The organism is Nocardia niigatensis NBRC 100131, from assembly GCF_000308655.1.
Taxonomy (GTDB): domain Bacteria; phylum Actinomycetota; class Actinomycetes; order Mycobacteriales; family Mycobacteriaceae; genus Nocardia; species Nocardia niigatensis.
The window spans coordinates 170,481-283,721 of sequence record NZ_BAGC01000035.1 but is presented as its reverse complement, the minus strand read 5'-3'; the positions used below and the strand labels follow the sequence as shown (position 1 = coordinate 283,721).

At 69.1% G+C, this 113,241-nt stretch carries 111 protein-coding genes and 2 pseudogenes (1 of these 113 cut by a window edge); 53 read left to right on the top strand and 60 right to left on the bottom strand.

What is annotated here, in order from left to right:
- The first annotated feature begins 169 nt into the window (after positions 1-169).
- Positions 170-472, top strand: a complete 303-nt coding sequence (locus ON33_RS10900) for an ArsR/SmtB family transcription factor (protein ID WP_040857926.1) — start codon at positions 170-172, stop codon at positions 470-472.
- 86 nt (positions 473-558) lie between these two features.
- Complete coding sequence (locus tag ON33_RS10895) at positions 559-1,449, top strand: EamA family transporter (protein WP_040857924.1); 891 nt, start codon at positions 559-561, stop codon at positions 1,447-1,449.
- A 6-nt stretch (positions 1,450-1,455) separates the two neighbouring features.
- On the opposite strand, the gene ON33_RS10890 is transcribed toward ON33_RS10895, so the two are convergent.
- On the bottom strand, positions 1,456-2,439 hold the full coding sequence (locus ON33_RS10890) for a glycosyltransferase family 9 protein (protein WP_040857922.1): 984 nt from the start codon (positions 2,437-2,439) through the stop codon (positions 1,456-1,458).
- Between the two features lie 190 nt (positions 2,440-2,629).
- Here ON33_RS10890 and ON33_RS10885 point away from each other — a divergent pair, with 190 nt between their 5' ends.
- Complete coding sequence (locus ON33_RS10885; RefSeq protein WP_040857920.1) at positions 2,630-2,980, top strand: hypothetical protein; 351 nt, start codon at positions 2,630-2,632, stop codon at positions 2,978-2,980.
- Between the two features lie 114 nt (positions 2,981-3,094).
- Here the strand turns inward: ON33_RS10885 and ON33_RS10880 are convergent, their stop codons facing one another.
- The gene (locus tag ON33_RS10880) at positions 3,095-3,781 is read right to left on the bottom strand and encodes an SGNH/GDSL hydrolase family protein (RefSeq protein WP_040857918.1); all 687 of its coding nucleotides are present in this window, start codon (positions 3,779-3,781) and stop codon (positions 3,095-3,097) included.
- Positions 3,778-5,235, bottom strand: a complete 1,458-nt coding sequence (locus ON33_RS10875) for an MFS transporter (RefSeq protein WP_083868824.1) — start codon at positions 5,233-5,235, stop codon at positions 3,778-3,780. Before ON33_RS10875 ends, ON33_RS10880 begins: the two co-directional genes overlap by 4 nt.
- Before the next feature lie 132 nt (positions 5,236-5,367).
- Here ON33_RS10875 and ON33_RS10870 point away from each other — a divergent pair, with 132 nt between their 5' ends.
- Positions 5,368-5,991: a TetR/AcrR family transcriptional regulator gene (locus ON33_RS10870; RefSeq protein ID WP_040858163.1), complete on the top strand. Its 624-nt coding sequence runs from the start codon at positions 5,368-5,370 to the stop codon at positions 5,989-5,991.
- Positions 5,992-6,143: 152 nt separating this feature from the next.
- On the opposite strand, the gene ON33_RS10865 is transcribed toward ON33_RS10870, so the two are convergent.
- The 4 genes from ON33_RS10865 to ON33_RS10850 all read right to left on the bottom strand — a co-directional run bounded on the left by ON33_RS10865 (position 6,144) and on the right by ON33_RS10850 (position 9,003).
- Positions 6,144-6,479 (bottom strand): YnfA family protein, encoded by a 336-nt coding sequence (locus tag ON33_RS10865; RefSeq protein WP_040857916.1) that lies wholly within the window; start codon positions 6,477-6,479, stop codon positions 6,144-6,146.
- 70 nt (positions 6,480-6,549) lie between these two features.
- The gene (locus ON33_RS10860; RefSeq protein ID WP_040857914.1) at positions 6,550-7,779 is read right to left on the bottom strand and encodes a Dyp-type peroxidase; all 1,230 of its coding nucleotides are present in this window, start codon (positions 7,777-7,779) and stop codon (positions 6,550-6,552) included.
- A complete protein-coding gene (locus ON33_RS10855) occupies positions 7,772-8,332 on the bottom strand; it encodes a copper chaperone PCu(A)C (RefSeq protein ID WP_063710980.1) in 561 nt (186 codons plus the stop codon). Before ON33_RS10855 ends, ON33_RS10860 begins: the two co-directional genes overlap by 8 nt.
- Before the next feature lie 101 nt (positions 8,333-8,433).
- Positions 8,434-9,003, bottom strand: a complete 570-nt coding sequence (locus ON33_RS10850) for a hypothetical protein (RefSeq protein ID WP_051151883.1) — start codon at positions 9,001-9,003, stop codon at positions 8,434-8,436.
- 119 nt (positions 9,004-9,122) lie between these two features.
- Here ON33_RS10850 and ON33_RS10845 point away from each other — a divergent pair, with 119 nt between their 5' ends.
- Together ON33_RS10845 and ON33_RS10840 are read left to right on the top strand one after the other, a co-directional pair.
- Complete coding sequence (locus tag ON33_RS10845) at positions 9,123-9,800, top strand: response regulator (protein ID WP_051151882.1); 678 nt, start codon at positions 9,123-9,125, stop codon at positions 9,798-9,800.
- 91 nt (positions 9,801-9,891) lie between these two features.
- Entirely contained in the window at positions 9,892-10,878 is a 987-nt protein-coding gene (locus ON33_RS10840) for a HAMP domain-containing sensor histidine kinase (protein ID WP_051151906.1), read from the top strand.
- Between the two features lie 70 nt (positions 10,879-10,948).
- On the opposite strand, the gene ON33_RS41105 is transcribed toward ON33_RS10840, so the two are convergent.
- Complete coding sequence (locus ON33_RS41105; RefSeq protein ID WP_157184475.1) at positions 10,949-11,335, bottom strand: hypothetical protein; 387 nt, start codon at positions 11,333-11,335, stop codon at positions 10,949-10,951.
- A 109-nt stretch (positions 11,336-11,444) separates the two neighbouring features.
- Between ON33_RS41105 and ON33_RS10835 the strand changes: the two genes are divergently transcribed.
- Complete coding sequence (locus tag ON33_RS10835; protein WP_245550471.1) at positions 11,445-13,034, top strand: DUF4153 domain-containing protein; 1,590 nt, start codon at positions 11,445-11,447, stop codon at positions 13,032-13,034.
- Here ON33_RS10835 and ON33_RS10830 read toward each other — a convergent pair whose 3' ends face one another.
- The 3 genes from ON33_RS10830 to ON33_RS10820 all read right to left on the bottom strand — a co-directional run bounded on the left by ON33_RS10830 (position 13,035) and on the right by ON33_RS10820 (position 15,726).
- Complete coding sequence (locus ON33_RS10830; RefSeq protein WP_040857908.1) at positions 13,035-14,246, bottom strand: WD40/YVTN/BNR-like repeat-containing protein; 1,212 nt, start codon at positions 14,244-14,246, stop codon at positions 13,035-13,037. It abuts the gene before it with no gap.
- A gap of 135 nt (positions 14,247-14,381) precedes the next feature.
- Complete coding sequence (locus ON33_RS10825; protein WP_040857906.1) at positions 14,382-14,735, bottom strand: iron chaperone; 354 nt, start codon at positions 14,733-14,735, stop codon at positions 14,382-14,384.
- 91 nt (positions 14,736-14,826) lie between these two features.
- On the bottom strand, positions 14,827-15,726 hold the full coding sequence (locus ON33_RS10820) for a TIGR03619 family F420-dependent LLM class oxidoreductase (RefSeq protein ID WP_040857904.1): 900 nt from the start codon (positions 15,724-15,726) through the stop codon (positions 14,827-14,829).
- Between the two features lie 55 nt (positions 15,727-15,781).
- Here ON33_RS10820 and ON33_RS10815 point away from each other — a divergent pair, with 55 nt between their 5' ends.
- Positions 15,782-16,348, top strand: a complete 567-nt coding sequence (locus ON33_RS10815; protein ID WP_373281023.1) for a sugar O-acetyltransferase — start codon at positions 15,782-15,784, stop codon at positions 16,346-16,348.
- Positions 16,349-16,360: 12 nt separating this feature from the next.
- On the opposite strand, the gene ON33_RS10810 is transcribed toward ON33_RS10815, so the two are convergent.
- Positions 16,361-17,197, bottom strand: a complete 837-nt coding sequence (locus tag ON33_RS10810) for an SDR family NAD(P)-dependent oxidoreductase (protein ID WP_040858153.1) — start codon at positions 17,195-17,197, stop codon at positions 16,361-16,363.
- Here ON33_RS10810 and ON33_RS10805 point away from each other — a divergent pair.
- Positions 17,196-17,396, top strand: a complete 201-nt coding sequence (locus ON33_RS10805; protein ID WP_040857901.1) for a hypothetical protein — start codon at positions 17,196-17,198, stop codon at positions 17,394-17,396. The genes ON33_RS10810 and ON33_RS10805 overlap by 2 nt on opposite strands.
- 103 nt (positions 17,397-17,499) lie before the next feature.
- On the opposite strand, the gene ON33_RS10800 is transcribed toward ON33_RS10805, so the two are convergent.
- A complete protein-coding gene (locus ON33_RS10800; RefSeq protein ID WP_218001399.1) occupies positions 17,500-17,868 on the bottom strand; it encodes a hypothetical protein in 369 nt (122 codons plus the stop codon).
- Between the two features lie 37 nt (positions 17,869-17,905).
- Entirely contained in the window at positions 17,906-18,691 is a 786-nt protein-coding gene (locus tag ON33_RS10795) for a DeoR/GlpR family DNA-binding transcription regulator (RefSeq protein WP_051151881.1), read from the bottom strand.
- 194 nt (positions 18,692-18,885) lie between these two features.
- Here ON33_RS10795 and ON33_RS10790 point away from each other — a divergent pair, with 194 nt between their 5' ends.
- The 5 genes from ON33_RS10790 (at position 18,886) to ON33_RS10770 (ending at position 22,488) form a co-directional block, all read left to right on the top strand.
- A complete protein-coding gene (locus ON33_RS10790) occupies positions 18,886-19,701 on the top strand; it encodes a helix-turn-helix domain-containing protein (RefSeq protein WP_051151880.1) in 816 nt (271 codons plus the stop codon).
- 41 nt (positions 19,702-19,742) lie between these two features.
- On the top strand, positions 19,743-20,594 hold the full coding sequence (locus tag ON33_RS10785) for a fructosamine kinase family protein (protein WP_040857896.1): 852 nt from the start codon (positions 19,743-19,745) through the stop codon (positions 20,592-20,594).
- A 221-nt stretch (positions 20,595-20,815) separates the two neighbouring features.
- Positions 20,816-21,367 carry a P-loop nucleotide/nucleoside kinase family protein gene (locus ON33_RS38135; protein WP_051151879.1) on the top strand — a complete coding sequence of 184 codons (552 nt, stop codon included), beginning with the start codon at positions 20,816-20,818 and terminating at the stop codon, positions 21,365-21,367.
- 32 nt (positions 21,368-21,399) lie between these two features.
- Entirely contained in the window at positions 21,400-21,786 is a 387-nt protein-coding gene (gloA2, locus tag ON33_RS10775) for an SMU1112c/YaeR family gloxylase I-like metalloprotein (RefSeq protein ID WP_040858144.1), read from the top strand.
- Between the two features lie 210 nt (positions 21,787-21,996).
- Positions 21,997-22,488, top strand: coding sequence for a peptidylprolyl isomerase (locus ON33_RS10770; protein ID WP_040858142.1), 492 nt, complete (start codon positions 21,997-21,999; stop codon positions 22,486-22,488).
- An 81-nt stretch (positions 22,489-22,569) separates the two neighbouring features.
- Here ON33_RS10770 and ON33_RS10765 read toward each other — a convergent pair whose 3' ends face one another.
- Together ON33_RS10765 and ON33_RS10760 are read right to left on the bottom strand one after the other, a co-directional pair.
- On the bottom strand, positions 22,570-23,064 hold the full coding sequence (locus ON33_RS10765; protein ID WP_040857894.1) for a phosphoribosyltransferase: 495 nt from the start codon (positions 23,062-23,064) through the stop codon (positions 22,570-22,572).
- 90 nt (positions 23,065-23,154) lie between these two features.
- Entirely contained in the window at positions 23,155-23,865 is a 711-nt protein-coding gene (locus ON33_RS10760; protein ID WP_040857892.1) for a metal-dependent hydrolase, read from the bottom strand.
- A 237-nt stretch (positions 23,866-24,102) separates the two neighbouring features.
- Here ON33_RS10760 and ON33_RS10755 point away from each other — a divergent pair, with 237 nt between their 5' ends.
- On the top strand, positions 24,103-24,849 hold the full coding sequence (locus tag ON33_RS10755) for an SCO6745 family protein (protein WP_040857890.1): 747 nt from the start codon (positions 24,103-24,105) through the stop codon (positions 24,847-24,849).
- Positions 24,850-24,894: 45 nt separating this feature from the next.
- On the opposite strand, the gene ON33_RS10750 is transcribed toward ON33_RS10755, so the two are convergent.
- Positions 24,895-25,746, bottom strand: coding sequence for an alpha/beta fold hydrolase (locus ON33_RS10750; RefSeq protein WP_040857888.1), 852 nt, complete (start codon positions 25,744-25,746; stop codon positions 24,895-24,897).
- A 58-nt stretch (positions 25,747-25,804) separates the two neighbouring features.
- On the opposite strand from ON33_RS10750, the gene mmuM reads away from it, so the two are divergent.
- The 7 genes from mmuM to ON33_RS10715 all read left to right on the top strand — a co-directional run bounded on the left by mmuM (position 25,805) and on the right by ON33_RS10715 (position 31,361).
- Positions 25,805-26,683 (top strand): homocysteine S-methyltransferase, encoded by an 879-nt coding sequence (mmuM, locus tag ON33_RS10745; protein WP_040858140.1) that lies wholly within the window; start codon positions 25,805-25,807, stop codon positions 26,681-26,683.
- Positions 26,684-26,997: 314 nt separating this feature from the next.
- Entirely contained in the window at positions 26,998-27,255 is a 258-nt protein-coding gene (locus ON33_RS10740) for a hypothetical protein (RefSeq protein ID WP_040857887.1), read from the top strand.
- Positions 27,252-28,493 carry an FAD:protein FMN transferase gene (locus ON33_RS38130; RefSeq protein ID WP_051151878.1) on the top strand — a complete coding sequence of 414 codons (1,242 nt, stop codon included), beginning with the start codon at positions 27,252-27,254 and terminating at the stop codon, positions 28,491-28,493. The genes ON33_RS10740 and ON33_RS38130 overlap by 4 nt, the downstream gene beginning before the upstream one ends.
- Before the next feature lie 343 nt (positions 28,494-28,836).
- Positions 28,837-29,349 (top strand): ferric reductase-like transmembrane domain-containing protein, encoded by a 513-nt coding sequence (locus ON33_RS10730; protein WP_245550470.1) that lies wholly within the window; start codon positions 28,837-28,839, stop codon positions 29,347-29,349.
- Between the two features lie 131 nt (positions 29,350-29,480).
- On the top strand, positions 29,481-30,581 hold the full coding sequence (locus ON33_RS10725) for an NADH-ubiquinone oxidoreductase-F iron-sulfur binding region domain-containing protein (protein ID WP_169336798.1): 1,101 nt from the start codon (positions 29,481-29,483) through the stop codon (positions 30,579-30,581).
- Positions 30,578-30,796 carry a ferredoxin gene (locus ON33_RS10720; RefSeq protein ID WP_040857884.1) on the top strand — a complete coding sequence of 73 codons (219 nt, stop codon included), beginning with the start codon at positions 30,578-30,580 and terminating at the stop codon, positions 30,794-30,796. Before ON33_RS10725 ends, ON33_RS10720 begins: the two co-directional genes overlap by 4 nt.
- Before the next feature lie 31 nt (positions 30,797-30,827).
- A complete protein-coding gene (locus tag ON33_RS10715) occupies positions 30,828-31,361 on the top strand; it encodes a hypothetical protein (RefSeq protein WP_040857882.1) in 534 nt (177 codons plus the stop codon).
- 81 nt (positions 31,362-31,442) lie between these two features.
- Here ON33_RS10715 and katG read toward each other — a convergent pair whose 3' ends face one another.
- Both katG and ON33_RS10705 read right to left on the bottom strand, forming a co-directional pair.
- Positions 31,443-33,653, bottom strand: coding sequence for a catalase/peroxidase HPI (gene katG, locus ON33_RS10710; RefSeq protein WP_040858133.1), 2,211 nt, complete (start codon positions 33,651-33,653; stop codon positions 31,443-31,445).
- A 53-nt stretch (positions 33,654-33,706) separates the two neighbouring features.
- Positions 33,707-34,120: a Fur family transcriptional regulator gene (locus tag ON33_RS10705; protein WP_040857880.1), complete on the bottom strand. Its 414-nt coding sequence runs from the start codon at positions 34,118-34,120 to the stop codon at positions 33,707-33,709.
- Between the two features lie 540 nt (positions 34,121-34,660).
- Between ON33_RS10705 and ON33_RS10700 the strand changes: the two genes are divergently transcribed.
- Complete coding sequence (locus ON33_RS10700) at positions 34,661-35,494, top strand: SAM-dependent methyltransferase (protein ID WP_040857878.1); 834 nt, start codon at positions 34,661-34,663, stop codon at positions 35,492-35,494.
- Between the two features lie 36 nt (positions 35,495-35,530).
- On the opposite strand, the gene ON33_RS10695 is transcribed toward ON33_RS10700, so the two are convergent.
- The 4 genes and pseudogenes from ON33_RS10695 to ON33_RS10680 all read right to left on the bottom strand — a co-directional run bounded on the left by ON33_RS10695 (position 35,531) and on the right by ON33_RS10680 (position 41,357).
- Complete coding sequence (locus tag ON33_RS10695) at positions 35,531-35,863, bottom strand: nucleotide disphospho-sugar-binding domain-containing protein (protein WP_040857876.1); 333 nt, start codon at positions 35,861-35,863, stop codon at positions 35,531-35,533.
- A 198-nt stretch (positions 35,864-36,061) separates the two neighbouring features.
- A complete protein-coding gene (locus tag ON33_RS10690; RefSeq protein ID WP_157184474.1) occupies positions 36,062-38,527 on the bottom strand; it encodes a patatin-like protein in 2,466 nt (821 codons plus the stop codon).
- Between the two features lie 1,139 nt (positions 38,528-39,666).
- Positions 39,667-40,551, bottom strand: coding sequence for a dihydrodipicolinate synthase family protein (locus ON33_RS10685; RefSeq protein WP_040857872.1), 885 nt, complete (start codon positions 40,549-40,551; stop codon positions 39,667-39,669).
- Positions 40,552-40,571: 20 nt separating this feature from the next.
- Positions 40,572-41,357: pseudogene (locus ON33_RS10680) on the bottom strand (aldolase).
- 113 nt (positions 41,358-41,470) lie between these two features.
- Here ON33_RS10680 and ON33_RS10675 point away from each other — a divergent pair.
- Positions 41,471-42,001, top strand: coding sequence for a helix-turn-helix domain-containing protein (locus ON33_RS10675; protein ID WP_040857870.1), 531 nt, complete (start codon positions 41,471-41,473; stop codon positions 41,999-42,001).
- A gap of 138 nt (positions 42,002-42,139) precedes the next feature.
- Here ON33_RS10675 and ON33_RS10670 read toward each other — a convergent pair whose 3' ends face one another.
- The 3 genes from ON33_RS10670 to ON33_RS10660 are packed head-to-tail and all read right to left on the bottom strand — an operon-like array spanning position 42,140 to position 44,112.
- Positions 42,140-42,517 (bottom strand): hypothetical protein, encoded by a 378-nt coding sequence (locus ON33_RS10670; RefSeq protein ID WP_040857868.1) that lies wholly within the window; start codon positions 42,515-42,517, stop codon positions 42,140-42,142.
- Positions 42,514-43,434, bottom strand: a complete 921-nt coding sequence (locus ON33_RS10665) for a carbon-nitrogen hydrolase family protein (RefSeq protein WP_040857866.1) — start codon at positions 43,432-43,434, stop codon at positions 42,514-42,516. Before ON33_RS10665 ends, ON33_RS10670 begins: the two co-directional genes overlap by 4 nt.
- A 42-nt stretch (positions 43,435-43,476) precedes the next feature.
- Positions 43,477-44,112: a TetR/AcrR family transcriptional regulator gene (locus tag ON33_RS10660; RefSeq protein WP_040857864.1), complete on the bottom strand. Its 636-nt coding sequence runs from the start codon at positions 44,110-44,112 to the stop codon at positions 43,477-43,479.
- 1,139 nt (positions 44,113-45,251) lie between these two features.
- Here ON33_RS10660 and ON33_RS10655 point away from each other — a divergent pair.
- The 4 genes from ON33_RS10655 to ON33_RS10640 all read left to right on the top strand — a co-directional run bounded on the left by ON33_RS10655 (position 45,252) and on the right by ON33_RS10640 (position 50,625).
- Positions 45,252-45,530: a hypothetical protein gene (locus tag ON33_RS10655; protein ID WP_040857862.1), complete on the top strand. Its 279-nt coding sequence runs from the start codon at positions 45,252-45,254 to the stop codon at positions 45,528-45,530.
- A 1,350-nt stretch (positions 45,531-46,880) separates the two neighbouring features.
- Complete coding sequence (locus ON33_RS10650; protein ID WP_040857860.1) at positions 46,881-47,276, top strand: CHAT domain-containing protein; 396 nt, start codon at positions 46,881-46,883, stop codon at positions 47,274-47,276.
- Positions 47,277-47,540: 264 nt separating this feature from the next.
- Positions 47,541-50,201 (top strand): bifunctional acetaldehyde-CoA/alcohol dehydrogenase, encoded by a 2,661-nt coding sequence (adhE, locus tag ON33_RS10645; protein ID WP_040857858.1) that lies wholly within the window; start codon positions 47,541-47,543, stop codon positions 50,199-50,201.
- Entirely contained in the window at positions 50,188-50,625 is a 438-nt protein-coding gene (locus ON33_RS10640) for an SRPBCC family protein (RefSeq protein WP_040858131.1), read from the top strand. The genes adhE and ON33_RS10640 overlap by 14 nt, the downstream gene beginning before the upstream one ends.
- 187 nt (positions 50,626-50,812) lie before the next feature.
- Here ON33_RS10640 and ON33_RS38125 read toward each other — a convergent pair whose 3' ends face one another.
- Positions 50,813-51,331 carry a hypothetical protein gene (locus ON33_RS38125; protein WP_051151876.1) on the bottom strand — a complete coding sequence of 173 codons (519 nt, stop codon included), beginning with the start codon at positions 51,329-51,331 and terminating at the stop codon, positions 50,813-50,815.
- Positions 51,332-51,595: 264 nt separating this feature from the next.
- Here ON33_RS38125 and ON33_RS10630 point away from each other — a divergent pair, with 264 nt between their 5' ends.
- Complete coding sequence (locus ON33_RS10630) at positions 51,596-52,297, top strand: TetR/AcrR family transcriptional regulator (protein WP_051151875.1); 702 nt, start codon at positions 51,596-51,598, stop codon at positions 52,295-52,297.
- A gap of 379 nt (positions 52,298-52,676) precedes the next feature.
- Here ON33_RS10630 and ON33_RS10625 read toward each other — a convergent pair whose 3' ends face one another.
- The 5 genes from ON33_RS10625 to ON33_RS10605 all read right to left on the bottom strand — a co-directional run bounded on the left by ON33_RS10625 (position 52,677) and on the right by ON33_RS10605 (position 57,899).
- A complete protein-coding gene (locus ON33_RS10625) occupies positions 52,677-54,272 on the bottom strand; it encodes an FAD-binding oxidoreductase (RefSeq protein ID WP_040857856.1) in 1,596 nt (531 codons plus the stop codon).
- A gap of 114 nt (positions 54,273-54,386) precedes the next feature.
- A complete protein-coding gene (locus ON33_RS10620) occupies positions 54,387-54,980 on the bottom strand; it encodes a TetR/AcrR family transcriptional regulator (RefSeq protein WP_040857855.1) in 594 nt (197 codons plus the stop codon).
- Between the two features lie 24 nt (positions 54,981-55,004).
- Positions 55,005-55,595 (bottom strand): TetR/AcrR family transcriptional regulator, encoded by a 591-nt coding sequence (locus ON33_RS10615; protein ID WP_040857853.1) that lies wholly within the window; start codon positions 55,593-55,595, stop codon positions 55,005-55,007.
- A gap of 394 nt (positions 55,596-55,989) precedes the next feature.
- Positions 55,990-57,078: an NAD(P)H-dependent amine dehydrogenase family protein gene (locus ON33_RS10610; RefSeq protein WP_040857851.1), complete on the bottom strand. Its 1,089-nt coding sequence runs from the start codon at positions 57,076-57,078 to the stop codon at positions 55,990-55,992.
- Positions 57,075-57,899 carry an SDR family oxidoreductase gene (locus ON33_RS10605; RefSeq protein WP_245550467.1) on the bottom strand — a complete coding sequence of 275 codons (825 nt, stop codon included), beginning with the start codon at positions 57,897-57,899 and terminating at the stop codon, positions 57,075-57,077. The genes ON33_RS10610 and ON33_RS10605 overlap by 4 nt, the downstream gene beginning before the upstream one ends.
- Before the next feature lie 94 nt (positions 57,900-57,993).
- Between ON33_RS10605 and ON33_RS10600 the strand changes: the two genes are divergently transcribed.
- The 4 genes from ON33_RS10600 (at position 57,994) to ON33_RS10585 (ending at position 62,560) form a co-directional block, all read left to right on the top strand.
- A complete protein-coding gene (locus tag ON33_RS10600; protein ID WP_040857849.1) occupies positions 57,994-58,575 on the top strand; it encodes a TetR/AcrR family transcriptional regulator in 582 nt (193 codons plus the stop codon).
- Positions 58,576-58,793: 218 nt separating this feature from the next.
- Positions 58,794-60,596 (top strand): fatty acid--CoA ligase FadD11, encoded by a 1,803-nt coding sequence (fadD11, locus tag ON33_RS10595; RefSeq protein ID WP_040857847.1) that lies wholly within the window; start codon positions 58,794-58,796, stop codon positions 60,594-60,596.
- Positions 60,597-61,280: 684 nt separating this feature from the next.
- Positions 61,281-61,877 carry a TetR/AcrR family transcriptional regulator gene (locus tag ON33_RS10590; RefSeq protein WP_040857845.1) on the top strand — a complete coding sequence of 199 codons (597 nt, stop codon included), beginning with the start codon at positions 61,281-61,283 and terminating at the stop codon, positions 61,875-61,877.
- A 29-nt stretch (positions 61,878-61,906) separates the two neighbouring features.
- Complete coding sequence (locus ON33_RS10585; protein ID WP_040857843.1) at positions 61,907-62,560, top strand: enoyl-CoA hydratase-related protein; 654 nt, start codon at positions 61,907-61,909, stop codon at positions 62,558-62,560.
- Between the two features lie 237 nt (positions 62,561-62,797).
- On the opposite strand, the gene ON33_RS42710 is transcribed toward ON33_RS10585, so the two are convergent.
- From ON33_RS42710 to ON33_RS38115, 3 genes are all read right to left on the bottom strand, one after another.
- On the bottom strand, positions 62,798-63,082 hold the full coding sequence (locus ON33_RS42710) for a response regulator (protein WP_051151874.1): 285 nt from the start codon (positions 63,080-63,082) through the stop codon (positions 62,798-62,800).
- A gap of 27 nt (positions 63,083-63,109) precedes the next feature.
- Positions 63,110-64,024: an alpha/beta fold hydrolase gene (locus tag ON33_RS10575; protein WP_218001397.1), complete on the bottom strand. Its 915-nt coding sequence runs from the start codon at positions 64,022-64,024 to the stop codon at positions 63,110-63,112.
- A gap of 150 nt (positions 64,025-64,174) precedes the next feature.
- Entirely contained in the window at positions 64,175-67,333 is a 3,159-nt protein-coding gene (locus tag ON33_RS38115) for a crotonase/enoyl-CoA hydratase family protein (protein WP_306307513.1), read from the bottom strand.
- A gap of 155 nt (positions 67,334-67,488) precedes the next feature.
- Here ON33_RS38115 and ON33_RS10565 point away from each other — a divergent pair, with 155 nt between their 5' ends.
- Complete coding sequence (locus ON33_RS10565) at positions 67,489-67,824, top strand: ArsR/SmtB family transcription factor (RefSeq protein ID WP_040857841.1); 336 nt, start codon at positions 67,489-67,491, stop codon at positions 67,822-67,824.
- On the top strand, positions 67,821-68,300 hold the full coding sequence (locus ON33_RS10560; protein ID WP_040857839.1) for an SRPBCC family protein: 480 nt from the start codon (positions 67,821-67,823) through the stop codon (positions 68,298-68,300). The genes ON33_RS10565 and ON33_RS10560 overlap by 4 nt, the downstream gene beginning before the upstream one ends.
- Positions 68,301-68,310: 10 nt before the next feature.
- On the opposite strand, the gene ON33_RS39495 is transcribed toward ON33_RS10560, so the two are convergent.
- From ON33_RS39495 to ON33_RS10525, 6 genes are all read right to left on the bottom strand, one after another.
- Positions 68,311-69,195, bottom strand: coding sequence for a GNAT family N-acetyltransferase (locus ON33_RS39495; protein ID WP_083868815.1), 885 nt, complete (start codon positions 69,193-69,195; stop codon positions 68,311-68,313).
- A gap of 171 nt (positions 69,196-69,366) precedes the next feature.
- Positions 69,367-70,605, bottom strand: coding sequence for a cysteine--1-D-myo-inosityl 2-amino-2-deoxy-alpha-D-glucopyranoside ligase (gene mshC, locus ON33_RS10545; RefSeq protein ID WP_040857837.1), 1,239 nt, complete (start codon positions 70,603-70,605; stop codon positions 69,367-69,369).
- Between the two features lie 186 nt (positions 70,606-70,791).
- A complete protein-coding gene (locus tag ON33_RS10540; protein WP_040857835.1) occupies positions 70,792-71,586 on the bottom strand; it encodes an SCO1664 family protein in 795 nt (264 codons plus the stop codon).
- Positions 71,573-72,157 (bottom strand): DUF3090 domain-containing protein, encoded by a 585-nt coding sequence (locus tag ON33_RS10535; protein ID WP_040857833.1) that lies wholly within the window; start codon positions 72,155-72,157, stop codon positions 71,573-71,575. Before ON33_RS10535 ends, ON33_RS10540 begins: the two co-directional genes overlap by 14 nt.
- Positions 72,158-72,183: 26 nt before the next feature.
- Positions 72,184-72,918, bottom strand: coding sequence for a histidine phosphatase family protein (locus ON33_RS10530; RefSeq protein ID WP_040857831.1), 735 nt, complete (start codon positions 72,916-72,918; stop codon positions 72,184-72,186).
- A 16-nt stretch (positions 72,919-72,934) separates the two neighbouring features.
- Positions 72,935-73,885 (bottom strand): undecaprenyl-diphosphate phosphatase, encoded by a 951-nt coding sequence (locus ON33_RS10525; RefSeq protein ID WP_040858115.1) that lies wholly within the window; start codon positions 73,883-73,885, stop codon positions 72,935-72,937.
- Between the two features lie 273 nt (positions 73,886-74,158).
- Between ON33_RS10525 and ON33_RS10520 the strand changes: the two genes are divergently transcribed.
- The 4 genes from ON33_RS10520 to ON33_RS10505 are packed head-to-tail and all read left to right on the top strand — an operon-like array spanning position 74,159 to position 78,196.
- Positions 74,159-75,118 carry an aldo/keto reductase gene (locus ON33_RS10520; protein ID WP_040857829.1) on the top strand — a complete coding sequence of 320 codons (960 nt, stop codon included), beginning with the start codon at positions 74,159-74,161 and terminating at the stop codon, positions 75,116-75,118.
- 20 nt (positions 75,119-75,138) lie between these two features.
- Positions 75,139-76,176 carry a heme/hemin ABC transporter substrate-binding protein gene (locus ON33_RS10515; protein WP_040857828.1) on the top strand — a complete coding sequence of 346 codons (1,038 nt, stop codon included), beginning with the start codon at positions 75,139-75,141 and terminating at the stop codon, positions 76,174-76,176.
- Entirely contained in the window at positions 76,173-77,357 is a 1,185-nt protein-coding gene (locus ON33_RS10510; protein ID WP_083868813.1) for a FecCD family ABC transporter permease, read from the top strand. Before ON33_RS10515 ends, ON33_RS10510 begins: the two co-directional genes overlap by 4 nt.
- Positions 77,354-78,196, top strand: coding sequence for a heme ABC transporter ATP-binding protein (locus ON33_RS10505; protein ID WP_040857826.1), 843 nt, complete (start codon positions 77,354-77,356; stop codon positions 78,194-78,196). The genes ON33_RS10510 and ON33_RS10505 overlap by 4 nt, the downstream gene beginning before the upstream one ends.
- A 54-nt stretch (positions 78,197-78,250) precedes the next feature.
- Here ON33_RS10505 and ON33_RS10500 read toward each other — a convergent pair whose 3' ends face one another.
- From ON33_RS10500 to ON33_RS10485, 4 genes are all read right to left on the bottom strand, one after another.
- Entirely contained in the window at positions 78,251-78,601 is a 351-nt protein-coding gene (locus tag ON33_RS10500) for a YrdB family protein (protein WP_040857824.1), read from the bottom strand.
- Positions 78,598-80,634 carry an MMPL family transporter gene (locus ON33_RS10495; protein WP_245550466.1) on the bottom strand — a complete coding sequence of 679 codons (2,037 nt, stop codon included), beginning with the start codon at positions 80,632-80,634 and terminating at the stop codon, positions 78,598-78,600. Before ON33_RS10495 ends, ON33_RS10500 begins: the two co-directional genes overlap by 4 nt.
- A 65-nt stretch (positions 80,635-80,699) precedes the next feature.
- Complete coding sequence (locus ON33_RS10490) at positions 80,700-81,236, bottom strand: WKL family lipoprotein (RefSeq protein ID WP_245550465.1); 537 nt, start codon at positions 81,234-81,236, stop codon at positions 80,700-80,702.
- 104 nt (positions 81,237-81,340) lie between these two features.
- Positions 81,341-81,718 carry a hypothetical protein gene (locus ON33_RS10485; RefSeq protein WP_245550464.1) on the bottom strand — a complete coding sequence of 126 codons (378 nt, stop codon included), beginning with the start codon at positions 81,716-81,718 and terminating at the stop codon, positions 81,341-81,343.
- A 193-nt stretch (positions 81,719-81,911) separates the two neighbouring features.
- On the opposite strand from ON33_RS10485, the gene ON33_RS10480 reads away from it, so the two are divergent.
- The 4 genes from ON33_RS10480 (at position 81,912) to ON33_RS10465 (ending at position 86,941) form a co-directional block, all read left to right on the top strand.
- Positions 81,912-82,934: an NHL repeat-containing protein gene (locus tag ON33_RS10480; RefSeq protein WP_040857818.1), complete on the top strand. Its 1,023-nt coding sequence runs from the start codon at positions 81,912-81,914 to the stop codon at positions 82,932-82,934.
- The gene (locus ON33_RS10475) at positions 82,934-83,200 is read left to right on the top strand and encodes a DUF5703 family protein (protein WP_040857817.1); all 267 of its coding nucleotides are present in this window, start codon (positions 82,934-82,936) and stop codon (positions 83,198-83,200) included. Before ON33_RS10480 ends, ON33_RS10475 begins: the two co-directional genes overlap by 1 nt.
- A gap of 18 nt (positions 83,201-83,218) precedes the next feature.
- Positions 83,219-84,298 carry a quinone-dependent dihydroorotate dehydrogenase gene (locus tag ON33_RS10470; protein ID WP_040858109.1) on the top strand — a complete coding sequence of 360 codons (1,080 nt, stop codon included), beginning with the start codon at positions 83,219-83,221 and terminating at the stop codon, positions 84,296-84,298.
- An 813-nt stretch (positions 84,299-85,111) separates the two neighbouring features.
- The gene (locus ON33_RS10465; RefSeq protein ID WP_040857815.1) at positions 85,112-86,941 is read left to right on the top strand and encodes an AMP-dependent synthetase/ligase; all 1,830 of its coding nucleotides are present in this window, start codon (positions 85,112-85,114) and stop codon (positions 86,939-86,941) included.
- Between the two features lie 103 nt (positions 86,942-87,044).
- On the opposite strand, the gene ON33_RS10460 is transcribed toward ON33_RS10465, so the two are convergent.
- Entirely contained in the window at positions 87,045-88,352 is a 1,308-nt protein-coding gene (locus tag ON33_RS10460) for a phthiocerol/phthiodiolone dimycocerosyl transferase family protein (protein WP_040857813.1), read from the bottom strand.
- 133 nt (positions 88,353-88,485) lie between these two features.
- Between ON33_RS10460 and ON33_RS10455 the strand changes: the two genes are divergently transcribed.
- Complete coding sequence (locus tag ON33_RS10455) at positions 88,486-89,037, top strand: TetR/AcrR family transcriptional regulator (protein ID WP_040857811.1); 552 nt, start codon at positions 88,486-88,488, stop codon at positions 89,035-89,037.
- Positions 89,038-89,163: 126 nt separating this feature from the next.
- Here the strand turns inward: ON33_RS10455 and ON33_RS10450 are convergent, their stop codons facing one another.
- From ON33_RS10450 to ON33_RS10440, 3 genes are all read right to left on the bottom strand, one after another.
- The gene (locus ON33_RS10450; protein WP_040857809.1) at positions 89,164-89,700 is read right to left on the bottom strand and encodes a YbhB/YbcL family Raf kinase inhibitor-like protein; all 537 of its coding nucleotides are present in this window, start codon (positions 89,698-89,700) and stop codon (positions 89,164-89,166) included.
- A 19-nt stretch (positions 89,701-89,719) separates the two neighbouring features.
- Complete coding sequence (locus tag ON33_RS10445; protein WP_083868811.1) at positions 89,720-91,069, bottom strand: M20/M25/M40 family metallo-hydrolase; 1,350 nt, start codon at positions 91,067-91,069, stop codon at positions 89,720-89,722.
- Positions 91,070-91,204: 135 nt separating this feature from the next.
- Positions 91,205-92,422 (bottom strand): hypothetical protein, encoded by a 1,218-nt coding sequence (locus tag ON33_RS10440; RefSeq protein ID WP_051151873.1) that lies wholly within the window; start codon positions 92,420-92,422, stop codon positions 91,205-91,207.
- Between the two features lie 180 nt (positions 92,423-92,602).
- Between ON33_RS10440 and ON33_RS10435 the strand changes: the two genes are divergently transcribed.
- From ON33_RS10435 to ON33_RS10425, 3 genes are all read left to right on the top strand, one after another.
- On the top strand, positions 92,603-93,646 hold the full coding sequence (locus ON33_RS10435) for an LURP-one-related family protein (protein WP_040857805.1): 1,044 nt from the start codon (positions 92,603-92,605) through the stop codon (positions 93,644-93,646).
- 64 nt (positions 93,647-93,710) lie between these two features.
- A complete protein-coding gene (locus ON33_RS10430) occupies positions 93,711-95,228 on the top strand; it encodes an FAD-dependent monooxygenase (RefSeq protein ID WP_085996718.1) in 1,518 nt (505 codons plus the stop codon).
- Positions 95,229-95,324: 96 nt separating this feature from the next.
- The gene (locus ON33_RS10425; RefSeq protein ID WP_245550463.1) at positions 95,325-96,767 is read left to right on the top strand and encodes an FAD-dependent oxidoreductase; all 1,443 of its coding nucleotides are present in this window, start codon (positions 95,325-95,327) and stop codon (positions 96,765-96,767) included.
- 25 nt (positions 96,768-96,792) lie between these two features.
- On the opposite strand, the gene ON33_RS10420 is transcribed toward ON33_RS10425, so the two are convergent.
- The 6 genes from ON33_RS10420 to ON33_RS10395 all read right to left on the bottom strand — a co-directional run bounded on the left by ON33_RS10420 (position 96,793) and on the right by ON33_RS10395 (position 103,912).
- A complete protein-coding gene (locus ON33_RS10420) occupies positions 96,793-97,278 on the bottom strand; it encodes a hypothetical protein (protein WP_040857803.1) in 486 nt (161 codons plus the stop codon).
- Between the two features lie 200 nt (positions 97,279-97,478).
- Positions 97,479-98,702, bottom strand: a complete 1,224-nt coding sequence (locus ON33_RS10415) for a hypothetical protein (protein WP_051151872.1) — start codon at positions 98,700-98,702, stop codon at positions 97,479-97,481.
- A gap of 5 nt (positions 98,703-98,707) precedes the next feature.
- Positions 98,708-98,929 carry a hypothetical protein gene (locus tag ON33_RS10410; protein WP_157184472.1) on the bottom strand — a complete coding sequence of 74 codons (222 nt, stop codon included), beginning with the start codon at positions 98,927-98,929 and terminating at the stop codon, positions 98,708-98,710.
- A gap of 108 nt (positions 98,930-99,037) precedes the next feature.
- Complete coding sequence (locus tag ON33_RS38110; RefSeq protein WP_169336797.1) at positions 99,038-101,404, bottom strand: GMC family oxidoreductase N-terminal domain-containing protein; 2,367 nt, start codon at positions 101,402-101,404, stop codon at positions 99,038-99,040.
- Positions 101,405-101,415: 11 nt separating this feature from the next.
- Entirely contained in the window at positions 101,416-102,444 is a 1,029-nt protein-coding gene (locus tag ON33_RS42230; protein ID WP_169336796.1) for a hypothetical protein, read from the bottom strand.
- A gap of 13 nt (positions 102,445-102,457) precedes the next feature.
- Positions 102,458-103,912 carry an aldehyde dehydrogenase family protein gene (locus tag ON33_RS10395; protein WP_157184471.1) on the bottom strand — a complete coding sequence of 485 codons (1,455 nt, stop codon included), beginning with the start codon at positions 103,910-103,912 and terminating at the stop codon, positions 102,458-102,460.
- 215 nt (positions 103,913-104,127) lie between these two features.
- Here ON33_RS10395 and ON33_RS10390 point away from each other — a divergent pair, with 215 nt between their 5' ends.
- The gene (locus ON33_RS10390) at positions 104,128-104,409 is read left to right on the top strand and encodes a hypothetical protein (protein ID WP_040858096.1); all 282 of its coding nucleotides are present in this window, start codon (positions 104,128-104,130) and stop codon (positions 104,407-104,409) included.
- A 15-nt stretch (positions 104,410-104,424) separates the two neighbouring features.
- Here ON33_RS10390 and ON33_RS10385 read toward each other — a convergent pair whose 3' ends face one another.
- Entirely contained in the window at positions 104,425-105,147 is a 723-nt protein-coding gene (locus ON33_RS10385; RefSeq protein ID WP_040857796.1) for a FadR/GntR family transcriptional regulator, read from the bottom strand.
- A 219-nt stretch (positions 105,148-105,366) separates the two neighbouring features.
- On the opposite strand from ON33_RS10385, the gene ON33_RS10380 reads away from it, so the two are divergent.
- Complete coding sequence (locus tag ON33_RS10380) at positions 105,367-106,497, top strand: glycosyltransferase (RefSeq protein ID WP_040857794.1); 1,131 nt, start codon at positions 105,367-105,369, stop codon at positions 106,495-106,497.
- 16 nt (positions 106,498-106,513) lie between these two features.
- On the opposite strand, the gene ON33_RS10375 is transcribed toward ON33_RS10380, so the two are convergent.
- The gene (locus ON33_RS10375; protein WP_040857792.1) at positions 106,514-107,644 is read right to left on the bottom strand and encodes a hypothetical protein; all 1,131 of its coding nucleotides are present in this window, start codon (positions 107,642-107,644) and stop codon (positions 106,514-106,516) included.
- Between the two features lie 323 nt (positions 107,645-107,967).
- On the opposite strand from ON33_RS10375, the pseudogene ON33_RS43245 reads away from it, so the two are divergent.
- The 3 genes and pseudogenes from ON33_RS43245 to ald all read left to right on the top strand — a co-directional run.
- Positions 107,968-108,108 (top strand): annotated as a pseudogene (locus ON33_RS43245) (inorganic phosphate transporter); the annotation flags it as partial.
- Between the two features lie 58 nt (positions 108,109-108,166).
- The gene (locus tag ON33_RS10370; protein WP_245550462.1) at positions 108,167-108,343 is read left to right on the top strand and encodes a DUF3349 domain-containing protein; all 177 of its coding nucleotides are present in this window, start codon (positions 108,167-108,169) and stop codon (positions 108,341-108,343) included.
- A gap of 186 nt (positions 108,344-108,529) precedes the next feature.
- Positions 108,530-109,636 carry an alanine dehydrogenase gene (gene ald, locus ON33_RS10365; protein WP_040857790.1) on the top strand — a complete coding sequence of 369 codons (1,107 nt, stop codon included), beginning with the start codon at positions 108,530-108,532 and terminating at the stop codon, positions 109,634-109,636.
- 48 nt (positions 109,637-109,684) lie between these two features.
- Here the strand turns inward: ald and ON33_RS10360 are convergent, their stop codons facing one another.
- Complete coding sequence (locus tag ON33_RS10360; RefSeq protein ID WP_051151903.1) at positions 109,685-110,185, bottom strand: Lrp/AsnC family transcriptional regulator; 501 nt, start codon at positions 110,183-110,185, stop codon at positions 109,685-109,687.
- Between the two features lie 341 nt (positions 110,186-110,526).
- Positions 110,527-111,807 carry an ATP-binding protein gene (locus ON33_RS10355; protein ID WP_040857785.1) on the bottom strand — a complete coding sequence of 427 codons (1,281 nt, stop codon included), beginning with the start codon at positions 111,805-111,807 and terminating at the stop codon, positions 110,527-110,529.
- Positions 111,808-112,210: 403 nt separating this feature from the next.
- On the opposite strand from ON33_RS10355, the gene ON33_RS41080 reads away from it, so the two are divergent.
- A complete protein-coding gene (locus ON33_RS41080; RefSeq protein WP_157184470.1) occupies positions 112,211-112,363 on the top strand; it encodes a hypothetical protein in 153 nt (50 codons plus the stop codon).
- Positions 112,364-112,901: 538 nt separating this feature from the next.
- Here ON33_RS41080 and ON33_RS10350 read toward each other — a convergent pair.
- Positions 112,902-113,241, bottom strand: the end of a protein-coding gene (locus tag ON33_RS10350) for a slipin family protein (protein ID WP_040857783.1). 419 nt of this gene lie beyond the right edge of the window; the window shows 340 of its 759 coding nt (coding positions 420-759); its start codon lies beyond the right edge, outside the window — the gene reads right to left on this strand; its stop codon occupies positions 112,902-112,904.

Genomic DNA, 113,241 nt, shown 5'->3' with positions numbered 1-113,241 from the left:
GGAGTTGCGACCGTCACAGTGGATAAAAAGCCCAGTTCGCGTATGACGAGTAGACAACGACACGCGGGTAATTCTTGGATGACGTCGGTCTTCGAGGGGTGCTCGTGTTTTGACCGAGGGCGCGAAGCCGGGGCACGCTATTCAAGTGGTGACTAATGGAGTGCGGGCGATGAGCGCGCTCGCCGACGGCACTCGCCGGGCGGTGTTCGAATCCCTTCCGCAGGGTCCGAAATCGGTGGGGGAACTCGCCGAGGCCCTCGGCGTCACCAGTTCGGCAATCTCCCAGCATCTGAAGGTGTTGCGTGAGGCCCGCCTGGTGATGATGCGGCCGCAGGGCAACCGCCGCCTCTACTCCCTGGATCCGCGCGGCCTGGCCGATGCGCGCGACTACCTGGAACAGTTCTGGCCCAGCGCCCTGGCCGCCTACTCCGCGGCCTTGTCGACCGCGCGGGCCGAACCCCTGGCCGAATAGCGCGGGGCCGGACACGGACGGACCGGTGGCATCCGATGACCGGATCGTTCCGGCCGCGGTGACCGTGCTGGCGTTACCGTGGCGGGGTGGGTACGTCCGTCGCTGTCGAGAGTCCGCGCCGGACGGCTCTCCCCGGCTGGTCGGTGCCGCTGGTGTTCATCGCGAGTGGTGTCTCGCTGTATCTGGGCGCGGCGATCGGCGTCCATTTGTTCGCCACGGTCGAGCCCGCGACGGTCGCCTGGTTGCGTGCCGCGGCCGCGGGTGCCGCCCTGCTGGCGTGGCGGCGGCCCTGGCGGCAGCGCTGGACGCGGCGCGCGCTCGGGGTGGCCGCCGGGTTCGGTGTGGTGACCCTGGGGATGAATGTCGCCTTCTACGAAGCGATCGCGCGGATTCCGCTGGGCACGGTGGTCGCGATCGAATTCCTTGGACCGGTCACGGTGGCCGCTCTCGGGTCGCGCCGGGCCCGCGATGTCCTCGCGGTGGCTCTGGTGGTGACCGGTGTCTTTCTGCTGGCGGGTGTTTCGTCCGATGCCGGGCCGGCCGGTGTGGTGTTCGCGTTGGTCGCGGCCGCGTTGTGGGCGGGCTACATCCTGCTGGGTAAGCGGGTGGCCGATGCGGGTTCGGGTCTGGACGCGCTGGCCGTGGGCATGGCCGCCGCCGCTCTGCTGCTGGCTCCGATCCTGGTGATCCGTCAATGTGTGCTCGCCCCAGCCGTTTTCGCGGACCCGGGCACCTGGTTGCTGGGTGTCGGCGTGGGTGTCCTGTCCAGTGCCGTTCCCTATGCCCTCGATCAACTGGTCCTGCGCACGGTGGGCAGTGCTCGTTTCGCTCTGCTCCTTTCGCTGCTGCCCGCCACCGCGGCCGTGATCGGTGCGCTCGCCCTGGCCCAGCGGCCCGCGCTGCCGGAACTGGCGGGCATCGCTCTGGTGATGGCGGCCTTGACTCTCGGTGCCGCGCAACGGCGTTCCGGTTCGTAGCCGCCGCTATCCGACGCGCCGGTAGGTCTGCTGGGCGCGGCGGTCCATGCCCGTGCCGGGCCAGGGGCGTTTGCGCAGTTGCTTGTCGACGGCGTTGACGACTTCGGGCACACCGATTTTCAGCAGGCCCGGGTCGATCTCGTCGGCGTCGGGGTCGCCGGTGTTGCCGGCCCAGAGCACGGCGTGGCGGCCGAGCAGATGCGGGGGCGGGCCGCTGCGGCTGGGCGGGTTGGGGCCGAAGAGCAGTACGGTGCGGGTGCCGAAGGCGGTGGCGAGGTGGGCGACGCCGGTGTCGCCGCACACCACGAGGCCGGCTTCGGCGACGGTGGCGGCCAGTTCGATGAGGTTCTGCTGGCCCGCGAGGACTCGCGCCGGTGAGAGTCCGGCGCGGGTGGCGACGCCGAGCGCGATCTCGCGTTCGGATTCGTCACCGGTCACCACGACCTCGCGGTCCTGTACCAGCAGATGCCGTACCACGGCGGCGAAGCGGTCGGCCGGCCAGCGCCGGGCGGGCGCGCCGGCCCCGATGTGCACGACCACGGCGTCGCGGTGGCTGGTGGTGGCCACCGGCGGCACCAGGCCGAGGTTGCGGCGGTCGGCGGCGATGCCGTCGGATTCGAGCAGATGGCACCAGCGGTCCACCTCGTGCATCTCGGGCTTCCACTGCGGGCCGGGCAGGTCGGGGAAGGCCGGATTGCGGTAGGTGAGCAGGCGTTGGGGCTTGGTGCGTGACAGTTCGGCGATGCCTTCGGCGTTGTCGAGGTTGACCGCCAGCGCGGGTGCTTCGCCGTCCCAGCGCAGTCCTATGGTGTCGTGGACGGGGACCATTTCGTCGACCGAGGCGACGAGGTCGACGATCGGTTTCAGTCGATGGGGTGCCGCCAGTGCGATGTGGTCGCCGGGCCGGGCCCGGCGCAGGGCGCGCAGCGCGGGTACGACGGTGAGGAGATCACCCAGTCCGCGTGCTCGCAGCACTAGTACAACCGCCACCTGAACTCTCCTAGCCGGCCACACTGCCCACGACGCTGGTGGTCCGCCACCGGACATGCGGGGACCATTGCGGGAGGACTACCCGGCCCGTGCGGGGGTGAAACCCGGCGGACCGCGCGGTCGCGGCGGCGGCGAACACGGGTACTACCGGCTGTCGTTGACCCGGGTGGATGGATTACCGTGTGCAGTCATGACCTTCGTCTACAACCTCATGGTGACGGCCCATCTGCTCGGTATGGCGGCGGTGGTCGGCGGGTATGTCGCCTCCCAGCCGCGGGTGTCGGAACTGATGGTGTGGGGCGCGCGCGTGCAGATCCTCACCGGCGTGATCCTGCTCGGCATGGCCGAGTCGATCCATTCGCTGGGCAAGGACCCGAACATGGCGAAGATGATCACCAAACTGGTGGTGGCGGTGCTGGTCGCGGCGTTCGCGGAGATGGGGCGCGCGGATGCCAAGCGTGGCAAGGAGGTGGCGTGGATGACCCACGCGGCCGGCGGGCTGGCGATCCTGAACGTCTTCATCGCCGCGCTGTGGAAGTGACCGCGCGCGAGAGGACCGGCGCGACAACCGGATAGCGGTTTCGTACACGAAAGGCGATGCCGCACAGGGTGCATGACTGCACGCTGTGCGGCATCGACCGTTTCCGGGCCCGGGTCAGGGCTGCCGGACCAGTTCGGGCGGGAGTTCGCGGGAGGTGTGGTGGGCGAGGTTCTTCGCGATCTCGGCGGCGACCACGGCGTGCCCGGCCATGGTGAGGTGGATGAGGTCGGCGGAGAGCCAGTCCGGGCGCAGCCGGGCGGGGTGGTCCCAGAATTCGGTGAGGACGGCGTCGTGGCGGTGCGCGACCCGGCGCACGGCGTCGGCGAATCCGGCGAACAGCGGGCGCAGCGGTGCCATGCGCCCGGTGAAGGAGTCGGCGAGGGTGAACATCGACAGTCGCGCGCCGGTGGCCGCGACCCGGGCGCACAGGTCGTCGAGGGCGGCCTCCACGTCGGGCAGCCGGGCCTCGCGCAGGAACAGGTCGTTGCCGCCGCAGGTGATATGGACCAGGTCCGGGTGGAACGCCTCGAGCGTGGGCAGTTGCTGGGCGGTGACCTCGGCGATGACCGCGCCCATCACCCCGGTGTTGAGGTAGTCGGTGCGGGGGTGGGCGGCCAGCAGCCAGCGTGCCAATCGGTCTGCCCAGGGGGTGGTGTCGTAGCCGGGCCACGGGTCGCCGGTACCGGCGGCGGTGGAGTCGCCGATCACGGCGAAGCGCCGGAACGGCACCGCCTGCAGCGTTGCGGCCGCCGCGGACTCGGACAGGGTGAACGGATCGGTGGCTTCGGTGCGCTCGGTCATGGGGTGGGCTCCTCGGTGTGGACCGGCAGGGCGGCGAGAACGGCTGCGGCGACGGCGATTCCGGCGCACACGGCGAACAGGGTGTGGAAGGCGGTGAGCGGCTCGGCGGGGTGTGCGGCGAACACGGCCGCCAGCACGGCCACCCCGAGCGCGCCACCGGATTGGCGGGCGGTGAGGTTCATGCCGACCCCGGCCGCGAATCGCTGCGGCGGCAGCGAGCGCGCGGCGGCGGTGCCGAGCACGGTGATGAGCAGGCCGATGCCGCCGCCTCCGAGGAGCCCGGCGGGCACCCAGGCCGTCCAGAGGGCGGGCGTGGCATCCCAGACGCCGGTGCTCATATAGAGGGTGGACGCGGCGAACATCGACGCGCCGAGCACACCCAGCCACCGCTGCCACGGTACGGGCGCGCGTCCGGCCAGGACGGCGGTGATCATGGAGGCGATGGCGCCGACGGTCATCGCGGCCGCCGACTGCAGGACCGAGTAGTGCCACATGCTGTCGAGCCACAGCGGCCCGGCCAGCAGCCACGCGAACATGGTGGCGCCGAAGACGAAGGCGACGGCATTGACCAGCGCGTAGTGGTGGCTGCGCCAGAGCCCGACCGCGATGGCCGGGCGCGGATGGCGCCGCGACCGCCACAGCGCCAGACCCAGCAGCGCGAGCCCGCCGAGGCCGGTGACGAGCGTTTGCCGAGCGCCCCAACCCCATTGCTGCCCCTGGGTGACCGCGGCGACGACCGCGCCGATGCCGAGTCCGGTGGCCAGCGTGCCCAGCGGATCGGGCAAGCCCTGCCCGTGGCGCTGATCGCCGCGTGCGAGCCGCAGCCCGGTCGCGATGAGCAGCGCCGCGATGGGCACGTTGATGACGAACACCGACCGCCACCCGAACCAGTCGACGAGCGCGCCGCCCACGGCGGGGCCGACGGTGGCGGCGAATCCGCCCGCCGCGGTCCAGGCGGCCATGGCGACGCCGATGCGGGCGGGCGGGGTGATGCTCAGGACCAGGCCGAGCCCGGCCGGAATGAGGAAGGCGGCGGTCGCGCCCTGCAGGAAGCGGCCGGCGATGAGCCAGCCGGCGCCGGGCGCGAGTGCGCACAGCAGCGAGGTGAGCGCGAATCCGGCCAGGGCGGTGAGGAATACGCGTCCGCGGCCGAGGGCGTCGGCCAGCTGTCCGGCCGGGGTGAGCAGCGCGGCGAAGGCGACGGCGTAGCCGCTCACCACCCAGGTCAAGGTCGTCGGGGCGGTGCCGGGGTAGTCGCGGGTGATGGCGGGGAAGGCGATGTTGACCACCGACAGGTCCAGGAAGGACATGAATGCCGCGCCGGAGGCGACCAGCAGGGCGAGGCGGGCCGGACGGTCGGATGCGGCCGGGGTCGAGGGGGATTCGGGCACGTGGGGTGCGGCATCCGGCGGGGAGGTGTCGGGTACGGGCGGGCGGTGACTGATGTCGGTCATGACGGGCTCTCTGCGGACGGGGTGTGGGAGCGGGATCGAAACTGTACGCACGATCGTTCGTATTTATGAAAAGTACGACCGATCGTGCGTAAATGCAACAGGCGGTGCGAAGATGAAGGGGTGGACGAACCGATGCAGCCTTCCGATCAGGAGATTTCCGATCAGCGCCGGCTCAAGGGGGCGCGTGCTCGCGCGACCATCGCCCGGCATGCCGCCGACGTGGCCTCGGTCGAGGGCTTGACCGGGCTGAGCCTCGGCCGGCTCGCGGGGGATCTGGGGGTCAGCAAGTCGGGGGTGGCGACGCTGTTCGGCACCAAGGAGAACCTGCAACTCGCCGCGGTGCAGTCGGCGCGCGAGGTGTTCATCGAGCACGTCATCCGCCCGGCCCTGAGCGCGGACCGCGGCATGCCGCGTCTGCGGGCGATCGTCGAGCACTGGTTCGACTACGTGGGCGAGCCGCTGCTACCGGGTGGTTGCTTCCGTGGTGCGAGCGTGCCCGAGTTCGACAGTCGCCCGGGTCCGGTGCGCGATGCCCTGGCCGCCGATCGCGACGACTGGTTCGCGGTGCTGGAGAAGGAGATCGGCCGCGCGCAGGAGCAGGGCTACCTGAGCGGACTCGACCCGCACGCGGTGGCGTTCCAGCTGGATGCGATTGTGGCGGCGGCGAATACGGCCGCGCGCATGGGCGACGACACGGCGCTGCCGACCGCCCGCGCGATCATCGACGGCCTGCTCGGTTCCGCGTCCGAGCGGTGATCATGCCCGTGACCGGCGCGAACCCGTAATCCGTTCGCGCACCGCATGTCTGCGCGGACTGCACGATGGCGTGCTGCTCGTCGTTCTGCGGGGAATGCGTGAATGCAGTTCCAGCGCAGTTGGTTTCACGTGGAGCAACGCACCGGCGTGGCTTACGCCGAGCGTGGCGCGTACATGATGAGCCCGACCCCGGCCAGGCACACCAGGGCGCCGATCACATCCCACCGGTCGGGCCGGAACCCGTCCAGGGCCATGCCCCACAGCAGTGAGCCCGCCACGAACACGCCACCGTAGGCGGCGAGGATGCGCCCGAAGTTGGCGTCGGGCTGCAGGGTGGCCACGAACCCGTACAGTCCGAGCGCGATCACCCCGGAGCCCATCCACCCCCAGCCGCGCTGCTCGCGCACTCCCTGCCGGATCAGCCAGGCGCCACCGATTTCGGCGACGGCGGCCAGTCCGAAGAGCACGATCGTTCGCAGGACGGTCATGGCTGCACACCCTGGAGTGCGTGGCCGGTGTCCGGCCGGACCGCCCCGGGTGCGGTCCGGCCGGGCGCGATCATCGTTGGGCGGCGGCGCTGTCGAACAGTTGCTGACCGAGGTAGCCGCCCGGGCGCGGCACGCCGGGCGGGACGGCGAAGACCGCCGAGCCGACCGGGGTGGTCCACTGGTTGAGGGCGTCGAAGTCGGCCAGCCGCTGCTGTACCGGCAGATACTGGGCGTCGATGTCGCGCTGGAACGACGCGAACAGCAGGCCCGAGTTCGACACGTGCCCGGGGGCGGGCGCGTCGTCGTAGTTGTAGCCGCGGCGCAGGAATCGTTCCCCGTCGTGGGTGCGATGGGCGCGGGCGATGTGGGAGGACGGCGGGATCTTCGGGATGCCGTACTGGTCCACGGCAGCGAAGTCGGGTTGGTCGAATTCCCGTGTGCCCGACAGGGGCGCCCCGTTCTCGACGGTGCGGCCGATGGTGAGGCCGCGCCCGTCGGCGTCGAGTTCGTCCCAGGTCTCGAGGTTCATCGCGATGCGCCGCAACACCATCGAGGTGCCGCCGGCCAGCCATGGCCGCACCGCGCCGTCGTCCCACACGAGCCGATCGAAATCGGTTGTCCCCGCGGCGATATTGACGGTGCCGTCGACCGAGCCCATGAGGTTGCGCATGGTCCGGCCGCGTGGTGCGTTGCGGAATCCGCGCTGCACCCATTTCACCGTGACCAGTGATTTCACCTGCTTGGACAGCACCCGTACCGCGTGCGAGACCGTGGTGGCCTCGTCGGCGCAGACCTGCAGCAGCAGGTGGCCCCCGCACCAGGCGGCGTCGAGCTTGTCGATGGTGAAGGGCGGCAGCGGTTTCAGCCAGTGCGGCCGCTGGTCCTCGAGCCCGGCGGCGGTGAACAGCTCCGGCCCGAATCCGACGGTGACCGTGAGCCGGGCGGGCCGGGCGGCCAGTTCGGGCTCGGTGTCGGCGAGGGCGGGTTTGCCCTGGGTGAGGCGGGAGGCGTCATCGGTCCAGATCCGCAGCAGCCCGATGATGTCCGCCCGCCGCGCGCCGGGCACCAGGTCGAAGGCGACGAAGGCCGCGTGCAGCGGCGGTTCGGTCGCGATGCCCGCCTGGTTCGGACCGTGGAACGCGACCGTATCCAGCCCGGGATCGCGGTCGTGTTCGCGGTGGGTGAGAGTGGCCGCACTCCAGCCGATTCCGGCGGCCCCGGCCGCGCCCGCCACGGCGGCGCCACCGCCGAGCAGACGCCGCCGGGACAGGCGGGGGTGCGGTTGCGTCGGGTCAGCCACCGTGGGCGGCGTTGTCGCCGGAGGGCTGGTAGTTCTCCTTGCCGCCCGCGAAGTCACGCACCTGCGCGGTGACGGTCAGGGTGGAGCCGTCGGCGAAGGTGAGTGTGATCGGGGTGTCCGCGCCGGTGCGCAGCGGAGCCTTCAACCCCATGAACATCAGGTGCTCGCCGCCGGGCTCGAGGGTGGCGCTGCCGTGCGCGGGGATGACGATGCCGCCGGGCTTGGGCCGCATGGCTTTCTCCCCGGACGCGTTGGGCACGACCTCGTGGATCTCGACGGTCGCCGAGGCGGGACTGCTGGCCGCGACCAGGTTGACCGGCTTGTCGGACTTGTTGTCGAGGGTGCCGAAGGCGGCGGACATGCCGCTGTCGGCGGCCTTGATCCACTGGTCGCTCATGGTGACCTGGTCGGCGGCCTTACCGGAGGCATCCGAGGCGGTCTGTGAGGACGAGCAGGCGACCGGCAGCAGCGCCAGGGTCGTCACCGCGGCGGCCGCGCCGACGCGACGCGCGAAACCGCCCGTGCGGAGGCGGAAACGGGGGCAGAAGGGCATCTGGGACATGAGAAATGGACTCCGTGTGTCAGGGGAAGGGAAACCACCCCGGACCGGTGCCCGGCGAAACCCCTACGGCGCAGCGCGGATTCGTGCGCTGCTCAGGGGGTGTCGCGGATCTGTGCCGGAGCGAGGGGTATGAACGGGGCGGCGGCCACCGGCGGGCCGCGCCTTCCGATCCCCGGACTGACCAGCAGGCGACGCGCCTCGGCGCGATCGTCGGCGCGGTGTGCGCGGGCCGGCCGCGCCGGCGGGCGCGGGACCGAACCGAGCGCGAGGATGAACCGTCGCACGCTGGTGATCGCCCGCCGCATGCCCGCCTCGGCGGCGCGAATCGCGAGCGCGCCCACCGGAATCGCGATCAGGTGGGCCAGCAGCATGGACGGCGAGGAGCTGTGATGGTGGTGGCCCGGCGGCATCGACAGTGCCGCATGCCCGATCGACTGCCCGGCCGCCAGCATGACCATGGTGCCGGCCAGGCCGTAGCGGGGTCGCAGGGTCGCCACCACGACCCCGATCAGCGTGCACGCCGCGAACAGCAGGGCGAGCGCGGAACCGTCGAGCAGGGTCGCGCCGCCACCGAGTCCGTGCGCGAGAATCGCTACCGCGCCGGAGGACGCGCCGACGGCAGCGCCGCGAAGGCGCGCGGTGTGATCCGTCGGTGAGCGCACCCGATCATGCTACGACGTTGTGTCGGAGGCGATGCTTCCAGGTGGTATGACCGGGGTCTCCACAGGATCTTCACAATCGGTGCGAACCATCTCCACGGCGGTTGCCTAGTGTCACGGGCATGGAAACCAGTGCGCGCCGGATTCTCGTCGTCGAGGACGAACCGACCATCGCGGAGTCCATCGCCGCCCGGCTGCGCGCCGAGGGCTACACCGTCGACATCGCCCACGACGGGCCCGCGGCGGTGGCGGCCGACGCGGCCGGGGATCCGGATCTGCTGGTGCTGGACGTGATGCTGCCCGGCTTCGACGGCCTCGAGGTGTGCCGGCGGGTGCAGGCCCGCCGGCCGGTCCCGGTGCTCATGCTGACCGCCCGCACCGACGAGACGGACATGCTGGTCGGGCTGGGCGTGGGCGCGGACGACTACCTGACGAAGCCGTTCTCGATGCGGGTGCTCACCGCCCGCGTGCACGCCCTGCTGCGCCGCGTGGATCGCACCGCGGTTCCCGCCGCGGCGATCGTGGTCGGGGATCTGCGGATCGACACCGATCAGCGCCGGGTCTGGCGCGCCGATGCCGAAACCCAGCTCACGCCATTGGAATTCGAGCTTCTCGTGCACCTGGCCCGCCGCCCGCGCACCGTGCTGGCCCGGGAACGACTGCTCAGCGAGGTGTGGGGGTGGGCCGACGCCTCGGGCACCCGCGCCGTCGACAGCCATGTGAAGGCGTTGCGCCGCAAGCTCGGCGCGGATCTGATCCGCACCGTGCACGGCGTCGGGTACGCGCTCGAGGCGCGATGAACGGCGGTGGGCGGGCTCGACGGCGGATCGGAGGGGAGCGGTGAGCGCGCGAGAATGGTTGCGGACGGCCGGGAATCGGGTGGCGGCCCGGATGCCGCGGCCCCTGGACCGGGTGCGGTCGATCAAGATGAAGCTGGCGATCCTGATGGTCGGGTCGGGGGCGGTGGCGTTCGGGTTCTTCGCCTCGCGCATCGGGTGGCTGCCGCCGCGCACCACCGTCGCGGCCACGCTGCTGGCGCTGATCCTCTCGCAGGTGCTCGCGCACGGCATGACCCTGCCGCTGCGGGAGATGACCGCGGCGGTCAAAGGCATGGCGCAGGGCGATTATTCACGCCGGGTGCGCGCCACCTCCCGCGACGAGGTGGGGCAGCTGGCCGAGGCGTTCAATCAGATGGCCGCCGACCTGGCCGCCGCCGATCAGCAGCGGCGTGAATTCATCGCCAATGTGTCCCACGAACTGCGCACGCCCATCACCGCGCTGGGGGCGGTGCTGGAGAACCTGGTCGACGGTGTGGCCGAACCGGATCCGGCGACTTTGCGCACCGCGCTCGCCCAGACCGAACGGCTGAGCCTGCTGGTGTCGGAGCTGCTGGCCCTGTCGAGTGTCGAGGCGGGCGCGGTGGCGCTGGACCGTGAACCCGTGGCCGTGGCGCCCCTGCTGAAAGAGGTTGTCGCCGAAGCGGAGGTGATGGCCGCCGCGGTCGACCGGCCGGTCCGTTTCACCATCGCCGTCGCCACCCCCGACCTCACCGTGCACGCCGATCGTGCCCGCCTGCACCAGGTCCTGCTCAACCTCCTCGACAACGCCACCCGCCACGGTCCCGCCAGCGGTGAGGTCCGCATCCACGCCCACGCCGACCGCGCCGGCACCGTCATCGATGTCGCCGATGACGGCCCCGGCATCCCGCTCGCCGACCGCGCCCGCGTCTTCGAACGTTTCACCCGTGGCGGCCGCGCCAGCGGCGGCGGCACCGGCCTCGGCCTGGCCATCGCCCGCTGGATCGTCGACCTGCACGGCGGCACCATCGCGGTCGCCGACCCCGGCTCCCGCATCCGAGTCACCCTCCCCGTCACCTGACCTCATCCACCCCGCAACCCGCAGCGCCCCGCGCTCCCGGGTCGCTCCCGCACACCCATCGGAGGCCTTGTTATGCCTGAAAACTCTTCCAGCACGCCAACTCCCGACCAAGAAGCGCCTTATTCGGTCCCGGCCGCGCCGGAAACGGCGGCCCCGGACGCCGCTGCGCGCGAACCGCTGATGCCGACTCGAAATCACCCGGCCCGGGAACGCCCGAGCCGCCGGGCTTCGAGGAGGCGCAGGCTGAACCGGCCGGCCGCGAATCGGCAGTACCCTCGATACCCTCGATGCCCGCCGCTGCAGTCCCGGAATCGGTCGCTGGGCAGGCCGCCCCCGACACGGTCAGGTCGGCATGGGCGCCGCCCGGTGTGCCGAGGGCAAGTGCGGTGAGCGGCGGGACGCCGGCCCCCGGTGTGGCATTGCCCGCGTCGCCGCCATCGGAGGTCTCGATAGTCATCGGCGCACCGTGGCTCCCACCCGCGCCATCGTCGTCCGGTGTGCTCACAGGTCAGGCGGCCGCCTCGAATTACGTTCCACCCCAGTATATTCCACCCCGATGGGCGCGGGTGCCGGTGCCGGGCGGGTTGCTGGCCGCCACGGTCGCGACGGGAATAGCCGCGGCGGTCCTGGTGCCCCTCGACCGCCCGGGTATCGGGTGGCTGCTCGCGGGCCTGGCGATCACGGGCGCGGTATCTGCGGTCGACCGGTCGGCCCGGCGGACGGCTTCGGCCGACGACCGCGCTCTGCCCGGACCTTCCGAGGGCGCGTGCGCTGCCGCCGCTCCCTGCACCGATGATGCCGCTGTCGACGACCGCGCTGTTGCTGCTCCGGCGACCGACGACTCCGACGTGACTGACGACTCCGACGTAGCGGAGCGAGGTGCGTTCGGCGTCGCGGATGTGACTTCCGGGGACTCGGTGCCCTGGGATCGGATCTGGTGGGCGGGGGTGGCGTTGGCTCTACTGGGGGTTGGCGTGTTCCGTTCTGCACCTTGGCTTTTCGTGCTGTGTGCGCTCGGCGCGGGGGTGGCCGGGTCGTTGGCGGTGGTACGGCGGTCGGTGTACGGGTTGTGGTTCGACGTGCCGGCGGTGCCGTTCGCGGCGTTGAGTTCGGTGCCGTGGGTGTATCGGGCGGTGACTCGGGCGCGGGGGCGCTTCGGGCCCGGATCGCAGCGGGTGTGGTGGTCGGTGGCGGTGACCGCCGCGCTGCTGGTGCTGGTGGTGCCGCTGCTGGCGGGCGCGGATGCGGTGTTCGCCGGGCTGGTGGACGGGCTGATGCCGCGGATCGATGTGCCCGCTGTCGTGCGGTGGGGGTTGGTGTTCGTCGTGGTCGGGCTGGGGACCGCGGGAGCGTTGTATCTGCTGGCGGGTCCGCCGCCCGCGGACGACGACGAGGATCCGGGCCGGGGCATGGATCCGCTGGGATGGATGGGGGTGCGCCGGTTCTCGCCGATCGAGTGGGGAATCCCGGTGGGCGCGTTGACGATCGTGTTCGCGGCGTTCGTGGCCACCCAGGTGGTGGTGCTGTTCGGCGGGGACGGCTACGTGCAGCGCACGGCGGGTCTGACCTACGCGGAATACGCGCGCTCGGGGTTCTGGCAGCTGTCGATCGTGAGCATCCTGACCCTCGCGGTGATCGGGATGGTGCTGCGGCACGCGTTGCAGGACACGAGGATCGAACGGCGCTGGCTGCGGGCCGCGGTCACGGTGGTGATCGGGTTGTCGCTGGTGATCGTGGCGTCCGCGCTGCATCGCATGTGGACCTATCAGCAGGCGTACGGGTTCACGGTGATGCGGCTGCTGGTGGAGGTGTTCGAGGGCTGGATCGCCCTCGTCTACCTGTTGCTGCTGGCGAGCCTGGTCCGGCTGCGGCGCGGCTGGGTGCCGCGCGCGGCCGTGGGCGTCGCGCTCGCGACGCTGCTGGCGCTGGCGGCGGTCAACCCGGAACGGTTCGTCGCCGAACGCAATGTGGAGCGCTGGCAGGCCGGCAGGTCCCTCGACACCAGCTACCTGAGCACCCTGTCCCCGGATGTGCTGCCGGTCGCCGACCGGCTGCCCGACACCGAGCGCGCGGCGATCGCGAACGTCATTCGCGCCCGGATGTCCGATGATTCGTGGCAGGGCTGGAACTACGCCCGCGCCACCGCGCGCCGCTGATCAGGATCCGAAGCTGACCGGGGTCCAGGTGCGGCCCGCGTCCTGGGTGGTGAGCATGACGCTGGGCCGGTGGGTGGGACGATTGTCGGTCATGATCACGAAACCGGTTGTCTCGGTGACGAAATGGCCCGACATCGCGTGCCAGCCCTGGTCGGGCGCGCGATAGGTGGTGGTCCAGGTTTCGCCGCTGTCGGCCGACGTGAGCAGCCGGTCGTCGAGCGCGGCGACCAGATGGGCCGAGTCGGCGGGAATGAGCGTGGCGTCCGCGGCCGATGTCGGCGACAGCTGCCCGGTCTCGGTGAAGGTGGCCCCGCCGTCGGTGGAGGTCATGAGCGAGGTGGTGGTGCCGCCGTTGGAGTACGGGCCGGGCCGGCCGCACAGGGCGACGAGACGCTTCTCGGTGAAGGGATGCCAGTCGGCGGGACCGTTGCCGCCGCAGGGCAGTTTCCACGGCGTCCAGCTGCCGTCGACCGAGCGGGCCCCGTCCTTGCCGCGGTTGGTGACGACCATCCAGGCACGGCTGTTGAGGACGGTGAGCGTCGCCGAGGGGTCCGGGCCACCGGTAGCGGGGACGGGAATCTCGGTGGGGCCGGTCCACGCGTCGCGGGTGAGCGGACTGGTGAACAGCACGGTCCGCTCGCCGGGCTGCACGGTGGCGATGTACACGCTGTCGTCGGAGATCGTGAACGACCAGGCATTCACCACCGGGTCGATGTCGAGATCGATCGGACGCCAGGTCGTTCCGCCGTCGTGGGTGGCGAACAGCTTGTCGCCGGCCCGGATCCAGCCGTTGCGGGCGTCGGCGAACCTCAGCCAGCCGCTCTTGGCGCCGGCATCGCGCAGCGGCGCCGGGAGCGAGGCCTGCTGCCAGGTGTGCCCGCCGTCGGTCGTGTGCCGCAATGCCAGGCACGGTTCGCCGGTGCACGGGTAGCTGCGGCCCAGCACCCAGCCCTCGTCGGCGGAGAGGAAGGTGATCGAATCGGGTTGGAAGCCGACCGGATCCGGCGCCGCGGCGGCCGTGGCGCCGCCCGGCTTCGCCGCCGGTTCGGTGGCGCCGGCCGCTGTCGCAGGCACGGTCGTCGTGGTGGTCGTGGTCGAGTCCGGGCCGGTCTCACCGGGTTTGATGGTGAGAGCCGCGACCACCCCCGCCGCCAGGACCGGTACTCCGACTCCGACGACTCCGGCCAGCGCGACCGGATTCCGCAACCCCACCGGCCCGGACTCCCTTCACTACATCGCCGGGGCCGGTGTTCCGGGCGGTCGCCCGGCGGTCCTGCGGCACAACGGGATCGAGTATGCCCGGTGCGGGTCCGATTCGCCCACCCGGTCCGGATTCGTGCGCGCGGCTCAGCGACCGGCGCGCTGGGCGGCCAGCCGGACCGCGATATCGCCGATCAGCCGATAGGGGATCTGGTTCGCCAGCGGAAACTTCAACGTGCCCTTGCCCGCCAGGTAGGGCGCGATGGCCCGCTGGAATTCGTCGTCACCGGCGGGCACCGGATACACCGACAGGAACTTCTGCCAGCCCGCGAAATACATGACCGCCTTGCCGTTCACCGCGACGGCGGGGATCTGATAACTGATCGTCTCCACCGCGTCCGGCAGCACCGTGTGGATGACGGCCCGCACCTGTTCGAGCACGGCACGGGTGGTGTCGGGCTGGTCTGCCAGGTATTCCTCGACGGTCGTGGGCACTGCCATGACGGCCACCTTCCGCCGTTCGGTCGGGGGGAGCTGTGTCCGCTTCGACCGTACCGGTCGCGGTGGGGCGGCGGACGACGACCCGCGCTGCTCAGCCGCGCAGCCGGGCCAGCAGCCGCAGAGCGGCGTCGAGCATGCCGTCGAGGGAGTCGGTGACATACAGCAGATCGATGAAGAAGTCGTCGAATCCGGTATCGGCGGCGACCTTCTCGATGGTGGCGGCGACGAGTTCGAGGTCGGTGCCCGCGGCGATGTTCACCCGCAGCACCGTGGCGATGTCCTTCGGATCGCGGCCCGCGGCGACCGCGGCCTCATCGATGACGCCGCGCAGCTTCAGCAACTGCTGCCCCCAGGCGGGCGGGCCCGGCACCGGCACCACGGGCAGCCAGCCGTCGCCGCGTCGGCCGATGCGCGCCAGCCCGGCCGGGCTGAACGCGCCCAGATAGATCGGCGGCCGCGGCCGCTGCACGGGCTCGAGCTCACTGCGATGCTCGGGCACCGACACATACCGGCCCCGATACCCGGCGGGGTCGGTGGTCCAGATCGCTTCCAGCGCATCGAGTGTCTCGTCGAGTCGCGCCCCGCGATGGGTGAAGGGGACCCCGGCGGCCTCGTATTCCTCCGGCGACCACCCGATGCCGAACCCGGGAATCAGCCGGCCATTGCTGACCACGTCGACCGTGGTGAGCGCGCGGGCCAGCTGCGCGGGCCGATACAGCGGCGCGATCAGCACATTCGCGCCCAGCGCGACCCGCTCGGTCACCGCGGCCGCGATACCGAGCAGCAGCAGCGGGTCGAGCACGGAGTTGAACTCGCCGGGGATGGTGTCCTTGCCCGCGTAGCCGACCTTCGGGTTGGTGGCGGCGATGAGCCGCTCTCCCACCCAGAGACTGGCGGCCCCCGCCTGTTCCAGGGCGGTGGCGTAGTGCGCCACCCGCGAGCCCTCACGAGCCTGCGAACCATACTGGGGAAGAGCGAAGCCGATTTTCACCCCCTCGGTGATACCAGACACACCAACGCGGCGAACCGGGTGATCCGGCGACAGGATGGGCGGGGTGGGAGAACACAAGGACCGCATGCTCGCCGGAAAGCCCTACCGCGACAACGACCCTGAACTGGTCGCCGAACGCCTGCACTGCCAGGGTTTGCTCGACCGGTTCAACGCCACTCTCGCCGGCCAGGACGCCCAGCGGCGCGCCGTGCTCGAGGAGCTGCTCGGCGAGATCGGGGCGGGCTCGTGGATCATGCCGCGCTTCCAATGCGACTACGGCCAGCTGATCCGGTTGGGCCGCAACAGCTTCCTCAACTACGACGCCATCGTCATGGATTGCGCGCCGGTCACCATCGGCGACGACGTCTCGATCGGCCCGCGCGCCCAGCTGCTCACCGCCCTGCACCCGATGGACGATCACCCGATGCGCCGTGAACGCTGGGAGACGGCCGCACCCATCACCATCGGCGACAACGTGTGGCTCGGCGGCGGGGTCATCGTCTGCGCCGGCGTGACCATCGCAGCGAACACCGTGGTCGGCGCAGGCAGCGTCGTCACCCGCGACCTCCCCGAAAAGGTCTTCGCCGCAGGCAATCCGGCCCGGGTGATCAGGCCCCTGTAACCCGCTGGGACGTCATACGGGCAGGCCGGCCAGTTCGGCGCAGAGCCGGTGCAGGCGGGTGGCGGCCGCGTCGTCCTGGGCGGCGGGGGAGGGCGCCTTGACCCGGTTGCGCTGGAAGTAGCAGCCGGACACGGAGCAGACGTCGGGATCGGTGGCCAGATAGGTGAGGGTCTGTGCGGCCGTGGCGGAGTCGATCATGAACAGGCGTTTGCCCAGTGCCAGCGCCGGCCGCGCGAACCAGGGCGCGGCATCCCAGATACCGGTCGCGACCACTCCCGGGTGGAAGGCGTTGGCCGTCACCCGGGTTCCCTCCAGGCGCCGCGCCAGCTCGCGGACGTACAGAATGTTGGCGAGCTTGGCGCGGCCGTACGCGGCCGAGCCGCTGTAGCCGTGCCGCAGTTGCAGGTCCTCGAAGTCGAGGGCATTGCCGTAGTGCATGACCGACGAGGTGAACAGGATCCGCGCCGGGGCACTGTCGCGCAGCAGATCCAGCAGCAGCTCGGTGAGCATGAATCCGGCTAGGTGGTTCACCGCGAAGGTGGCCTCCAGGCCGTCGCCGGTCTCGGCGCGCGACATGTGGAATGCGCCCGCATTATTGGCCAACACATCGAGCCGGTCGTAGCGGGCGGTGACGGTGCCGGCGAGCCGGCGCACCGCGGCCAGCGAGGACAGGTCGCATTCGATCGTGTCGACCGGCGCGGTGGCGGTCGCGCCCACCAGTTCGGCGGCGGCGCTCAGCTTTCCGGGATCGCGTCCGACCAGGATGACACGGTGCCCGGCCGCTGCGAGCTGCCCCGCGGCCGCCAATCCGATGCCCGAGGTGGCTCCCGTGATCAGCATGGTCTTCATGCCCCGCCAGCCTGCCACACCCCGGCCGCACTGTCGCGGCACCCCGAACCGCCTGTCCCGCCTCGCCACCCTGTGGGAGATCTTCCGCGTCCTCGGCGAAGGCACCGGCTTCTACCCGGTCGGCCCTGACATCGAGAAGCACCACTGCCACACCCCGATCACCCTGTCCGACTTCGTCATTCACCGCTCCGCCCACTGATATTCCCGGCCCAACGGCTCGATGTAGAGCTCGCCCGGCGGGGGCCCCACGCCTCGATCACGGCGTCGCGCCGGGCTTGATACTCGTTGCCGCCGAGCCGGGGTCAGCGGGCGGCGGGAATCTCGCTCGGGCTCAGATAGATTCGCTTGCCCTCGGCGCGCGCCTGCGCCACCATCCGATCCGCGCCCTCGGACGGGCCGCCGATGCGCAGCACCGCGTCGCAGCGCGAGAGCAGTTGCTCGGCGATGGGGTGGAAGATCTCGTCGTAGAGACGGTCACCCGGGCCGGTACTGCCGGCGGTCTCGAGCAGCGGGAGGGCGAGGGCCTCGCCGGTGACGGGGAGATGCCCCGCTCGGAACAGAGCGAGGGCGGTCTCGTTCATGGCTCGGACGTTGGCGGCCAGTTTGGCCGGATCGTCGCCGGTGCCCGAACGGTATGGGCCCGCGACCAGGATCATCTGGGAAGTCGGCACGGTAGCTCCTTCGGTAATCGGTTGAAACACAAGCGGTTCACGCGGAATGGATGAGGACTCCCGCGTCGCGCAGGGCGTCGAGGGTTCGTGGCCCGGCGGGATGCAGTGCCGGGTCGGCGGCGGAGCGGTCGGTGACGAACTCGTGTGCCGCGGCCAGCGGAGCGACCTGACCGAAGGCGCGCACACCGAGCTTGGTCGCGTCGGCGACGGCCAGCACCCGGGCAGCCTGGGCGATACCGGCCTGCTTCACCGCGGCATCGTCGAGCGAGAACTCCGACCAGCCGTATTCGGCGTGCACACCGCCGATCGACATGACGAACACATCGAAGGCCAGCGACTCCAGCGCCCGCACAGTCAAAGGGCCGACCAGGGATTGCTCACCCGGCCGGGACCGGCCACCGGCCACCAGCAGCTCGATGCCGGGCTGGTCGGCCAGACAGACCGCGGTCTGCAGGCTGAGCGCGGTCACCGTCAACGGTCCCTGCCCGGCCAGCGCCCGCGCCACGTGCACGGTCGTGGTGCCCGCGTCCAGCAGGACCCGCGATCCCGGCGCGATCAGCTCCGCGACCGCCGCGCCGAGCCGATCCTTGGTCGCTGCGGACCAGGCCGCGCGGTCGGCGAATCCGCCCGCCTCGGTCCGGGGCCGGGTGGCCACGGCCCCGCCGTGCACACGTCGCACCAGGCCGCGCCGTTCGAGCGTGTCCAGATCCCGGCGCACGGTCATCTCCGAAACACCCAGCCGCTGCGCCAGTTCCGACACCGAGGCCCGCTCCGCGCCCTGCACCAGCCGCAGCGTCACGTCCAGTCGTTCACCCGCATCCACTCCGCAGTTCTAACAGAAATATGTTCGAATAAACAGAGTTGAGTTAGATCTGTGCGCCGTCCTCGGTCTGCACTGGCTTCCGGCGCACCGCGGCGAGGAGATCACCGGCGAGGTCATCGACGGCCCGCGCAGCGCGACGACGATTACCTGCCGAGTAATGGATTGCGGTGGTTGATCATTCGTACGATCGGCTCATGGCGACACACACGGCAGGCGATCTACTCCGGCACTGGCGCACCACCCGGCGGCTCAGCCAGCTCGAACTCGCCGGCCGCGCCGAAACCTCGACCCGCCACCTCAGCTTCATCGAAACCGGCCGCGCCACCCCGAGCCGCCAGATGCTGCTGCACCTGTCCGACGAGCTCGACATCCCACTGCGGGAACGCAACCGCATGCTCCTCGCCGCCGGATACGCACCCGTCTACGCCGAACCCGAACTCGACACCCCCGCCATGCAATCCGTCCGCGACGCCCTCCGCCGAATCCTCGGCGGCCTCGAACCCCACCCCGCCCTCGCCATCGACGCCGGCTGGACCATGGTCGACGCCAACGCCGGCATCGGCCTGTTCCTCGACGGCATCGACCCCGCCCTTCTGCAACCGCCCGTCAACGCCCTGCGCCTCACCCTGCACCCCGACGGCATCTCCACCCGCATCATCAACCTCGCCGAATGGCGCGGCCACCTCTTCGAACGCCTGCAACGTCAGATCGAAGTCACCGGGTCGCCCGAACTCACCGCACTGCTGCAGGAGTTGCGCGCCTACCCCGGCGGCGAGGAGTCACCCGGCCTGCCCGAACCCGACCAAGCCGTCGTCCCCCTGCGCGTACGCCTCGACGGTCACGAACTCGCCTTCCTCAGCATCACCACGGTGTTCGGCACACCGATGAACGTCACCGTCGCCGAACTCGCCATCGAAGCCTTCCTCCCCGCCGACGCCGCCACCGCCGCCTACCTCCGCGAGCGAGTCACCGTCCCCGGAAACCAACACCCCACAACCCCATCCGACTAGTCGGTCCGCGCAGGCCGGTCCATGCCGCACAATGAGATTCCATGGACGTGCCCGCGCACCTGACTCACCTCACCGGCACACCCATCACCCGCCTCGACCACCTCGGCACCCGCCACGCCTGGACCCTCCACCGCGCCCACACCGCCGACGGCCGCACCCTCTTCGTCAAAGCCCTCCAGCACGACACCGCCTCCGCCGTCCTCACCGCCGAAGCAGCCGGCCTCCGCTGGCTCGCCGACGGCCACGCCGACCTCATCCCACCCGTCCTCGCCGCCGACCCCCACATGCTCGTCCTGCCCTGGCACCCACCCGAACCCGCCACCCCCACCGCCGCCGAACAGCTGGGCCGTGACCTCGCCACCCTCCACTCCGCCACCCCCGGCGCCTACGGCGCCGCCTGGCCCGGCTACATAGCCACCCTGCCCCTCGACAACACCCCCGCCACCGGCGACTGGGCCCCCTGGTACGCCGAACACCGCCTCGCCCCCTACATCTCCCCAGCCGCCCCCGAACTCGGCCGCGACGGCACCCGCCTCCTCGACCGGGTAATCGACCGCATAGACCACCTCGCCGGCCCACCCGACCCCCCCGCCCGCATCCACGGCGACCTCTGGTCCGGGAACATCCTGTGGTCGACCGGCCACGCCCTCCTCATCGACCCCGCCGCCCACGGCGGGCACCGCGAGACCGACCTCGCCATGCTCGCCCTCTTCGGCGCGCCCCATCTGGACCGAATCCTCGCCGCCTACCAAGAGCACACGCCTCTGAGTTCCGGCTGGCGTCAACGCATTCCCCTCCACCAACTGCATCCGCTACTCGTCCACGTCGTCCTCTTCGACGGTTCCTACCGCGGCATGCTCCTCGCGGCAGCCGCCGCCGCGCTGGCGGCATAATCGCGCGGCCCCAAATCCGGATGACCCATCGGGCGAACGACTTTCGGCGGCGCTCAGCCGGACTCCCCGACCGGCCCGACAATGATCCCCTCGGGCCGCGGACTCAGCAGAGCCGATGGACACCCGTCAGGAGATCATGTCCCGACCATCTGCCGCACCCGATGAAGCCCGCTTCGCCCAGTCCTGACGTGTCGGCGGCAGGGTTGGTACATGATCGACCAGTGGACCGACTTCTGGTGTTGGTGAACGGACTTCCCGGTGCAGGCAAGACAACCTTGGGCGCGGCATTGTCCCGATCGTTGAACGCCTGCTTCCTGTCCAAGGACGCCATCAAAGAAGCACTGGCCGAATGCCTCGACAGTGCGATCGGCGTACCAGAACTCGGCGGGATAGCGATGGACACCGTGTGGGCGCTGGCAAAGGAATCGCCCGCCGACATCGTCATCGACTCATGGTGGTTCAAGCCCCGCGACCTGAACTTCGCGCGTGCCGGCATCCAGAAATCCGGCGCCCACCGCGTTGTGGAAATCTGGTGCGACCTCCCCGCGGAAACCGCTCGGGTCCGCTACATCTCGCGACAGCGCTCACCCATTCATCAAGACGCACAACGCCTGAACGAAAACTGGGACCACTGGGCCGCCCACGCCGCACCCCTCGGACTCGCCCCGGCTCTCGTCGTCGACACAAGTCGCCCGGTCGACGTCACCGACCTTGCTGAGCGAATCAAGGCGACAGCCGATGTCGGTGACTTCCCGCCGCCTTGCCCGCCGTGATACCGGATGAGTTCTCGGCTAGCGTCGGGGCAGTGGAGCTGCTGCGGGTTCATCATGTCGCGATCATCGCCGCGGATTATGCGAGGTCGAAGGCGTTCTATACCGAGGTGCTCGGGTTGCGGGTGATCGCGGAGCACTATCGGGCCGAAAGGCGTTCGTACAAGCTGGATTTGGCGTTGCCCGATGGTGGGCAGGTGGAGTTGTTCTCGTTTCCGGAGCCGCCGGCGCGGGTGTCGAGACCCGAAGCTGCCGGGTTGCGGCACCTGGCGTTCGCGGTGGCCGATGTGGGGGAGGCGGCGGCCGAGCTGCGGGGTAGGGGAGTGGCGGTGGAGGAGGTGCGGGTCGATGAGCATACGGGCAAGCGGTTCGTGTTCTTCGCCGATCCGGACGATCTGCCATTGGAGCTGTACGAAGTCTGAGGTCAGGGCCGCTATCGACGGCCTCCGACATTGAACATCAAGAAATGGAACTATGCGCATCTACGCATGTTGCACCATTTCGAAAAACTGCGGCCCTCACGACCACCCACACCTTCCTGACCACACCCATCACCAGCCAACCTCGAAGAGGGGAGCGGCTATTCGATGCCGCTCGGTCGCTGGGTTGGGCACTCCCATACGATGGGTCGTATGACCAAAGTGCTCCTGAAGACCTCCGCCGGGGACATCACCCTGGAACTGGACGAGGCCAAGGCACCCAAGACCGTCGCCAACTTCGTCGACTACGTCAAGGCGGGCCATTACACGGACACCGTGTTCCACCGGGTGATCCCGAACTTCATGATCCAGGGTGGCGGCCTGACCGCCGACATGCAGCAGAAGCCGGCCCCGAACCAGGTCGAGAACGAGGCCGCCAACGGCCTCAAGAACGACAAGTACACCGTCGCCATGGCGCGTACCTCGGCCCCGCACTCGGCCAGCGCGCAGTTCTTCATCAACACCAGCAACAACGCTTTCCTGAACTACCCGGGCCAGGACGGCTTCGGCTACGCGGTGTTCGGCAAGGTCGTCGACGGCACGGCCGTCGTGGACTCGATCGAGGGTGTGCGCACCGGCAACAAGGCCGGCCACCAGGATGTGCCGGTCGAGCCGATCACCATCCTTTCCGCCGAACTGGTCTGATCAGTCCTCGCGGTACCTGAACGAGCGGCCCGGAACCGAACGGTTCCGGGCCGTTGTCATTGCCGCAGAGCGTTTTCCGGGTCAGGCGTCGAGCACGCGGGCTTCACGTTTGGTGACGGGCGGGAGGACCGACCAGGGGAAGTTGATCCATTTGTCGGTGCGTTTCCAGACGTATTCGCAGTCGACCTCGGAGTGCGGTTTCTGGTAGATGACCGCGCAGCGGACTTCGGCGACGTGGTTGGAGCAGAAGTCGCGTACGAGCTTCAGGGTTTTGCCGGTGTCGGCGACGTCGTCGGCGACGAGGACGGTGGCGCCGGCGAGGTCGACGGCGCTGGGGACGGGCGGCAGCATGACCGGCATGTCGAGGCGCTGGTCGACGCCGGTGTAGAACTCGACGTTCATGACGTGGAGGTTCTTGACGTCGAGGGCGTAGCCGAGGGCGCCGGCCACGAAGAGCCCGCCGCGGGCGATGGAGAGGATGAGGTCGGGTTCGAATCCGTCGTCGGCGATGACCTGGGATAGGTCGCGGCTGGCGTCCCCGAACAGCTGCCAGCTCAGTTCCTCACGATCGCTCATGCCCGACTCCGTTCTGCCCGCTGCGGTGGTCTTCGGATCATACGAGCCGGGTAGCCGGTCGTTGGCCGGTCCGGCGACTCGGTCTGCGCCTCACGGATGGTGGGTGACGGTGTACCAGAGCAGGGCGAGGGTGCCGAGGGCGAAGATCGGGACCAGCACCATGGTCTCCATTTTGTTGCCGGTGTGGTCGACGATCGGCAGTCGCGTGCGGAGTTTCAACGGCCACAGCAGGCGGCAGCCGCGGTCGGTGAGGCAGTCGCCGATGAGGTGGGCGAGGGCGCCGAGGCCGACGGAGAAGGGCAGCCAGGCGGGTTTGTCGCTGATCCAGTGGTCGATGGCGAAGGTGCCGCAGACGGCGAGGATGATGACGGTGCCCCAGGATTTGAGGCCGTCGCCGCTGGGGGCCAGGCCGAGGGCCTTGATGGCGAGGGCGAGCAGGAAGAACACCAGCGAGAGTGTGAAGTTGCGGCCGAGCAGGTGTTCCCCGGCCCAGGTGCCGTAGGTGACGGCGGCGACGAACGCGAAGGAGTGGGTGCCGTGGCGGTGCCCGCCGGAGATCCACGAGATGAACTTGCACGCGTAGTGCGAGATCGGCCCCAGCACATGGGAAATGGTGCCGGAGGGGTGATCGGCGTCGGGCAGGAGCGCGGCGCCCGCGGTGAGGAAGGTGCCCATCACCAGATCGACGGAGCCGATGGCCCCGGATTGCACTGCGGGATAGGTCAAGACGGTGAACGGCAGCGCCGCGGCCGCCGCCGACCAGGCGAGCGCGCCGCTGGTCGCATGTGAATGTCCTAGCACCGCTTGAAGGTTAGCGGATGTAACCGACAGCTCTTTCGGGCTGCGTGAGCGGTGAGGGGCCTTGCTGGGCAGCGGATTCCGGTCCGGTGGGGCGTGGATGGCGCAAATATGTTTCGGGACAGTTGGTTTGGTGTGTGGGGTGCTGTTCCGGTCACATTCGGGTGGCCCGCGTGCGGCCGGTCGGGGGGCTGAAATAGTCTCGGATCGATTGCGCTTTCCGCTCAGAGAGGAACGGACATGTCGGTAGCGTCCGCGGTGAAGGATCAGATCCAGCAGATCGGTGGGGGATTCATGTTTTCCCGGGAAGCCCGGGCCTTCGCCGACAGCACCGGGGTCCCCGGCTTCATGCCCGGCTACACCCGTGGCCGCGCCGGCGTCCTGGGTGAGGTGGATGCCGATGTGGTGACCGCGGCCTTCGGTTTCTTCCGTCCCGACACGATCCGGGAGGCGTGGGAGTCCACGGCCTCGATGCCTGCCGCGGTGGCCGCCGAGGGTTATCTGGCAGCGTGCCAGAACTTCGGCCGCCGGAAACTGGCCTCCTTCGAGGATTCCGGCCGGCTGGCCGAGCTGCTACAGCGGGTGGTGGCGGCCGCGAATCCGGTGGGCGCGCCGCTGTTCGCGGGCTGGCGGGCCCTGCCGCAGGCCGAGGACGCGCCCGGTCTGGTGCTGCAGCTGATCCATGTCCTGCGCGAGCTGCGTGGCGGCCTGCATCTGGTCGGCGTGCTGGGCAGTGGTCTGACCCCGTTGCAGGCGGTGCTGATCGCGGGTTCGCCGCTGAAGCCGGGCCCGGATCAGGCCCGCAACTTCGGCTGGCCGGAGCCGTTCGACGAGATCACCGCGGAGTTGAAGGGCCGCTGGATGCAGGCGGAGTCGATCACCGAGGATCTCATCGCGCCCGCGTTCGCGGTGCTCGACGACAAGGAAGGCGACGAGCTGGCGACGCTGCTGGACGCCTGTCAGGCGACGGTGTTCGGCGGCCGCTGACTGCTGCTGCCCGGGTGGGCGTCTGCGCCCACCCGGGAATCCTGTTCAGCGGTGCAGGAATTCGAGGGTGACGCGTTCGAAGGCCTCCTTGGCCTCGTACATGACCCAGTGTCCACACTTGGGGAATACGTGCAGTTCGGCGTTGGGGATCTGGCGCAGGGGGATCAGCGCCATGTCGGTGGGACACTGCCGATCGTCGGCGCCCCAGGTCATCAGCACCGGACTCTTGATCTTGTGCAGCATCGACCAGTAGGGCGGGGTGGGGGAGTTCTCCAGGAACTGCTGTTGCAGCGCAAGCGCTTCGGACCCGTACATGGCCTTCAGGCTGGCCTGGGCGGCCGGTTCGGTGGCGGCGGTCCAGCGTTCCTCGATGAGGGTGTCGGTGATCATCTTGGGGTCGTAGATCATGCAGCGCAGCCAGCGCTCGAGGCCCTCGCGGCTGGGGTTGTCGGCGAATTCCGACAGCAGGCGGGTGCCTTCGCTGGGGTTGACGGCGAGCAGGCTGTGGCCGACGCCGCCGATGGCGATGATCTTCTCGGCGCGCTGCGGGTGGTGCATGGCGACGTTCACCGCGACGACGCCGCCCATGGAGTTGCCGATCATGGCGGCGGAGTCGATGTTCAACGCGTCCATGAAGCGGACCACGGCGTCGACGGCGGTGAGGACCGGGTGTCCGGGGACCGGGTCGCTGACCCCGAAACCGGGGAATTCCAGGACGTAGCAGTGGAAGTGGTCGGCGTAGAAGCCGAGGTTGTCGCGGAAGTTGCGCCAGCCGTTCACGCCGATTCCGGAGCCGTGCAGGAGAATCAGGGGAGGGCCGTCGCCGGCCTCGTGGTAGCGCAGGACGCCCTTGTCGGTGGCGATTTCGCGTCGGGTGTTCTCGTAGGTGACATCCACGCCACCCAGATTAGAACAAGTTTCAGTTTGGAGGCCGGTGGGCGAGTTCGGGATCCCGATGGGTGCGGTGACGGTCGCCGACGGCGGCCTGGCGACCACACTCGAAGCACGCGGACACGACCTGTCCGACGCGCTGTGGTCGGCGCGACTGCTCGTGGACGCACCCGACGAGATCCGGGCGGTGCATGCCGCGTTCTTCCGGGCGGGCGCGGTCGTCGTGACCACGGCCAGCTATCAGGCATCGTTCGAGGGATTCGCGGCCCGCGGCATCGGCCGTGAGCAGACGGTCCAGTTGCTGCGGCGCAGCGTCGGACTCGCGCGGAGCGCGCGTGAGGAGATGGACGACGGCCGCGTGCGCTGGATCGCCGCCTCGATCGGCCCCTACGGCGCCGCCCTGGCCGACGGCTCGGAATATCGCGGACGGTACGGGCTTTCCCTCGCCGGGCTGAAGCGCTGGCACCTGCCACGACTGGAAGTCCTCGCCGAGGCCGGGGCGGATGTGCTTGCGCTCGAGACCATCCCGGACATCGATGAGGCGGAGGCCCTCGCCGGGCTGCTCGACGGCAGTGGCGTCCCCGCCTGGCTCAGCTACACCATCGCCGGCGACCGGACCCGGGCCGGGCAGCCGCTGCGGGAGGCGTTCGCGATCGCCGCGGCGGTTCCCGAGATCGTCGCGGTCGGGGTGAACTGTTGTGCGCCACAGGATGTTGCCGCCGCGATCACGCTGGCCCGGCGGGTGACGGGGAAACCGGTGATCGTCTATCCGAACAGCGGGGAGGGCTGGGACGCCGGACGGCGATGCTGGACGGGGGAGGCGCACTTCCCGGCGAGCTTCGCGGAGGAGTGGGCCGGGCTCGGGGCGGCCGTCATCGGCGGATGCTGCCGGGTGCTGCCCGCCGAGATCGAACGGCTGGCCGAGGTCGTCGCCGCGGGTTAGTGGCAGACGCCCGAATCCGCCCGATGATGAATATCCACATGCAGACATGTGCATCTATGGACCTTGTTTGTTGCATGTCGGCACCAACGTGACCACACGCAAAAACGGCCATGACGACCTCGGGTTACCCGGGCCGGGTGCGGAAGGAGGGCGCGACTCGGCAGGTCCGGCATCGAGTACATCGCTCTGCTCGCCGGTGACTCCCGGTGTATTCGCAGCATCCGGGACTCTGCTTCACAGCGCCCTCACAGTGCCGGCTCGCATGCTGAGGTTCGCACCCACACCGGGAGCGATCCGAGTGAACAGGAATCAGCATGCCGCCACATCCGAGTCTGCGGGCCGGGCGCACCGCGACCGCGGCCCTGCTCGCGGTGACCGCGGCGGGCACGCTCACCGCGACCGCACTGGCCTACGTCGACAACCACGGCAGCCTCCGGGGCGGGGCCGGTGCAACCGCCACCCCGGAGGCGACCGCCGCGTCCGACGGCGTGCCCGCGAACGCCACCACCGCGCCCACTCCGGCACTGAGCCCGGGCACCGGCCCCACCCACGCCAGATCGAGCGGCTCATGACCGCCGCGCTCGACCGCACGGCCGCCACCGAGTGGCAGGTGTGGAGCACCACCGCCCGCGTGGTGGTCACCGACCCGGCCGCACTACGCCCGGCACGCACCCTGATCCGCGCCCATCTCGCCGAGGTCGACGCGGCTTGCAGCCGCTTCCGCATCGACTCCGAGATCAGCCGCCTGTGCCGCGCCGCCGGACAACCGACCCGCATCAGCCCGCTGCTGTCGTCCCACCTCCACGCCGCCCTCACCGCCGCCCGAGACACCGGCGGTGACCTCGACCCCACTATCGGCGCCACCCTCATTGCCCTGGGCTACGACCGTGACTTCACCCTCCTGCTCCCGGACTCGTCCGTTCGCGCGGCCGCGAAGGCTGGAAAGCCCGATGCGCACACCCCGATCCGCGCGGAGGCGACATCGGCGGCAGCCGGGGATTCGACTACCGCACAACCGGAATCGGGCACGACGGATGCGGCGGTGGACGGACCTGGTTCACGCCGAACGGTGCCGTCGGCGGCAGCTGCCCCGTCGGTGGTCGATGGGTCGGCCGATGCGGCCGTGGCGTCCGAGCAACGGGCGAATGCGGCTCGGCTCGGCGGCTTCGGAATTGCCGGGCTCGATGGTGGGGCGGCGGGGCGGCGAGTGAGTGTGGCGCTCACCTCCCGCCCGGCTTGGACCGACATCCGGGTGGAGGGTGAGCTGGTGAGCGTTCCCGCGGGAGTGCTGCTGGATCTGGGCGCGACCGCGAAAGCGCTTGCCGCCGATGACTGTGCGCGGCTGGTGGCGCAGCGGTTCGGCTGCGGTGTGCTGGTGAGCCTGGGTGGTGACATCGCCACAGTGGGCCCCGCCCCCGAGGGCGGTTGGCAGGTGCTGGTGGAGGATCGCCCGGGCGAGCCCCGTTCCCGCATAGCTCTTCCCGAGGGTGCGGCCCTGGCCACCTCGAGCACGCTGCGCCGGCGTTGGTGGCGCGGCGGCAGCCTGGTGCACCACATCGTCGATCCGCGTACCGGCGTGGCCGCCGATCCGGTGTGGCGGACGGTGTCGGTGGCTGCCGGGTCGTGCCTGGCCGCCAATACCGCCGCGACCGCTGCCGTTGTTCGCGGCCGCGATGCGGTGACGGGTTTGCGTGCCCAGGGGTTGCCGTCGCGGCTCGTCAGTCGCGACGGTCGGGTCATCACCCTGTGCGGGTGGCCACAAGCGGTGTCCGGCGACGCGGCCCACCAAGAGAAGGTGATCGAATCATGAACCGGCCGAAGCGATCTGCTTGTCCGGCGCGGTGGTCGCTACGGGCTGGAGCGGGGCGCCGCAATCCGGCATCGAACTACCCGGCGAGAGGATCAGGCTGGGGTCGCTGCGCGTCGCATGGGAGAGCCTGGGGTCCGTGGCCGCTGCGGTCGGGAAGAGCGACTACGGCGTTTGCCGATGCATCGGGGCCGGCGCAGCAGGATCGGTGCGCGACGGGAGGCGCGATGGAGGATGCGGTCGTGGCCCGTGCTGCGGCTGGTGGCTGTGGGCTTGGCGGTGAGTGCTGATGGGGCGGGCCGGGTTCGATGAGGCGTTGTGGGCGTTCGGGCGGGGGATGGGGGTTATGGCGCTGGTGGTGTTGACGGTGGCGGTGGTGGCCGGGATTGCCGCGCGGTCGGGGCGGGTGGTGGTGCTGCCGCGTGCGGGGATGGCGGTGTTTCATCGGGGTGCGGCCTTGACGGCGGTTGGGCTGGTGGCCGGGCATGTGGCGAGTTTGGTGGTGGATCCGTGGGCGCAGTTGCGGTTGGTGGATGTGGTGGTGCCGTTCGCGGGGGTGTATCGGCCGCTGTGGGTCGGTTTCGGGACGGTGGCGGTGGATCTGCTTGCCGCGGTGACGGTGTCGGGTCTGGTGCGGCATCGGATCGGGCCGGGTGTATTTCGTGCCGTGCATTGGGCGGTGTACGGCTTGTGGCCGGTGGCGCTGGTCCATGTGCTCGGGGCCGGGACGGACGCGTATCGGCCGTGGCTGATGGCGGTGCTGGTGGTCTGTGTGATCGCGGCGGTGGGTGCCGTGGGCTGGCGAATCAGCCGGGGATTCACCGAGATCTGGCTCCCGGCCGGGCAGGTGATCCGATGACCGGGGTGGAGTCTCGGGCTTCGCGCCCGGTGACGGTGCGGCGGTTGCTGGCCGCGCCGGCTGCTGATCTGTCTGCGCATGAGGCGACGCATGGTCGTCTGCCTGTGGTTTCGCGGGCTCTGATCGATGCGGTGGCTGCGTCGGGGCTGCGTGGGCGGGGTGGCGCGGGGTTTCCGGTGGCGCGGAAGCTGGCCGCGGTGGCCGGTGGGCGGCGTCCGGTCGTGGTCGCCAATGGCGCGGAAGGCGAGCCCGACAGTCACAAGGATGCGGTATTGCTCACGCGTGCACCGCATCTGGTGCTCGATGGGCTGGTGGCGGCGGCGGTAGCGGTGGGGAGCCGGGACTGCCGGGTGTATGCGCCGGAGGCGGTGCTGGAGCCGGTGCGGCGGGCGTTGGCGGAGCGGCGGTCGGCCGGGTATCGCGAGCCGGCGATCGAATTGGTCGCCGCCGTCGAGACTTTCTTGGCGGGGGAGAAGTCGGCGGTCGTGAATCGGCTGTCCGGGCGTGCGGCGCTTCCGGCCGATCAGGTGGTCTCGACGTCGCGTTCGGGTGTGGGTGGCCGCCCGACGCTGGTCCAGAATGCCGAGACGCTGGCCCAGGTGGCGTTGATCGCCCGGCACGGCCCGTCGTGGTTTCGTTCGATCGGTGTCCGCGCGGAGCCGGGCACGATGCTGATCAGCCTGTCGGGCACCAGGATCGCCAGAGTCTTCGAGGTTGCGTCGGGTATCGGGTTGGCGGAGGTGGTCGCCGGTCTCGGCGGCACCGACCCGGCTCGGGTGCGGGCGGTGCTGGTCGGCGGCTGGCACGGCAGCTGGATTTCCGGGTTGGCCGTGCCGGGGGCCGCGTTGTCGGCCGAGGGGTTGCGGCATCTGCACGCCGGCCCGGGTGCCGGGGTGCTGCGGGTGCTGTCCCACGGTGAGTGCGGGCTGCGGGTCACCGCCGAGATCACCGCGTATCTCGCCGCGCAGAGTGCTGGGCAGTGTGGTCCGTGTCGCCATGGGTTGCCCGCTCTCGCAACCCGATTCGATCGGCTTCTCGACGGGGTGGGTGCGGCGGACGAGATCGCGCGGCTGGCTCGGCTGGTGGAGGGCCGGGGAGCCTGTCATCACCCGGACGGGACCGCGCGCTTGGTGCGGTCGGCGCTGTCGGTGTTCGCCGACGAAGCAGCCCGGCATCGGCACGGCAGCTGCGTGGAGAGGGCGTCTTCGGCACGGACGGGAGTCCTGTCATGAGCGAATCGGTTCGCCTGCATATCGATCGGACTCGCTGCGATGGTCGCGGGGTGTGCAGTGAACTGCTGCCGGGTGTTCTTGCCCGTGACGAGTGGGGTTTTCCGCTGACCCGCGATCACCGCGACCCGATCCTGACCGCCCCCGATCTGCCGGCCGCGCGGGATGCGGTGCGTTTGTGCCCGCGCCTGGCCTTGCGGTTGCTGCCGCTGGCATGATCGGGGGTCGTACGCGTCGGAAGGGGAGACCATGGCTGCGGTGACGCTCGGCCGAATCCAGCGGTTGCGCAGTCTCATCGAGCATCCGCGCACGGGGCAGGCGGAGCGGGCGGCCGCGCAGCGCATGCTGGACCGGATACTGAGCAGAACCGGTGCGGGAGCGCGGGCCCCTCGTGCCGGGGACCGCTCGTACGGCGCCCGCCACGACCGTCCGGGTCGGCACGCGAGCCTGTCCCGTATCGCGGAGATGATCGGCGAGGACATCGCCCTGGCCCGCGTTCTCACGTTCCCGGACGGTGACGGTGACCTCGCCACCCGCAGCGCCTTGCGCGACGCCCCCGAGCAGCTCACCTTCACGGTCGAAACTCCTTATGACGCAGGCATTCTCCTCACGGTCGCGAATATTCCGCGTGATTGGGCCTCCGATGCCGACGGCTTCGACTCTGCGGCACTGCGTGGGCTGGTCGAGGAGCTGACCGACCTGATGAACGCCTACAACCACGACGGCACCGATATCGCCCCCCGCTTCCTGGGCCGCGTCCGCACCGAAACGGCGGCCGCCTAGCCGCAGTCGGGCTGCGGACGCACGATGCCCCCGAACCGATCGGGTTCGGGGGCATCGTGGTATCGGCTCAGGCCGGCGCGATCACGCCAGGTCGAAGCGGTCCAGTTCCATGACCTTGGTCCAGGCGGCGACGAAGTCGGTGACGAACTTCTGCTTGGAGTCGTCCTCGGCGTACACCTCGGCCAGTGCCCGCAGCTGCGAGTTGGAGCCGAAGACCAGGTCGACGCGGGAGCCGGTCCACACGGTCTTGCCGGTGGCGCGGTCCTTGCCCTCGTAGGTGCCGTCGTCGGCGGAGGACGGGCCCCACTTGGTGGACATGTCGAGCAGGTTCACGAAGAAGTCCGTGGTGAGCGCACCCGGCTTGTCGGTGAAAACGCCCAGCTGCGAACCCTGGTAGTTGGCGCCGAGCACGCGCAGACCGCCGACGAGGACGGTCATCTCCGGTGCCGACAGGGTCAGCAGGTTGGCCTTGTCCAGCAGCAGGTACTCCGCGGGGATGCGGGTGCCCTTGCCGACGTAGTTGCGGAAGCCGTCGGCGGCGGGCTCGAGCGCGGAGAAGGACTCCACGTCGGTCTGCTCCTGCGTGGCGTCGCCACGGCCGGCGCGGAAGGGCACCTCGACGTCGAAACCGGCGGCCTTGGCGCCCTGCTCGACACCGACGTTACCGGCCAGCACGACCAGGTCGGCGAAGGAGACGGGCTTGCCGAAGGACTCCTGGATGCCCTCGAGCACCCGGACGACCTGTGCGAGCTCGTCGGGCTGGTTGACCTCCCAGCCGGCCTGCGGCTGCAGGCGGATGCGGCCGCCGTTGGCGCCGCCGCGCATGTCCGAGCCGCGATAGGACGAGGCCGCCGCCCACGCGGTCGAAACCAGTTGCGCGACAGTCAGACCCGACTCGGCGATCTTCGCCTTGAGCGCGGCGACATCGGCGGCGTCGATGAGCTCGTGTTCGACGGCCGGGATCGGGTCCTGCCACAGCAGGGTCTCTTCCGGCACCTCGGGGCCCAGGTAGCGGACCTTGGGACCCATGTCGCGGTGGGTGAGCTTGTACCAGGCCTTGGCGAATTCCTCGGCCAGCTCTTCGGGGTGGTCGAGCCAGCGGCGGGTGATCTCACCGTAGACCGGGTCCAGCCGCATCGACAGGTCGGTGGTGAGCATGGTGGGCAGCCACCGCTTGGTCGCGTCGAACGCGTCGGGGATGATGGCCTCGCCGTTCTTGGCGACCCACTGGTTGGCGCCGGCGGGGGACTTGGTCAGCTCCCACTCGTTGCCGTAGAGGGTTTCCAGGAAGCTGTTGTCCCACTTGGTCGGGGTCGGGGTCCAGGTGACCTCGATCCCGGAGGTGATGGCGTAGCGGCCGACGCCGGTGCCGAAGGTCGAACGCCAGCCCAGGCCCTGCTCTTCGAGCGGGGCGGCCTCGGGCTCGGGGCCGACGTGGTCGGCCGGGCCCGCACCGTGGGTTTTGCCGAAGGTGTGGCCGCCGACGATGAGCGCGGCGGTCTCGACATCGTTCATGGCCATGCGGCGGAAGGTCTCGCGGATGTCCACGGCCGCGGCCAGCGGGTCCGGGTTGCCGTTGGGGCCTTCGGGGTTGACGTAGATCAGGCCCATCTGGACCGCGGCGAGCGGGTTCTCGAGGTCACGCTGGCCGGTGTAGCGGGCGTCGCCGAGCCATTCGGTCTCCGGGCCCCAGTACACGTCCTCTTCGGGCTCCCACTGGTCGACGCGGCCGCCGCCGAAGCCGAAGGTCCGGAAGCCCATGTCCTCGAGGGCGACGTTGCCGGCGTAGACGATGAGGTCGGCCCACGACAGCTTCTTGCCGTACTTCTTCTTCACCGGCCACAGCAGGCGGCGCGCCTTGTCGAGGGAGGCGTTGTCGGGCCAGGAGTTCAACGGCGCGAAGCGCTGCATGCCGGCGCCCGCTCCTCCGCGGCCGTCGTTGATTCGGTAGGTACCGGCGGCGTGCCAGGACATGCGGATGAAGAACGGGCCGTAGTGGCCGAAGTCGGCCGGCCACCAGTCCTGCGAGGTGTGCATGACCTCGACGATGTCCTGTTTGACCGCGGCCAGGTCGAGGGTCTTGAACTCGGCGGCGTAGTCGTAGCCCTCGTCCATGGGGTTGGCGACGGCCGGGTTCTTCTGCAGGATCTTCAGGTTCAGCTGGTTGGGCCACCACTGACGGTTGGCGTTACCGCCCTCGGCCGGGTCCGCGAGCCGGCCGTGTACGACGGGGCAGCCGCCGGCCGCGGATTCGGTCTGGGCTTCACCGATGGGCGGGTGTTCTTCGGGCACGATGTGTCCTTCCATTGAGTTGATCTTCGGGCTGTCGGCCACGATTGTGGCCGCTACTTGTCTTGTGTCGCAGCGGTTTTCGAGCATTCAGGGCACAGGCCCCAGTAGATGACCTCGGCCTCGTCGAGCGCGAAGCCGTTGTCGTCGGAGGCGGTCAGGCAGGGCGCGTCACCGACAGCGCAGTCGACGTCGGCGATCACGCCGCACGACCTGCACACCACGTGGTGATGGTTGTCCCCGACGCGCGTCTCGTAGCGCGCCACGGACCCCATCGGTTGAATTCGGCGAACCAGCCCCGCGCCGGTCAGGGCTTTCAGTACGTCGTACACCGCCTGATGCGAGACCCCGCCCAGCGTCTGGCGTACGAACCCGAGGATCGAGTCCGTGTCCGAGTGCGGATGGGTGTGCACCGCGGTCAGCACTGCCATCCGTGGTGCGGTCACACGCAAAGCGGCCCCGCGCAACATGCGCTCGAAATCCGTAGGCGTGGGCACGTCCCGAAGTCTGCCCCTTTTTCTGGAATCAATCAAGTATTGGCGCGCGGAAGATCGCGAAGATTTCTCAGAGCGCCACCACCCGCCTGGTCACCCGGCTCGAGGATCGCGGACTGCCGGCCCGCTATCTGTGCCCGACCGGCCGCCGCGGCATCTACACCGATGTCAGCGAGGCCGGACCGCCACTGCCGGCCGAGGCCCACCAACGATCACGTACTGCGGGAGGTGCTCGATGAGGCCGCGAAGAATCCAGAACCGGCCGCGCTGGTCCAGGCCGTGGACGAACTCAGCACGTCCCAGCCGTAGGGGAGTGCCTTCGCCTACGGCGTCACCATCCCACCGCCGGACTGCTCGCCACCGGCTACGTCCTCGGGGTCGTCGGGGGGCCCGGGAAAACGCCTCCACCCCAACGTATTGCGGCATCCCTTCAGCGATCCCCGGCGAAAACCCGCGCAATGCGGGAAACTCGCAATGGTCGATTCCAGAAACCGCACACGCCAAGGGGAGTCCGTGATGCCCGAGTCCACACACGCCTATCCGAGCGCGATCCCGGTGGGGGTGGACACCACCCGCGCCAGCATCGCCCGCGTCTACGACGCCGCCCTCAACGGCAAAGACAACTTCGAAGTCGACCGCCTCGTCCTCGACCAGGTCCGCACCGTCGCCCCCGGCGTCGCCGAACTCGCCTGGGCCAACCGCGACTTCCTCATCCGGGCCTGCCGATTCCTCGCCAAGGAAGCAGGCATCGACCAATACCTCGATCTCGGCTCCGGCCTGCCCACCGCCGAGAACACCCACCAGGTCGTCCAACGCGTCAACCCCGCCTCCACGGTCGTCTACGTCGACAACGACCCCATGGTCCTCACCCACGCCCGCGCCCTGCTCGCCGGCAACCCCCACACCACCATCGTCGAATCCGACATCTTCCGCCCCCTGGAAGTCCTGAAAAGCGCCGACGTCCGCGAGGAAATCGACTTCACCCGCCCCCTCGCCCTGCTGCACGTCGGCACCCTGCACCACTACTCCGCTGACGACGCCGACGCCATCATGCGCACCTACATCGACGCACTCCCACGCGGTTCCTACGTCGCCATCGCCCACTTCTACGACCCCGAAGCCGACCCCTACAGCGACCTCGCCCGTCGCATGGAAGAAAAGTTCATCCACAGCCCCATGAGCTCCGGCCGCTTCCGCACCCGCGCCCAGATCCAAGCCCTCTTCGGCGACCTCACCATGATCGACCCCGGCCTCGTCCTCGCCGACGACTGGTGGCCCGACGGCCCCCACCTCAGCCCCCTCACCGACGTCCGCCACTGCATCGCCGCCGGCATCGGCTTCAAACGCTGACCGGCCTCTCGGACCGCGAACAGCAGGCGACGCGGATCACCGTGTGCCCACACGAGCTTCGACAGCCTCGACCGCCACACCCGCGCCGTCCTCGTGCGCGATACGCGCCGACACCCGAACAGCATTGTCCCGGTAGGAGTCCTTCGTGGTCAGCGCCCGCAGAGCGGCTGCCACGCCGTCCACCGACAGCTTCGGCAACGGGATGGTCGCCGGACCGACACCGAGCCCCCGCGTACGCCGCGCCCGGAAACCCTGATCGGCCTGCCCGGGCACCGCGGCGAACGGAACGCCCGCGCGCGGACTGGCCGAAGTCGTTCCCGCACCGGCATGGTGGACAGCCGCCGCGATCTGCGGAAACAGCCACGACAAGCTCCACCAACTCCGCAGGCGGCGCCCAGCCCAGCGGCCGCGGCGGCCACCAATACCCGCACACCCCCAGACCCGGACGCCAGTCCGCCGGCGACACAGGCAGGGACCGGCGGTGTCGGTGCCGACCGCAGTGATGGCTCGGGTCAGACCGGCAGGTAGGCGCTTTTCGTAGGTTTCGCAGTCCGCCAGCTGTTTTCGCTATGGCCAGCGTGCGGCGTCACCGCCTTCGGCGATCTTGGCTCTGAGCGCCGGAATCTGTGTACGGAGGGACTCGATCAATTGCGTCGGGATCCGCCGGAGATCATTTTCGGTCGCCAGCACCGCGGACAGCGCTTGCGGGAGCAGGGTTCGGCCCAGTGGTGTTTCGTCCGGGAATGTTTCGTCGAGGGTGCGCAGTATCAGCTCGGCGGCGTCGAGCCGGCCCCACAGGTAGTCGTTCTCCCGGTCGGGTGCGTGGGCGAAGGCGCCGAAGTGGTGCAGCTCGACACCCTCGAGCTTGCCCGCGCCGAGCGGCCGGAGCGCGGTCGCGCGAAGGGGACTGAACTGAGTCATCGGAATGGGAGTGAATTGCGGTAGATACGACAACGAGATCGTCGGGAACAACAGCCCGTCCCAGAGCGGGAAGCCCAGGTACCGGCTGACCAGGAGGATGCGATCGCGCTTGTTCCACATCTGAGTTGTCGCCGCGAACGCATCCCAGAGCGCCTGTCCACCGTTTCCGAGTCTTTGCCGAATCTGTTCTGCGTAAGCGGTTTCGAGGTCGGTGAAACTCTTCGCATTCTCCTCGCGCAGGACGAAGTCCTCCGGCGTCTGGAACCTCTCGCCCTCGAACAAGTTGGCTTGCAACCGTTGTGGGCGCAGAAAGTCGAGCAGCCCCTTGTCGGCCAGGGCCCGAATCGCGGCAACGGGTGCAGTCGTTATCTCATCCAGTTGCGACCATGCCTGGCCCTTGAGATCGTTGATATCCGCACGCGGTGGCCCGCCCTCGACCGCGTAGAGCTTGTTGAGCCCGGCGAGGATGAACATGATCCGGCGATGCCGGTACGGGGTATCGATGGCTCGCAGGAGCGTGGACAGCTCTGTGGAGTCGTCCGCGGTCCAGCATGGTTGCCGGCGCAGCCACGCGGCCATGGCGCTTCGGATGAACACCGCGGTCCCCGATTCGCCAGGCAACGCGAAATATTGCACGATCGCGTCCGCGATGCCTCGGGCGGCTGCCTCGACCTTCAACCGTTGATAGGTATTCCAGGTCGAACCGAGTGCGGTTACGGCTTCGGCGTGCATGTTGTCCGAAACCGCCTGGAATTTCTTCTGGTCCCGCAGGAACCCGAGCGACGGCATGGCATCGATGGCCGTACCGAGATCTTGCGAATCGACCTGCGGCACAGCCTGTTCGCAACCGGGTATCGATGCGACGGCAGCGCTGATCCGGTCGAGAACCTCGACCTCCTGGCGCATGGCGATGGCGCCCATCTCGATGATCCTCTCGTTCATGTCACGCAGTCGGATCAGATCTCTGATCAGTGATCGGCTGCCCCTGATTCCGACGAGCACTTTCTGAACATCCGCTGCCCAACTGCGTTTCGCGGCCTTGCCACTGTTGGTGTCGGCAGGCGGAGCCGAGAGAGCGCATCCCGGATCCGGCTCGATGTAGACGAGGCGGCGATGTACCTCGGTGGACGACCGCCTGCGGCTGATAGCGTCGACGACGAGGTCGAACGGCGCATTGTCGAGCACACCACCGTCCACGAACCAGGCGGTGTCCGCGTCACGGCCGTCTTCTTGATAGCTGTAGTGGAAGAGATCGGTATTCACGCGCGCGTCCGGAGGAAACTGAGCCTGGGCCGGGAAAATTCCGGGATTGACCGGTTCGAACGCACCGGGAAAGGCGGAGGTCGCCCGCGCCGCGAAGGACAGGGTCGGTGTCGCCTGCGGACCGAATGCCTCTTTATTGTTGTCGTCCCGGAGGAACTCGAGCACCTGCGCATGCTCCCGGTCCCGCTGACCCACACCGCCATCGCTCGACGCCACCGCTACGTCGAATCCGTTCAGATCGGTCGTGGTCACGTAGAGCGACAACTCACCGGTTGGCGAAATCAGCGTTTCGGGCACGGGCCCGCGCGAATTGGCCGACCAAGGCACCGGTCGTTTCGCATCCATCCCGGCCAGCGCCTGATACAGGAGCCGCGACATGACTTCGCCGTTCAATACCGCGTGATCGGTCCAGAAGGTCGCCAACTTGCCGATGAACGCCAGCGCCGTGCGCAGCTTCGGGCCGCCCATACGCAAACCGCGTGCCAATGTTCCCAGGTCGGCCTCGTCGATCCAGAGCCGCTTCAGCGGTCCCTGATCGGCGTTCTGCGCGATGGCCTTGCCGAGAACCACGCCGTTGATGCCGCCGGCGGAGGTTCCGGCGATGATGTCGATCCCGACCGACAGCGGCTGCCCATTCGCCCGCATCTGCGAAAGGACGTCGAAGTAAACGCTTTCCGTATCCGATGGTTGACCATCGGCTCCCACGAACGGATTCGCGACCTGCGAGTCGCTTTCCAGAATTTGATCCAGAGCACGAGATGCGCGGACGAGCTTGTGCAGTTCTTTAGTTATGCCATGCATGTAAATAGCAAGCGATACGCCGCCGTAGCAGACGAGCGCTATGCGCATTTCGGCAGGTTCAGCATCCCGAGACATCGAGGTCCCCCCTTTTTTTGGAGACGCCCTGAAGAGTGATGTCATCAGCCTATGCGCCAACCGCCTCGGCTACCTGCGTAGTGCACTACTCGATTCGATGCGGAGACTTCTCATATCCTGGACTGTCGACCAAAATCGTGGCGCAGCCTATTCCTGAATACTTATCACAAACCAAGTTTGGTCACGGCATTGTCTTCCAGTGGATTTGCGGTCCGAATGTACCCACGCGCGGTCCGGGGATTGGACCAGCGGCCCTGCCGGATGATCTCGCGGTTGCCGGCCCTTCCGAGAGCAGCCTCAACGAGCAGCGACGGGCGGGCAGCGACGGGGCCCGTCGCATCAACGTGCACGCGCAATGTGGCCGCCTTCAGGCAGAGGGCGAGGATCCAACTTGACATAATGTTGATTATCGGCGCAGTTACGACATGGGCGTTGATCTTGAAAGCCGCTGTGCGGCTGCGGTTCTGTGCGATCCGGAAAGAGTTGCGTGTGGTCCGCGGAGGGTGCGCGTGCTCCGAATCTGGTGGATAGATCCGGGAAAGCCTGCGTGTTTGGCCGATTATTCACGATGGTCTGCATAGTTATGCGTCACCTGTTTCTGTCACTGTGACGTATATGACTGTTGTGAACTCGTCCGTGATGTGCAGGTTTTTCCGGATTTCGGTCCCCGCTCGTCGGTGTCGGGTGGTGTCCTGGGTTTTGGTTCTCCGGCGCGTGCGGGTTTTTCCGGACGGCGCTCGGTTGTGGGTCTTGGGTGGAGTTCGGGGCTCGCATGTTTTGTCGGATTGGCGGGTTTGGGGCCTCTCCCCTGGGTTGTGTTGTGTTGCAACATTTTTCGCCAAAAATAGGTAATTATGTCAAGTTGAAGTGTCGGCCCCCGATGCCGCTCCCCTCGCGGTCGAAGTCGACGGTGTCCGGGTATGAGCCCCATCCGAACTGGGCTCTCGACGCTGCCCGAAGGTGCGAGAACACCGCCACTTATCCCTGCGAGTCGCAGGTCTTCCCGGCCGGTCGCGGGTAAATGGTGTTGGGGCCCAACTCCGATGGGCCTGACCGTGACATTTGATTTCGCTGTGCCCGGCGGGTGCGGTGCGGCGCCCGCCGGGTGCGCATCAGGCGGTGGTGGCGAGGATGGCTCGCAGGGCTGCTTGGCCGGTGTCGTCCAGTGGCAGCAGCGGTGGGCGGGGATCGCCCGCCGGCGTGCCGAGGATGTCGAGTCCGGCCTTGATCGTGGTGGGCAAGCCACCGGCGACGATGAACTCGAGCAGCGGTTTGAGCTGTTCGTAGCGGGCGTGGCCGGTGGCGAGGTCACCTGCGCGTATGGCGGTGTACAGGTCGAGGCACGGTTGCGAGGCCAAACATGGTGCGGCGGTGCACCACCCGGCCGCACCGGCCTCGAAGGCGTCGAAGACCAGAGGGTTGCTGCCGTTGTAGAAGGGCAGGCGACCGTCACTGAGTTCGGCGATGGCGCGCATCCGGGACAGATCGCCCGTCGATTCCTTGACCATGGTGAGGTTGTCGATCGCCTCGAACATCTCGACCAGCAGCTGCGGGCGCATATCGATACCGCTGGTGGCCGGATTGTTGTAGGCCATGATCGGGATGTCGATCGCGGCGGCGACGCTGGCGTAGTGGCGGGTGATCTCCCGGTCGGACAGTTTCCAGTACGACACCGGCAGGATCATGACGGCGTCGGCGCCGGCGCGTGCGGCGTAGCGGGCGCGGCGGATCGTGTTGGCGGTGGTCAGATCCGAGGCACCGACGATCACCGGCACGCGGCCCGCGACGGCGGTGACAGTGGTGTCGACGACGGTGTCGAACTCGGTCTCGTTCAGGTATGCCGATTCGCCGGTGCTGCCCAGCGGCGCGATGGCGTGTACGCCTGCGGTGACCAGCCGCTCGATCAGTGCGGTGAGTGCGGCGGTGTCGATCGTGGCGTGCTCGTTGGTGGCGAACGGGGTGATGGGGTAGGCGATGATGCCTTCGAAATGGGACATGGGGGATTCCTCCGAGGGGGTCACTGGTTGATGGCGTCAGGGTGGCGAGTGAGGGCACGCCGGGCGTAGTAGGCGAAGTTCGCTTGGCTGCGTTTGGGTGTGAGGGTCCAGTCGTGCGCTTCGCGGGCGAGCCGATCCGGCAGCGGGGCGATCGTGCCGGCGGCCATGGCTGCCAACTGGAGTTTCGCGCCTCGTTCGATCAGGACCGCCAACGAGCACGCCTCTTCGATGCTCGCGCCCGCGACCACGTGTCCATGGTGGGCGAGCAGGACGGCCTTCTTGTCGCCGAGTGCGGCGGTGATGATTTCCCCTTCCTCGTTGCCGACCGGCACTCCGGGCCATTCGGGCAGGAACGCGCAGTCGTCGTAGAGCGGAGCGATATCCATCTGCGACACGATCAGCGGAACCTCGAGCATGGACAGGGCCGCGACGTGGAACGGATGTGTGTGCACGATGCACTGAACGTCGGGGCGGGCGCGGTAGATCCAACTGTGGAAGCGGTTGGCGGGGTTGGCCATTCCGCTGCCCTCGAGCACCTCGAGGTCTTCGTCGACCAGCAGCAGATTGTCCTCGGTGATCTCGTCGAACCCGAGACCGAGCCGCTGGGTGTAGTAGGTGCCGGGCTACTCCGCGCGGGCGGTGATCTGGCCGGCCAATCCGGAATCGTGACCGGCGTCGTACAGGGCTCGGCAGGTCAAGGCGAGTTTCTGTCGGGTCGTCCACGGCGATCCGCCGAACTCGGCGGCCATTGCGGCTTGGGCGCGGTGCATGAGAACGGGTTTGGAGTCGTTGAGTGTGTTTCCCACGGTGACCTCCTCTATCGGAACACGTTGTGCACTGTAGGACACAAAGTGTCATATGGTCAACAACGGCTGACTGAGTCTCATGTGACACTGTGTATCCTGAAGGCCGCTTGGACATGAAGGAGGTCGCGGTGACGCTGTTGCGCGCCGTTCGCAAGCAGCACGGAATGACCCTGGAAGCGCTCGCCGAGCGAACGGGCCTGACGAAGAGCTACTTGTCCAAAGTCGAACGGCAACTGAGCATGCCGTCCATCGCGGTGGCGATGAAGATCGCGCAAGCGCTCGATGTCGATGTAGGCCGGCTGTTCTCGGAGGAGGCGAGCGAGACGAAGATCGTCGTCGATCGCGCCGCCGACGCGGTAGACGGTGAGCGCTATCGGTCGATTGCGACGTCGATGCTGGGCAGATCGATGTCGCCGTTCCTGGTTCGTCCGACGGCCACGTTCACCGAGGAGCCGCACCGCGACCACACCGGTCAGGAGTTCCTCTTCGTGCACACCGGGACGGTCGAACTGGAATATGACGGGCGCACGACCACCTTGTACGAAGGGGACTGTGCGTACCTGGATGCCACGATCGCGCACCGCATACGGAGCGTGGGCGCGACCCCCGCACAGGTCGTGGTCGTCGCCGGCAACGAGCGGTGAGCGTCGGCGAGGGCGGTCTATCGGCCCGGGCTCGGGAGGGTCAGCACCTCGGCGAACGATTCGGGCGACAGCCGAGACCGACCGTCTTCAGCCCCCGAGGGATTTGCCGTGCCGCCGAATCGGCGAACCGACCGGGCCTCAGTACGAGGGATACAGCGCTGCGGTGACCAGTCCCAGGCTGGTGGCCAGGAAGGAGAAGGCGCTGACGACGCGATAAGGCAGTGTCTCTCGCAGCCTGTCGTGAAAAGCCAAGGGCAGGAACAGCGTCGGGTTGAGCAGGGTTCCGGTGACGACAAGCGCGGCGGCCCATCCCGGTAGTCCGGGCGCCGCGACGCCGACCGTGACGAGAATCAAACCCATGATCACGTAGTCGAGGTGCGCCTGCAGGATGCGGCGCGGATGAACCAGGCCGATGCGTCGAAGCCGTTGTGGCGCAGCGTGTTCAGCGGCGACCACCCAACCCAGTAACGCGCCCGCGGCCAGTTCCAGCAGGCCGATGCGGACCAGCATGCTCATCGGCCCGCCACGTTCCGCCGGTACCAGCGCCGCCCGTGCCAGCGTTGATAATGCCAGGCCGCCGTCGGAAGCGCCCCACGTTGGTGCAGCCAGAATCCTTGGGGCACTTCGGATGCCGGAGGACGGGCACCGAGTGTGATGTCGGCGATCACCACGCCCTGTCCCTCGTCACGACCCCGCTCGGCGAGCACGACGCCGTCGCCATCGGTGATCATGGTCGACGCTTCGAACCAGCCCCGGTATCTCACCGGCAGCCACGGCATCGGGCACGTCAGCTGACCCACGTGACCCGCGTGCACCATGGGTGCGCCGATGTAGCGGGAGAACCGGGCGGCGGCACGGCGGGCGGTGACCGCGTTGCGGACTTCGAGGCGGTCGAACAGCGGACGCGGCTTCCACGCGGGCACCGACCACCAGCCCGATCCGGCCATCACCAGATCGACTCGACCGCGCAAACGGTGCACGGTCCGGGTCCGCATGAGCTCCCAGCAGACCGCCGCCCCCACCCGGTGCCCGCCTACGTCGAGAACGCCGTCGTCGTGGCCGCCGACATAGAAGGCGTTCTCCCACATGGTGGGCAGATCCTTGTCGTGACGGCCTATAGTGCCGTCGGGGCCGGCCAGTAGGTATGCGTTGCGGACGTGACCGTCATGGTCGCGACACAAGAACGAACCGCCGACCAGCGCGCCATAGCGGCGCGCGAGCCGACTCAGTAGCTCGGTGGCCTCGCCGTCAGGTGGAAGGGCCGCCTCGGCGAGCCGATCCAGGAAACCGATACCGGTCGTGAAGAACTCCGGCAGAGCGATGATCTCGGCACCCGCACGGCCCGCCTCGTCGGCGAGGCGTTCGCAGGTCGCGAGATTCGCCGCGATATCGCCAGGGACCGCGGACAGCTGGACAGCGGCTGCTTTCACCATGTTTTGAACGGTACTACAAAACTGAACGTCTCTACAAAACTTTCAGCGGGCAAGCAGTCCTTGCTCGACGATCGAGCGGCCGATGGCCAGCACCTCGCGCAATTCCGTGTCATCGAGGGCGAGCCGGTCCGGCCGCAGTCGCAGCGAGAGCACCCCGTTCCAGCAGCCCCACAGGAAAAGGGCGGTGCGCCGCGGATCCGGGCAACGAACCTGGCCCACCGCGTCCGCGCGGCGCAGGGTGTCTTCCAGCTGCCCGACCAGCGTCTCCACCTTGTCGGCAATCCGCTGCTCGACCGCGCTGGCCAGATCCCCGGGCGGCACGTCCAACACTCGAAGCGCGATCATGCGGAAGTAGCCGGGATTCTCGGCGTGGAAACGGCAATAGGCATCACCGGCCGCCACCAACTCCTCGACCGGCGTGCGCCCGTCCCCGTACGCGGCGGCCATCGCCCGCTCGTTCACCTCCAGAGCCCGCTCGACCAGCGCCAGATACAGCCGCTCCTTGTTCCCGAAATGGTGATAGATCGACCCGACCGCGATCCCCGCCGCCGCGGCGATGGCATCCATGCTCACCGTGTGAAACCCGTTCTCGGTGAACAACTGCTCCGCGGCAGTCAAAATCGCCGCCGTCGTCGCGGCGGTTCGTCGATCCGGTCGGCGAACACGTGTTTGAGCCACACTCCAAGACTACGAGACGGCCACCCTGCGGACAGCTCGTCGGCCCCGGCCGACTCGGGCAGCGACATCGAGCCCGCGCGGGCAGAGATGTCGGGGCCGCAGCGAATGCTGAACACGACGTCGGAAGCCACTGAAGCGGAGCTCGAAATCCAACAGCCGCAGCCAGCTTCCGCAGGCCAGGACTGTAAATCCTTCGGGCACTTCGGCACTGAGCTCGGTGTCGGGCATGAAACCCCATATGACCGTTACCGACCGGTGTCCACACCGAGCAGCTGCACGCGCCCGCTGCCGGCACCAACGGCGAGAACGAACCGGGGGTAGCGGCTGGTGAGGGCTCGTATTCAGGTGGTCTGAATTCGTCTGCTGGGTGAGCGCGAAAACCGCTGAGAGCAACGGCCGCCGCAACTTGCCGCGATCGTCCATTCTGTCGAGGGTGCCCATTCCGAAGTAGTAGCTGCCGGGATTGCCCCGCAGCTGCGTCAGAGCGCCGAAGGAGTTGACGCCGGCTGTGTGTCTTCGCGACGACGGCGGTGGCGAGTCCGGCGCGACCGCACCGAGCTTGCCCACGGAAACTCGCTGAACAGGTCCGCACAGTGGGTCTCACCGAGGACGATTTCCTCCTTACCGTTGCAGCCAGACGCCGTGGCGACGGGCACCGACGAGACCATCCAGGGGTGCGGCGGCATGCTGTACGCGCTGCAGTGGGGTCGGGACGAGTCGCTGGCCCAACTAGCACAGTGTGGGAGAGTTGTCCAGGACGGCATCGCGTTCGGAGCGTGTCCCGCTCGTGGTGTACGCGACACCTCGCTCGGAATGCCGGCTCGCCGTCGTACCAGCGGGTCCCCGAGGGTGTCGTTCAACTCGGGGTCGCGCCGTGCCCGGATCGGAGGTCCGCTACGAGATCTCCTCCGCCGCAGGCCGATACGCGGCGCCGTAGAAAAGCAATTGAATTTGATCATCGAATTCGCGGGAGGAATGAAGATCAAATAGCGTCACGTCGGCAAAATATGCTGTTAGCTCATTATTAACGGTGATTATTCGCACAACAACATGAGTGGACTTGCAGATCTCTTCTTCATAACATTTTGGTGTGCGCCGTGATGGCGTCGTTATCTGTCTGTGAAAGGAAGACTTCATACATGTTCTCTCGCAAGCTCATTGCCGCCGCCACCCTCTCTGCCGCCGCCCTGTTCCTCGGCCCGGTCGCGGCGGCCTCCGCTGCCGGCTCCCCCGCCACCGGGCTGAGCGCGGGTTCGGCTGACGCCGGCTCGTCCTCGGGTTCGGCTGGTTCGTCCTCCGGTTCCGCCATGCTCGACTCCGGCAGCTCGGCGCTCGACGGCGGCACCCACGCCATGGTCAACATCCTCGATCTGGTCACCGGCGTCGGCAAACTGGGCCAGCCCAAGCCCGCCTCCTGATTCGGGGTGCGAGACTGGCGGCGCGAACAGTCGCGCCACGCGTTCGGCTGGTGAATCTCGGCATCTGACGTCGTGATGATCATGACGACAGCCGTGACTTCGTAACGGCTACCTGTCATGGTCATCACTGTGCCGGCCACCCACGAGGCCGCGCTTGCGTGGGTCTGGGGGTGGTGCCGTGCCGCTGATCTATCAGGCGATTCGGCGTCGCTCGAAAGGCGCAACCGGCCGGAATCCGGCGCTTACGCCCGGCCGGGACTCGAGACCGCCCGACTGTTTGGTGAATCGTGGGCGTTGTTGTGGCGCTGGTGGTTTCATGTGCGGCTGTGCGTGATGAGGGCGAACCGGACACAACCAAGGCGTCGTGAACCTGGCCACCGAAGTCGGCCCCTGGCAGGGATCACCGGAAATCCTCAACGAAACCAGCACCCCGGCAATCACCGACGCGCAGATCGGGCACGCCGCAGGCATCCTGATCAAGACGACTGACGCATCGGGCCAGTGGGGATTGCGACGCCCACCGCCCAATCAGCGACAGCAGACATCCGGTCCGTCGAGTTCAACAGACGCCTCCGCCGCAGCCGCAACGATCTGCGCACGTAGCTCTCGACGACGAAAGGGCAGTCGGCTGCGGAGATCGCGTGGGCGAAGTCTCCGGCGTGCACTGTGTGATCGGCAGTGTGAGTTCGTGGGACGTTTTGTGCTGTGGAGAAGGTACCGTTCCCTGTGCGTTCAAGAAGGGTGGGCGACCGGGGTCGGGATCGTGAGTGCGGCAGCGACTTCGGCCTCGGATCGGACCTCGGCTGACATCAGAGCAGATCGTCGACGGGCAGACCCGTGCCGGCCGATTGCACTCAGCGGTGGAAGCGCCACGTTGTCAAAAGTCCCCGGCTCCGGCCACATTGACACCACCAACCGCGTCGATGGATGCCTTGACCCAGGCCAACCCTCCCAGCGCCGGGCTGTGGGGATCTTCGGCACCGGCAAATCACGAGGACCGGAAGTCGTTGCGCCGCACAAACACCGATCTCGAGCAGGACCACCGCTCTGCGGATCCGGCATGCCCGCTGTGCTGCTCACCGGTCGACCCGATTTGGGCAGATCGCTGTTCCAGCGTTTGAGGACCAATGGGGAGCAGCGACCGGGCACCGAACCGAGACACCAAGGCAATCGCATCCCGGCAAGGCGGCCGGCATCAGCCGGGTTCGGCACTGCATCGGCACGCCGCTGCACTTCCCGGTGCGGGCCTCACCGCGCAGGTGTCGAGAACAGTGGAAATGCGTGCCGCTGGGTCGGCTTCGGCAATTCGCTCGAGTGTCGCGGGCGCGACGGCGATACTGAGATGCGGTCGTGCATGGATCCCGCTCGGAAGGATTCGAATTCGAGATCGACTTCGGCACCGAGCGTACCGCGATGCTCGAGTTGCTCGAACTGCCACTGCCTCGCGCGGTCAGCCTCGGATGTTGCTGGTCGGCGCGCTCACCGGAATCCTCGCGGTCCCTGGTCGCGTCACTGGCATGCCTGCTCGCGGGCGCGTCGTTCGTGCTGGGCGGACTCTGGGATTTGAGCGATGAGCACTGCGGCACGGTGCTGGCCGCGATGTATGACCGCTACGCCCAGGGCGCCCCGCTGCCGGTGGCGTTTCGCCGGGCATTGCTGTGCCAGCCGACCCCGGTGCGCACAGGCGGCAGCTGGACTCTGCGCCTTCGGCCGATACTGACATTCGGGCACCTGCGCACCAACTAAACTGAGTAATAGGGAACGCAAGCTGGGGTGCTGGCAAGGCTTCCCCCGGGTGTGTGGCCCTGTGGCTCTTGGTCTTCGAGTGGTTCATGGCTGTGGTTGCGTGAGTCCAGGTGTTGGGTCGGGGTGTCCCCCGCTTCCGGTTGGGCGGGTTTCGGCAGTTTGTGTGAATCATGGGGCCCAAAGACCGCAGTCAACGCCGGAGAGCGCGAGTACTGTCACCGATAAGTGCCTTCAAACCGAGAATCTCCGATTCGAGAAGATCTCATGACCGACATCCGGATCGGTACCGAAGCTCAGGCCGTCGATCGCAGCAGTGACGCAGCCACCGCCGACGCCGCTGTGGCCGATCGCGGCCCGGCCCGGTTCGCCGAGGTGGACGCAATGGTCGACACGGCGAGTGCCGCGGCCAAGGCGTTTCGCGAACTCGATCAGCAGCAGGTCGATGCGATCGTCGAGGCGATGGCCCGCGCCGGGATCAGGGCGGCGGCCGAGCTGGCGCAGGTGGCCATCGAGGAGACCGGTTTCGGCGTGTTCGAGGACAAGGTCGTCAAGAACTATGTCGCCACCGAGTTCCTCTACGACTATCTGCGCGACAAGAAGTCCGTGGGCGTGATCGAGGAGGACGTCGAGCGCAGCATCGTTCGCATCGCCGATCCGATCGGAGTGGTGTTGGCCGTCACCCCGGTTACCAATCCGACATCCACCGTGCTATACAAGGCGATCGTCGCCGCCAAGACGCGCAACGCGATCCTCTTCCGGCCCTCGCCCGTCGCCGTGCGGTCGTGTGAACGCACTGTCGAGATCCTTCGGCGAGCCGGCGAAGCGGTGGGTTTACCCGCAGGTGCGCTGCAGGTGATTCCCGACGCCGCCCACGAGGTGACCCACTATCTGTTCAAGCATCCGGGGGTCGACTTCATCTGGGTGACCGGTGGCCAGAAGATCGTCGCCCTGGCCAACGCGGCCGGAAAGCCCGTGCTGGGTGTCGGTCCCGGCAACGCACCCATCTACCTGCATCGAACGGCCGACATCAGGGCCGCCGTCGTCGACATTTTGATCTCGAAGACCTTCGACGCATCGGTGATCTGCCCCGCCGAGCAGACCTGCATCATCGACGACGCGATCTACGACGCCACCGTCGCCGAATTCGAGCGGATGGGCGCGCACCTGCTCACCGAGGAACAGTCCGATGCCATCGCGGAATTCGCGTTCGGCTGCGGCGACACGGCCAACCTCGAGGCTCTCGGCCGCCAGGCGCCCGACCTGGCCGCCCGCGCCGGATTCGGCGTGGACCCGTCGGTCAAGATTCTCCTCGCGCCGCTGCCGGCCGACCTCGACCAACTTGACGCACATCCGCTGGTGCGCGAGAAGCTGATGCCGGTTCTCGGGCTCGTGCGTGCCCGCGACGTCCAGCACGCCATCGATGCCGCGGTCCTCGTCACCGAACACGGCGGCCTCGGGCACACCTCGGCGATCTACGCCAACGACAAGGCTGTCGTCGACGCCTACAGCCTGGCCGTGCGCACCGGGCGGATCCTGGTCAACGCGCCCACCGCGGTCGGGGCACTCGGCGGGATCTACAACAACCTCACCCCGACCTTCTCCCTCGGCTGTGGTACGTGGGGCGGTTCGAGCACCACCGAGAACGTCAACTACGTACAGTTGCTCAACATCAAGACGGTCTCGCATCGGCGCAGCCCGCCCCAGTGGTTCCGGGTTCCGTCGAACACGTTCTTCAATGCGGGGGCGCTCGAGAACCTGCGGGATCTCGACTGCGACAGCGTCGTCATCATCACCGACGCGCTGAGCGACGAGCGCGGCGTGGTGGATGAATTCCGCGGCAAACTGCGCGCCCGGCACATCAAGGTTTTCAGCGAGGTCGAGCCGGAGCCGGGCGAGGCCACCATCCGGCGCGGCGTCGAATTGCTCGAGACATACCAGCCCGACCTGCTCATCGCCGTAGGCGGCGGATCGGTGATCGACGCGGCCAAGGCGATCCGCCTGTTCTACGAGCACCCCGAGAAGGATCTGTCGGAACTCACTTTGCCGTTCCTCGATCCGCGCAAGCGCATGGCCGACTACCCCCAGGATCCGCACAGGGTGCGGCTGGTGGCGGTGCCGACCACCGCGGGCACCGGATCGGAGGTCTCGCCCGCGGCGGTGCTGACCTTGGAAGACCGTAAGGAAACATTGGTCGACTATTCGCTGGCGCCCGATATGGCGATCGTGGACCCGCTGCTCACCGTCTCCATGCCGCGGACCCTGACCGCCGACACCGGTATCGACGCCCTCACCCACGCCCTCGAGGCCCTGGCCTCGGTCTTCGCCTCGCCCTATACCGATGCCTTCTGTGTGCAGGCGGCGCGGCTGATCTTCGAGGCGCTTCCCCGAGCCTGCGACGATCCCCGGGATCTGCCCGCCCGCACCGATATGGCCAATGCCGCCACGCTGGCCGGCCTGGCCTTTTCCAATGCCTTCGTCGGCACCAACCATGCTCTGGCCCACGCTGTCGGCGCCCGGTTCGGCATCGCCCACGGCCGTGCGAACGGTGTCTTCCTGCCGCACACCCTGCGCTACAACGCCGCACTGCCGACGAAGTTCATGCCCGCTCCCGGCTACTCGGCCTATGTGGCCCCCGAGAAGTACGCCGAACTCGGGCGGATCGTCTTCGGCGGGCACGAACCCGGAGAGAGCCGCCGCCGGCTCTTCCAGGGTGTGCAAGATCTGCTCGACCGGCTCGAGATGCCGCGCACACTTCGCGAGATCGGGATTCCTGAGGACGAATTCCTTACGGCCCTACCGGAATTGGCGATGACCGCATTCCAGGACCTGAGTAATCGCACCAATCCGCGGATGCCGCTGATCAGCGAGATCACCACTCTGCTTCGACTCGGTTACTACGGGGACGGTGACCATGCCGACCGATAGCGCCACCAGGACCGTGCGGGTCCAGGCCCCGCTGGCGACCGTGCTCGCGACGATCCGCGACCTGAACAGCCAGCCGGAATGGATCCCCGAGATCCGCCAGGCAGAGGTACTGGAGGTCGACGAGGGGACCGGATTGCCGGTGACCGCCCGGTTCACGGCATCCGCGCCGGTCGGCACCGACAGCTATACCCTCAAGTTCCGCCACCGTGATGACGGCATGAGTTGGTCGATGGTGCAGGGGCGGTTGCAGACCGGTCAGGAAGGCCGCTATCAGCTCGACGAAATCACTCCGGACACCACCTCCGTCACCTATCAGCTGACCATTCATCACAACCTGCCGCTGCCCGGCTTCATCCGCAGCAGGGTCATCAAGGGATTGGTGGACAGCACGCTGACCGGTTTGCGGCAGAGGGTCGAATCCTGACCGGTTCCGGTGGCCGGGTCGCGATGGACCCGGAGGACAGTTCGACCCCGTGAGGGCCAGTGCCGTGAGCGTGGAACGTGGTCATGTACGGATGCTGTCCTCAGCGCGGAGGCGGGTCGGCGCGGAGCTCATCAGCTATCGCTACAGGACCATCGCCAGGCCGGGGCGTGATGCGCGGCGGCGGGCCTTACTCCGCGGGCTGGGTGTGCCCGATGCCTCGCCAGCCCAGTGGGAGTTGGACGCGGCCTGCGCGGATATCACCGATGAGGTGTGCGTAGCCGTCGCGGACTTCACCGAGGTGGACCCACGCCGAGTGCCGAAGCTCTTCGCAGTCGCTGTGCAGGACCGTCCACCATGCTTCGGCGTAGGTTTTCGCCACGTGGCTGATCACTTCGCCGAAGGTGTGGGTGTGGCGGCGGGCGCACCGGCTGTGGCGCACGGTGGACGCGGCCCAAGAGTTGATCTTGTCGATGACCTTCGCGATATCGGCGCACAGCGCCGCTTCGGTGACCTCCGGCGCGTTCCGCCGGGGATTCAGAACGGCCGAAATCAGCGCGGCATGCAGGTCGCCGAGTTCTCTGGCCCAGGCGATCAGCGGAAACGGCTCGGTGAGCCGCCCGGCGATCGCTGCCAGGAGTTGATCCGGCGACAACAGGGACGCCGCATCCGTCGCCTCATCCCCGTAGGCCGCTACACCCGCATTCATGGGTGGCCACACGTGGGGCTGCCGGAGACGCCGGTCATGCGATGTGTTCGGGGGCTCGTCGCTCAATGACGGCCTCGGCGGAATAGGCGTACTGATACATGGGCGGTAAGTCAACTTTTCGCGATGAATGGTTGATGTAGAGAACGCGCCGCTGCGACTCGCGGCATATGCTAATACTGACTGCGTACTCAGTCAACGACGGGTCGAGCAGTCGATCGGGAGCTCAGGGGTGTCCGATAATTTGGACGAGGAGGGGTGGGATCAATGAATGGACGTGCGGAGGGACCGGGCAAGTCGGGCGCGATTCTCGATATTTTCACGCGCCACGTCGCCGAGAAAGGCTATGACGGAACGAGTTTCAGCGATGTGGCACGCGAGCTCGGTATCTCGCAGGGCTTGATCGTGCACCATTACGGCACGAAGGCGCGCCTGCTGGAAGCTCTGCATGTTTCCTATATGCGGCGCCGTGTCGATGAGGCGGAGCGAATTGTGTCGACCTTCGCCACTCCGCCGGAGCAGCTGGCCGGGCTGTTGCACGCGGCCATGCTGTATCAGGTGCACGACCGGAATCGGACCGTCGCATTCCAGCGGGAGGTCGCACGACTCGGGCAGGAGCAGGAGGATTCCGAGGGGCGCAAGCTGCGCCGGTATTACATCGGAATCCTGCGCGGCGTGCTCGAGGCGGGCATCGCCTCCGGTGACTTCCATCCCGTCGATACCAGCATCCGCAGTCTGCTGATTTTCGGTGCCGCGCAATGGGCGTGGACGTGGTTCGAGCCGGGCGGCCGCAGCTCCGCCGAGCAGGTCGGTTCGGAACTGGTGGATCTCACGCTCGGATCGCTGTTGGAGAACAAGGCGTCGTTGCCGCGCCTGCGCGATCCCGAAGGTGAAATCGTCGCGACGGTCATCGACATCATCTCCGCTCCCCCGGCCCTCCCCCTCGCTCACCCTGATGCGTCACGGTGACGTATAGGGGTGAGCTGGCTGGATGGTGGAATTCCTTGCCTCCAGGGCGAATTGGGCGATTTCGGGCTGGGGTGGCGTGGGCCGCCGGCGGTCGCCGGGATCGGCGGCGCCTCTGCGGTGATCGCTCGGACTGCGCGACGCGCTGTGGGTCCCACTGAGCGCGACGGCGGCCGCTAATCGTCCGTTGGTCGGGGCTACTGTCCAGCTAGCTCGATGGTCCAGATCACTTTCGAGTAAGTGTGGCAGTGAAACTGACGTATCTGCTGTGGGGTCATCCCGACCAGCCGCTACGTCTACTCCCTGCGCTGACCGATCGCCGGTGCAGCGCTGACGAACTCGACGCATCGACCCGGATGGCGAGAACGCTGCAGCGGGTTGTTCACGACAGCTCGTGACGGTCGAGCAGGACGCCGGGGTTGAGGATCCATGCCGGGTCGAGGGCGTGTTTGGTGGCGCGCAGGGCGGTGGCGAACGGGCCGGGTCGTTGCCGGTCGTACCAGGGCCGGTGGTCGCGCCCGACGGCGTGATGGTGGGTGATGGTGCCGGCGTTGGCGGAAATGGCTTCGGAGACAGCGGCTTTGATGTCATCCCACTGTTCGACGGTGCTCCCCCACCGGCCGGCGGCATACACCCCGAAGTAGGGTGCGGGCCCGTCGGGATAGACGTGGGTGAACCGGCAGGTCAGTACCCCGGTGACGCCGGTCGAGCCGAACGCGTCGGTGGCCGCGGTCTCGACGGCGGCGCGCAGCTGCTCGAATCGGTCCCAGGTGCAGGCGGTTTCGAAGGTTTCGGTGATCATCGACTGGGCGGCGAGCGCGTCACGCTGGTAGGGCATGCGCAGGAACGACGACCGCCACGTCTCGGAGGGGTCGTCCTGCGCGGCGGCGCGCTCGTCCTCACGGGTGCGGCCACCGAACCCGGCGCAGATCTCGAGAGCGCGGCGCAGGGGGTCCTCGACGGGATGGTCGGCCGATTCGAAGCCGAGGACCAGTACGCCACCGGCGGTCGCCACCCCGGCGTTGAGGAATGCCTCGGCGGGATCGAGCAGCCGGCAGTTCGCGGGATGGAGCCCGGACTGGGCCAGGGTGCGGGTGGCGTCCACGGCGGCCCGGTAGTCGTCGAACAGCACCGACGCCTTGGCCCGCCACCGGGGCCGATCCTGCAGCCGCATCCACGCTTCGGTGATGACACCCAGGGTCCCCTCCGAGCCGAGGAACAGGCGGTCGGGCGAGGGGCCCGCGCCGGAACCGGGCAGCCGCCGCGATTCGCCGACCCCGACCGGGGTGACGACGCGCATCGACTCGAGCAAGTCGTCGATGTGGGTGTAGAGGGTCGCGTAGTGTCCGCCGGCGCGCGTGGCCAGCCAGCCACCGAGAGTGGAGAACTCGAACGACTGCGGGAAGTGCCGCAGGGTCAGGTCGTGCGGGCGCAGCGCGGATTCGAGTGCGGGCCCGAGGATTCCGGCCTGGATGCGCGCCGCACGGCTGGTCCGGTCGATCTCGAGGACCTGGTCGAGACCGGTCAGGTCGAGGGCGACCGTGCCGGGATAGTCGGCGCAGTCGCGGGGCTCGACACCGCCGACCACCGACGTGCCGCCACCGAAGGGGATCACCGCGAACCCCGCGCCGGTACACCAGTCCAGGACGTCGACGACATCCTGTTCGGTGCGCGGCCGCACGACGACGTCGGGGACCTCGCCGATGCGGCCCAGCAGGTTGCGCACGATATCGCGGAAGGCCTGGCCGTGCCCGTGCAGCACCCGGTCGGCGGTGTCGTAGGAGGCGAGGCCGTCCAGCGCGTGCGGGGCGCGAACGCGGGGCTGCGGGATTGCGAGCGTGTCGAGCTCTGGCGGCCGATGGATGCTGAGGTCGGCCTCGGGCATCAGGGCCGCAATCCGCTGGGTGAGTGCGGTGCGTTCGGCGCCGGTGACGGCGTCCTCGACGGTTCCCCAGCCCCACCACGATCTGGTTGCCATGGCCCTATCCTCCACTCGCCCAGTTAATGACTGATAGGTAAATTACTACTCCGTCAATAATGGGGCGGCAAGGGTCAACAGCACCGGCATCGCTGCGCGCGGACCCGATTCGAGTCAGGCGAACGCGGCGGCCAACCGGCGGGTACGCGCCGCCATCTCCGCCGCCGGCACCCGCGGATGACGCTGCCACCAGCGGATCACCGCCGAGACCGCACCGATCCACACCTCGGTGAACGCCGCCAGATCCACCGGATCGGTGATCTCCCGCGCCGCCATGAACGCCGACATGCCCCGCGCGGCCTGCCCCTCGAGCCGCGCCCGGGCGGCATTCGCGGCCCGAGCGGCAGGGCCCTCGGCGGGATGACTGCGATCCTGCAGCACATTCCAGTCGTGCGGACGCTGCTCGAGCACACCGAAGATCGCCAGCAGCGTCCGCTCGGCCATGCCCACATCCGCGGACCCCGACAACACCGGCTCGATCGCCCCGGCCACCGCCCGCGCGGCCCGGTCCACACACGCCACATAGAGCCCGTCCTTGGTGTCGAAACATGTGTGCACCAACGACTTCGACACTCCCGCCTGTTTGGCGACGGCCGCCATCGACAGGCCCGCGTAACCCGCGCGCGCGATCTGTGCGGCCGCGGCATCGAGGATCTGCTCCTCGCGTTCGGCGCGCGGCACATTCCTGCTGCCCGCGGTGCGTGCCATGTCAGCCCTTCCCGGATGCGACGGTCACGACAGTGCCGTGATGAAGCGGCGGCTGCGCGCGATCATCGCCTCGGCCGATTGCTCGGGGTGGCGGATCCACCACGACACCAGCGCCGTGACCGCCCCCATCCAGATGTCGGTGAACACCGCCAGATCCTGCGGATCGTCCACCCCGCGCGCCCGCATCACCGCGCTCGCCCCGTATGAGGCCTGCGCGGCGATCCGCCGTCGCGCCGCCCGCGCGGCGTCGGCGGCGGGACCCTCGGCGGGATGACTGCGGTCGAACACCACACTCCAGTAGTACGGGCGCTGCTCGAGGACCCCGAAGATCGCCGCGAGGGTGTTCGCCGCCATCTCCAGCTCGGCCGGACCGGCGATGACGGCATCGACCGCGTCGCCGATCGCCGCGGCGGCCCGCTCCACACACGCCGCATACAGCTGATCCTTGGTGCCGAAGTAGGTGTACACCAACGGTTTCGACACCCCGGCCCGCTCGGCGACCTCACCGGGATTCAACCCCGCGTACCCGACCGCGGCGATGCGTTCGGCGGCGATCTCCAAGATCTGGTTCTCGCGCTCTGCGCGCGGCACACCCTTGGTTCCCGCCGTACTCATTCCACCGTCCTCGCTCACCGGCCCTGTCACCAGCAAACCTACCCAACCGGCGACCACCACCCGGGCACCGTCCGCACGCGCCGGAATCGCACCACCTCGACGTCGTGTTCGCGGGCGATGCGGCGCAGGCGTTCGGCGGATTCGCGGCCGAGGCGGCGGCCTCGTTGCGGGCGCGCAGTTCGGCCCGGTCGAGGTTGCGCGTCAGGTCCCCGGTCCGAGAGGGTCCGGGCCGGATGCGCAAGGATGGAAACTGTTGCCGCGCCGCAGGATCGGGTGGTCGTGCGCACATCCGGAACGGGCGCCGGACGAGGCGGCACTGCGGTCCCACTCGTGCGGCCCGGGCATGAGCGAGCCCCCTGCGGAGGAATTCCGAGGGGGCTCGCGCAGGATCGGGTCAGCGGATGGTGCCGACACCCGGGATCAACGGCAGATCCAGTGCCGTGACCCAGCCCGGCGGCAGGGCGTTGACCGCGGGCACGGCGTTGAGAGCGCGCATGCCGGTGGCCAGGCAGCCCGCGACCGCGGGGGTGCGGCCGGAGCCGTCGGTGAAACGGAACGAGGTTTCCTGCGAGATCGAGGGGCTGCCGACGATATCGACGCGATAGACGTCGTCCTTGGTGCCCGCGGGCCAGTCGGGGGCGGCGTCGAGGCCGATGCGGTTGACGTGCTCGAGGGTGATGACCTCACGCCCGCGGTACACGCCGTTGATGGTGAAGCGGATCGCGGCGACCGTGCCCGCCTTCAGGATGCCCTTGGCCGAGGGCCGGTCCTCGGGCGTCACCCACTTGTCCCAGGTGGTGGTGATGGCGTCGAGTTCGATCCCGGCCGCGGTGGCGATCATGGGAACCGTTGCGCCCCAAGCCATCACGAGCATGTCGGGGTGTTCGAGCAGGGCGGTGAACTCCGGCGGATGCCCGATGCCCATCTCGAACTCGTAGTCACCCTCGTAGTCGGTGTAGTCGAGCAGCTCCGAGGCCCGTACCGATTCGACCTCACCGCACAACCCCATCAACGTCAGGGGGAACAGGTCGTTGGCGAAACCCGGGTCGATGCCGGTGGTGAAGCACGACGCGCCACCGGCCCGGCACGCCTCGGTGATCGGGTCGCGCCACAACGCGGGCACCTTGTCCATGTGCGGCCACACCCACGGGGTCATCGCGGTCGAGCACACGTCGATGCCCGCCCGCAGGAACGACCCGATCACGCGCATGTTCTCCTCGGCGAACGCCGCCGTCGGCCCGTAGTGCACCACCGCGTCGGGGCGCAGCGCGATCAGCTCCTCGACCGAATCGGTCGCCAGTACACCGGTTTTCGCGGCCCCGCACAGATCGCCGGCGTCCTTGCCGACCTTGTCCGGATTGCTGACCCCCACCCCGACCAGCTCGAAACGCGGGTGGCGCAGGATCTCGGCCAGCACCATGGACCCGACCACGCCGGTACCCCACAGCACGATGCGTTTGCTCACGGCTTCTGCTGTGCTCATCGGTGGAACTCCCCACAGTCGACGGTGAGCATCTGGCCGGTGACCGCGGTGGCGAGATCACTGGCCAGGAACAGGGCCGCGCGGGCGACCTCCTCGGGCCCGGCCAGCCGGCCCAGATCGGTGGGTTCGGCCTTCTGCCGGTAGATCTCCTCGTGAGTGACCCCGGCCTGGCTCGCCAGCCAGTCGAAATAGGCCTTGTTGATGTCCTCGTACACATACGACGGCGCCACCGAGTTGACGCGGATCCCGCGCGGCCCGAGTTCGGTGGCCAGCGACGACGCCAGATGCGCCAGTGCGCCCTTGGACAGCTTGTACCCGGAGTACTCCGGCTGCGAACTGTAGGACACGCACGAGTTCAACATGATGATCGACCCGCGCGTGCGTTCGAGCGCGTCGGCGAACAGGGCCGAAAGTCGCAGCGGCGCGAACACATTGGTCTCGTTGACGGTGCGCAGCGCCTCCACCTCGATCTGGGTGATCGGGTACATCGGCGGGATGGCGAAGGCGTTGTTGATCACGCAGTCCACCCGGCCCAGCTCTGCGAGGGTGGTCTGCACGAGCGCCGCGCGCTGGGATTCGTCGGTGATGTCGGTCTTCGCGACGACGGCGGTGCGGCCCAGGGCGCGGACCTCGTCGGCGTATTCGTTCAGGCGTTTCTCGGTGCGTCCGGCCAGTACCAGATCCGCGCCCATACGGGCGGCTTCGATGGTGAGCGAATGACCCAGACCCGGTCCGACACCGGAGACCACGATGACCTTGCCGGCCAGCAGCGGCACCGGCGCATAGGTGTCGGCGGGGGTGAGTTGCGGGGCAGCTGACACGACTCCTCCTCGAGTCCTCAGCGGTTACAGAATGTAACGACTTTGATGTGACAGACTGTAACGACTCCTGTTCGCAGCGACAAGGACGGATTTCGTGACCACACGCCACCGGCTGGGCCCGCACCGCGACCCCGCGGTGGACGCCGCGGTCCTCGACGCCGCCCGCGCGCTGCTCGTCGAACAGGGCTACGCCGCCACCTCCATCGACGCCATCGCCGCCCGCGCCGGCGTCAGCCGCCCCGCCATCTACCGGCGCTGGCCCTCCAAGGCCCACCTCATCGCCCAGGCCGTGTTCCCCGACGTCGGCTCCGCGGTCGTCGCACCCGATCTCCCGGCCGAGGTGCGCAAGGTCATCCGCGGCACCATCCAGCTGTTCGGGTCCGCCGAAACCCGCACGGCCATGCCCGGATTGATGGCCGAGATGCGCGAGGACTCCGGCCTGTACGAGAAACTGTCCGCCCGCCTGGACACCCCCACCCGCGACGAACTCGCCGGCTACCTGCCCGGCACCGGCGACCGCCCCGGCCTGGACCCGAACACCGTGCTCGACACCATCGCCGGCGCGGCCCTGTTCGCCATGTGCATCCGCGATATCGACGACCTCGACGGCTTCGCCGCCTCCCTCGAAGACCTGCTGCTCTACGGCATCCTCGGCACCCGCCCGCCCGCCGAATAAGCCTGCGCCGCTTCACATTGCGGCGAGCCCGACCCCGAGCATCAGCGCCGGCGAGTCGAACAGCAGCGAACTCGCCGACTGCCTGCCCGGCGACGACGACCCACCCCGGCCTGGACCCGAACACCGTGCGAACGGCCTTCCCGCATTCGGGCCCGCGACACCCACCTCGCGCCTTACCGTCTGAGAAGGCTTCGATGGTGAGTGGATCGAGAACAGTGATGAGCGAACCGAATACGTCCCCCGCCGCGTTCCAGGCGACCGCCGCGATCGACCCCGACGCGATCGCGGTCCGCTCGATCGGCGGCACCCGGACACTGACCTGGCGTGACTACGCCACCCAGGTGCGGGAGGTCGCGGCGGGCCTGGCCGCACTGGGAATCGGGCGCGGGGACACCGTGGCGTTCATGATGGCCAACCGCGTCGAGTTCTACCCCCTCGAGGTCGGCGCCCAGCACACCGGCGCCACCTCGTTCTCGGTGTACAACACGCTCTCGGCCGAACAACTGCACTACGTGTTCAGCAACGCCGGCAACCGGATCGTGCTGTGCGAAGCCCAATACGTGGACCGCATCCGCGCCTGCGGAGTGCCCATCGAGACCATCGTGTGCGTCGACGCGCCAACCCCCGGCACGCTCACCGTCGCGCAGCTCATCCAGCTGGGCCGCAGCGACTTCGACTTCGACGCCACCTGGCAGGCCATCGGCCCCGACGACATCGTCACCCTCTGCTACACCTCCGGCACCACCGGAAACCCCAAGGGCGTGGAGATCTCCCACGCCAACCTCAGCTTCGAATGCCGCGCCTACGCCTCGGTCATGCCCGTCGAATTCGGTGACCGCATCACCTCGTTCCTGCCGACCGCGCACATGGCCGACCGCGTCACCAACCTCTACCTGCACCAATACTTCGGCACCCAGATCACCGTGGTCCCCGACCGCACCCAGCTGCCCGCCGCGCTCGCCGACGTGCACCCCACCATCTGGGGTGCGGTGCCACGGGTGTGGGAGAAACTCAAAGCGGCCGTGGAATATTCGGCCGGCGCCGAAACCGACCCCGCCCGCAGGGCCGCCCTCGGCTGGGCGCTCGAGGTCGCCGCCCGCAAGGCCGCCGCCCAGCTGGCCGGAGTGCCCCTCGACGACGCCCTCGCCGCCGAATGGGATAGAGCCGACGCCGCGGTGTTGTCGGCGCTGCGCGCGAAACTTGGCCTGGACCAACTCAAATGGGCTCTGTCAGGAGCCGCGCCGATCCCGCCGGAAACCCTCGGATTCTTCTTCGGCCTGGGCATCCCCATCTCCGAAGTGTGGGGCATGTCGGAACTGACCTGCATCGTCAGCGTCTCCCCACCCGGCGAAGCCCGCCTGGGCACAGTCGGGCGGCTGCTGCCCGGCCTCGAATCCAAGATCGCCGACGACGGCGAATTCCTCGTGCGCGGGCCGCTGGTCATGCGCGAATACCGCAAGGAGCCACAGAAAACCGCCGACGCCCTCGACGCGGACGGCTGGCTGGCCACCGGCGACATCATCACCTGCGACGCCGACGGCTACCTGCGCGTCGTCGACCGCAAGAAAGAACTCATCATCAACTCCGCCGGAAAGAACATGTCCCCGGCCAATATCGAGAACACCGTCAAAGCCGCCACCCCGCTCATCGGCGCCCTGGCCACCATCGGCGACAACCGCCCCTACAACACCGCCCTCATCGTCCTCGACGCCGAATCCGCCGCACCCTACGCCGCCCAGCACGCCCTGCCCGACGCCTCCGCTGCCGCCCTCGCCACCGACAAGGGCGTCATCGCCGAGATCGCGCGCGGCGTCGCGGCCGGCAACGCGAAACTCTCACGCGTCGAACAGATCAAACGCTTCACCATCCTGCCCACCTTCTGGGAACCCGGCGGCGACGAGATCACCCTCACCATGAAACTGCGCCGCAAACCCATCGCCGAGAAATACGCCGCCGACATCGAGCGCATGTACCAGCCCGACCTCGCCGACCGCGTCCACGAACCCGACACCACCGCCTGACCCGCGCCACCGGATTCGCCGGTCCCGCACCGGCATTCGATGCGGCCGACGACATCCCCGACGCCACCGGCGAACCCGGCCCGGCGCCGGCGACCCGCTCGAGCTCGCCGCCGAATCGGCCGCGCGTGCCGCCGCCGACGCGGAACTGTGCACGCTGCTGCTCGCCGAGCGATTCGACGGACCCGCCCAGCGGCACACCCAAACCCGTCGTCCCACCCTCGGGGGCGCGATCCACCACGCCCCGGCCCAGCCGGAGAAAGAGCAACTCCCACGCACGACAGCCGAAGCCGCCGACCACCGGGCCGCACCACTCCGGCCCCCACCCCGATACCGGTTGCCCCACGAAACCCTTTGCGCGACAACAGGCCGACCCCACCGCGCCTGCCCGAACCGAGACCCCGCACCCGCAGCATGCCTCCCGGACCTGGCAGACCACGGTCAGCGTGGTCGCGCTCGTGGGCATGAGCTTCGGATTCGCGTGCGCGCTGATCGGGCTCGGCGTGCTCGCCGGACAGGCCACCGTGGCCAGCGTGGTCGTGATCGCCGGGATCGTGGCCTGCGTGATCCCCGGCCGCGAGGGCAGCCTCGGCCGGCGGATCGTGGGCCGTGCTGGTCGCGCTGCTCGACGGGCGGGCGGGGAACCGCCCCTTCATAACAGAGCATCTGCTCTGTTATGGTCGGTGCATGCCCCGCCCCCGCACCCACGACCCCGATCTCGTGCTCGACGCCGCCGAGGCGCTGGCCGTGCGATCCGGGCCCGCCGCGGTCACCATCCGCGCGGTCGCCGCCGCCACCGGGGTCTCCAACGGGGCGCTCTACCACACCTTCGGGTCACGGGCAGAACTGGTGGGGCGCACCTGGATCCGGGCCGCCCACCGATTCCTCGCACTTCAGGCCGCACTCGTCGCCGACGCCGGAGACGGGGTCGAAGCCGTCATCGCCGCCGCCGAAGCACCCGCCGAATTCGCTGCCCGCCACCCCCTGTCGACGCAGCTGTTCTTCAAAGTGCGGCGCACCGACCTGCTCGGCGACGACCTGCCCGAACCGGTGCGCGCCGAACTCGCCGCCACCCAGCGAACCCTCGTCGAACTGATGAAAACCCTCGCCCGCCGACTGTGGGACCGCGCCGACACCCACGCCGTGGACACCCTCACCATCTGCCTGGTCGACCTGCCGACAGCGATCCTGCTCGAACGCGACCGCCTCGCCAATCCCACTGCCCGGCAACAACTGCGGGCCGCCGTGCGCGCGGTACTCGATATCGGGCCCGCGCCCGCCTGAACCGGCAACCTCCTGAGGAAGGACACCCCATGCCCACACTCACCTACCACGACAAGATCGCCGTCCTCGACCTCGGCGACGACGAGAACCGCTTCTCACCCGAATTCCTCGACCAGACCGGCCGGCACCTCGACACCGTCCTCGCCGACGGCGCCCACGCCCTGGTCACCACCGCCTCCGGCAAGTTCTACTCCAACGGCCTGGACCTGGACTGGCTCTCGAACCACGGCGACCGCGCCGAATGGTATGTGGCACAGGTACAAGCACTACTGGCACGCATGCTCACCTTCCCGCTGCCCACCGCCGCCGCCCTGCCCGGACACGCCTTCGGCGCCGGCGCCATGCTCGCCATCGCCCACGACTACCGGGTCATGCGCGCCGACCGCGGCTATTTCTGCTTCCCCGAAGCCGACATCCGCATCCCCTTCACCCGCGGCATGGCCGCACTCATCCAAGCCAAACTCACCCCCAAGACCGCCATCGCGTCCATGACCACCGGCACCCGCTTCGGCGGCACCGACGCCCTGGCCCGCGACCTCGTCGACGCCACCGCCGACGCCGACGCGGTCACCGCCACCGCGATCGGCATGCTCACCCCGCTCGGGGTCAAGGATCAAGCCACCCTCGGCGCCATCAAGGCCACCATGTTCTCCGACGCCGTCGCCGCCCTGCACAATGCCTGAACCGGCTCACCGAGCGCGGCCGGCCGCGAACACCGCCCACCGCACCCGGTTGCCGTACCCGGTCTTGTCCATCAGAAGCATCAGGTGCTTCCTCGCCGTCGTCAACCCGGATGCAGGCGCGCGGCGATCTCGGCGTTAGTGAAACCTCACCCACCAGTGCCGGAACATCCACCTCCTGGGGTGTGAGATCGTCTGCGGGAGAACCGTTTTCGGTGGGGGTGGCGACGGCGCGGCGAATCAGGCGGCGCAGCGGCGGCGGGCAGAACAACAACTGGCCGTCCACCGCCCGCCGGATCGCCTCCAGCAACCGGTCCGGATGTCCTCGATCAGATATCCGCTCGCGCCCGCCAACGCCGGACACAGATGCTTGTCATCATCGAAGGTGGTCAGCACCAGTATCTTCGGCGCGGACCGGCCCGCCAGGATCTGCCGCGTCGCCTCCACCCCGTCCATGCCCGGCATCCGCAGATCCATCGGCACCAGATCCGGCGACACCTCCGCCGCCACCCGCACCGCCGCCACCCCATCCTGGCAGCGGTCGCGGCGTCGTCAGCCGGCGTTCGTGCCTGCCGCCCGCAGATGCGGTAACAGCAACTCCGCCACGGCGTCCGGGCGTTCCGCCTGCAGGAAATGCCCACAATCGGGCAGCTGCGCGTGCCGCACTTGTGCATGCTCTGCCAGGACGCGCTGCAAATCCGGCGACATGCAGCCATCGCGTCGCCCCGCCAGCGCCAGCGTCGGCAGCGGCGCGGGCTCGGCCATCAGGATCTCGCTGAACTCACGAGTCGCCCTGCGCTGCACCGTGAACAACGACCGGTAATACCGTGTGGTCGCCCACGCCATCGTCGGATCGGTGAAAACGGCCGCGGTGGGCGCGAACTCGTCCTCGCTGAACTCCCACCCCGGCGACCAGCGCCGCCACAACGCCCGCACGAACCCCGCATCCCGCCGCGTCAGCAGCCGCGGCGACAACCTCGACTGCATCACCGGGATATACGACGACAACACCATCTGCCGCGGCAGGTATCGCCACATCCCCGCCGCCACCCCGCCCCCGAACGGCGGGATCGCCAGCAGCGTCAGCGACTCCCACCGCCCCGGATCCTGCTTGGCCAGAACCATCGCCACGAACGCACCCCAGTCGTGCCCCACCAGATGCGCCCGCGGCGCACCCAGCTCCGCATGCCAGGCCGCCACATCCGCACTCACCGCCATCAGGTCGTAGCGCGCCGCCCGTGACGCCGATCCCGGCGTGTACCCGCGCAACCACGGCGCCAGCACCTGATACCCGGCCTCCACCAGACGCGGGATCAGCCCGTCCCACGTATGCGGCGTATCCGGAAACCCGTGCAACAACACCACCAGCGGCGCGTCCTCCGGACCGACACGACGGGCCGACAACTCCAGACCGTCGCGGCACAACGTCAGCGTCCGCGTATCAGGACCATCGATCGGCATGCCCATACTCCCTCGCAGAACCGGCCGCGCACTCGCATACGACCGGACGTGACTGTCGAATTTCTCTACCCATGAACCGCATTCACCGCACCGGCCCGCTCACGGCACCGAGCAGGCGGGTTCGGCGGTCACACCACCGAACCCGGCCGACCGCGCTCAGCGGCCCTGCCACACCGGCGGACGCTTCTCGACGAACGCGCGCATGCCCTCGCCCGCGTCCTGCGACGAGAGCGCCGCGGCGGCGACCTGACCCTGTTTGGCGAACGCCTCGCCCACCGACCAGTCCGGGGCCTGCTCGATGATCTGCTTGCTGGCATCGATGCTCAACGGGGCGTTCACCGCGATCCGCTCGGCCAGCGCCAGCGCCGCCTCCAGCGCCTGGCCAGGCTCGGCGACCGCATTGATCAGGCCGATCTCGGCGGCCCGGGCCGCGGTGATCGGGTCACCGGTCAGCGCCAGCTCCATGGCGAGAGCGCGCGGGATGCGCTGGGATAGGCGCAGCACGCCACCGCCGACGGCGACCAGGCCGCGCTTGACCTCCGGGATGCCGAAGATCGAATCACTGGCCGCGACAATCAGATCCGCGGTCAGCGCCAGCTCGCAGCCACCGGCCAGCGCCGGGCCCTCCACGGCCGCGATGAGCGGCTTGCGCGGCGGCTCGGAGACGATGCCGAGGATGCCGCGCTTCTCGGTGATGGGCATCTCGCCGCGCGAGGCCGCCTTGAGATCCATACCGGCACTGAAATACCCACCCGCGCCGGTGAGAATGGCGATGCGCGCGTTGGCGTCGGCCTCGTAGGCGTCGATCGCCCGCTCCAGGCCCAGCGCGGCGGCCAGATTGATCGCATTGCGGGCATGAGGCCGATTGATCGTGATGATCATGACGTGGCCGCGGCGCTCGATGAGCACCGGCGCGGGCGGCGGAGGCGGCAGCTCGACCCGGGCCAGACCCGCCGTGCTCAGCCCCGCAGCCACCGGCGACGCCGCAGCAGCCGCAGCGGGCGCACCGGTGTCGGCCGCCTCCGATTGCGCCGCGCCGGCCTCGGCGGTCGCCGGGTCGGTACCGGATTCGCCTGTACCGGAGTCGGATTCGGTGACCTGTGCGCGTACCGGGCGGATCGTGTCGCCGTCCACGGTGACCGGCAGGTGCAGCCAGTCGTCCTCGGTGAGGGCGCGCAGCAGCGCGGAATCGGTGGAGCGCACCAGCACTCGCTCGCCCTGGGGAGTCAGCACGCTCATGATCGCCGCCTCCGGCCGGCCGTCGCGACCGTAGGGCAGCGTGTAGGCCTCCACCACCGCCTCCCCGCTGTATCCGGTGCGGGCCGGGCGGGCCGGAGGATGCTCGATGACCGGGGTCAGATGCCGGTAGGGCTGCCGGGGCGGGGTCGCCGAGTACACCCCGAGAGCGTGCTTGGTCAGATACCAGCCCAGAGACGTTGCCAGACCGAAGGATTCCGGTTCGGCGCGCAACCGCTGCACCAGGGTCGCCACCGCGTGACCGCCATAGTTGTTGCCCGGCCCGCCACCGAAGGTCAGGCCACCGGTCACCGACAACGGCCGCTTCGGATCCTCGGTCGGCAGACCCAGCTCACGGGCCGCGATCTGCACCGCCACCGGGAAGCACGCGTACAGATCGACATGGGTCAGCGCGTCGGCGGTGATACCCGCATGCTCGAACACCGCCGCACCCAGCGCGCGGATCGCGGGCGAGGCCGCCAATTCGGTGCGCTCACTGACGAACCACTCGTCGGTGCCCGAGGCGCCCGCGTGCAGGAACACCCACTTCTCCTGCGGGATGCCCGCCGCCTCCGCGGCCGCCGCACTGGTCACGATGATGCCCGAGGCCATGTCCACGGTCAGATTCGCGCACTCGAGCTTGGTGTAGGGCGCCGAGATCATGCGGTTGGACTCGGTCACCGCCGCGATCTCCGTGGCCGGGAACTCCTGCGGCTGCCAGGCATTCGGATTGGCCGCCGCCACCGCCGAGAACCGCGACCACAACTCGGCCACCGCCGCCGCGTGCTCGGCCGGGGTGCGACCCAGCCGGCCCCGGTTGGCCGACTCCAGCAGCGCGTACATATTGATCGGCGCCTGCAGCCCGGCCGCCGACTCGGCCGCATTGTTGGCCGCCTTGTCGATCCCCACCGTCCGCGTCGGCGCCACCGCCGGATCCTGCACCGGCCAATCCAATTCGACCCCGGCGCGCTGCGCCGCGGCCTGCGTGGCCCCGGCCTCCGCGCCGGTCACCAGCACCACGTCGTAGTCGCCGGCCGCGATCGCCGCGGCCGCCTCGTTGAGCAGCAGCTGCCCGCCGTCACCGCCGAACGGGCTCGACTGCACCGTCTGTGCCGCGCCCGCCCCTACCGCGCGCGCCACCAGCGCACCCAGATCCCGGTACTGCCACGACGTCGGCGCCACCGCGAACACCGCATCCGCCCGCGCCAGCAACGCTTCCCCCGCACCCGTGTCGGCGGCCGCCGCACGCAATGCCCGCACCGCCAGTTGCGCGGGATCGCCGAAGGACGGGTCCGGGGTGCGCTGCACCACCTGCCCGACACCCACCAGTACCGGCGTCCCCGGCGCCAGCAGCGTCCCCGACGCCCGGTGCCGCACCGCCTTGTGCGCGGCCCGCCCCGTCGAGTCCGACTTGGCCGCCGCCACCGCCGCGGGCAGCGCCGCCAGGGAATCACGCAGCGCGTCCCCGAGCGCCCGCGCCACCGTGGCGCCCAGAGGCCCGTCGATCGGCTGCCCCGACAGACCGGCATCGATGTACACCCTCGACCCGGACCCGTTGGGCGCCACCGTGATCCACAACCCCAGACCCAAACCCTGCGGCCCGTGCCCGCGCATCGCCAGCCCGCTGTCGCCGACCTCGCTCACCGTCCACGCCACATCCGCCGGGATCCCCATGAACTTGGCCACCTGCGTGTACTCCACACCCACCGCCGCGGCCCCCGGCGCCTCCCCGAGCCAGCCCGCATGGAACACCACCCACTCCGGAAGTCGTTGCAGCTGCGCCAGATACGCCAGCGTCGCCGCCGGGCCGGTCCCGAGATCCTGATGAGCGTGCGCGGTGCGCGTGTAGTCGGCCAGCCCCGCCGGCACCGCGTGCTCGACCGGGACCGCCGTCGCCTCGGAGGCGGTCGCGCCGTGACCGGTCAACCCGGCGATCAGCTCCCGGGCGATGCGCGGATCCCGGCGCACGCTGTCGACCAGCCGCCCACCCGCCCGCAACTGTTTGCGCACCGACGCACCCCGCTCGAGTCCCCGCCCGACCACCGCGCGCAAACGTTCGAAACCCGGCACCGCGCTCACGGCCCCACCTCCTCGCTGAGGGTCCATTCCATCCGGCCCTCACGGTATCGGCCGCCGACCGGCCACGGGAAGGGCGATGCCGACTTCGCACCCCCACCAACGCATTCGCCGCGACCCCTTCCACCCACCATTGCGTAAGCGTAAACTTACGGTTCGTGGGTACTTACCAAAGCGCCGCTCTCGACGCCCTCGGTGACCCGACCCGGCGAGCCATCTTCGAACGCCTCGGCCGGGGCCCGTGCGCGGTCGGCGAACTCGCCCAGGAGCTTCCCGTCTCCCGCCCCGCCGTCTCCCAGCACCTCAAAGTGCTCAAACAGGCGGGACTGGTCCGCGACGAAGCCATCGGCACCCGGCGCGTCTACCGGCTCGACCCCCGTGGCATCGACGCGCTACGCGCGTACTTCACCCACTTCTGGTCGACAGCGCTGTCGGCCTTCCGCGACGAAGTCAACCGCCAAGCCCAGCTCAACGACACCCAGGAGCAGCCATGACCCCGCAGCCCGACCCCCATGCGGTCACCGTCGAATTCACCGTCGACGCCCCCATCGACCACGCCTACCGCGTCTTCACCACCGGCATGGACAGCTGGTGGCCGCGCGAACACCACATCGGCTCGGGCCCGCTGGCCGAAGCCGTCGTCGAACCCCACCTCGGCGGCCGGCTCTACGGCCGCGAAGCCGACGGCACCGAATGCCCCTGGGGCCGGGTGCTGGTGTGGAACCCCGACACCCACTTCGCCTTCTCCTGGGACATCGACCTGAGCTGGAAACCCGAATCCGACCCGGCCCGCACCAGCCGCGTCGATGTCACCTTCACCGCCCTCGACGCCGGCCACACCACCGTCACCCTCGTGCACTCCGGCTTCGAAAACCACGGCCCCGGATGGGAATCCATGCGCGAGGCCGTCGGCTCCCCGGGCGGCTGGCCCGCCCTGCGCGACAACTACGCCACGGTCGTCGCCGCCTGAACCAGCCTGCTCACAGCAGGCGGGTGAACCACACCTGATCCAGCAACCGGATCCCGTCGACCACGATCGGGTCGGTATACCCGGCCGCCGGAGTGAAGACATCGGGCACCACCCGCGTCATCCGGAAACCACAGCGCTGATAGAACCGCAGATTCCCCACATCGGCGGTGGCGGTGGCCACCTCCAACCGGCACACCCCGGCCTCGGCCGCCTCCGCCGCCACCCGCTCGATCAACCGCCGGCCCACCCCGGTGCCCCGCAACGGTTCCACCACAGCGGTATTGACGATCTCCCACGTCGCTGCGCCGGCCGCCGGCGCGGCCTGAATATGCCCGACCACCGCACCGCAGTCGTCGCGCGCCACCCACACCCGCCCCCGGCCGAGATACCCGGCCAGCAACTGCTCGGAATCCTCGGCCAGCCGGAACGACCACGCGATCTCGTCACGATCACCGAGGAACTCCTCGATCCGCACCGCGCCCGCCGCCGGCGGCGGCACCACGATCAGCATCCACCCCTCCGGATCCAGCACCGCGAACGCCCCCGCCGCCACCCAATACGGATTGTCCGGAATCACCTCGGCCACACCGTGATCGGCCAGCCGCGCGCGCAACTCCGCGAACCCCGACCGCAGATACAGCACCACCGCATGCTCCGGATCGGGCGGTGCCGGCGGCGGCGCGCCCTCGCTGCGCACCAACTCCAGCTGCGCCGAGCCGTCCGGCAGCCCGAAGACGAACCCGCTGTAACCGTCGTGATCCTCGAACGCGACCAGCTGCGTCAGGCCCACGATCTCCCGATAGAACGCCGCACACTCCACCAGCCGATCGGTTCCGCGCGCGAAACGCGCCGCGCTCAGCGACCACTCGCCGCGACCGGACTCCGAGACACCCACAGGCAATCCTCCTCACAGACAACGACACCCGTCCCCAGCATGCGCGGCCCTCCCGGGCCGGTCGACCCATTTCTTGCCGATCCCGCCGACTTCGCACCCCACCACAGGCCGAAACACGAACGCGCGAGCCCGGACTCGGGCTCGCGCGTTCGATTCACGCTGTCGTGCGGCTCAGAGCGCGACGCCCAGCAGGGCGTCGACGGTGTCCTTGATCAGCCCCGGCGCGGACGTATCGGGCCCACCGTAGGCCAGCGCCTGCTGCGCCCACGCGTCCAGCGCCGCGATCGCCTTCGGGGTGTCCAGATCGTCGGCCAGATGCCGGCGCACCCGCGCCACCGTGTCCCCGGCCTCGGGACCCGACTCCAGCGCCACCGCCGACCGCCACCGCTGCAGCCGCGAAACCGCCTCGGCCAGCACCGCATCCGACCATTCCCGGTCGGCGCGATAGTGGCCGGCGAACAACCCCAGCCGGATCGCGCCCGGGTCGGTGCCCGCGCGGCGCAGCGTCGACACGAACACCAGATTGCCGCGCGATTTCGACATCTTCTCGCCGTCGAGCCCGATCAGCCCCGCGTGCACGTAATGGCGGGCGAAGCGGCGCTCCTTCACCAGCGCCTCGGCGTGCGCGGCCGAATACTCGTGATGCGGATAGATCAGATCGCTGCCGCCGCCCTGCACATCGAACTCGGTGCCCACGCGGTTGAGCGCGATCGCCGCGCACTCGATGTGCCAGCCCGGCCGGCCCGCCCCGAAGGGCGCCGGCCACGACGGCTCACCCGGCCGCTCCGCCCGCCACAGCAGCGCGTCGATCGGATCCCGCTTGCCCGGCCGCTGCGGATCCCCGCCGCGCTCGGCGAACAGTCGCTCCATGGTCGCCCGGTCGTAGCCGGACTCGTAGCCGAACTGCTCGGTCGCGTCGTGACGGAAGTAGATGTCCGGGAACTCCGGATCGTCGACCACATACGCGGCGCCGCAGGCGAGCAGCTTGTCGACCAGCTCCACCACCTCCTGCACCGACTCGATCGCGCCGATGTAGTCGCGCGGCGGGATCACCCGCAACGCCGCCATGTCCTCACGGAACAGGTTGATCTCGCGGGTACCCAGCTCACGCCAGTCGATGCCGTCGCGCTGCGCACGCTCGAACAGCGGATCATCGACATCGGTGGTGTTCTGCACGTAGTGCACCTCGTGCCCGCCGTCACGCCACAACCGGTTGACCAGATCGAAGGCCAGGTAGGTGGCCGCATGCCCGAGATGGGTCGCGTCATAGGGGGTGATGCCGCACACGTACATCGTCGCGGTGGCGCCGGGGGTCACCGGGCGCACCTGCTTGTCGGCGGTGTCGAACAACCGCAACGCCGGTCCGGATCCGGGGACGGTCGGGACAGCGATATCGGACCAGGACTGCATGAATCGAGGTTATCGCTGTGATCGCGCCGGACACCCGCCGCCCCCGCACCGGTGTGCCGCGCGACACCCGCCCGCCACCGCCGACCAGCACCCTAGTCCTCAACGAGACGGTGTCAACGGTTGCAATCACGAGGACGCGAACGTCGCGCCACCCGCGCCGGTCGCGACCCGGGCCCGGGTCGGAAATCAGAAAGCGGGCCAGGGAATCGGGCGCTGACTCACCGGCATCGGCATCACCGGCTCCTCCAGCAGTGCCCGCCCGCGCGCCTCGAGCGCCTCGATCTCGGCGTCGGTGAGATGCTCGGCCAGCCGCTCACCCAGCTCCCCGGGCAGCGCCTTGACGAAAACCGTGATGTCGGTGAGCAATTCGTCGCCGATCGGCTCACCGGCCCAGCCCCACAACACCGTGCGCAGCTTCGGCTCGGTGTGCAGGCAGATGCCGTGATCGACCCCGTAGACCCGCCCGTCGAGCCCCTCGAGGGCGTGACCGCCCTTGCGGTCGGCATTGTTGAGCAGCACGTCCAGCACCGCCATCCGATGCAGCCGCGGATCGTCGGCGTGCACCAGCGACACCGGATGCCCGCCCGGATCCAGCGCCCGCAACACCTCCCGATACCCCTCGGGCACCTCGTCCACCGGGCACAGATCCACCAGATCCGGTCCCGTGGGCTCCTCGGCGGTGTCGATCCAGCGCTGCACCATGCCCGGCCCGAAAGGTCCCTCCCGCAACACCGTTTCCGGGATCACGCCCCAGCCGATCGCCTCCGACACCAGATACGAGGCCACCTCCCGCCCGGCCAGGGTGCCGTCGGGGAAATCCCACAGCGGCCGCTCCCCGCGCACCGGCTTGTACACCACCCGCAGCCCCTCACCGGCGGCCTCGCAGACCAGCGTGACATTGCTGGCGGTGGTGACCTGGCCGATCACCGTCAGCTCGACGGTGCGCAGCCCGTCCTCGCTCACCGCCTCATTCCTCGTCATCGGTGGCGCCGAAGATGTCGCCGCGCTTGTAGCCGTTGGTGCGTACGCACATGTGCCCCGCCGAGGACAGCGGTTCCCCGCACAGCGGGCACGGCGGGCGCCCCGCGGCGATCACCCGCGCCGAACGCAGCGCGAACTCGCGCGCCTGCACCGGGGTCAGGAACACCCGCACCGCGTCGGGGCCCTCCTCGGTATCGTCGAGCACCACCGATTCGTCCACCTCGGTCTCGGTGATCGCCAGCAACTCCACCACCACCGCGCCCGCGTCGGCGTCCCAGCCCAAACCCATGGTGCCGACCCGGAATTCGGCATCGATCGGGGTGACCAACGGCGCGGTGTCGGCCACGTCGGCGGCCTGCGGCGGCACCGCGGTGCCGAAGCGTCGTTGTACCTCATCCAGCAGCAGACCCATCCGATCGGCCAGCACCTTCACCTGCTGCTTCTCCAGCAGCACGCTGATCACCCGCGGCTCCTGCACGGCCTGCAGGTAGAACGCGCGGTCGCCCGGCTCGCCGACGGTGCCGGCGACGAAACGATCGGGGGTGCGGAAGATATGGATTGCTCGGCCCATTGCACCTCCATTCGGTTCACTCACATTTATGAATCGGGGCGTTCCGCAACCCCATTATCCGTACTGCCGGTGGTACCCGTTTCCCCGCCGGGAACCGGCCCCGAGCGCGATTCGCCGCCGGTTCGCGGTGAAATCGCCGCCAACCCGGACAGATCCGGCCCGGTGTCATTGACCCGCCACACGTACGGGGCGGTCGGGGTGTAGCGGATGACGCTGATCGACGCCGGCTCCACCACGATGCGCTGAAACCCGTCGAGGTGGATGCCGAACGCGTCGGCCAGCACCGATTTGATGACGTCGCCGTGCGTGCACGCAATCCACAACACATCGCTACCATGCCGGGCCGCGAACTGCCGATCCCGTTCGCGCACAGCGGACACGGCCCGAAACTGCACCTGCGCCAAGGACTCTCCGGAGGGGAACGTCGCGGCCGAGGCGTGCCGCTGCACGACCTTCCACAGTGGTTCGGTCACCAGGTCCACCAGCGCCTTGCCGGTCCAGTCGCCGTAGTCGACCTCGAGCAGGCGTTCGTCGGGTTCGGGTTCGAGTCCGAGCTTGTCGGCCAGGGGGGCGACGGTGCGCTGGCAGCGCAGCAGCGGCGAGCACACGATGTGTTCGACGGGCAGCGATCCCAGCCGTTCCACCAGGCTGTGTGCTTGTTCACGTCCGTGGTCGGTCAGATCGACGCCCGCGCTACGGCCGGCCAGGGTGCGAGCGGTATTCGACGTGGACACGCCGTGCCGCAACAGGATCACCGTCACCGCAACAGCCTACTGGCTAGGTCGCCGACACGACGCCGGTCGCCAGCAGCGCCATCACCGTCAAACCCAGCACGATCCGGTAACCGACGAACCAGTCCAGCGAATGCTTCGCCACGAACTTCAGCAGCCACGCCACCGACGCATACCCCACCGTGAAGGACACGATCGTCGCCACCAGCAGCTGCGGACCCGACGCATTGAGGCCCTCACCAGCGGGTTCGAACGCATCGGGGAGGCTGAACAGGCCCGAGGCCAGCACCGCCGGGATCGCTAGCAGGAACGAGAACCGCACCGACGCCTCGCGGGTCAGCCCGCAGAACAACCCCGCCGACGAGGTTGCGCCCGAACGCGACACGCCCGGGATGAGCGCCAGGCACTGTGCCATGCCCATGATCAGGCCGTCGCGGGTGGTCAGCAGTTCGATCGGGCGGCGCCGGCGACCGTGGACCGTGCCCGAGTAGTACTCGGCCGCGGCGATCACCAGCGCGAACACGATCAGCATGATCGACACCAGCCACAGATTCCGTGCGCCGGTACGGATCTGGTCCTTGAGCAGCAGACCCAGCACCCCGATCGGGACGGTGGCGATGATCACATACCAGCCAATCCGATAGTCCAGCTCACGCTGTACGTCGGGGTCGGGACCGTAGGAGAAGCGCCCGTCCTCGGTCAGCACCGGCAGCCGGGTGGTGGCGCGCTCGGCGACCGGCACCGAATCCCGTTGCGGCGCGGCCACCTTCGACCACATGGTGGTGCACCAGGCCACCAGGATGCGCCAGATGTCCTTGGCGAAGTAGACCAGCACCGCCGCCTCGGTGCCCAGCTGGGTGACCGCGGTGAACGAGGCGCCGGCGTCATCGCCGAAGAACACCGCCGAGGTGATGCGCAGGTGCGCCGAGGAGGAGATCGGCAGAAATTCCGTCAGACCCTGCACCAGGCCCAGTATCAGCGCCTGCACCCACGTCATCGACTCGCCCACACACCCTCCAGTCCCGAATCGTCGCTTCCCGGTGCGGATTTCGGCGCACACCGCGCCCGGCACCGTCACCGTCCCGGCGCATGCGCGCCGCAACACCGCAGCGACCCTACCGGGCGGGTGTCCGAATTCGGACATGCACGGGTGAAATCGGGGGTGGTCGCGGTGGGCGCGCCGACCCGCCGAGCTCGCCGCGGGCCGTAGCCCAGCAGATGCGACAGGTGCGCCTAGGCTGACGCGTGTGACGAAAGTGCAAGCGCGGTGATGGAACAACGGACGGTCGGCCGCAGCGGACTGCGGGTCTCGAGGCTCGGGCTGGCCACCCACACCTGGGGCAGGGAAACCGACGCCGAGGACGCGGCCGCCCAGCTGATGGCGTTCGTCGAAGCCGGCGGCACCCTGGTCGACACCTCGCCCGCCTACGGGGACGGCGTCGCGCAACACATGCTCGGCGAACTGCTCTCCGAGGTCGGGCGCGAGGACCTCGTGCTGTCCGGAAGTGCCGGATACACACCGATTCTCAGCGATGCCGCCGCCGAGGCGCCCGCCGCGGTGCGCTGGACCGTCGACGCGTCCCGGCGCACCATGATGCGCCAGCTCGATCACACCCTGCGCCAGCTCGGCACCGACCACCTCGATCTGTGGACGGTGGCCGCCTGGGACCCGCACACCCCGCTCGAGGAGATCGCCGACACCCTGTCGTGGGCGGTGCGCTCGGGCCGGGTGCGCTATGCCGGGGCCCGCGGCTACGACGGCTGGCAGCTGGCCACCCTGGCCGCCGCCGCCCCCATCACCTCGGCCACCACCCAGTACTCGCTGCTCGCACGCGGGGTCGAACACGAATTCGTGCCCGCCGCACAGCATCACGGCATCGGCCTGATCGCCACCGCGCCGCTGGCCGGGGGCATCCTCACCGGCAAATACCGCGACGGTGTGCCCGCGGACTCCCGGGGCGCGGACGAGGCCACCGCCGCCGAGATCACCGCCCACCTCGACGATCGCGCGGTGCGGGTGGTCGACGCGGTGGTCACCGCCGCCGACGGGCTGGGCACCTCGCCGCTGGCGGTGGCGCTGGCCTGGATCCGCGATCAGCCCGCGGTGGCGTCGATGCTGGTGGGCGCGCGCGATATCGGGCAGCTCACCGGGATTCTGGCCGCCGAAACCCTCGAGCTGCCGCGCGCCATCACCGCCGCACTGGGAGACGTGAGCGCACGCACAGAATGAGCAAGGCTAACCTTACCTGCATGAGGTGTCTCGTGAATGCCCGCTCGGCCGCCCGCACGCTGCTGATCATGGTGCTCGGCATCGGCCTGGTCGCGGGCGTCACCGCCTGCGGCAGCGGCACCTCCGGCCCGAGCGGCGGGCACGGCCCGGTGACCGCCACCGTCGGCGATCTGGACCCGGTGCCGATCGGCACCGAACCCGCCCCGGTGCTGCCGGTGACCGTGAAGTCCTTCGACGGCAGCCAGGTCACCGTCACCGACACCAGCCGCATCATCGCCGCCGACCGCTACGGCACCCTCGCCCAGACCGTCGTCGCGCTCGGGCTGAAGTCGAAGCTGGTCGGCCGCTCCAACTCTGCGGCGTTCCCCGCCGTCGAGGACCTGCCCACCGTCTCCAGCGGCGCGGGCACCCTGAGCGTGGAATCGGTTGCGGCACTGCGGCCCACGGTCTTCCTGACCGACACCACCGCGGTCACCCCCGCCCTGCGTGACCAGCTGAAGGCGCTGGGCATCACGGTGGTCTACTTCGACCCGCAGCGCACCCTCGACGGCGTCGTCCCCCAGATCCAGGCTGTCGCCGCCGCCCTCGGGGTGCCCGACGCCGGCAAGGCCCTGGCCCAGCGCACCCAGAACGAGATCTCCGCGGCCACCGCCTCGGTGCCGCACCAGGACTCCAAGCCCAAGATCGCGTTCCTGTACCTGCGCAGCACCGCCATCGCCATGATCGCGGGCCCCGGCTCCGGCGCCGACTCGCTCATCACCGCCATCGGCGGCATCGACGCCGGCACGGCCTCGGGCATCACCCAGGACTTCCTGCCCATCACCAGCGAAGCCATGATCGCCGCGGCTCCCGACATCTTCCTGCTCATGACCGACGGCCTGGCCTCGGTCGGCGGCGTCGACGGGCTCGAGAAGATCCCCGGCGTCGCCCAGACCCCCGCCGGGCGCGACCGCCGGGTGGTCGACATGTCCGACACCGTGCTGCTGTCCTTCGGCCCCAACACCGGCCGCGTTCTCACCGCGCTCGTCAAAGCCGTGTACGGCACCAGCAACACATGACCGACCCGAACGCCCCGCGACCCGATTCGGCCACCACACCGGCCGCTGATGCACCGAATGCCGGCGTGGCCGACCCGGCCGAGCGGGAATCGGTTGCCGCGCAGCGGTTTCCGGCCGGCGTCGACCGGGCTCCGGCCGGTGGGCGCAGCCGCTCGCGCACCACGCTGATCTTCGCCGCGGCCCTGGCCGGGCTGGTGGTGCTGGCCCTGATCTCCGCGGCCATCGGGCAGGTGCCGACCAGCCCCGCCGAGGTCGCGGGCAGCGTGTTCCACCGCATCGGGCTGGATTGGGGGCCGCTGCCGCACCATCCCGCCGGAGACGTGACGTTGTGGCAGGTGCGGTTCCCGCGCGTCGTGCTCGCGGTGCTCGTGGGCGCGGCCCTGGCCACCGCGGGCGCGCTGTTGCAGGGTGTGTTCGCCAACCCGCTCGCCGAACCCGGCGTCATCGGCGTGTCCGCGGGCGCGGCGGTCGGGGCGGGTGCGGTCATCGTGGTCGGTGGCGCATTCACCGCGGCCTGGTCGGTGGCAGCGGGCGCGTTCGTCGCCGGGCTGGGCACCACACTGCTGGTGTATCTGCTCTCGCGCTCGGGCGGCCGCACCGAAGTGGTGACCTTGATCCTCACCGGCGTCGCCATCAATGCCTTCGCCGGTGGCGTGATCTCGTTCCTGCTGTTCAAAGCATCCCCGGCGGCACGCGATCAGCTGGTGTTCTGGCAGATGGGCAGCCTCAACGGCGCCACCTGGCAGGCGGTCAGCGTGGTGTGGCCGCTGACCCTGCTCGGTATCGCGGCCGCGATCTGGATGGCCCCGCGCCTGGACCTGCTCGCCCTCGGTGAATCCGCGGCCCGCCACCTCGGTGTCGACGTGGAACGGTTGCGGCGCAACATCATCGTGGTCGTGGCGGTGCTCGCCACCGCCGGTGTCGCGTTCACCGGCATCATCTTGTTCGTCGGGTTGATCGTGCCGCACCTGGTGCGCATGCTCGTCGGGCCCGGACACCGGGTGCTGATTCCGCTGTCGGCGATCCTCGGCGCGGCGGTGCTCGTGGCCGCCGACATCGGGGCCCGCGCCCTGGTCCACAACGCGGACCTGCCGCTGGGCATGATCACCTCGCTGGTCGGCGGGCCGTTCTTCTTCTGGCTGCTGCGCCGCACCCGCGCACGATCGGGAGGCTGGGCATGAGCGGTCTGCGTGGGCTGGCAGCGGTGTTCGGGCGCCCCCCGGCCCTGCCCGAGACGCCCGAACCGGGCGCGGTCACCCTGCGCGCCCGCAACGTCAGCGCCAAACGCGGTGACCGCACGGTCCTCGAGGGCATCGATTTCCCCGTGATCGCCGGGCAGATCGTGGCGCTGGTCGGACCCAACGGCGCCGGCAAGTCCACACTGCTGGCCGCGCTCGCGGGGGAACTCGAACTGGCCGGCGGCAGCGTCGAACTCGACGGGCACGCCCTGACCCACTGGACCCACCTGGACATGGCGCGCCGCCGCGCGGTGCTGCCGCAATCGCACACCGTCGGATTCCCGTTCCGCGCACGCGAAGTCGTGGCCATGGGACGCGCCCCGTGGGCGCGCACCGTCCGCCAGGACCACGATGACGAGGCGATCGCCGCCGCCATGGCCGCCACCGACGTCGAACGCTTCGCCGCCCGCCCGTTCCCGGCCCTGTCCGGCGGTGAACGCGCCCGCGTCGCCCTCGCGCGGGTGCTGGCACAGGACACCGCGACACTGCTGCTCGACGAGCCCACCGCCGCACTCGATCTCGGCCACCAGGAGCAGGTCCTGCGCCTGGCACGCGCACGTGCCGCCGCCGGGGCGGCCGTCGTGGTCGTGCTGCACGATCTCGGTGTCGCCGCCGCCTACGCCGACCGCGTCGCCGTCCTGGAAGCCGGACGCATCGCCGCCGACGGCCCGCCCCGCGAGATCCTCACCCCCGAGTTGCTCACCCGCGTCTACCGGCACCCGGTCGACGTGTTCGACCACCCGGTGACCGGCGCACAACTGGTGCTCCCGGTGCGCGGCTGAGCCTGCCGTATGTCCGTGCGGGCCCGGCGCATTCGCCCCGGCCCGCACGGCGGCTCAGAGCTGCTGCTGACCCCACACCAGCCGCAGCACGCCATTGACGAACCACACCGCGAACATGGCCACACCCGCGACCGGGGTCCAGGCCAGGCCCAGCAGCACCGCCGCCGCGCCGAACCACACCACCTCCAAAGCCACCCGCCGCCAACCGGTTTGCGGAAACCGCGGCTCGTTGGCCGCCCCGAACAGTGCCCACACCACGATGAACACCGCCGGGGCGCCCAGCCCCAGCACGACGCGCACCACGAGCGGGGCCGGCACGGTGAAACCCCACCACGCCGCCGCGCCCAGCACACACAGTTCCAGCAGGAACATGACCAACAGGTTCGCGCCCTTGAGCACGCTCATCGCCAGACCAACTTCAACACCGCAGGAGTCAACAGCATGCGGATCACGGTGGCGTCCAACACCAGTGCCGCGATCATGCCGTAGGCAATGTATTTCATCAGCACCAGATCCGAGAACCCGAACGCCCCGGTCACCACGATCAGAATCGCCGCCGCCGAGGTGATCACGCCGCCGGTGTGGGCGATGCCGTAGCGGATCGCCTCGGGCGCCTCGGCGCCCGCCGCACGCGCCTCGGCCATCCGCGACTGCAGGAACACCTCGTAATCGGTGGACAGACCGAACAGCACCGTCACGATCAGCACCAGCACCGCGAACATCAGCGGACCCGGCGTGAAGTCGAACAGGCCCGACCCGTGACCCTCCACGAAGATCCATGTCAGCACGCCCAGGGTGGCGCCGAGACTCAGCGCGCTCATCACCACCGCCTTGATCGCCAGCACCAGCGACCGGAAGGCCGCGTACATCAACGCGATCGCCGCCACGACGAGGATCGCCGCCAGCAGCGGCAGCCCCTTGATCAGACCCTGGATCGAATCCCGTTCCAGCGCGGGCACACCCGCCACCATCACGTGCACACCGTCGGGTTCCGGGATCGAGCGCAGCGCCGCGATCACGGTGTCGGCGTCGCGCTTGTCGGCCAGCCCGCTGGCCAGCACCGTCACCTGATCCTTGGTCGGCGCCGCCGGATCGAACGGCCCTGTCATCCGCGGGCCGACCATCTGATCGGCCGCGTACCGGATATCGGAGAGCTGCTGCGGATTCGCGCCCACCACCACCAGTTTCAGCGGCTCGGTGCGGAACTGCGGGAACATCCGGTCGAAGTCCTGCTGCGCCACTCGCGCCGGATTGTCCGATGACAGATACCGTTCGCTCAGTCCGCCGAACTCGATACTGCGGAACGGCAGGATCAGCATCAGCAGCATCAGCACCACCGGCACGATCACCAGCCACGGCTTGCGCATGGCGAAAAGCGCCAGCCGCGAGAAGAATCCGGCGTCGATCTGCTCGGCGGTGCGGATGCTGGCCAGCCGATGCCAGCCCCACAGATCGATGCGCGGCCCCACGATCGACAACACCGCCGGCAACGCCGTCACCGACAGCACCGCCGCCAGCAGCACCGAAGAGATACCGCCCAGCGGCACCGACCGCAGCACCCCGTTGGGGTAGATGAACAGCGCGCCCAGGCTCACCGCGATGATCGCCGCCGAGAACAACACTGTGCGTCCGGCCGTGGCGACCGTGCGCGCGGTCGCCTCCTCCACGCTGTGGCCCGCGGCCAGCTCCTCCCGGAACCGGGTCACCGCGAACAGCCCGTAGTCGATGGCCAGCCCCAGGCTCACCAGGGTGACCACTGCCGAGGCGAACACATTGACCTGCAGATAGTTGGTCAGCAGCCGCATGATGCCCTGACTGCCCAGGATCGTCATGCCGCCGATCAGCACCGGCAGCAGCGCCCCCACCACCCCGCCGAACACGAAGTACAGCAGGATCGCCACCAGCGGCAGCGCGATCAGCTCCGCCCGGTGGATGTCGTCCTGCATCCCGGTATTGATGCCCTCCACCACCGGCTGCATCCCGGCCAGCTGCACCGTCGTGCCGCCCGGCCCGGAACCGGTTGTGCCCGCGTGGAATTCGCTCTTGATGGCCAGATAGTTGTTCACCGTGTCGGTGCCGCCGTCACCGCGCAATCCGATGCTGGCGAAGGCGTGGGTGCGCGAGGCGCCGGCGAACTGTCCCATCAGCGCGCCGTCCCAGTAGGAGTCGATCTTGAGGATCCGGTCGGGATGCTCGGTGCGCAGCCGCGTCAGCTCCGCGGTCACCGCCGAGCGCACCGGCTCGTCGTCGACGGTCAGCCCGGGCGGGGCGGTATAGATGGCGATCAGGTCCGCGTCGGTGTCGCGCCCGAAGGTGGCGTCGGCCAGCTTCGAGGCCGCCACCGACTGACTGGACTCGTCGAACCAGCCCTCCTGCGTGAGGTGATCGCCCAGGTCGCGCCCGTAGAACCCGGACACCAGCACTATCAGACCGAACACGGCGAACACCGCATACCGGAAGCGGTGGATCAGACGCCCCCACCGCAGGGATCCGGCCTCGAGCATCAGCCGCAGGCCGCGGTCTTGTAGTCGGCCGAGCGCAGAATGCCGCACAGGTCGGTGCGCGAGATCTTCCAGCGCCCGTCCTTGTACACGAAATGCACCACCGTCGTGCGCACGTCGCTCCCGGTGCCGTCCTTGTCCAGGCTCAGCGTCGCGGTCAGGGTGCCGTCGTGATTGTCGAACACCGGATCCTTGACCCCGTACACCGCGTGCGGATGATCGGCGAGGGCCTTGTACATGTCCGGGATGGCGTCCTTGAACGCCTGACCGTCCTCGATCAGCGCGGTCCGGTCACTGTCGGGCAGAGTCGGATCCAGCGCGCTCTTGATCTGCGCGTCCAGCTCCGCCGCGGTCGGGATCGACGGCTTGTTCGCGCTGCTCTGCGCGGCCGCGGCCTGCGAGGACGAGCTCAGTGCCGCGTAGGCCGAGGACCGTGCCTGGGCCACCTTGGACTCGTCGTCGGAGCCGCCGCACGCGGCGATCGACGCCCCGAGCACGGTCAACAGGAGCGCGGCGGCGGCCGGTCGTCGAAATCGCATCAACATCCTCGTCAGCTCGAACTGCGGTTGTGTGCCGCTAGTTTGTCATGCGCTGCGCCCGAGGGTGATTCCTGTGTCACAGACAGCGGATCCGCACGGTCGGCTCACATGCCCTCGAGGACCGCGGACAGCCGGCCCAGCAGCGCCCGTACCGTGATCGACTGGCGGGGCTGCGCGGCCGGCACCGGCGTGGCCTGCGGAATCAGATCGCGCACCAGCGCGACCACGCTGCGCTCGTCGTCGAGATCGATATCGGTAACCGGCGCCACCGCCACCGCCTCGATGTCCTCGGGGGCGGGCACGGCAGCCTCCACCTCGGGCCGGTAGATCTCGAGGGTCAGGGTCGCGCGGTGGGTACGGAAGGCGAAGGAGCGTCCGTCGGCGGTGACCCCGAACCCGTGCGCGTAACGACCCACGGTGACGTCCTCGACGGTGAAGCCCGAAGTGCGGTCGGTTACCAACAGATCTCCCTGATACAGCACGCTTTTGCTTCCACGGTAACCGCACCGGCCGACGGCGTCCCGAAAGCCCATGTCACATCATGCAAGTCGGGGTGCGGGGCCCGCGCCACGCCACCGCGCAGACCCCGGTAACACGCCGTGGTCGGGGATCATGGTCAGATTGGAGAGCACGCATGATTTCGTCGGTCAGTTCGGTCAGTAAGGAGTTCGCTGCATGCGCCGTCGCGGCTGGATGGGTTCAGTCCTCGCGGGTGTGACCGCGGTGACTCTGCTGGCGGGCTGTTCTTCTCAGGCGAACAACGCCGACAACGCCACTCGTGACCCCGCCACCCCCGCCTCCGCGCCCGCGGCCACCGCGGCCCCCGCCGGGGAGGTGACCCCGAGCACCCCGATCTCGCTGCTGGTCTCCGAACCGGCCACCGGAAGCCTGGCCGCCGTGACCACCGTCGGCGACAAACCCGTGCTGCGCCTGACCGGCAATGCCACGCCCGATCACAAGTCCACCGATGTGACCCTGCCCGGCAAGGCCGCCTCCCTCGCTCTCGGCAAGCCCGGGGAGATCCTGGTCGCGGTGCCCGGCAAGATCCTGCGCGTCGACGCCGCCTCGGCCAAGGTCACCGAGATCGCCGTCGATGGCGACGTGCACGCGGTCGCCCTGCGCCCCGACGGCTCGCTGGTGGCGGGCCTGGCCGACGGCAAGGTCCTGCTGCTCGACGCGGACGGCACTGTGCGCCATACCATTTCGGGTCTGTCCTCCGCCGACGCCGTGGAAGCCGGTGACGGTGCGGTGGTCGTGCTCGACCGCCGCCAGACCGCCGTGGTCCAGCTCGACGGCACCAGCAAGCTCGGGCTGTCGCTGCGCGCCGGCGACGGGGCGTCGAACATGATCGGCGACCACTTCGGCCGCCGCATAGTCGCCGACACCGCCGGGCAGGAACTGCTGGTCTACACAGCCGATCCTTTGGTCCTGCACCAGCGTTTCCCGGTAGGCTCTTCGCCCTACGCACTCGCCTACGATCAGCGGTCCGAGACCGTGTGGGTGACGCTGACAGGTAGCAACGAAGTCGTCGGCTACGACCTGTCGACGGGTATACCGGTAGAGGTGGGGCGCTACCCGACGGTGCGCCAGCCCAATGCGGTGACCATCGACGGCCGCACCGGTGACATGTTCGTGGGATCCGCGACCGGTGACGGTCTGCAACGGATCGGCGCGGACCAGCGGAAGAGAGGGCAGTGATGGCTCGGGCCTCACGATCGGCGCACCAATCGCGCACCTTACCGGAGGGCTGGGAGGAATCCAGCGACGAGTGGGAATACGTGCCCCTGCGATTGCCGCCCGGCATCAGCAGGGTGACCGCCTCCATGCGACTGTCCATTCACGCCGAATACGGCGGCTGGGAGTTGTCGCGGGTGCGGGCCTACACCGACGGCAGCCGTCGCGTGTTACTGCGCCGCCGCAAGACGACTCCCCTGCTATCCCCGACACCCGAGGCGGTGATGTAACCCCCTATGTACGAGCGCCTGTACAGCCTGTTGCTGAAGGTGATGTTCCTGCTGCCGCCGGAACGCATCCACCACCTGGCCTTCGCCGCCATGCGCCTGGCGACCCGGTTCGCCCCGGGGCGCGCGCTGACCGCCAAGCTGCTGGTGGCCGACGATCCGATCCTGCGCACTCGCGTGTTCGGCGTGGACTTCCCCGCGCCGCTGGGTCTGGCCGCCGGCTTCGACAAGAACGCCGACGGCGTCGACGCGTGGGGCCCGCTCGGTTTCGGCTACGCCGAGATCGGCACCGTCACCGCCCAGGCCCAGCCAGGCAACCCCGCTCCCCGGCTGTTCCGCCTGCCCGCGGACCGGGCGCTCATCAACCGCATGGGTTTCAACAACTTCGGCGCGGCCGCCGCCGCCGAACATCTCGCCCACCGCCTGCCCGGCGGTGTCCCGATCGGCGCCAACATCGGCAAGACCAAGGTCGTCGAACCCGAGGACGCCGCCTGCGATTACGCCATCTCGGCGAAACTGCTGGGCCCGCTGGCCGACTTCATGGTGGTCAACGTCAGCTCTCCCAACACCCCCGGCCTGCGCGACCTGCAAGCGGTGACCTCGCTGCGCCCGATCCTGCAGGCCGTCCTCGACACCGTCTCGGTCCCCGTCCTGGTCAAGATCGCCCCCGACCTGTCCGACGAGGACATCGACGCCGTCGCCGACCTCGCCGTCGAACTCGGCCTGGCCGGCATCGTCGCCACCAACACCACCATCCGCCGCGACGGCCTGGCCACTCCCGCCGCCGAAGTGGAACCCATTGGCGCAGGCGGCCTCTCGGGCGCCCCCGTCGCCGACCGCTCCCTCGAGGTTCTGCGCCGCCTCTACACCCGAGTGGGCGACAAACTCGCCCTCATCTCGGTAGGCGGCATCGAAACCGCCGACCAGGCCTGGGAACGCATCCTCGCCGGCGCCTCCCTCCTCCAGGGCTACACCGGCTTCATCTACGGCGGCCCCTTGTGGCCCAAACACATCCACCGCGGCCTCGCCACCAAACTCCGCGCCCACGGCTACACCAGCCTCTCCGAAGCCGTAGGCGCCGAACACAAAGCCCGCGCCTGACTCGGGAGCCGACCTGCGGCGCTCGCGCTCGGCCTCACCGGTGGGCCCCCTGTCGGTGAGGTGCGGTCCCTTCCGGGGCAAGGACTTTCGTTCAGCCCCGCAGATGACGTGAGCGCGCCGGCGTGGGCACTCGGGCGCGGCCGGCTGTCCCGGTCGATCGGAAACGGTGGCTGTTCATCGCGGCGGGCGGTGTCCTCATCCGCATCGAGATGAAGCCGCTCGGCCAGACGTTGCGCCAACAGTATTACCGCCCGATCCACCCCGATCCCCAACCGCTCGGCAGGTTGTGCCGCGGCCGCATGCGCCCGGTCGCCGTACACCACCGCCGGATCCGAGAGCAGCTCATCCAATTCCATCCCCGCCCGTGGTTCTTCCCGAGACAGCCGCCGCTGCGGCAGCCAGGTCAAGCGCCACTCTCGCTCCCCGCGTCCGATGATCCGGAACGCATACCCCGGGCTCAGATCGTGGTGGTGGCGGTTCCGCGTCGTCCGGAGGTTGCGGCAGGGTGTACCGGCGCGGCGATGGCCCGGCCGATGCCGGCGATCATTGCTGTCGCGAGTCGAATCGGAGCCAGGTGCCCGGTCCAGCCGTCCGAGCCGGCTTCTCCGATCGCCCCGATTGATCATTCCGGCCACCGGCGTGGCCGGTGTAGCACGCGACACATCGGTGAAGATCTGGTTACGATGAGTGAGCCGCGCCACAGCAGGCGCGTGGCCATCGCGTGATCGGGTTGGTCGTTCTCTCGGACGTCGGGGTTCGCGCAGATGGGTGCGCGCGTGGACGGCGAAGCGAGAGGCAATCGGGAAAAGGGTTATGACGACTGATATCGGTTATGCGCACGCATCTGGGAAGACCGTTCACACGATTCCGCAGGCGTTTCAGGAGACGTTGACGTTGCGGCCGGGGCAGGTGGCGTTGCGGACGGTCGGGGGGACGCAGCAGATCACGTGGCGTGAGTACGGGGAGCGGGTGCGCTCGATCGCGGCGGGGTTGGCCGGGTTGGGGGTGGGGCGCGGGGACACCGTGGGGATCATGCTGACCAACCGGCCGGAGTTCAATCTGGTCGATACGGCGGCGTTGCACGTGGGCGCGACACCGTTCTCGATCTACAACACCAGTTCTCCGGAGCAGATCGCGCATCTGTTCACCAATGCCGAGAACAAGGTCGTGATCACCGAGCCCGCATTCCTGGACGTGGTGCGCGGCGCGGGCGTCGAGCTGGAACACATTGTGCTGGTGGAGGGTTCGGCGGCGGGCACGCTGACGCTGGCCGAGGTGGAGGCCGCCCCGAAGGCGGACTTCGACTTCGACGCCGCCTGGCAGGCGGTGCAGCCGCAGGACATCGCGACGCTGATCTACACCTCGGGCACCACCGGCCCGTCGAAGGGTGTCGAGCTCACCCACGCCAATGTGGTGGCCCAGATCGTGGGTCTGGTCGAGGGCCCGCTGACCGTCGGCCTCGACGACCGCTCGGTGTCCTACCTGCCCGCCGCCCATGTGGCCGACCGTATTTCGGGTCACTGCGCCAACCTGTTCACCGGCGTCCAGATGACCTGCGTGCCGGATCCGCGGGAGATCGCCGCCGCCCTGCCCGATGCCCGCCCGACCGCGTTCTTCGGTGTGCCGCGCGTGTGGCAGAAGATCAAGGCCGGTATCGACGCCAAGCTCGCCACCGAGGCCAGCCCGGTGAAGAAGGCGCTCGCCAACTGGGCGCTCGGCGTCGGCGCGCAGGCCGCCCGCGCGGATCTGGCCGGCACCGGACGTGGCCCGCTGCTGGATGTGCAGCACAAGCTGGCCGATGCGCTGGTGCTGTCGAAGCTGCGCCTTGCCCTGGGCTTCGACGAGTTGCGGGTCGCCGCCTCCGGTGCGGCCGCGATCCCGCCGGAGACCCTGGAATACCTGCTGGGCCTGGGCTTCACGGTGACCGAGGTGTGGGGCATGTCGGAGACCTCCGGCGTCGGCACCTACACGCCGCTGGCCAAGCCGAAGCCGGGCACCGTCGGTGTTCCGTTGCGCGGAGTGGAGATTCGCCTGGGCGAGGACGGGGAGTTGCTCATCCGCGGCGGCATCGTCACCCACGGCTATCGCAAGATGCCCGACAAGACCGCCGAGGCCATCGACGGCGACGGCTGGCTGCACACCGGCGACGTCGCCACCATCGACGGCGACGGCTACGTCAGCATCGTGGACCGCAAGAAGGAACTGATCATCAACGAGGCGGGTAAGAACCTGTCTCCCACCAATATCGAGAACACCGTCAAGGCGGTCTCCTCGCTGGTCGGTCAGGTGGTGGCGATCGGCGACGCCAAGCCGTTCATCTCCGCGCTCATCGTGCTCGACCCCGACACCGCGGTGGTGCGGGCCAAGGCGCTGGGCACCCCGGACGCCGAGCTGAAGACCCTGGCGGCGCACCCGGAGATCGTCGCCGAGATCAAGGCCGCGGTCGCCGAGGCCAATGCCAAGCTCTCACGCGTGGAGCAGATCAAGCGGTTCACCATCCTGGATCTGGGCTGGGAGCCCGGCGGTGACGAACTCACCCCGACCCTCAAGCTCAAGCGCAACCCGATCGCGGCCAAGTACGCCACCGAGATCGCCTCGCTGTACCTGACCCCGGCCCCCGACGGCGTGGTCGACATGAAATAGCCCGCCGCCCAGGCGTGCTCACCATACGCCGGGCAGCGCGACACCGAGACGACTGTGGGCCCGGATCATCCGGGCCCACAGTCGTCTCTCGCTGTGCGGGGGCTCAGCCGCGCAGCGCCGCCGCCCGAACCACTCGCGTGAGCTGATCGCTCATCCCCTCGGCGACCCGCCCCATCTGGCTGTGGCTGTGCTCGGCGGTGTCGTACTCGACCTGGATCGTCAGCCGATCCCCGACAGTGAAGATGGTCATCTTCGGCGGCATGCCCGCCGCCATCGCGAACACCTCGTCCCGCACGAACGTCAGGCCCGCCGGCATCGGATGTGCGGGCAGCCGGCCCATATTCGACAGCGCGATCGCAGGCGCACCCGACAACATCGCCGCCACCTCCGGCGCCAGCGCCCGCTGCGAGGCCCGCATGAACAGCGCCGGGAACCGTATGTCCAGCATCTGCCGCATGGCCGCGTCGACCACCGCACCCAACGCCCGCGGATCAGAATCCCGATCCACCACCGCCGGGGTCCCCGCCCCGGAGGCGCAATTGAGCATCGTCGAAACCGGCACTCGCGGCGACAGTTCCGGCCGCAGATCAGCGGCGTGCCCGCACATCAACGGCATCGGCCCGTCCCCCGCGATCTGCGCGCGCACCGCCGCCAGCGCCGCACCGGCCAGCAGACTGTTGACCGAGATCCCCTGCCCGCGCGCCACATCCACCAGCTCGGCGGTCTGTCGGGGCGGCAATTCGATACGCCGCAACGCCAGCCGCCCACCCGGATCCCCGGTCCCGTCGCCGTCGTGCGGCAGCGTGTGCGGCGCGGTCTCGGGCCCGAAGTCCGCCGCCATCTCCCCCACCTGCGTCAGGAACCCGTCCACCTCGGCCTCGATCGTCACCCGCGCCAGCAGCTCGTCGACCCCGGCGTGCAGCTCCCGATCCGATTCCTCCAGCGGCAGTGCCGTTCCCGCGACATGGGCGCTGTAGCGCCGCCACATCTCGTCCAGCAGAGCGAAAGCCGAACGCCCATCGCTGATCCCGTGATGGATGACCAGCACGATCCGGCTCTCGACGCTCCCACGCAGCAGCACCGCCCGGAACAACCCCGCACTCCAGTCCGGGCGGGTGTTGACCAGCTCCCAGTAGTCGTCGACCTGCCCGTCTCGTACCTCCAACGGCGGCGTAAAACCCTCGTCGACCTGGAACCGTGACACCGCGTCGACGGTGACGACCCGGCTGCGCAGCAGCACATGCCCGGCCGCGAGCTCGCGCAGCACCTGCCGGAGCACGACGGTGTCGACGGCCCCGCGCACGGTGCTGCCGATGAACAGTGGCATCCCGCCGATCGGCACGCTGCCGAGACGCGTGTCGGTGGCGAAGTAGCTGGTTTCGAAGGGGGACAACAGTCGCTGCTGAGTCATGTCTGGGCTCGTACTTCCGTGTGATGGATCGTGCCGAACTCGACCATACACGCGTTTCATACATACGTGCAAAACATTTGTTTTAAGCATTTGTTGCAAACGACTGTTTGACCCGATGCTAGGCTCTACTGCCGTGGGAACCCGAGAAGACCTGCTCGCCGCGGCCAAGCAGTGCCTGGCCGAACGCGGCTACGCCCGCACCACCGTGCGCGACATCGTGGCCGCCTCCGGCGCGAATCTGGCCGCCATCAACTACCACTTCGGCACCCGCGACACACTGATGAACCAGGCCATGCTGGAGTCGACCGCCGCCGCGGTCACCCGCATGCTCGATGCCCTGCCCGGCGACGAGTCCGCCGACCCCGCCGCGCGCCTGAACACTTTCTGGCACAAGCTGATCGACTCGTTCACGAGCGACCGAGCCCTCTGGGTCGCCAATGTCGAATCCATGGCCCAGGCCCTGCACTCCCCCGCCCTGCGCGCCGAAATCGGTGCCGCCCAGGAACAAGCCCGGGCCGGCCTCTCCCACGACCTCGGCGAGGACGACCCCGCCGTCGGCGCGGTCCTGCAAACCCTCATCGGCGGCCTGCTGGTCCAATTCCTGATCGACCCCCACCATGCCCCGACCGCCGAGGACCTGGCCGCGGGCCTGCGGGGCCTGGCCGCCCTCTCGTCCCGCGACTGACTCGGAAAGACCGCTGCGCCGCAACCGATTCGGACAACCACGGCGATGTCGTACGACAGTGCACGTCGAAACGACTGTGGCCCCGAGCGAGTCGCTCGAGGCCACAGTGATTTTCGGCGCAGGCGCCTATTTCTGCTCGTGTGTGCCGATGATGGTGGCGCGCCCGATGGCGTTCATGAACAGGTTGAAGCCCAGGTAGGCGGGCGAGGCGTTCTCGTCGACCTCGAGCCGCTCCACACCCACGGCGTGCACGACGACGAAGTAACGGTGGGCGCCGTGCCCGGCGGGCGGGAACGCGCCGGTGTACTCGTGCAGGCCCGCGTCATTGCGCAGGTGAATGGCGCCGGCGGGTAGCGAGCCGCCCTTGCTGCCCTGCCCGGACGCGAAACTGGTGGTGGTGACGGGCACGTTGGCGACGACCCAGTGCCAGAAGCCCGAGACGGTCGGGGCGTCGGGGTCGAACATGGTGATGGCGAAGCTCTTGGTCTCGGCCGGGAAGCCCGACCAGCTCAGCTGCGGCGAGATGTCCCGTCCACCCGCGCCGCCCAGCGCACTGACCTGATCCAGGTGCAGGGGCTTGCCGTCGCTGATATCGGTGGAGGTCAGGGTGAACTCGGGCAGCTGCGGCAGCGGCGCGTAGGGATTGTAGGAGTAGTCGGGCACGAGTAGTCCTTTCGGTTCGTCAGCTGTGCAACAGGAAGTGTTCCAGCACGCGGGCGCCGAATTCGAGCGATTCCACCGGAACCCGCTCGTCGACCCCGTGGAACAGAGCGGAGAAGTCCAGTTCGGGCGGCAGCCGCAGCGGCGCGAAGCCGAAGCAGCGAATCCCCAACTTGGCGAAGGCTTTCGCGTCGGTGCCGCCGGAGAGCATGTAGGGCACGGTGCGCCCGTTGGGATCATGCGCGAGGATGGCGTCGTTCATGGCGTCGACGAGATGCCCGTCGAAGGTGGTCTCGTAGGAGTCGAGCTTGGTGATCCACTCCCGCTCCACATCCGGGCCGATCAAAGCGTCGACCTCGCGCTCGAATTCGGCCTGCCGCCCCGGCACCACCCGGCAGTCGACGACGGCCTCGGCGGTCTGCGGAATCACATTGGCCTTGTAGCCGGCCCGCAGCATGGTCGGGTTGGCGGTGTCGCGCAGGGTCGCGCCGATGATGCGGGAGATGGTGCCCAGTTTGGCGAGCTGGCCCTCGATATCCGGTGCGGCGGGATCGAATTGGAGCCCCGACTCCTCGGCCACCGCGGCCAGGAACTCCGCGACCGAATCGGAGACCACCAGCGGAAAGGTGTGGGTACCCAGCCGCGCCACCGCCTGCGACAGGATCGTCACCGCGTTGTCCTCGTGCAGGAACGAGCCGTGCCCGGCGCGGGCCTTGGCGCGCAACCGCATCCAGCCCAGTCCCTTCTCGGCGGTCTCGACCAGATACAGCCGTCGCTCGCTGCCGTCGGGCCGCGGCACGGTCAGCGAGAAGCCGCCGACCTCCCCGACCGCCTCGGTGACGCCCTCGAACAGGTCGGGCCGGTTCTCGACGAGCCACTGGCAGCCCCAGCGCCCGCCGTTCTCCTCATCGGCGACGAAGGCCCACACGATGTCGCGCGGCGGCACCGTGCCCTCGATCTTGAACTGGCGTGCGACGGCCAGCATCATGCCGCACATGTCCTTCATGTCGATCGCGCCGCGACCCCACACGTAGCCGTCGCGCACCGCGCCCGAGAACGGGTGCACGCTCCAGTCGGCGGCCTCGGCGGGCACCACGTCCAGATGCCCGTGGATCATCAGCGCCCCGCGCGAGGAGTCCGCGCCCCGCAACCGCGCGAACACATTGCCGCGTCCCGGCGCGCCGGATTCGACGTATTCGGTGGTGTACCCGGCTTGCTCGAGTTGTTCGGCGACCCACTGCGCGCATTCGCGCTCGCCCTTGGTGGTTTCCAGTTCGCCGGTATTGGAGGTGTCGAACCGGATCAGCGTGCTGACCAGGTCCACCACCTCCGACACGGCGCGAGAGGTGTGGGTTTCGGCGGTTTCGGACACGTCACTTTCCTACCACCTCCCCGGCCCGCCGTCGCCCACCGCCGCCCGCACCTGCCCCGCCCACCGCAGGTCGGTCACGGGCGCGGGGTTGGAATCATCCGTCGCGCAAGGGTTCCCGTGCCCGCCGGGCGGCGTTCAGCGCAGGAAGCGGATGGTGTTGGTGAGGGTTGCCAGCAGCGGATCCAGGCGCTGGTCGGCGATGCGGCGTTCGAGGACCTCGAGGTCGACGCGGGTGGCGGTGGCCCACAGCTCACCGACGCGGGCCTGCACGTCGACATCGGTGGCGGCCAGCACCCACAGCAGCGGCGGCCACAGGCGGGCCGCCTGGGCCACGGCGGGCAACATGACGAGCGTGGCGGTGTCGAGTTCGGCCAGATGCCCGCCCGCCTGCCGGCGCACCCCGGCGGGAGTGCGTGCCAGCGGTTCGAGGACCCCGCGCCACACCGACAGGTCACTGCTGCCGTCGACGGCGTCGACCAGATCCTCGGCGATCTCCGACAGCACCGGGTTCAGGGCCAGCCGCGTCAGGGCGTTGGGGCTCAGGCGTCCGACGAAGCGCAGCATGTCCTCGGTCGCGCCGGCCGCGATGTAGGTCGCGATCAGATCGGCCACCGCCGAGGGCGGGGCCACGTCGAACAGGATGTCTCCGACCGCCGCGATCACATCGGGCGTGCACCGCGCGAACACCGACAGCGCCGCGAGCCGTAACTCCTTGGAGCCGTTGATGACCGTGCCCAGCATGCGCGGCACCCGCTGACTGCTGCCCGCCAGCAGCTGGCGCATCACCGCGCTGACCGACTCGCCCGAATACGCGAAGGCGGCCGAGTGGATGAGCCCCTCGTCGTCGGGCACCCCCTCCTCGACAGCCCGGATCAATTCCGGTGTCGCATAGGCCAGGAACGGCCCGGCGGTGATGTAGTCGCGCCGGGTGAGCAGCTCGTTGACGATGGCCACCACCGGTGCGGGTGGCGCGTCGTCGGCGAGCTGGCCGACGGTGCGCGGGTCCAGGAACGGCGCGCAGTCCGCGGCGTAGCCGACATCGAGCCGCAGCAGCGCCTCGATCGCCTTGGCCGGATATTTCACGCCGACGGCGCCGGCCGCGCGTCCGGTCATGGTGGGCGGCACCAGTTTCTGCACGATGGGCAGCGAGATGCTCAACGGGATGATGGGGACCAGCCGGGCGATGCGCTCGAAGACCGGTCCGTGCTGGTCGAAGAGGTGGGCGGCCACGCGCTGCTGCAGCTCGTGCAGTCGATGCGGGCCGAGCCGTTCGAGGTGGGCGAGCCGTTCCACCGGCACGTGCAGCGTCCGGGCCAGCAGGACGAGCTGGGCTCGCGTCACCAGCTCGGTCATAAGACCGGCCGCACCGTGCACGCGTGGTTAACCGCGAATTCGACTGTGGCGGACATGCTTACCCCGTCTCCTCGAGTGGCCCGGACTCGGCCACCCGATGTCGACCGCCCATCATAGAGGTGACCACCGGGCAAAAAGAACAAAAAGTACAGAGTCCCTGTACACCGTTAGGATGCGGCCATGAGTCAACCCGCGGGGTGGTACCCCGAGCGTCCCGGTTCTCCTGTGCTCCGCTGGTGGGACGGCGGACAGTGGACGAATCACACTCAGCCCCAGCAGCAACCGGCGCCATCCGCCCAGCAACCGAACCAGCAGCACTACGCTCAACAACCGAATCAGCAGCAGTACGCCCAGCAGCCGCGGACCGGTGGCCAGCCCTACGCCCAGCAGTCGCAGCCGCACCAGGTTCAGCAGCAGTTCGCACCGCAGCAGCCCCAGCAGGCCTACGGCCAACAGCCCTACGGTCAGCACCCGCAGCAGGGGCAGCCCTACGGGCAGCAGCACTTCGGCCCGCGCAGTGAGGCCGGCCCCTGGGAGCTCGAGGTCGGCAGCCCCGCCAATCCGGCCGACATCCAGCGTCAGGTGCAGCAGCAGGCCGGGATCGCCCCCGCGCAGGCCGGCGGCGGCACCGTCTTCACCGAGCCGGTGCTGGTGGTGAACCAGAAGGTCAAGTTGATCGAAATGGTCAACGAGTACAGCGTCTTCGATCAACACGGCCGCCAGATCGGCGCGGTCGCCGAGGTCGGGCAGAGCGCGCTGAAGAAGGCCGTGCGGTTCCTGTCCAGCTACGACCAGTTCATGACCCACAAGCTGGAGATCCGCGACGCGCACAGCCAGTGCCTCATGCGAATCACCCGTCCCGCCAAGGTCTTCAAGTCGAAGTTCCTGCTCGAGCACGGCAATGGCGCGCCGATCGGTGAGATCATCCAGGAGAACATGATCGGCAAGATCAACTTCGCCTTCGTGGTCAACGGCCAGCAGATCGGCGGGATCCGCGCGGAGAACTGGCGGGCCTGGAACTTCGCCATCCACGACCACACCGGCCAGGAGGTGGCCCGCATCACCAAGACGTGGGAGGGCCTGCTCAAGACCATGTTCACCACCGCCGACAACTATGTCGTGCAGATCCACCGCCAGTTGCCCCAGCCGCTGCTGTCGATGGTGGTGGCCTCCGGTCTGGCCATCGACACCGCCCTGAAACAGGATCAGCGCGGCTGGAACTGACCGCGCAAGCGGTGCGCAAGCCGACGCAAGCGCCCGGTAATCGGCCACCGCCACAGTGATTCTCATGAACGAGACGCGAGATGTGGTGGTGGCCGGGGCCGGGCCGGTCGGCCTGATGCTGGCCTGCGAACTGCGGCTGGCCGGTGTGGACGTGCTCGTGGTCGAACGGCTCGCCGAACCCGATCTGACGATCAAAGCGGGCGCGATCAACGTGCCCACCGCCCAGGCGATGGGCCGGCGCGGCCTGGTGCCGCAGCTGCGTGCCGCCCACGAGGCGGCGATGGCCGGTATGGGCAAGATCTTCGCCGGCACAGCGGTTCCCGCCGCGCCGCCGCGCAAGCCGGCCGGCGCGCACTTCGCCGGAATCATGCTGTGCGCCGACCGGGTCGACGACGAGGATCCGGCCTTCGCCGATCTGGGCCCGGCGGCCGCGTACCGCTTCCTCGACCAGCAGAGCATCGAGGCCCTGCTGGCCCGCCGCGCCGCCGAGCTCGGGGTGCCGGTGCGCCGCGGGGTCGAGGTGACCGGATTCGACGACGACGGCGTCGCCGTCACCATCGACTGCGGCGGGCACACCGTGCGCGCCGGGTGGCTGGTCGGCTGCGACGGAGGCCGCAGCACCGTGCGCAAGCTCGGCGGATTCGACTTCCCCGGCCTGGACCCCGAGATCACCGGCAGGCAGGCACTGGTCGAGATGACCGGCGCGGAAGCGGTGCCCCCGGGCTGGCACACCACCCCCACCGGCATCTTCGTCAACGGTCCGATGCCCGGCCGTATCCTGACCGTGGAACTCGACGGCCCGCCCGCCGATCGCACCGCCCCGATCACCGCCCGGGAGCTCGAGGCCGCCTTCGAACGGGTCACCGGCGTGAAAGTGGCGATCTCCAAGGTCATCTCGGCGACCCGCTTCACCGACCACACCCGCCAGGTACCCGACTATCGCAAGGGCCGGGTCCTGCTGGCCGGCGATGCCGCCCACGTGCACTCCCCCTTCGGCGGGCAGGGCTTGAATCTAGGTGTCGGCGACGCGGTCAACCTGGGCTGGAAGCTGGCCGCGGTGATCCGCGGTCAGTCCCTGGAAGCATTGCTGGACACCTACACTCGCGAACGCCACCCGATCGGCGCCTGGGTGCTGGACTGGACGCGGGCGCAGATCGCGCTCATGCGCACCGATCCGCGCAGCCGCGCCCTGCGAGCGGTCACCACCGAACTGCTCGACACCCCGGGAGCCGCCACCCAGGTCGTGAAGAAGCTCTCCGGCGTGCTGCACCGCTACGACCTGGGCAGCGATGACCCGCTGGTCGGTGCGGCCACACCCGATTTCGAGCTGTCCGACGGCACCCACGTGTCCGATCATTTCGCCGACGGCCGCGGCGTCCTGCTCGATCCGACCGACGCGCCCGCCCTGCGCGCCCAGCTCGCGCCGTGGGCGGACCGCGTCCGGATCGTCACCGCCAAGCCCGCTCAGCCGCGCGAGCCGCTGTCGCTGCTCATCCGGCCCGACGGCATCGTCGCCTGGACCTCCGCCGGGCCGCACGGCCTCGAGCCCGCCCTGACCACCTGGTTCGGCCGTCCCGTGTGACCCATCCCGTCGGTCCGCTGAGTGAGACAGGCGTTTTCGGTCGGCGCGAGAGACTGGGACCGTTCGCGGTGGACGAGATGGAAGGACGGTGCGGTCGTGGTCGACTCGGGTGTGGCGTGGGATGCCGAGGCCGATGTGGTGGTCGTGGGATTCGGCGGGGCGGGTTGCGCGGCCGCCGTCGCCGCCCACGACGCCGGGGCGCGAGTGCTGGTGCTGGACAAGGAATCCAGCGGGCGGGCCGGCGGCAGCACCCGGGTCTCGGGTGCGGTGTGGTTCGACAACCAGGATCCCGACCGGGCCGCGGTCTACCTGCGCAGCCTCAGCGCCGGACGGCCGATCCCGGAACCGGTGGTGCAGACGTGGGCGCGGGAGACCGCCCGCAACAGCGAGTGGATGGAAAGCCTCGGCATCCCGATCGGTCTGGCGGTGCCCGCGCCGCCGGAGTACCCCGACCTCGAGGGCAGCGATGTCATGCGCGGCTGGGTCGGCGTCGAGGGCCGCATGGGTGACGGCCTGCTGTGGGCGGCCCTGTCCGACGCGGTCCGCGCCCGCGGCATCGAGATCCGATTGCAGACGCCCGCGCGCGAATTGATCACCGGCGACGGCACGGTGCTCGGCGTCCTGGCCTCCGCACCGGACGGGACCACCCTGCGCATCCGCGCCGCACGTGGCGTCGTGCTGGCCACCGGCGGCTTCGAGGCGAACCAGGAGATGGTGCGCGACCACCTGCGCCTGACCGACCCGGTGGTCTGGGGCACCCCCGCCGCCACCGGCGACGGCCTGCGCATGGCGGTCAAGGCCGGCGCCGACCTGTGGCACATGTCCAACATGATGACCCTGCCCGGATTGCGTGCTCCCGGTTACGAAGCCGGGTTCTACACCGCCTTCCCCAACACCAACAGCTTCGTCTACCTCGGCCTCGACGGCCGCCGCTACTGCAACGAGCGGGTGGCTCTCGGTCACGGCCACGCCCGCATCAACGGCAGCTACCAGCTGTTCCCGACCACCCCCATGCACGTCGTCTTCGACGAATCCGCCCGCCGCGCAGGCCCGATCGTGCCCGGCCGCGAGCGCCTGGCCGTCGGCTGGGCCAGCCTGATCGAAGGCTACGACTGGAGCGCCGACAACAGCGCCGAGATCGGCAAGGGCTGGATCCACCGCGCCGGCACCCTGACCGAACTCGCCGGCATCCTGCACGTGAACCCGGAGGTCCTGCAGCAGACCATCGACCGCTACAACGCCGCCTGCGAGGCCGGCAAGGACGACCAGTTCGGCCGCCCCGCACAGACTCTCGCACCCCTGTCCGAGCCGCCCTACTACGCTTTCACCGCGGCCCCCATCCTGGCCTGGAGCAACGGCGGCCCCCGCCGCAACGAGAACGCCGAAGTGCTCGATCCTTTCGGCGCGGTCATCCCCGGCCTCTACGCCGCGGGCAATGTCAGCTCCACCTACTCCTGGTGCAAGGACGGCGGATTCCACATCGCCGACGCTCTCGCCTTCGGCCGCGTCGCGGGCAGGCGCGCAGCCGGACGCCGCTAGCGCCGCAGGGCCGGACCGCGGTCCATCAGGCGCTGCGCACGTGTCCGGCGGGATGGACTTCGGTCTTGTCGTCGGTTGGCGTGTCGCCGGCCCCCGCCTTGATCTGGGCGATCTGCTTGGCCGCATCCGCGGTGAAGTACCCGCCGACGACAACGCCGGTGAGCACGGTGAAGTTCGCGGTCAGCGGATCCATGGCGTTCCCGCCTCTACTGCCGACGAGAGTCAGGAAAGCCGTCCAGGCGACGAGCACCAGATAGGTCACGACGAATCCGGCGGCGATGGCATCACGCATCGAGTTCCGGTTCGCTCGCCCCTGTGCGTGCTTGCGCTGTATCAGCCAGACCCCGAAGAAGGTCGCCGCCGCTATCACCCCGGCGCCGCCCGCGAGCGGGGCATCCCGCGTGTGGAAGAAGTAGTCCCACAGTGGGGCGGCAGCCGCGACGACAACGACCGAGGTCATCAGAATCGTCGCGCCGACCGCGGTCGCGCTGAGTTCGGAAAGTCTGGGCATGGTGTTCTCCCGAGGGCGGGTCCGCCCGGCTCGGTGTCGGCTTCCTCCAGTGGAAACTGGTGCCCTCCACTACAGCCGCAGACCGGACCTGCGGAAACGATCAATTCGAGCGAAGGTCTTCACCAATTGCGATCACCGCCGCAAATCGGCACGGACACCGGGACGACGCCTGCCTCGGCATGTTCGGCGGGTTTTCCACGTTATTGCGTGAGCTGCAATGTTGCGGTCAGTGTCGCCAACTGCTCGTTCAGCCCGAGGTCGGCGATGCGCTGTTCGATCTCGTTGCGCTCCAACGCCGGCAGCGGCGACCACAGCTCCCCGATCCGCGACTGCGCGTCGGGCTCGGCGGTGGCCAGCACCTTCAGCAGCGGCGGCCACAGATGCGCGGTCGCCGCCAGTGCCGCCAGCCCGGTCAGTGTCGCGGTATCGAACCGCGAGATGACCCCGCCGATACGGCGCGAGACGCCCGGCTCGGTCCGCTCGGCCAGTTCCAGCAGCCCCCGCCAGACCGCGGCCTCGGCGCTGCCGTCGACCGCACCCGCGATGGCGTCGACGGACTCCGCGTCGGCCAGAATCGGATTGGCCGCCAGCAGATCCAGGGCCGCGGGGCTCAGCTGGCCCGCGAACCGCAGCGTCTCCGGAATCGCGCCCGCGGCGAGGAAGGTCTCGATCAGATCGGCGATCTCGTCCGCGGACCCCACATCGAAGAGGATGTCCCCGATCGCCACGACCACATCGGTGTCGCAGCGCGCGAACACCGACAGCGCGGCCAGCCGCAACTCCTTGGAGCCCTGCACGATGGTGCGCGCCAGCTTCGGTACTCGCCGCCCCTCGCCGGTGAGCAGATGCCGGATGATGACGCTGATGTTCTCACCCGAGAACGAGTACGACGCCGACCGGATCAGGCCCTCGTCGTCATGGACGTCCTGCTCGACAGCGCGCACCAGAGTCGGTGTCGCATACGCCAGGAACGGTCCCGCGGTGATGTAGTCCCCACGCCGCAGCAGCTCGTTGATGATCCGCATGACCGGCCCGGGCGGCGCGATATCGGCCAGCTGCCCGACGCTGTGCGGATCCATATAGGGCGCGGCCTCGGCCGCGTAGCCGGGATCGAGCATGCCGACCGCCTCGGCGGCCTTCTTGGGATGATCCACCCCGATCGCCCCGGCGGCGCGCCCGGCCATCACCGGCGGCACCATCCGCTGCACCAGCGGCAGCGAAATGCTCAGCGGAATGACGGGCACCAGCAGCGACAAACGCGAGAAGGTCGCATTGTGCTCGGCGAACATCACCTTCGCCATGCGTTCCTGCAGTTCGTGCAGGTTGGCGGCGCCGAGCTTCTCGAGATGGGCGAGCTTGTCCTCGGGGACGTGCAGTGTCCGCGACAGCAGCGTGATCTGGGCGCGGGTGACCAGGTCGCTCATGGCCCCTACCCGAGCTTGTTGCCGAACATGATCTTCTTGGCGGCCGTGCGCAACGGCCATGGCAGCGCGCCGACGGTCTTGTCGACGGCCTCGACCATGGCGATGTTCTCGGTGCGCTTCGCCTGCTGGAAGATCGCCAGCAGGTCGGCGGTCTCGGCCTCGTTCAGTAGGTCGAGCGCGGCGAGGGATCCACCCAGTTCCCGTTCCAGTTCGGCTCTGGCGTCCATTGATTCGTCCCCATTCTCCGGAATGATCCGGATCACCCCTTTTGTGCTTCCAGCCATCTTTACCAAGATCGCAGGTGCTGCGCCAGAGGGGCGACCGGACCGATCGGGTCAATTGAGGTTGCCTGCAATCAGATCGGCGGCGCGCAGGGCGAAGGCCATGATGGTGACCTGCGGATTGACACCCAGCGAGGTCGGGACCACCGAACCGTCGGCAATGTACAGACCGGTCGTGCCGAATACCCGATGATCGAAGTCCACCACCGCGGTCCGGGCATCGCGGCCCATCCGGGCGGTGCCCAGCGGATGCGGGCCTATCATGCGGAATTGCCGCGGACTCAACCGGATCTCGGCGACCGTGCGCGCCTGATCGAGAGTGCGGATCGGCGGGGTCCCGGCAAGCGGCAGCGCCACCTGCTCGGCCCCGCCGCGCAGGAACAGCTCGGCCAGGCCCGCGCAGGCGTGCTGCAGCGCGGCCTGCACACGCGGGGTCAGGTGGTAGCGGATGAGGGTCCGCCCGCCCGGACCGTGATGCACGCTGCCGGTGCCGGTGTCGCGCACCATCGCGCCGAACTGCTCGGTGTGGGCCCAGCGGTTCATCCACTCGGTCAGCCGCGCGCCGTGGAACGGCAGGGCGCCGGCCGCGAACTGCGGTGGGACGCAGACGCCTTCGAAGGTGAGCAGCGGATCGCCCAGTCCCTCCACCTGATACCCCTGCGGGATCCCCGACCACGGTGTTCCCGGCGTGGGCATCATGGCCACCGCGCCGAGGGACGGATGCACCGACAGATTGCGTCCCAGCGCGGGCAGGCTCAGGCCGTTGCGCCGCAACAGCAGCGGCGTCATGAGCGTCCCGGTCGCGACCACCACCGCCCGGGCGCGGATCTCCACCGTCCGCGCGGCACCGTGCGCGTCCTGCCCCTCGGCCAGCACGCCGGTGGCGCGGTTGCCCGACAACAGAATTCGGGTGACGGTCAGCCGCGTGAACAGCTGCGCGCCGCCCTTCAAGGCCCGCGGCACCCAGCTGACATTGCTCGAGCGTTTGGCCTCGGTCGGGCAGCCGTGCACGCACTGGCCCTGGCCATCGCAGCCCACCGCATTGCGCGGCAGCGGACCGTGCGCCGCGCCCAGGGCGTCGGCACCCGCGCCGATGATCTGCGCGACCCGGCCCAGATATCTGGGATCGGCGTGGGCGATACCCAATTCGGCGGCGACCTCGTCCAGGTAGGCCGTGAACGCGTCGGGTGCGAAGTCGGCGGGGAAGCCCAGGTCGAGCCATTCCCGCAGCACCGCGTCCGGGGTGCGGAAGGCGGTGCCGGAATTGATGGCGGTCGTCCCGCCCACCAGCCGTCCGGTGGTCACGCCCAGCACCGTATTGCCGAGCGCGAGGTTGTATCCGCCATCGCGCCAGTACTTCTGGGTGCGCTCCCCCAGATCCCCGCGGAATTGGGCGCGACCGGCGTACTCGCCCTCCTCGACCATCACCACGCCCAGGCCGTGCTCGGTGAGCCTGGCGGCCGCCGCCGCACCGCCCGCACCGGTGCCGATCACCACGACATCGCAGTCGACCGTCTCCCGCTGTGACAGTTCGGTCGGGGTGGTGACATTGGCCATCCAGCCCGGCCGCTGCTCGAGTACGGGTTCGTCGTAGCGCGGTGCGCCGATCGCATCCAGGTAGCGGCGGTCACCGAAATGCGCGATCCGCACCGGCGTCTCCACCGCCTCGACCGCATGCCGCAGGGCCTTGTTGCGCCGCGCCTCCTCGACCAGCGCGTGACGTTGCGGAACAGGCAGTGCCGCAGCGCGTTTGCCGTGTTCGGCGCGGGCCGCGGCATCGAATCCGCGCAGCGCCGCGCGTAGCCCGGACTGCATGAGCGGGGTCATAGCGCCGATCAAGCTGTCGGCCCGCTCGATGGTGTCGGCGTCGACCGGGGGTACCGACCCGCCCGGCTCGATCAGCACCTCGGCCAGTGCCGCGAGGGTCTCGCGATGTCCAGGGCCCAGGATCCCGGCCGGATGGCCGCCTTCGGGCAGGTCGGCGCGCAGCGACACCCACGGCTGGAACGAGCGCAGAAAACTCGGATAGTCGTTGGCGAAGAACTGCATTCGCCCCTGCGCGACCTGCTCGCCCTCGCGCGACAGCGTGGTGGCGAGATTGGTGAGGCCGGCGTGCGCGCCTCGCAGCCAGCGGACATCCTTGCGTCCGCTCAGCCGCCAGGCCCGGCCCTCGTTGTCACGGAACTCGATCTCGTAGCGCATCAGCCGCTTGGTGACCGGCAGGGCCACCAGCGCGCCGAGCACGGCCGCGCCGTCGACCCAGGGCAGGGCCCGAATGGTGCCGGTGATGCGGGCGCGCCCATTGGTGACGAATCCGCGCGCGTGCCCGGATTCGCAGCGCAGATCCATGGCCACGTGATGCGCTACGCCGTCGGCGTCGTAGAGCTCACCGCGCATGGTCTCGAAGAAGGTCAAAGGCATAGCGGGCTCTCTCAGACGATCGGGGACACCGACGCAACCGGCTGCGGGACAAGGAATTCCAGCGCGCCGCCGTGCGGGCTGCGCAGCTCGAAGGCGTTGCCGTTGATCGGGGCGACATGCACGGAGACGGCGGCGGTCTTGGAATTGAGGCAGTAACTGGTGGCGCGGGCCGGATTCCGGTAGGCCAGGCACACCATCTGCTCGGGCTCGGCGTGCATGCGCAGTTCCGCGGTGCCGTGGCGGCCACGCATGCGCAGCGTCCATGTGGGGAATTCGAGGCGGGGGCGCTGCCGCCACAGGTCGACGATCCGGTCGAACCGGAACTCCTCGTCTCCACGGCGGACGACCAGCATGGACAGCAGCGGCGAGGTGCGGCCCGCGATGCTCGTACGGCCCGAGGCGGCTTCCAGCACCGCGAAGGGCTCACCACTCCGCGCCTCGGTGAAAACACACTGGCCCCAAGCGTATTCGGGGCTGTGTTCCCGGCCCCAGTTGTGGCCCTGCATCCCGTGCCAGCCGGTCAGATCCCAGTGCTCGCCCTGCCACTCCAGCCGGCCGGCGCAGGTCAGCACCGGAAACGGTGTCACCAGTTTGTTGTTCGGTTCCGGAGTATCGAGCAGCCGGTCGCTCGGCAGCAGTGACATCGGCTCTCCCAGGCCCGCCACCTTGCTGAAACTCAGCTCCCAGGCGACGGTCTGGGCGGCATCGGACAGCTTGCCGCCGGATGTGCCGCCGCGCCCGGTCAGCGACAGGGTCAACGGACCGACGGTGATGTCCTGCCCGATCGGATGCGTGTCGAATTGTGCCGCCGCCAAGGGAACGTCGAGGCACCATGCGTGAGTCCGCTGCCCGTCGAAGACGCTGCACCACGCCTGCGCCAGCGCGGTCCCGTCACCCGAGGTGAGTACGGTCGCCTTGATCCACACCGCCCGCGGCGAATGCGGGTCGTTGGCGCGCACGAACCACGATTCGACGTGATCGGTGTTCGCCCGCAGCCGCGGAGCGTTCTGCGCGATGGCGGTCATGACGTGCTTCTTCACCGATCCCTCTCCTTCACAGTTTCGGCTGCCGGCTGAGCATGCCCAGCAGCAGGTGACCGGCCCGCCCGTATCCTCGCAGCCGTGCCACGGCCCGGGGCGTGACCACACTGGACGCCAGCTCCCGCATGGCGTCCTCGAGTTCTGGCCCGTACGGATACCACCAGGGCCGCTTCGGTCCCGACGCCGGGCCGCGCGGCAGATCCAGCACCTGGACCCAGCTCGCATCCAGCAGCGCGTCCACCCCGTGCGAGCGGCCGAAGCCCGACCGTCCGACCCCGCCCCACGGCAGTTCGGGTGTCGAATACATCGTCGCCGCAACATCATTGATCGACACCGCACCCGCCCGCAGTCGCTGCGCCAGCGCCCGGGCGCGCCCGACATCGGCGGAGAACACGCTCGCGGTGAGCCCGTACTCGGTCGCGTTGTGCAGCGCGACGGCTTCGTCGTCGGACCCGAACCGCGCGACCGCCGTCACCGGCCCGAAGGTCTCCTCCCGCCACGCGTCGGTCTCCGTGACTCCCGCGCCGCTCACCAGCGCGGGCGAAATATGGCGGTCCCGCAACGGTTCTCCGCCGCGTACCTGCGCGCCGTCTTGCCGCGCTGCCGCGAGATGCCGCTCCCATACCCGCTGCTGCCGGTCATCGATGGCCGGCGCCAGATCACGCCCCACATCGATGCGTCGCACCTTGTCCTCGAGCCGGACCAGAAACGCGTCGTGCAGCGACTCGTGCACCAGCACCCGCTCGATCGAGCAACAGGCTTGTCCCCCATTGAAGTTCGCGCCCCAGGCCACCGCGGAGGTCGTGAACTCCAGGTCGGCATCGTCGAGCACGATCGCGGCATCGATCCCGCCGAGTTCCAGCCCGACCGGAATCGGGAATCGCGCGGCCGCCGCCATCACCGTGCGCCCGGTGGCCACCGAACCGGTGAACAGCACCTTGTCCGGTCGTCCGGCGATCAGCTCGGCTCCGACCGCTCCGTCGCCGAGCGCGAGTTGCAGCAGCCCGGCGGGCAATCCGCAATCGCCGATCAGCTCGACCAGCGCCGCGGCGACCCGGGGCGTGAGCTCGGAAGGCTTGAGCACCACCGCATTCCCCGCGATCAGCGCGGGTAGCACCTGGCTGAACGGAATCAGGAACGGCAGGTTCCAGGGCGCGATGGCGACCACCACCCCGTAGGGCCGATGTGTGCGCATGGCCTTCCGATACGGCGCGGTCGCCGAGCTGATCCGGGTCGCTTCCAGCGTCGCGACCGCACTGTCGAGGTGATGGCGAGCCAGGGCGATCGCCGGCACGACCTCGTGCGCGAGCGCCTCGGCGCGCGGCTTGCCGTTCTCGGCGACGATGACCTCCGCGATCCAATCCATCCGGTCGAACAGCAGCTGTGGCAGCGTTTCCAGCATCTGGACGCGCGCGGCCACGGTCAGCGCGCCCCATGCGAATTGCGCCTCCCGTGCAAGCTCGAGCATCCCGGCCGTGGCACCCGTGTCCGGGAGCTCGCCGGGTGCGTCGCGTCGCGATCGCAGAGAGGGCGTCATACGCCTACCGCCTTGTCCGAGCAGATGGACTTGGCCTGGTGGCCAAGTGGTCAGACCAATATATCGATCGTGTGTCGAAATACAAGACCGCAGCGCCGGGCGCCGAACGGGTTGAGCCGATGCTCCTGGACGCCGAAGATGGCGAGATGGCCGAAGTGACATTCGTGCGGCGCGTGGACGGATCGACCTACGAATTCGTCCGGGGCGGTGAGGCCGGCGGTTTCCCGTCGTACCGGCGGGTCGACCTGGATATCCGGTGCTGCCGGCTACCCGATTACGGCTGGGTGGTGTGCACCGAGTCCGGGGTGGTGTCGGCGCGCCCCTTCGACGACGCGGGTCGCGATGACCTCCCGCCCGAGGGCGTCTGGGTGAGCCGCAAGGGCGAGCGCTCGTATGTCTACGACCTGATCCGCGCGCCCGCGACCTGATTCGCGGGCCGTGGTCTACGCGCCGGGTTGTGCCTGTCGCAGAAACGCATCGAACGATTCGACCGCGATCGCGAGCAGCGCATCCGCCGTCGCCCGCGCCGTCTGCGCGTCGCCCGCGATGACCGCCTCGGCCAGGCCACGGTAGAGGTCGGTGCTGCCCACCTCGTCGGCCATCAGCACCGCCAGCGCCTCCACCGCGGGTTCGTACACCGCTCGCAGATCGTTGTAGAGCAGCCGGTACACGATCGAATCCGCGCCATCGACCAGGTGATCCCAGAAGGTGACCGCCGACATCTGCTGTTCCACCGGATTCTGTTGCGCCGCAAGGGCATCCACTTCCGAGTGCAACAGCTCGGCCAACCCGTCCCCGGCGCGTTCGGCGGCCATGCCCGCGACCTCGCGCCCGAGCGCCCGCCGCGTCTCCAGAATCGACCGCACCACCGTGTGGTCCAGCTCCCCTTGGCGAATCAGCAACCGCGGCAACATCTCCAGCCCCGCGTGCCGCCGGAAGTCCTGCACCGTGGTCGAGCCGCCCTGCCGCACCTCGACCAGCCCGGTGTGCGCCAGCCGCTGCAGCGCCTCACGCACTGTCGGCCGCGAGACCCCCAAGGTCTCCGCCAGTGCCCGTTCCGCCGGCAGTGCGGCCCCCGGCGCCAACTCCCCGTCCAGCACCTCGCCGACGAGTTGCTCGAACACGGTATCCGGCACCGTGCGCCGGTCGATCCGCCTGAACGCCATGCCCGAACGCTAAAGGCGCCCACTCGACAGGTCAAGCGGCCAGACCAGTAGCCGCACGCGAACCACGCGGTTCGCCGGTGCCCGATTCGGGGGTGCGAGGTTCGGCCGGTCGGGTGCGGGCCGGTGACGACGCCCGGTTTTCGGGGTCTTTCGCGGGTGTTCATGTGCTGTTGGCACCGGGGGTGCCGTCGGTAACCCGTTGCCCTGCACGATCGCCTCGTGCGCATCGTTCAGCTGGCGAACTTCTACGGTCCGCGGTCGGGTGGTTTGCGTACCGCGTTGCATCACCTGGGTGCGGGATACGCGGCCGCCGGACACGAGGTGGTGCTGGTGGTGCCAGGGCCGAAGCGAGCGGAGGAGGTGCTGGCGACCGGGGTCCTGCGGATCACAGTGCCCGCGCCGCAGATTCCGTGGACCGGCGGCTATCGGGCGGCGGACCCGCGCCGGGTCGCGGACACGCTCTCCGGGCTGCGGCCCGATGTGCTGGAGGTGTCGGACCGGTTGACTCTGCGTGGCTTCGGCCGCTGGGCGCGCCGCCGCGACATCGCCGGCGTGATGATCTCCCACGAGCGCCTCGACCGGCTGCTGGGCCAGATCATGCCCGGTCCGATCGCCCGCCGAGCCGCCGACGCCGCCAACCGCCGCACCGCCGAGGACTACGACGTGGTCGTCTGCACCACCCAGTTCGCGCGCGAGGAATTCCACCGTATCGACGTCGAGAATGTCGAACTCGTCCCGCTCGGCGTCGATCTGGACATGTTCCGGCCGGACCGCCATGATCACCGCCTGCGCACCGATCTCGGCGCCGACGACTACCCGTTGCTGGTGCATTGCGGCCGCCTGTCGGTGGAGAAGCGGGTCGACCGCAGCATCGCCGCCGTGAGCGCATTGCGCCGTCGCGGACTCGAGGCCCGGCTGGTCGTCGCGGGCGACGGTCCGCGTCGCGACGCTCTCGAACGCCGTGCCCGCACCATTCCCCCGCTCCCGGACGGCCGCCCCACCGTCCACTTCGCTGGATTCATCCACGACAGAACCGCTTTGGCCACGCTGCTGGCCACCGCCGACGTCTCCCTGGCCCCCGGCCCGCACGAGACCTTCGGCCTGGCCGCGCTGGAGGCCCTCGCCGCCGGCACCCCGGTCGTGGTCAGCCGCTCCTCGGCCCTGGCCGACATCATCACCGCCGAGGCGGGCGCGGTGGCCGCCGATCACCCGAGGGCTTTCGCCGAGGCCGTCACCGACGTCCTGTCCCGCCCGGCCGCCGAACGCCGCCTGGCCGCCCGCAGCCGGGCCGAGCAATTCACCTGGCCCGCAGCCGTTTCCGGGATGCTCGACCTGCTCGGCCCGAGCTGACCTCGGGCCGCGCCGATCAGTCGCGCGCCGGGTCGGGCCGCCAGGGCACATACCGCCGCCCAGCGGCCTCCGCGGCCGTCTTCGAGGAGTTCAGCTGATACGGCGTGATCCCGCCGGGCTGCCACGGTCCGGCCGAGCCCGCCGCGAGCGCCGACCCCGCCTTCGGGACCAGGCCGATCTCGTTGCGCACCACCGTGATCGGACGGTCGGCCAGCGAGAACCAGTCCAGGTCGAGGAAATCGTGGCTACCCCGGGTGAGCGCGCCGCGCCGCATGGCATCGCCGAGCCGTTCGGCCATGCCCCGGGTGCTCAGATGGCCTTCGTCGGCTTCGAACAGGCCCGCGCCCGCCCGCAGGTAGCCGGTCTCGAACAGCGAAATCACCATGGCCAGCAGGCTGAACGCGCGCGGATCGTCATTGGCGCGGGCCATGAAGGCGAAGACCTCTATCTCGTTTTCGAGGGTGGTCCCGTACCCGGCGAGCACGTGCACCCAGTCGTGCTGGGCCAGCAGGGGCGGCGCGGAACCCGGCAGGCCCGGCGTGACGAACCCGCGGTCGCGGTAGAAGTCGGCGACGCCGCGACCCAGCGTGCCGACCGGCAGGTCCCACAGCTCGGCCCAGCGTCCGGCCAGCGCGGGATCGTCGGTGACCGCACTCCACGAACTGTCCAGGCCCTCGGTGTGCAGCGCGTCCAGCCGCAGCGTGTTGGTATTGCCCAGGTAGCCGTTGCGGGTGAAGTCCACCGCGGCCAGATCCACCGCGCCTTCGGCATAACGCTGCGCGACCGCGATCATGTCGTCGTCGGCACCCAGCGCATCCGCGAACTCCCGCAACCGGTTTGCCACGTCGGTGGGCAGTGGCCGCACGACCAGCGCCGCCAGCAGCATGGTCTGCACGATGCGTTCCCGGAACACGCGATTGCGCCGCACCATCCCCGCCGCGAACTCCGCCGCCCCGATCGGCCCCACCTCGGCCAACTCCACCGGATGCCCGGTCATCGACAGAAACAGCGCCGGCACCAGCAACTCCTGCAGCGGTGTCAGCCCCGCCTCTCCCGCCGCCGCACTGACCACACCCCGCGCCAGGAACCGCACCTCGGCGGCATCCGGCGGCGTGAGCAGCACCTCGTCCATCTCCACACCCTCCACGATGTCGGAACCCGAACGGCCCGCCTCATTCTCACCGCGAAACCGGCCTGACGCGCCCTCATTTCACTGACGGCGTAGCCCACCCCTGCCCGCTCGAATTCCGAATGCGCCCTGCGTGATTCCCTGCTTCAGTAGCCCCATCGATCGGGTGCGGGATTTCTCGGCTCCTGGTGGGGCGAGGCCGAGGCACGCATCACCGAGCATGACCACCGGCCGATCAGGTTCACCACGAGTTTCTTGCGGTCCGGCGGCACGAGCCGGATTGCTGGCCGCTTCCGGCGCCCGATACCCCGGGCGACGCTCCTGGGCCGTTCGATTGAATTTCGGCGTCGCTGGTCTCGCTGGCCCACGGCACCGATGACGCCCAGAAGACGATGGGCGTCATCTTCATGGCGCTCGTCGCCCGCGGCACTTACACCAACTCCGACGACATCCCGCTGTGGGTGAAGGTGTGCTGCGCGCTTACCTGCCGCTGCTGGCAGTGCTGGCCCGGCGGCTGTCCGAGAGGACGAGGTGCGGCAGGTGGCCGCCGAGCTGGTGCTGCTCGGCGCGCTGCCCGCCGACCGGGCCGACGTCGGGGTGATGATCATCAAGCTCACCGACGAGATGCCGCGCGCTGCCGACCTGGATCGGGTCCGCGCCCAGCTGCGGGCGGCCGGCTGGCCGATCGACGACAGCCGGCCGGAACCGTTGCAGTAGCGCTGCACGCGCCGAATATGCTTCGGTGTGACCCACCTCGCAATCTTCATTTCTGATCATTCAGGTTGATGAACACCAATATGGAGAATATTGTTCACACTTCTGGTGCTGATCTCGCACAAACTTCATACTTTCTCCCTGGCGGCGATCCCGCCGAAAAATCAGCCGAGAGAGCCAGGAGAGCGGATGAAGATCGGAATTCCCCGCGAGGTCAAGAACCACGAATACCGGGTGGCCTGCACCCCCGCCGGCGTGCACGAGCTGGTGGCCCGCGGCCACGAGGTGGTCGTCGAGGCCGGTGCGGGCGTCGGCTCCACCTTCGAGGACGACGCCTACCGCTTCGCCGGCGCGCATGTGCTCGACACCGCCGACGAGGTCTGGGGCGCCGCCGATCTGGTGCTCAAAGTGAAAGAGCCAGTCGCCGAGGAGTATTCGCGCCTGCGCCAGGACCAGGTGCTGTTCACCTACCTGCACCTGGCCGCCTCGCGGGAATGCACCGACGCCCTGCTGTCCTCCGGCGTCACCTCCCTCGCCTACGAAACCGTCACCGCCCCCGACGGTTCCCTGCCGCTGCTGGCCCCGATGAGCGAGGTCGCGGGCCGGCTGGCACCGCAGGCGGGGGCCTACCACCTGATGCGCAGCGGCGGCGGCCGCGGCGTGCTCATGGGCGGTGTCCCGGGTGTGCGCCCGGCCCGCGTGGTGGTGATCGGCGCGGGCGTGTCCGGCCGCAACGCCATCGCCGTCGCGCACGGCATGCACGCCGACGTCACGGTGCTGGACTTGAACATTCAGCGCCTGCGCGAGATCGACGACCTCTACCACGGCCAGGTGCGCACGGTCATGTCCAACCGGCTCGAGGTCGAGAACCTGGTGCGCGAGGCCGACCTGGTCATCGGCGCGGTGCTGGTGCCCGGCGCGAAGGCCCCCACCCTGGTCTCCAATGACCTTGTCGCGCAGATGAAGCCGGGTTCGGTGCTGGTCGACATCGCCATCGACCAGGGCGGCTGCTTCGCCGACTCCCACCCGACCACCCACGCCGACCCCACCTACCGGGTGCACGACTCGATCTTCTACTGCGTGGCCAATATGCCCGGCGCGGTGCCGCACACCTCGACCGTCGCCCTCACCAATGCGACCCTCCCCTACGCGATCGCCCTGGCCGACCAGGGCTGGCGGGCCGCCGTGGCCGCCGACCCGGGTCTGGCCGCCGGTCTGAGCACCCACCAGGGCGAGCTGCTCTCGGAATCGGTTGCGGCAGCGCACGGTTACGCCGTGCACCAGCCGGCCGCCTAGGGGCGAACGCCGCCGACGGACCGGCGGCGCTCGGCATCGCGCCGCCGGTCAGGAGGCGGCGCGATGCCCGGGCCGGACGTGCTCGAAGATCAGGATCGTCTCCGTGGACGCGACGGCGGGATGCCCGCTCAGATGGTCCAGCACGAAGGTTCGCAGCTCACCGGAGTCTGCGGTGGCGACATGGATCAGGTAATCGTCGGCCCCGGCAATGAAATACACGTTCTCGACCTCGGGCAGCGCGGCCATCTGCTCACCGAATTCGGCGAGCTGGCCGCGCGCTGTGGCGTGCACCCGCACCGCGATCATGGCCTGCAGATCGCGACCGAGCGCGGCCGGGTCGATATCGGCGTGGAACCCGCGGATCACCCCGTGTTCCACCAGCGCTCGCACCCGGCCCAGGCAGGTCGAGGGTGCTATCCCCGCCGCCGCGGCCAGCGCATTGTTGGTCATACGCCCGTCCCGGGCCAGCTCGTCGAGCAGCAGCCGGTCGGTGGCATCCAGGGGAATGGCCCCACCCGGGGCGTTCGATCCTGAAGAAACCTTCTTCATGGAGGAACCGTACCGAACTTCCTTCATGCGGGAGGGGTGGATCGGGTGAAAATTCACACCTCAGCGGTCACTGGCCGCCCACCACCCCGACGCGCCTGAGTCGGTTCGTTCTCCTGAATAGCGGCCGCGTGGGTCGCACGCTGCACTCGGCACGAAGGGGCGGGCGATGCCTGACAGCACAGTCCGGTACCTACGGGCTGCTGCTCTACCGCGTGTTGATTTCTGCCGTGGATAGCAGCGACGACCCCGACAATTCGAACGTGGGTGGTTCTTCCTGCTCAACGTCGACGATCGGGGGTCGACCGCCCGACCGTGTGCCCGGCCTATTGGGGCACACTGTTTCACAGTCGGGTGTAGTCCCGCTGGTCCTGCTCGAACGTGATCAGGATTTCCGGTGTCAGGGTCGGGCGGGTATTCGCGACCGCGATCAGGTAGTCCTCGGTGGTCGCGGGTACGTCGGTGCTGTCGCGCACTGCGCGTTCGAACGCGGACTGCGCGCCTGCACGGGCTGCGTATTCAATGTCAGCGGGGGTGAATTGCGCTGTGGCGCACACCAAACGGTCGACGTCGATGGTCTCGGCGGCGGGGCCGAGATATCGCCGCCAGATCGCGTTCCGTGCCGGTGCGTCCGGAGGGCCGACCGGAATCACGTAATCGAATCGACCGGGTCGCAGGAATGCCGAGTCCAATGAGCGGACCGAGTTCGTCGCGCAGATCAGCAGGCGACTGTAGTCCTCGCGGAACGTCGGTATCAGCTTGAGCAGCTCGTTGGTGACTCCGTGCGCAGGGCTTGTCGCCGTGCCCGAACGCGTGCCTGCGATCTCCTCCACCTCATCGATGAACAGCAGCAGCTCATCGAGTTCGGCCAGGTCGGCGAATGCCTCGCGCAGCGAGGCCGCGAGTCCACCCGTCGCTGCGGCGGCCAGCCGGGAGGGAAACAATTCGACAAACGGCCAACCAAGTCGGGACGCGACCGCTTTCGCGAAACTGGTCTTGCCGGTCCCCGGTGGCCCGAACAGGATGACGCTCTTGGGCGGCAAGACCCGATAGCGCTCGGCCACATCGGGATTCGCCAAAGGCAACACGATCCGGCGTTCGATGATCTCCTTCTCCCGTTCCATCCCAGCCATCGACTGCCACAGTCCCGGTGGAAGCAGCCGCCCGCCCAGTTCGGTCAGCAGGGTGGACTGCGCGGGCGCCAGTGGTTCCAGCAGCTCGTAATAGACGAGGCCCGTCCGGCGCGAGTACCCGGAATTCTCGAACGCCGCAGATCCGGTGGCGCCCTCGGGGACGAGGGTGCAGATCCGCCGCACGCCGTTCGACCGCAGGCGCCGCTCCAGTTCGGCAAGCAGTGCGCTGCCGATACCGCGCCGCCGCCACTGCGCCGCCAGCGCCACCAGCAGGACCCAGGCCCGCTCGCCATGGATCTGGGCGACCGCCATCCCGACCATTTCGTCGCCGACCTCGGCGACCACCGCCGACTCCCGAGCTCGCGCGGCCGCCATCACCTCCGCCAGCGCGAACACCGGCTCGTCCCCGGTTGGCAGACGGCTCTGCTCCCAGATCTGGATCCCCTGATCCAGATCATCGTCACGGAACTCGCGTACTCGCCATACCGGCATAGATCTACCTATCCGCCCCCCGTGAGGTGCTCAGGGTGGTCGATGGGAAGGTCGAGCCCAGTGGTCCGAGCCAGGCGTCGAGGCCGACTGGGGCCGCATGCCGGTACGGCAGCGTGCCAGGACCTCGGCCGGTCAGCGAGCGAGCGGCCGGGGTCCGTCCGAACAGCTTGCCCAGGCTGCGTGGGCGGGGTGTGGGCTGGTTGCCGGTTCCCTGTCCGGCGATGGTGCCGGGTGCCGGTTCCCTGTCCGGCGATGGTGCCGGGTGCACCGGGTGCGACACCGGTGGTGCCTGTGTGGGTTGAGTAGAGCGTCCTGGCGGGTGGCTTCGAGTTCCCCAGCGGGCGGCGCGTCCGCGGCGGGTGTCGGCCGGTAACAGGCCCAGCCCGGCGATTCCGGTCAATGCATGATCGCTGCCGCCGTTGCCGAATACTCCCACGACGCCGACGAGCACGGTGACGATGAGGATGACGAGCCCGACGATGACCATCATGACGATCCCTCGGATCTGTTGATGTTCCCAGTACACGCCGAGCAAATCCCGATGTCAAAGCTGTAGGCCAACAGAATTGGAAGGCATGCGAGCGAGAGGAGTGCTCCGGCGCTTTTGGGCCGCTGCCACAGATGACTCGCGGATTCGGCACCTCCTGTCGGAGAGGGCCCGTGGGGCCCGCACAGCTGAAGAGTCACGCTAAGCCCGGCCGCCGCAGATAATTTCCGGAGTTGGCATCGCCCGTGCGCTGCATTCGCCCAGGTCGGCATCTGGGTTACCGCAGGCAATGGGCGCTTATCTGCGGTAACTCCCAGGGTTGCGTCCAATAGCGTGGTGTAGCAGCAGCGATCGGCGGCGGCGAGCGGGTGGTGCGAGCGTTCGCCGATCACGCGGACGCCTTCCCATGGCATTGAACGGCACAGCATGTCGACGAATGGCTTGGTGACCTGCGGGCGGTGTGTAACGCGAAGCGACCGCCGCCGAGGTCGACGAGGCGGCCTGGGCGGCACAGGCTCTCGGCGGGCACGTGCTCGAGCACTACTCCACCCCTGATCATCCTGAAACGCGCTGCCGCCTGAATGACCACAGCCGGCCACACCTCACCTCATTGGAGTGTCTTGGAGCGCAGTACGCGTTTGAGTGGTTCGGTGAGATCGACGGGCATCGGGAAGACGACCGTGGAACGGCCTTCGGCTCCCAGTTCCCCGAGTGCCTGCAGGTAGCGTAGTTGGAGGCCGGCCGGGGTCGCGGCCAGCAATTGGGCTGCGTCGCGGGTGTTTTCGGCGGCCTCGACCTCGCCGCGGGAGTGGATGATGCGGGCCCGGCGTTCGCGTTCGGCCTCCGCCTGGCGGGCGATGGCGCGCTGCATGGCCTCCGGGATCTCGACGTCCTTGATCTCGATCAGGGCGACCTTCACGCCCCACGGTTCGGTCTGCTCGTCGATG

Excerpts from the sequence above, each read along its gene's own strand:
- ON33_RS10585 (WP_040857843.1), top strand. The coding sequence starts at position 61,907 with ATGCCCACACTCACCTACCACGACAAGATCGCCGTCCTCGACCTCGGC.
- ON33_RS10785 (WP_040857896.1), top strand. The coding sequence starts at position 19,743 with ATGGACGTGCCCGCGCACCTGACTCACCTCACCGGCACACCCATCACC.
- ON33_RS10625 (WP_040857856.1), bottom strand. The coding sequence starts at position 54,272 with ATGGCAACCAGATCGTGGTGGGGCTGGGGAACCGTCGAGGACGCCGTC.
- ON33_RS10885 (WP_040857920.1), top strand. The coding sequence starts at position 2,630 with ATGACCTTCGTCTACAACCTCATGGTGACGGCCCATCTGCTCGGTATG.
- ON33_RS10740 (WP_040857887.1), top strand. The coding sequence starts at position 26,998 with ATGCCGCCACATCCGAGTCTGCGGGCCGGGCGCACCGCGACCGCGGCC.
- ON33_RS10845 (WP_051151882.1), top strand. The coding sequence starts at position 9,123 with ATGGAAACCAGTGCGCGCCGGATTCTCGTCGTCGAGGACGAACCGACC.
- ON33_RS10840 (WP_051151906.1), top strand. The coding sequence starts at position 9,892 with ATGCCGCGGCCCCTGGACCGGGTGCGGTCGATCAAGATGAAGCTGGCG.
- ON33_RS10900 (WP_040857926.1), top strand. The coding sequence starts at position 170 with ATGAGCGCGCTCGCCGACGGCACTCGCCGGGCGGTGTTCGAATCCCTT.
- ON33_RS10615 (WP_040857853.1), bottom strand. The coding sequence starts at position 55,595 with ATGAGTACGGCGGGAACCAAGGGTGTGCCGCGCGCAGAGCGCGAGAAC.
- ON33_RS10675 (WP_040857870.1), top strand. The coding sequence starts at position 41,471 with ATGAAGGAGGTCGCGGTGACGCTGTTGCGCGCCGTTCGCAAGCAGCAC.
- ON33_RS10395 (WP_157184471.1), bottom strand. The coding sequence starts at position 103,912 with ATGCTCGAGCTTGCACGGGAGGCGCAATTCGCATGGGGCGCGCTGACC.
- ON33_RS10410 (WP_157184472.1), bottom strand. The coding sequence starts at position 98,929 with ATGGACGCCAGAGCCGAACTGGAACGGGAACTGGGTGGATCCCTCGCC.
- ON33_RS10620 (WP_040857855.1), bottom strand. The coding sequence starts at position 54,980 with ATGGCACGCACCGCGGGCAGCAGGAATGTGCCGCGCGCCGAACGCGAG.
- ON33_RS10685 (WP_040857872.1), bottom strand. The coding sequence starts at position 40,551 with ATGTCCCATTTCGAAGGCATCATCGCCTACCCCATCACCCCGTTCGCC.
- ON33_RS10420 (WP_040857803.1), bottom strand. The coding sequence starts at position 97,278 with ATGCCCAGACTTTCCGAACTCAGCGCGACCGCGGTCGGCGCGACGATT.
- ON33_RS41080 (WP_157184470.1), top strand. The coding sequence starts at position 112,211 with ATGATCGCTGCCGCCGTTGCCGAATACTCCCACGACGCCGACGAGCAC.
- ON33_RS38125 (WP_051151876.1), bottom strand. The coding sequence starts at position 51,331 with ATGAATGCGGGTGTAGCGGCCTACGGGGATGAGGCGACGGATGCGGCG.
- ON33_RS10655 (WP_040857862.1), top strand. The coding sequence starts at position 45,252 with ATGTTCTCTCGCAAGCTCATTGCCGCCGCCACCCTCTCTGCCGCCGCC.
- ON33_RS10590 (WP_040857845.1), top strand. The coding sequence starts at position 61,281 with ATGCCCCGCCCCCGCACCCACGACCCCGATCTCGTGCTCGACGCCGCC.
- ON33_RS10825 (WP_040857906.1), bottom strand. The coding sequence starts at position 14,735 with ATGGCAGTGCCCACGACCGTCGAGGAATACCTGGCAGACCAGCCCGAC.
- ON33_RS10480 (WP_040857818.1), top strand. The coding sequence starts at position 81,912 with ATGCGCCGTCGCGGCTGGATGGGTTCAGTCCTCGCGGGTGTGACCGCG.
- ON33_RS10730 (WP_245550470.1), top strand. The coding sequence starts at position 28,837 with ATGGCGCTGGTGGTGTTGACGGTGGCGGTGGTGGCCGGGATTGCCGCG.
- ON33_RS10465 (WP_040857815.1), top strand. The coding sequence starts at position 85,112 with ATGACGACTGATATCGGTTATGCGCACGCATCTGGGAAGACCGTTCAC.
- ON33_RS10440 (WP_051151873.1), bottom strand. The coding sequence starts at position 92,422 with ATGACCGAGCTGGTGACGCGAGCCCAGCTCGTCCTGCTGGCCCGGACG.
- ON33_RS10720 (WP_040857884.1), top strand. The coding sequence starts at position 30,578 with ATGAGCGAATCGGTTCGCCTGCATATCGATCGGACTCGCTGCGATGGT.
- adhE (WP_040857858.1), top strand. The coding sequence starts at position 47,541 with ATGACCGACATCCGGATCGGTACCGAAGCTCAGGCCGTCGATCGCAGC.
- ON33_RS10640 (WP_040858131.1), top strand. The coding sequence starts at position 50,188 with ATGCCGACCGATAGCGCCACCAGGACCGTGCGGGTCCAGGCCCCGCTG.
- ON33_RS10505 (WP_040857826.1), top strand. The coding sequence starts at position 77,354 with ATGAGCGGTCTGCGTGGGCTGGCAGCGGTGTTCGGGCGCCCCCCGGCC.
- ON33_RS10360 (WP_051151903.1), bottom strand. The coding sequence starts at position 110,185 with ATGAAGAAGGTTTCTTCAGGATCGAACGCCCCGGGTGGGGCCATTCCC.
- ON33_RS10870 (WP_040858163.1), top strand. The coding sequence starts at position 5,368 with ATGCAGCCTTCCGATCAGGAGATTTCCGATCAGCGCCGGCTCAAGGGG.
- ON33_RS10610 (WP_040857851.1), bottom strand. The coding sequence starts at position 57,078 with ATGAGCACAGCAGAAGCCGTGAGCAAACGCATCGTGCTGTGGGGTACC.
- ON33_RS10435 (WP_040857805.1), top strand. The coding sequence starts at position 92,603 with ATGAGTCAACCCGCGGGGTGGTACCCCGAGCGTCCCGGTTCTCCTGTG.
- ON33_RS10790 (WP_051151880.1), top strand. The coding sequence starts at position 18,886 with ATGGCGACACACACGGCAGGCGATCTACTCCGGCACTGGCGCACCACC.
- ON33_RS10390 (WP_040858096.1), top strand. The coding sequence starts at position 104,128 with ATGGCCGAAGTGACATTCGTGCGGCGCGTGGACGGATCGACCTACGAA.
- ON33_RS10415 (WP_051151872.1), bottom strand. The coding sequence starts at position 98,702 with ATGAGCGACCTGGTCACCCGCGCCCAGATCACGCTGCTGTCGCGGACA.
- ON33_RS10535 (WP_040857833.1), bottom strand. The coding sequence starts at position 72,157 with ATGGGCCGAGCAATCCATATCTTCCGCACCCCCGATCGTTTCGTCGCC.
- ON33_RS10460 (WP_040857813.1), bottom strand. The coding sequence starts at position 88,352 with ATGACTCAGCAGCGACTGTTGTCCCCCTTCGAAACCAGCTACTTCGCC.
- ON33_RS10865 (WP_040857916.1), bottom strand. The coding sequence starts at position 6,479 with ATGACCGTCCTGCGAACGATCGTGCTCTTCGGACTGGCCGCCGTCGCC.
- ON33_RS10715 (WP_040857882.1), top strand. The coding sequence starts at position 30,828 with ATGGCTGCGGTGACGCTCGGCCGAATCCAGCGGTTGCGCAGTCTCATC.
- ald (WP_040857790.1), top strand. The coding sequence starts at position 108,530 with ATGAAGATCGGAATTCCCCGCGAGGTCAAGAACCACGAATACCGGGTG.
- ON33_RS10770 (WP_040858142.1), top strand. The coding sequence starts at position 21,997 with ATGACCAAAGTGCTCCTGAAGACCTCCGCCGGGGACATCACCCTGGAA.
- ON33_RS10510 (WP_083868813.1), top strand. The coding sequence starts at position 76,173 with ATGACCGACCCGAACGCCCCGCGACCCGATTCGGCCACCACACCGGCC.
- fadD11 (WP_040857847.1), top strand. The coding sequence starts at position 58,794 with ATGAGCGAACCGAATACGTCCCCCGCCGCGTTCCAGGCGACCGCCGCG.
- ON33_RS10430 (WP_085996718.1), top strand. The coding sequence starts at position 93,711 with ATGAACGAGACGCGAGATGTGGTGGTGGCCGGGGCCGGGCCGGTCGGC.
- ON33_RS10385 (WP_040857796.1), bottom strand. The coding sequence starts at position 105,147 with ATGGCGTTCAGGCGGATCGACCGGCGCACGGTGCCGGATACCGTGTTC.
- ON33_RS10670 (WP_040857868.1), bottom strand. The coding sequence starts at position 42,517 with ATGAGCATGCTGGTCCGCATCGGCCTGCTGGAACTGGCCGCGGGCGCG.
- ON33_RS10810 (WP_040858153.1), bottom strand. The coding sequence starts at position 17,197 with ATGAAGACCATGCTGATCACGGGAGCCACCTCGGGCATCGGATTGGCG.
- ON33_RS10500 (WP_040857824.1), bottom strand. The coding sequence starts at position 78,601 with ATGAGCGTGCTCAAGGGCGCGAACCTGTTGGTCATGTTCCTGCTGGAA.
- ON33_RS10755 (WP_040857890.1), top strand. The coding sequence starts at position 24,103 with ATGTCGGTAGCGTCCGCGGTGAAGGATCAGATCCAGCAGATCGGTGGG.
- ON33_RS10665 (WP_040857866.1), bottom strand. The coding sequence starts at position 43,434 with ATGGTGAAAGCAGCCGCTGTCCAGCTGTCCGCGGTCCCTGGCGATATC.
- ON33_RS38130 (WP_051151878.1), top strand. The coding sequence starts at position 27,252 with ATGACCGCCGCGCTCGACCGCACGGCCGCCACCGAGTGGCAGGTGTGG.
- ON33_RS10355 (WP_040857785.1), bottom strand. The coding sequence starts at position 111,807 with ATGCCGGTATGGCGAGTACGCGAGTTCCGTGACGATGATCTGGATCAG.
- ON33_RS10475 (WP_040857817.1), top strand. The coding sequence starts at position 82,934 with ATGGCTCGGGCCTCACGATCGGCGCACCAATCGCGCACCTTACCGGAG.
- ON33_RS10875 (WP_083868824.1), bottom strand. The coding sequence starts at position 5,235 with ATGACCGACATCAGTCACCGCCCGCCCGTACCCGACACCTCCCCGCCG.
- ON33_RS10690 (WP_157184474.1), bottom strand. The coding sequence starts at position 38,527 with ATGCGCATAGCGCTCGTCTGCTACGGCGGCGTATCGCTTGCTATTTAC.
- ON33_RS10765 (WP_040857894.1), bottom strand. The coding sequence starts at position 23,064 with ATGAGCGATCGTGAGGAACTGAGCTGGCAGCTGTTCGGGGACGCCAGC.
- ON33_RS10515 (WP_040857828.1), top strand. The coding sequence starts at position 75,139 with ATGAGGTGTCTCGTGAATGCCCGCTCGGCCGCCCGCACGCTGCTGATC.
- mshC (WP_040857837.1), bottom strand. The coding sequence starts at position 70,605 with ATGCAGTCCTGGTCCGATATCGCTGTCCCGACCGTCCCCGGATCCGGA.
- ON33_RS10630 (WP_051151875.1), top strand. The coding sequence starts at position 51,596 with ATGAATGGACGTGCGGAGGGACCGGGCAAGTCGGGCGCGATTCTCGAT.
- ON33_RS10855 (WP_063710980.1), bottom strand. The coding sequence starts at position 8,332 with ATGCCCTTCTGCCCCCGTTTCCGCCTCCGCACGGGCGGTTTCGCGCGT.
- ON33_RS10525 (WP_040858115.1), bottom strand. The coding sequence starts at position 73,885 with ATGACGTGGGTGCAGGCGCTGATACTGGGCCTGGTGCAGGGTCTGACG.
- ON33_RS10490 (WP_245550465.1), bottom strand. The coding sequence starts at position 81,236 with ATGCGATTTCGACGACCGGCCGCCGCCGCGCTCCTGTTGACCGTGCTC.
- ON33_RS38110 (WP_169336797.1), bottom strand. The coding sequence starts at position 101,404 with ATGCCTTTGACCTTCTTCGAGACCATGCGCGGTGAGCTCTACGACGCC.
- ON33_RS10880 (WP_040857918.1), bottom strand. The coding sequence starts at position 3,781 with ATGACCGAGCGCACCGAAGCCACCGATCCGTTCACCCTGTCCGAGTCC.
- ON33_RS10705 (WP_040857880.1), bottom strand. The coding sequence starts at position 34,120 with ATGTTGCGCGGGGCCGCTTTGCGTGTGACCGCACCACGGATGGCAGTG.
- ON33_RS10815 (WP_373281023.1), top strand. The coding sequence starts at position 15,782 with ATGGGCGGGGTGGGAGAACACAAGGACCGCATGCTCGCCGGAAAGCCC.
- ON33_RS10520 (WP_040857829.1), top strand. The coding sequence starts at position 74,159 with ATGGAACAACGGACGGTCGGCCGCAGCGGACTGCGGGTCTCGAGGCTC.
- ON33_RS41105 (WP_157184475.1), bottom strand. The coding sequence starts at position 11,335 with ATGACTATCGAGACCTCCGATGGCGGCGACGCGGGCAATGCCACACCG.
- ON33_RS10805 (WP_040857901.1), top strand. The coding sequence starts at position 17,196 with ATGCCCCGCCAGCCTGCCACACCCCGGCCGCACTGTCGCGGCACCCCG.
- ON33_RS10575 (WP_218001397.1), bottom strand. The coding sequence starts at position 64,024 with ATGGGCATGCCGATCGATGGTCCTGATACGCGGACGCTGACGTTGTGC.
- ON33_RS10560 (WP_040857839.1), top strand. The coding sequence starts at position 67,821 with ATGACCCCGCAGCCCGACCCCCATGCGGTCACCGTCGAATTCACCGTC.
- mmuM (WP_040858140.1), top strand. The coding sequence starts at position 25,805 with ATGGGTGCGGTGACGGTCGCCGACGGCGGCCTGGCGACCACACTCGAA.
- ON33_RS10540 (WP_040857835.1), bottom strand. The coding sequence starts at position 71,586 with ATGACGAGGAATGAGGCGGTGAGCGAGGACGGGCTGCGCACCGTCGAG.
- ON33_RS10700 (WP_040857878.1), top strand. The coding sequence starts at position 34,661 with ATGCCCGAGTCCACACACGCCTATCCGAGCGCGATCCCGGTGGGGGTG.